This window comes from Rhizobium sp. LEGMi-198b (assembly GCF_054114205.1).
Map to the genome: position 1 here is coordinate 57,253 of NZ_JBSYVH010000005.1, position 115,343 is coordinate 172,595.

General features: G+C 56.8%; 86 protein-coding genes and 10 pseudogenes (1 of these 96 running past the window's edge). 67 read left to right on the forward strand and 29 right to left on the reverse strand.

Features of this window, described 5'->3' with window-relative positions:
• The first annotated feature begins 561 nt into the window (after positions 1-561).
• On the forward strand, positions 562-2,643 hold the full coding sequence (locus ACXHXG_RS19575; protein ID WP_457900340.1) for a prolyl oligopeptidase family serine peptidase: 2,082 nt from the start codon (positions 562-564) through the stop codon (positions 2,641-2,643).
• A gap of 199 nt (positions 2,644-2,842) precedes the next feature.
• On the opposite strand, the gene ACXHXG_RS19580 is transcribed toward ACXHXG_RS19575, so the two are convergent.
• Complete coding sequence (locus ACXHXG_RS19580; protein ID WP_457900341.1) at positions 2,843-3,808, reverse strand: phytanoyl-CoA dioxygenase family protein; 966 nt, start codon at positions 3,806-3,808, stop codon at positions 2,843-2,845.
• 962 nt (positions 3,809-4,770) lie between these two features.
• Here ACXHXG_RS19580 and ACXHXG_RS19585 point away from each other — a divergent pair.
• The 12 genes from ACXHXG_RS19585 (at position 4,771) to ACXHXG_RS19640 (ending at position 16,649) form a co-directional block, all read left to right on the forward strand.
• Positions 4,771-5,745, forward strand: a complete 975-nt coding sequence (locus ACXHXG_RS19585; RefSeq protein ID WP_457900342.1) for a LysR family transcriptional regulator — start codon at positions 4,771-4,773, stop codon at positions 5,743-5,745.
• A 610-nt stretch (positions 5,746-6,355) separates the two neighbouring features.
• Positions 6,356-7,249: a nitrogenase iron protein gene (nifH, locus tag ACXHXG_RS19590; protein WP_283054731.1), complete on the forward strand. Its 894-nt coding sequence runs from the start codon at positions 6,356-6,358 to the stop codon at positions 7,247-7,249.
• Between the two features lie 103 nt (positions 7,250-7,352).
• Positions 7,353-8,855, forward strand: coding sequence for a nitrogenase molybdenum-iron protein alpha chain (nifD, locus tag ACXHXG_RS19595; RefSeq protein ID WP_457900343.1), 1,503 nt, complete (start codon positions 7,353-7,355; stop codon positions 8,853-8,855).
• A 125-nt stretch (positions 8,856-8,980) separates the two neighbouring features.
• Positions 8,981-10,522, forward strand: a complete 1,542-nt coding sequence (nifK, locus tag ACXHXG_RS19600; RefSeq protein WP_457900344.1) for a nitrogenase molybdenum-iron protein subunit beta — start codon at positions 8,981-8,983, stop codon at positions 10,520-10,522.
• Complete coding sequence (gene nifE / locus ACXHXG_RS19605; RefSeq protein WP_457900345.1) at positions 10,506-12,080, forward strand: nitrogenase iron-molybdenum cofactor biosynthesis protein NifE; 1,575 nt, start codon at positions 10,506-10,508, stop codon at positions 12,078-12,080. The genes nifK and nifE overlap by 17 nt, the downstream gene beginning before the upstream one ends.
• On the forward strand, positions 12,080-13,471 hold the full coding sequence (gene nifN / locus ACXHXG_RS19610; protein ID WP_457900346.1) for a nitrogenase iron-molybdenum cofactor biosynthesis protein NifN: 1,392 nt from the start codon (positions 12,080-12,082) through the stop codon (positions 13,469-13,471). Before nifE ends, nifN begins: the two co-directional genes overlap by 1 nt.
• Positions 13,437-13,937: a nitrogen fixation protein NifX gene (gene nifX / locus ACXHXG_RS19615; RefSeq protein WP_457900347.1), complete on the forward strand. Its 501-nt coding sequence runs from the start codon at positions 13,437-13,439 to the stop codon at positions 13,935-13,937. The genes nifN and nifX overlap by 35 nt, the downstream gene beginning before the upstream one ends.
• Positions 13,938-13,949: 12 nt before the next feature.
• Positions 13,950-14,438 (forward strand): NifX-associated nitrogen fixation protein, encoded by a 489-nt coding sequence (locus ACXHXG_RS19620; protein WP_457900348.1) that lies wholly within the window; start codon positions 13,950-13,952, stop codon positions 14,436-14,438.
• Positions 14,439-14,464: 26 nt separating this feature from the next.
• Entirely contained in the window at positions 14,465-14,668 is a 204-nt protein-coding gene (locus ACXHXG_RS19625) for a CCE_0567 family metalloprotein (protein ID WP_457900349.1), read from the forward strand.
• A complete protein-coding gene (gene fdxB / locus ACXHXG_RS19630; protein WP_457900350.1) occupies positions 14,665-14,994 on the forward strand; it encodes a ferredoxin III, nif-specific in 330 nt (109 codons plus the stop codon). The genes ACXHXG_RS19625 and fdxB overlap by 4 nt, the downstream gene beginning before the upstream one ends.
• Positions 14,995-15,009: 15 nt before the next feature.
• Positions 15,010-15,273, forward strand: a complete 264-nt coding sequence (locus ACXHXG_RS19635; RefSeq protein ID WP_457900351.1) for an exopolysaccharide production repressor protein — start codon at positions 15,010-15,012, stop codon at positions 15,271-15,273.
• A gap of 362 nt (positions 15,274-15,635) precedes the next feature.
• Positions 15,636-16,649: a 1-aminocyclopropane-1-carboxylate deaminase gene (locus tag ACXHXG_RS19640; RefSeq protein ID WP_457900352.1), complete on the forward strand. Its 1,014-nt coding sequence runs from the start codon at positions 15,636-15,638 to the stop codon at positions 16,647-16,649.
• A gap of 292 nt (positions 16,650-16,941) precedes the next feature.
• On the opposite strand, the gene ACXHXG_RS19645 is transcribed toward ACXHXG_RS19640, so the two are convergent.
• A complete protein-coding gene (locus tag ACXHXG_RS19645; RefSeq protein ID WP_457900353.1) occupies positions 16,942-17,652 on the reverse strand; it encodes a winged helix-turn-helix transcriptional regulator in 711 nt (236 codons plus the stop codon).
• A 362-nt stretch (positions 17,653-18,014) separates the two neighbouring features.
• Here ACXHXG_RS19645 and ACXHXG_RS19650 point away from each other — a divergent pair, with 362 nt between their 5' ends.
• The 3 genes from ACXHXG_RS19650 (at position 18,015) to ectB (ending at position 21,823) form a co-directional block, all read left to right on the forward strand.
• Positions 18,015-18,938 carry a hypothetical protein gene (locus ACXHXG_RS19650; RefSeq protein WP_457900354.1) on the forward strand — a complete coding sequence of 308 codons (924 nt, stop codon included), beginning with the start codon at positions 18,015-18,017 and terminating at the stop codon, positions 18,936-18,938.
• A 379-nt stretch (positions 18,939-19,317) separates the two neighbouring features.
• Positions 19,318-20,304, forward strand: a complete 987-nt coding sequence (locus tag ACXHXG_RS19655) for a helix-turn-helix transcriptional regulator (protein ID WP_457900355.1) — start codon at positions 19,318-19,320, stop codon at positions 20,302-20,304.
• Positions 20,305-20,548: 244 nt separating this feature from the next.
• Positions 20,549-21,823, forward strand: coding sequence for a diaminobutyrate--2-oxoglutarate transaminase (ectB, locus tag ACXHXG_RS19660; RefSeq protein WP_457900356.1), 1,275 nt, complete (start codon positions 20,549-20,551; stop codon positions 21,821-21,823).
• A 161-nt stretch (positions 21,824-21,984) separates the two neighbouring features.
• Here ectB and ACXHXG_RS19665 read toward each other — a convergent pair.
• Positions 21,985-22,970, reverse strand: a pseudogene (locus tag ACXHXG_RS19665) (IS3 family transposase); the annotation flags it as partial.
• Between the two features lie 493 nt (positions 22,971-23,463).
• Between ACXHXG_RS19665 and ACXHXG_RS19670 the strand changes: the two are divergent.
• Complete coding sequence (locus ACXHXG_RS19670) at positions 23,464-24,357, forward strand: MurR/RpiR family transcriptional regulator (protein WP_457900357.1); 894 nt, start codon at positions 23,464-23,466, stop codon at positions 24,355-24,357.
• Between the two features lie 560 nt (positions 24,358-24,917).
• On the opposite strand, the gene ACXHXG_RS19675 is transcribed toward ACXHXG_RS19670, so the two are convergent.
• Positions 24,918-25,859, reverse strand: a complete 942-nt coding sequence (locus tag ACXHXG_RS19675; protein WP_457900358.1) for a cupin-like domain-containing protein — start codon at positions 25,857-25,859, stop codon at positions 24,918-24,920.
• An 874-nt stretch (positions 25,860-26,733) separates the two neighbouring features.
• On the opposite strand from ACXHXG_RS19675, the gene tnpB reads away from it, so the two are divergent.
• Together tnpB and tnpC are read left to right on the forward strand one after the other, a co-directional pair.
• The gene (tnpB, locus tag ACXHXG_RS19680; protein ID WP_457900359.1) at positions 26,734-27,087 is read left to right on the forward strand and encodes an IS66 family insertion sequence element accessory protein TnpB; all 354 of its coding nucleotides are present in this window, start codon (positions 26,734-26,736) and stop codon (positions 27,085-27,087) included.
• A gap of 67 nt (positions 27,088-27,154) precedes the next feature.
• Positions 27,155-28,751 (forward strand): annotated as a pseudogene (gene tnpC, locus ACXHXG_RS19685) (IS66 family transposase).
• A 261-nt stretch (positions 28,752-29,012) separates the two neighbouring features.
• On the opposite strand, the pseudogene ACXHXG_RS19690 reads toward tnpC, so the two are convergent.
• A pseudogene (locus ACXHXG_RS19690) lies at positions 29,013-29,258 on the reverse strand (hypothetical protein).
• A gap of 211 nt (positions 29,259-29,469) precedes the next feature.
• Positions 29,470-30,717, reverse strand: a complete 1,248-nt coding sequence (locus tag ACXHXG_RS19695; protein WP_457900360.1) for an ATP-grasp domain-containing protein — start codon at positions 30,715-30,717, stop codon at positions 29,470-29,472.
• A 319-nt stretch (positions 30,718-31,036) separates the two neighbouring features.
• On the opposite strand from ACXHXG_RS19695, the pseudogene ACXHXG_RS19700 reads away from it, so the two are divergent.
• Positions 31,037-32,205: pseudogene (locus tag ACXHXG_RS19700) on the forward strand (transposase); the annotation flags it as partial.
• 184 nt (positions 32,206-32,389) lie between these two features.
• Here the strand turns inward: ACXHXG_RS19700 and ACXHXG_RS19705 are convergent.
• Positions 32,390-33,535, reverse strand: a complete 1,146-nt coding sequence (locus ACXHXG_RS19705) for a KamA family radical SAM protein (protein ID WP_457900361.1) — start codon at positions 33,533-33,535, stop codon at positions 32,390-32,392.
• A gap of 289 nt (positions 33,536-33,824) precedes the next feature.
• Positions 33,825-34,195: pseudogene (locus ACXHXG_RS19710) on the reverse strand (recombinase family protein); the annotation flags it as partial.
• A 115-nt stretch (positions 34,196-34,310) separates the two neighbouring features.
• On the opposite strand from ACXHXG_RS19710, the pseudogene ACXHXG_RS19715 reads away from it, so the two are divergent.
• Positions 34,311-34,573: pseudogene (locus ACXHXG_RS19715) on the forward strand (transposase domain-containing protein); the annotation flags it as partial.
• Between the two features lie 71 nt (positions 34,574-34,644).
• Here the strand turns inward: ACXHXG_RS19715 and proB are convergent.
• Positions 34,645-35,487: a glutamate 5-kinase gene (gene proB, locus ACXHXG_RS19720; protein WP_457900362.1), complete on the reverse strand. Its 843-nt coding sequence runs from the start codon at positions 35,485-35,487 to the stop codon at positions 34,645-34,647.
• An 82-nt stretch (positions 35,488-35,569) separates the two neighbouring features.
• Positions 35,570-36,850 (reverse strand): ATP-grasp domain-containing protein, encoded by a 1,281-nt coding sequence (locus ACXHXG_RS19725; RefSeq protein ID WP_457900363.1) that lies wholly within the window; start codon positions 36,848-36,850, stop codon positions 35,570-35,572.
• 611 nt (positions 36,851-37,461) lie between these two features.
• Between ACXHXG_RS19725 and ACXHXG_RS19730 the strand changes: the two genes are divergently transcribed.
• Positions 37,462-38,508: a C45 family autoproteolytic acyltransferase/hydrolase gene (locus ACXHXG_RS19730; RefSeq protein WP_457900364.1), complete on the forward strand. Its 1,047-nt coding sequence runs from the start codon at positions 37,462-37,464 to the stop codon at positions 38,506-38,508.
• A gap of 246 nt (positions 38,509-38,754) precedes the next feature.
• Positions 38,755-39,249: a hypothetical protein gene (locus tag ACXHXG_RS19735; RefSeq protein ID WP_457900365.1), complete on the forward strand. Its 495-nt coding sequence runs from the start codon at positions 38,755-38,757 to the stop codon at positions 39,247-39,249.
• Between the two features lie 265 nt (positions 39,250-39,514).
• Here the strand turns inward: ACXHXG_RS19735 and ACXHXG_RS19740 are convergent, their stop codons facing one another.
• Both ACXHXG_RS19740 and ACXHXG_RS19745 read right to left on the reverse strand, forming a co-directional pair.
• Positions 39,515-41,296 carry a CocE/NonD family hydrolase gene (locus ACXHXG_RS19740; RefSeq protein WP_457900366.1) on the reverse strand — a complete coding sequence of 594 codons (1,782 nt, stop codon included), beginning with the start codon at positions 41,294-41,296 and terminating at the stop codon, positions 39,515-39,517.
• Between the two features lie 374 nt (positions 41,297-41,670).
• Positions 41,671-42,861, reverse strand: a complete 1,191-nt coding sequence (locus tag ACXHXG_RS19745) for a M24 family metallopeptidase (protein WP_457900367.1) — start codon at positions 42,859-42,861, stop codon at positions 41,671-41,673.
• A gap of 548 nt (positions 42,862-43,409) precedes the next feature.
• Here ACXHXG_RS19745 and ACXHXG_RS19750 point away from each other — a divergent pair.
• The 3 genes from ACXHXG_RS19750 (at position 43,410) to ACXHXG_RS19760 (ending at position 47,535) form a co-directional block, all read left to right on the forward strand.
• Positions 43,410-44,513 carry an ABC transporter substrate-binding protein gene (locus tag ACXHXG_RS19750; protein ID WP_457900368.1) on the forward strand — a complete coding sequence of 368 codons (1,104 nt, stop codon included), beginning with the start codon at positions 43,410-43,412 and terminating at the stop codon, positions 44,511-44,513.
• 136 nt (positions 44,514-44,649) lie between these two features.
• Complete coding sequence (locus ACXHXG_RS19755) at positions 44,650-45,744, forward strand: ABC transporter ATP-binding protein (RefSeq protein ID WP_457900369.1); 1,095 nt, start codon at positions 44,650-44,652, stop codon at positions 45,742-45,744.
• 18 nt (positions 45,745-45,762) lie between these two features.
• Positions 45,763-47,535: an ABC transporter permease subunit gene (locus ACXHXG_RS19760; RefSeq protein ID WP_457900370.1), complete on the forward strand. Its 1,773-nt coding sequence runs from the start codon at positions 45,763-45,765 to the stop codon at positions 47,533-47,535.
• Positions 47,536-47,927: 392 nt separating this feature from the next.
• On the opposite strand, the gene ACXHXG_RS19765 is transcribed toward ACXHXG_RS19760, so the two are convergent.
• Positions 47,928-48,812 (reverse strand): MurR/RpiR family transcriptional regulator, encoded by an 885-nt coding sequence (locus ACXHXG_RS19765; RefSeq protein ID WP_283054378.1) that lies wholly within the window; start codon positions 48,810-48,812, stop codon positions 47,928-47,930.
• A gap of 234 nt (positions 48,813-49,046) precedes the next feature.
• Here ACXHXG_RS19765 and ACXHXG_RS19770 point away from each other — a divergent pair, with 234 nt between their 5' ends.
• The 17 genes from ACXHXG_RS19770 (at position 49,047) to ACXHXG_RS19850 (ending at position 66,807) form a co-directional block, all read left to right on the forward strand.
• Positions 49,047-50,372 (forward strand): aspartate aminotransferase family protein, encoded by a 1,326-nt coding sequence (locus tag ACXHXG_RS19770; protein WP_457900673.1) that lies wholly within the window; start codon positions 49,047-49,049, stop codon positions 50,370-50,372.
• Positions 50,373-50,445: 73 nt separating this feature from the next.
• Positions 50,446-50,922, forward strand: coding sequence for a carboxymuconolactone decarboxylase family protein (locus tag ACXHXG_RS19775; RefSeq protein ID WP_457900371.1), 477 nt, complete (start codon positions 50,446-50,448; stop codon positions 50,920-50,922).
• A 225-nt stretch (positions 50,923-51,147) separates the two neighbouring features.
• A complete protein-coding gene (locus tag ACXHXG_RS19780; RefSeq protein WP_457900372.1) occupies positions 51,148-52,326 on the forward strand; it encodes a M24 family metallopeptidase in 1,179 nt (392 codons plus the stop codon).
• Between the two features lie 180 nt (positions 52,327-52,506).
• Entirely contained in the window at positions 52,507-52,974 is a 468-nt protein-coding gene (locus ACXHXG_RS19785) for an Lrp/AsnC family transcriptional regulator (protein ID WP_457900373.1), read from the forward strand.
• Positions 52,975-53,118: 144 nt separating this feature from the next.
• Positions 53,119-54,303 (forward strand): M20 family metallopeptidase, encoded by a 1,185-nt coding sequence (locus ACXHXG_RS19790; RefSeq protein WP_457900374.1) that lies wholly within the window; start codon positions 53,119-53,121, stop codon positions 54,301-54,303.
• Between the two features lie 29 nt (positions 54,304-54,332).
• Positions 54,333-55,322 carry a hydroxyectoine utilization dehydratase EutB gene (gene eutB / locus ACXHXG_RS19795; protein ID WP_457900375.1) on the forward strand — a complete coding sequence of 330 codons (990 nt, stop codon included), beginning with the start codon at positions 54,333-54,335 and terminating at the stop codon, positions 55,320-55,322.
• Positions 55,319-56,308 carry an ectoine utilization protein EutC gene (eutC, locus tag ACXHXG_RS19800; RefSeq protein ID WP_457900376.1) on the forward strand — a complete coding sequence of 330 codons (990 nt, stop codon included), beginning with the start codon at positions 55,319-55,321 and terminating at the stop codon, positions 56,306-56,308. The genes eutB and eutC overlap by 4 nt, the downstream gene beginning before the upstream one ends.
• A gap of 96 nt (positions 56,309-56,404) precedes the next feature.
• Positions 56,405-57,121, forward strand: coding sequence for an aspartate/glutamate racemase family protein (locus ACXHXG_RS19805; RefSeq protein ID WP_457900377.1), 717 nt, complete (start codon positions 56,405-56,407; stop codon positions 57,119-57,121).
• A gap of 30 nt (positions 57,122-57,151) precedes the next feature.
• The gene (locus ACXHXG_RS19810; protein WP_457900378.1) at positions 57,152-58,333 is read left to right on the forward strand and encodes a M24 family metallopeptidase; all 1,182 of its coding nucleotides are present in this window, start codon (positions 57,152-57,154) and stop codon (positions 58,331-58,333) included.
• A 301-nt stretch (positions 58,334-58,634) separates the two neighbouring features.
• Entirely contained in the window at positions 58,635-59,690 is a 1,056-nt protein-coding gene (locus ACXHXG_RS19815; protein ID WP_457900379.1) for a C45 family autoproteolytic acyltransferase/hydrolase, read from the forward strand.
• 408 nt (positions 59,691-60,098) lie between these two features.
• On the forward strand, positions 60,099-61,502 hold the full coding sequence (locus ACXHXG_RS19820) for an aspartate aminotransferase family protein (RefSeq protein WP_457900380.1): 1,404 nt from the start codon (positions 60,099-60,101) through the stop codon (positions 61,500-61,502).
• A gap of 158 nt (positions 61,503-61,660) precedes the next feature.
• Positions 61,661-63,070: an aldehyde dehydrogenase family protein gene (locus ACXHXG_RS19825; RefSeq protein WP_457900381.1), complete on the forward strand. Its 1,410-nt coding sequence runs from the start codon at positions 61,661-61,663 to the stop codon at positions 63,068-63,070.
• Positions 63,071-63,176: 106 nt separating this feature from the next.
• Positions 63,177-63,875 carry a CoA transferase subunit A gene (locus ACXHXG_RS19830; RefSeq protein WP_457900382.1) on the forward strand — a complete coding sequence of 233 codons (699 nt, stop codon included), beginning with the start codon at positions 63,177-63,179 and terminating at the stop codon, positions 63,873-63,875.
• 17 nt (positions 63,876-63,892) lie between these two features.
• Positions 63,893-64,522, forward strand: coding sequence for a 3-oxoacid CoA-transferase subunit B (locus ACXHXG_RS19835; RefSeq protein ID WP_457900383.1), 630 nt, complete (start codon positions 63,893-63,895; stop codon positions 64,520-64,522).
• A gap of 69 nt (positions 64,523-64,591) precedes the next feature.
• Positions 64,592-64,795 (forward strand): hypothetical protein, encoded by a 204-nt coding sequence (locus ACXHXG_RS19840; protein WP_457900691.1) that lies wholly within the window; start codon positions 64,592-64,594, stop codon positions 64,793-64,795.
• Positions 64,796-64,819: 24 nt separating this feature from the next.
• Positions 64,820-65,317, forward strand: coding sequence for a UPF0262 family protein (locus ACXHXG_RS19845; RefSeq protein WP_457900384.1), 498 nt, complete (start codon positions 64,820-64,822; stop codon positions 65,315-65,317).
• 41 nt (positions 65,318-65,358) lie between these two features.
• On the forward strand, positions 65,359-66,807 hold the full coding sequence (locus ACXHXG_RS19850; RefSeq protein ID WP_457900385.1) for a Glu/Leu/Phe/Val family dehydrogenase: 1,449 nt from the start codon (positions 65,359-65,361) through the stop codon (positions 66,805-66,807).
• 166 nt (positions 66,808-66,973) lie between these two features.
• On the opposite strand, the gene ACXHXG_RS19855 is transcribed toward ACXHXG_RS19850, so the two are convergent.
• Together ACXHXG_RS19855 and ACXHXG_RS19860 are read right to left on the reverse strand one after the other, a co-directional pair.
• Positions 66,974-68,449, reverse strand: a complete 1,476-nt coding sequence (locus ACXHXG_RS19855) for an NAD-dependent succinate-semialdehyde dehydrogenase (RefSeq protein WP_457900386.1) — start codon at positions 68,447-68,449, stop codon at positions 66,974-66,976.
• Between the two features lie 421 nt (positions 68,450-68,870).
• A pseudogene (locus ACXHXG_RS19860) lies at positions 68,871-69,204 on the reverse strand (citrate/2-methylcitrate synthase); the annotation flags it as partial.
• A gap of 486 nt (positions 69,205-69,690) precedes the next feature.
• Between ACXHXG_RS19860 and ACXHXG_RS19865 the strand changes: the two are divergent.
• The 6 genes from ACXHXG_RS19865 (at position 69,691) to ACXHXG_RS19890 (ending at position 79,483) form a co-directional block, all read left to right on the forward strand.
• Entirely contained in the window at positions 69,691-71,334 is a 1,644-nt protein-coding gene (locus ACXHXG_RS19865; RefSeq protein WP_457900387.1) for an MFS transporter, read from the forward strand.
• Between the two features lie 216 nt (positions 71,335-71,550).
• Entirely contained in the window at positions 71,551-73,203 is a 1,653-nt protein-coding gene (locus ACXHXG_RS19870) for a DUF262 domain-containing protein (RefSeq protein WP_457900388.1), read from the forward strand.
• A gap of 1,971 nt (positions 73,204-75,174) precedes the next feature.
• Complete coding sequence (gene hxsB / locus ACXHXG_RS19875; RefSeq protein ID WP_457900389.1) at positions 75,175-76,581, forward strand: His-Xaa-Ser system radical SAM maturase HxsB; 1,407 nt, start codon at positions 75,175-75,177, stop codon at positions 76,579-76,581.
• Entirely contained in the window at positions 76,578-77,660 is a 1,083-nt protein-coding gene (hxsC, locus tag ACXHXG_RS19880; RefSeq protein WP_457900390.1) for a His-Xaa-Ser system radical SAM maturase HxsC, read from the forward strand. The genes hxsB and hxsC overlap by 4 nt, the downstream gene beginning before the upstream one ends.
• Positions 77,657-78,298, forward strand: a complete 642-nt coding sequence (hxsA, locus tag ACXHXG_RS19885; protein WP_457900391.1) for a His-Xaa-Ser repeat protein HxsA — start codon at positions 77,657-77,659, stop codon at positions 78,296-78,298. Before hxsC ends, hxsA begins: the two co-directional genes overlap by 4 nt.
• 24 nt (positions 78,299-78,322) lie before the next feature.
• Complete coding sequence (locus tag ACXHXG_RS19890) at positions 78,323-79,483, forward strand: COG3904 family protein (RefSeq protein ID WP_457900392.1); 1,161 nt, start codon at positions 78,323-78,325, stop codon at positions 79,481-79,483.
• A 1-nt stretch (position 79,484) separates the two neighbouring features.
• Here ACXHXG_RS19890 and ACXHXG_RS19895 read toward each other — a convergent pair whose 3' ends face one another.
• Positions 79,485-81,407 carry a DUF4236 domain-containing protein gene (locus ACXHXG_RS19895; RefSeq protein WP_457900393.1) on the reverse strand — a complete coding sequence of 641 codons (1,923 nt, stop codon included), beginning with the start codon at positions 81,405-81,407 and terminating at the stop codon, positions 79,485-79,487.
• Between the two features lie 772 nt (positions 81,408-82,179).
• Here ACXHXG_RS19895 and ACXHXG_RS19900 point away from each other — a divergent pair.
• Positions 82,180-83,601: an ISNCY family transposase gene (locus ACXHXG_RS19900; RefSeq protein ID WP_457900394.1), complete on the forward strand. Its 1,422-nt coding sequence runs from the start codon at positions 82,180-82,182 to the stop codon at positions 83,599-83,601.
• A 6-nt stretch (positions 83,602-83,607) separates the two neighbouring features.
• On the opposite strand, the gene ACXHXG_RS19905 is transcribed toward ACXHXG_RS19900, so the two are convergent.
• Positions 83,608-84,345, reverse strand: a complete 738-nt coding sequence (locus ACXHXG_RS19905; protein WP_457900395.1) for a hypothetical protein — start codon at positions 84,343-84,345, stop codon at positions 83,608-83,610.
• 310 nt (positions 84,346-84,655) lie between these two features.
• Here ACXHXG_RS19905 and ACXHXG_RS19910 point away from each other — a divergent pair.
• A pseudogene (locus ACXHXG_RS19910) lies at positions 84,656-86,024 on the forward strand (ISNCY family transposase).
• Between the two features lie 846 nt (positions 86,025-86,870).
• Here ACXHXG_RS19910 and ACXHXG_RS19915 read toward each other — a convergent pair.
• The 3 genes from ACXHXG_RS19915 to ACXHXG_RS19925 form a co-directional block, all read right to left on the reverse strand.
• Positions 86,871-87,986 (reverse strand): hypothetical protein, encoded by a 1,116-nt coding sequence (locus ACXHXG_RS19915; RefSeq protein WP_457900396.1) that lies wholly within the window; start codon positions 87,984-87,986, stop codon positions 86,871-86,873.
• Between the two features lie 4 nt (positions 87,987-87,990).
• Complete coding sequence (locus ACXHXG_RS19920) at positions 87,991-88,545, reverse strand: DUF4365 domain-containing protein (RefSeq protein ID WP_457900397.1); 555 nt, start codon at positions 88,543-88,545, stop codon at positions 87,991-87,993.
• A gap of 93 nt (positions 88,546-88,638) precedes the next feature.
• The gene (locus ACXHXG_RS19925) at positions 88,639-89,280 is read right to left on the reverse strand and encodes a hypothetical protein (RefSeq protein WP_457900398.1); all 642 of its coding nucleotides are present in this window, start codon (positions 89,278-89,280) and stop codon (positions 88,639-88,641) included.
• A gap of 311 nt (positions 89,281-89,591) precedes the next feature.
• On the opposite strand from ACXHXG_RS19925, the gene ACXHXG_RS19930 reads away from it, so the two are divergent.
• On the forward strand, positions 89,592-92,954 hold the full coding sequence (locus ACXHXG_RS19930) for an STY4851/ECs_5259 family protein (protein WP_457900399.1): 3,363 nt from the start codon (positions 89,592-89,594) through the stop codon (positions 92,952-92,954).
• Complete coding sequence (locus ACXHXG_RS19935) at positions 92,951-99,076, forward strand: DEAD/DEAH box helicase (RefSeq protein ID WP_457900400.1); 6,126 nt, start codon at positions 92,951-92,953, stop codon at positions 99,074-99,076. Before ACXHXG_RS19930 ends, ACXHXG_RS19935 begins: the two co-directional genes overlap by 4 nt.
• Before the next feature lie 52 nt (positions 99,077-99,128).
• Here the strand turns inward: ACXHXG_RS19935 and ACXHXG_RS19940 are convergent, their stop codons facing one another.
• The gene (locus ACXHXG_RS19940) at positions 99,129-99,659 is read right to left on the reverse strand and encodes a hypothetical protein (protein ID WP_457900401.1); all 531 of its coding nucleotides are present in this window, start codon (positions 99,657-99,659) and stop codon (positions 99,129-99,131) included.
• Between the two features lie 12 nt (positions 99,660-99,671).
• Entirely contained in the window at positions 99,672-99,959 is a 288-nt protein-coding gene (locus ACXHXG_RS19945; RefSeq protein ID WP_457900402.1) for an AAA family ATPase, read from the reverse strand.
• Positions 99,960-100,000: 41 nt separating this feature from the next.
• Here ACXHXG_RS19945 and ACXHXG_RS19950 point away from each other — a divergent pair.
• The 4 genes and pseudogenes from ACXHXG_RS19950 to ACXHXG_RS19965 form a co-directional block, all read left to right on the forward strand.
• Positions 100,001-100,158 (forward strand): annotated as a pseudogene (locus ACXHXG_RS19950) (IS30 family transposase); the annotation flags it as partial.
• An 88-nt stretch (positions 100,159-100,246) separates the two neighbouring features.
• Positions 100,247-100,519: a hypothetical protein gene (locus ACXHXG_RS19955; RefSeq protein ID WP_457900403.1), complete on the forward strand. Its 273-nt coding sequence runs from the start codon at positions 100,247-100,249 to the stop codon at positions 100,517-100,519.
• A gap of 56 nt (positions 100,520-100,575) precedes the next feature.
• Complete coding sequence (locus ACXHXG_RS19960; protein ID WP_457900404.1) at positions 100,576-100,893, forward strand: signal recognition particle; 318 nt, start codon at positions 100,576-100,578, stop codon at positions 100,891-100,893.
• Between the two features lie 387 nt (positions 100,894-101,280).
• Positions 101,281-101,772 carry a hypothetical protein gene (locus tag ACXHXG_RS19965; RefSeq protein WP_457900405.1) on the forward strand — a complete coding sequence of 164 codons (492 nt, stop codon included), beginning with the start codon at positions 101,281-101,283 and terminating at the stop codon, positions 101,770-101,772.
• 501 nt (positions 101,773-102,273) lie between these two features.
• On the opposite strand, the gene ACXHXG_RS19970 is transcribed toward ACXHXG_RS19965, so the two are convergent.
• Positions 102,274-102,618, reverse strand: coding sequence for a hypothetical protein (locus tag ACXHXG_RS19970; protein ID WP_457900406.1), 345 nt, complete (start codon positions 102,616-102,618; stop codon positions 102,274-102,276).
• 202 nt (positions 102,619-102,820) lie between these two features.
• Here ACXHXG_RS19970 and ACXHXG_RS19975 point away from each other — a divergent pair, with 202 nt between their 5' ends.
• Together ACXHXG_RS19975 and ACXHXG_RS19980 are read left to right on the forward strand one after the other, a co-directional pair.
• On the forward strand, positions 102,821-103,033 hold the full coding sequence (locus ACXHXG_RS19975) for a hypothetical protein (protein ID WP_457900407.1): 213 nt from the start codon (positions 102,821-102,823) through the stop codon (positions 103,031-103,033).
• 35 nt (positions 103,034-103,068) lie between these two features.
• Positions 103,069-103,215: pseudogene (locus tag ACXHXG_RS19980) on the forward strand (CopG family transcriptional regulator); the annotation flags it as partial.
• Positions 103,216-103,411: 196 nt separating this feature from the next.
• Here the strand turns inward: ACXHXG_RS19980 and ACXHXG_RS19985 are convergent.
• Both ACXHXG_RS19985 and ACXHXG_RS19990 read right to left on the reverse strand, forming a co-directional pair.
• Positions 103,412-103,909, reverse strand: coding sequence for a DUF4411 family protein (locus ACXHXG_RS19985; RefSeq protein ID WP_457900408.1), 498 nt, complete (start codon positions 103,907-103,909; stop codon positions 103,412-103,414).
• 9 nt (positions 103,910-103,918) lie between these two features.
• Entirely contained in the window at positions 103,919-104,515 is a 597-nt protein-coding gene (locus tag ACXHXG_RS19990; protein ID WP_457900409.1) for an ImmA/IrrE family metallo-endopeptidase, read from the reverse strand.
• A 21-nt stretch (positions 104,516-104,536) separates the two neighbouring features.
• Here ACXHXG_RS19990 and ACXHXG_RS19995 point away from each other — a divergent pair, with 21 nt between their 5' ends.
• Entirely contained in the window at positions 104,537-105,181 is a 645-nt protein-coding gene (locus ACXHXG_RS19995) for a hypothetical protein (RefSeq protein ID WP_457900410.1), read from the forward strand.
• 409 nt (positions 105,182-105,590) lie between these two features.
• On the opposite strand, the gene ACXHXG_RS20000 is transcribed toward ACXHXG_RS19995, so the two are convergent.
• Together ACXHXG_RS20000 and ACXHXG_RS20005 are read right to left on the reverse strand one after the other, a co-directional pair.
• The gene (locus tag ACXHXG_RS20000) at positions 105,591-105,773 is read right to left on the reverse strand and encodes a hypothetical protein (protein ID WP_457900411.1); all 183 of its coding nucleotides are present in this window, start codon (positions 105,771-105,773) and stop codon (positions 105,591-105,593) included.
• A 58-nt stretch (positions 105,774-105,831) separates the two neighbouring features.
• Entirely contained in the window at positions 105,832-106,089 is a 258-nt protein-coding gene (locus ACXHXG_RS20005; RefSeq protein ID WP_457900412.1) for a hypothetical protein, read from the reverse strand.
• Positions 106,090-106,341: 252 nt separating this feature from the next.
• On the opposite strand from ACXHXG_RS20005, the gene ACXHXG_RS20010 reads away from it, so the two are divergent.
• Entirely contained in the window at positions 106,342-107,220 is an 879-nt protein-coding gene (locus tag ACXHXG_RS20010) for a hypothetical protein (protein ID WP_457900413.1), read from the forward strand.
• 230 nt (positions 107,221-107,450) lie between these two features.
• Here ACXHXG_RS20010 and ACXHXG_RS20015 read toward each other — a convergent pair whose 3' ends face one another.
• Both ACXHXG_RS20015 and ACXHXG_RS20020 read right to left on the reverse strand, forming a co-directional pair.
• Positions 107,451-107,855, reverse strand: coding sequence for a GFA family protein (locus ACXHXG_RS20015; protein ID WP_457900414.1), 405 nt, complete (start codon positions 107,853-107,855; stop codon positions 107,451-107,453).
• A gap of 808 nt (positions 107,856-108,663) precedes the next feature.
• Positions 108,664-109,635, reverse strand: coding sequence for a 3'-5' exonuclease (locus ACXHXG_RS20020; protein ID WP_457900415.1), 972 nt, complete (start codon positions 109,633-109,635; stop codon positions 108,664-108,666).
• Positions 109,636-109,796: 161 nt separating this feature from the next.
• Between ACXHXG_RS20020 and ACXHXG_RS20025 the strand changes: the two genes are divergently transcribed.
• The 6 genes from ACXHXG_RS20025 to ACXHXG_RS20050 form a co-directional block, all read left to right on the forward strand.
• Positions 109,797-110,039, forward strand: coding sequence for a hypothetical protein (locus ACXHXG_RS20025; RefSeq protein ID WP_457900692.1), 243 nt, complete (start codon positions 109,797-109,799; stop codon positions 110,037-110,039).
• A gap of 391 nt (positions 110,040-110,430) precedes the next feature.
• Positions 110,431-111,714, forward strand: a complete 1,284-nt coding sequence (locus ACXHXG_RS20030; protein WP_457900416.1) for an MFS transporter — start codon at positions 110,431-110,433, stop codon at positions 111,712-111,714.
• A 440-nt stretch (positions 111,715-112,154) separates the two neighbouring features.
• Positions 112,155-113,066, forward strand: a complete 912-nt coding sequence (aepX, locus tag ACXHXG_RS20035; RefSeq protein ID WP_457900417.1) for a phosphoenolpyruvate mutase — start codon at positions 112,155-112,157, stop codon at positions 113,064-113,066.
• Positions 113,067-113,127: 61 nt separating this feature from the next.
• Positions 113,128-114,366 carry a pyridoxal phosphate-dependent aminotransferase gene (locus tag ACXHXG_RS20040; protein WP_457900418.1) on the forward strand — a complete coding sequence of 413 codons (1,239 nt, stop codon included), beginning with the start codon at positions 113,128-113,130 and terminating at the stop codon, positions 114,364-114,366.
• Positions 114,363-115,181 carry a phosphocholine cytidylyltransferase family protein gene (locus ACXHXG_RS20045; RefSeq protein ID WP_457900419.1) on the forward strand — a complete coding sequence of 273 codons (819 nt, stop codon included), beginning with the start codon at positions 114,363-114,365 and terminating at the stop codon, positions 115,179-115,181. Before ACXHXG_RS20040 ends, ACXHXG_RS20045 begins: the two co-directional genes overlap by 4 nt.
• Positions 115,181-115,343, forward strand: partial view of a CDP-alcohol phosphatidyltransferase family protein gene (locus ACXHXG_RS20050; RefSeq protein ID WP_457900420.1) — the beginning only. The gene runs 458 nt beyond the window's last position; 163 of the gene's 621 nt are visible here — the first part of the coding sequence; its start codon is at positions 115,181-115,183; its stop codon lies beyond the right edge, outside the window. The genes ACXHXG_RS20045 and ACXHXG_RS20050 overlap by 1 nt, the downstream gene beginning before the upstream one ends.

A 115,343-nucleotide genomic window follows, 5' to 3' on the forward strand; every position in this document is an offset into this window, starting at 1 on the left:
CATTCAGCTCGAAAGAACCGTTGCCCCGCCTGGCATCGGAACGCTCGATTGCTCGAGTTGGCGGCGATTGTCATAATTACGGCGTCGATCAATAGTCGCCAATGAAGCTTCGCTGGGATTTCAACGGACATGTGCTTACCGGGCTTCGAATTCGCCGGATAAAAGTCGCGCGGGTGCGGCGGTGATCAGCGCTTTTGGCGCCAAATTGCGGACCGCCCGTTTCTTCGCGGCGCCAGCTACGGTTGTTCCTGCGAATGTGAGTGCAGACCCAAGTTCTGTGCGAGCTTTCCGCGAGCCTAGACCGAGCCATCTGACGATTGCTCGGTTCGCGAGGGTCATCGCCTAGCGGCCACGGAGCGGTAACGATTTCTGGCGGGGCCGAATCCATTTGGTCGGCTAAAACAGCCACTTATATGCCGCCTGTTTCTCAACCTCGGAGGCTCGGCAACACCAAACCAGGGCGAAGGCAATACCATCCAGCTCGCCGAGCCAGGTGCCCGCCATCACAGACTTACCAATTCCCCGCACCACGGAGTTTTCTCGATTATGAGTTTTTCGCACATGACTGGTATCGATGCTCGCCCGACACTGAATGCGCCCGATGACGACCCTTATCTCTGGCTCGAAGACATTGATGGCGAGAAAGCCTTGCATTGGGCTACTGAGCAATCGGCGCGAACGCTGGCGCGCTTTGGCGGGCCTCGGTTCGAAGGAGACCGCGACACGCTCGCAGGCATTTTCGACCGTCCTGACAAGATTGCGTGGATCACGCGCCGGGACCGATACCTCTATAATTTCTGGCGAGATGCCACAAACCCGAGAGGCGTGTGGCGCAGAACAACGCTCGCCGCCTATATCACGGCGGAGCCGGAGTGGGAGATCGTCCTCGACTTGGATGACCTCGCCAAGACAGAGGGAAAGGACTGGATATGGGACGGTGCCTCGATCGAACCGGGAAGATGCGAAAGAGCCGTCCTTCGCCTGTCGCTGGGTGGCAGCGACGCTGTCGAGCATCGCGAGTACGATCTAACCACGCGAAGCCTCGTCGCCGACGGCTTCAATCTCCCGGAGGCCAAAGGAAATATTGCCTGGCTCAATCACGACACTCTTTTGCTTTCCATCGCTCTCGGCGATGGCATGGCCACGCGCTCCGGCTATGCGCGCACAGTGCGGTTATGGACGCGCGGCTCGGATCCGCTCGCCGCGCCGGTTATCTTCAAGGCGAGTCCCGACTCTATCGTCGTGTTCGCCTATCTGGATCGTAGCGCCGCAAGCGAACGCGTTTGGTTCATCGAGCGGACCTTTTTCGATACAATCGGCTGGATCGGCGACAGGAGCGGTCCGAATACCCAGATCGATCTTCCCCGAGATGCGAGCTGGAACGTCTTCGGTGATTGGCTGGCTGTGAAGTTGCGTAACGCATGGACGGTCGGAGGGACTACCCATGCGGCTGATGCGCTGCTCGGCATCTCCCTGTCCTCGTTCATCGCCGGCGCGCGTAGCTTCGCTAAGCTATTTGAACCGGGCGAAAGGTGCGCCCTGCAGTCCTTCTTCTGGAATGACGGAAAGCTCGTGGTATCCCTCCTCGACAATCTCGTCCCGCGCTTTGCTATGTTCACGCCCGGACGAAAGGATTGGACGCACCGAACCTTGGACACCATGCCGGCTGCGACGACCGTTCGAGCCTGGCCGTTAGATGCGGAAGTTCACGAGAGCAATGGAGAAATCCTCGTCTCGGCTGAAGATCCAGTGACCCCGCCGCAGCTTCTCTTGTTCAATCTCAACGGAGCGCCGCGGCTCGGCGCCCCCGTCGTCCTGAAACGCGATCCAGACAAGTTCGATGCATCCGGATTGGTGGTCACGCGTCATGAGGCGGCTTCGACGGACGGTGAAATAATCCCCTATACCCAAGTTGGTCCGGAGAACGGAAACGGAAATGCGCCGGTTCACCTCACCGCCTATGGCGGCTACGGCAAATCGGTTCTGCCCCGTTACAAATCCGCGATAGGCAAGCTGTGGCTGGAACGCGGCGGCACGAGCGTGGTGGCCAACATCCGCGGCGGCGGCGAGTTCGGCACCCGGTGGCACGAGGCTGGAAGAAGGGCGGGCAGGCGTCTTGCCCATGACGATTTCGCCGCCGTGGCCGCTGACCTGGTGCAACGCGGTGTCACGCGTCCGGGACGGATCGCTGCCCAGGGCGGCTCAAATGGCGGTCTTCTGATCGCCAACATGCTAACTCGATATCCGGAGCGTTTCGGCGCGCTCTTCTGCACCGTTCCCGTTCTGGACCTGCGTCGTTACACGAAGCTCCTCGCGGGTGCGAGCTGGATTGAGGAAAAGGGTGATCCCGACAAGGCGGAGGATTGGGCCTTTCTCAGTCAAATGTCTGCCTATCACACGGCCGAAGCGGGGCAATCCTACCCGCCCATCCTGCTCGCCACCCGGAGACGCGACGACCGCGTCCATCCTGGGCACGCACGTAAGATGGCTGCAAAGCTACAGGCACTCGGCTGCCCCGCCTACTTCTATGAAACTGAGGTCGGCGGTCATGGCGCCGGCTCGGACAATCGCGAGCAGGCGGCCTTCCTCGCCCTCGGTTACAGTTTCCTTCGCGATGCCATCGGTTTTCCGGAACGTCCATGACTTGTTGAGGAAAGCAGCCGATCGACTTGAAGCGGTGAGGCACTCCCTTCATCATCAGCGATATCATCGATCACTAAGTCGCGCCGCGTGGCAGCAGGGGATGGCTGGCGACGACCGCCAGCTTGACGGTCGGATTGTATTCCAATCGCCGAAATAGAGCTCTGTCAGTAATTGCATCGGCGCCTGAACGGCTGCTCATCTAGCGAAGAACCGGCTCTCCATGGAAACGGCGCTTTGATGGCTTTGAGACGCCAAATCCAACCTCCATCATCAGCCGCGGCCTCTGATTTGCCAAGGTACCCATATGAAAGCCGAAAGGATCTTCGACGAAACCCGAACCCGCTTTTCCGGTCAAAGTGATGGCATTTTCCTCGCCATAGAAATCCAACACCTCACGCGCCGGATGGCCGACGAGCAGAGTCAATTGATGCTTCAAGCGCCGACGGTTGTGGCTGCCGCGCACGTAGACATGCGGGCCAGAATTGCCATCGACGTCGGAGAGATAAAAGAAAAACTTCAGCATCCGCCAATCATCGAGATCGAAGTGAAACTTGAAGGAGGCGCGGCTCAGATCCGCATCCGAGGCATTTTTTGTCGGAAAGCTCCACCATGTCCGCGTGGTGATCAATCTCGCATTGCCGCCGAGATAATGCCTTGCCACGTTAAGAAGCAGCGGGTCTTGCTGAACGGCAACGACAGCATCACATCGTAACGCCCGTTCGTAATGGTGGCCACTCAGTATCGTCCGGCCAAACCACCGCTCGGCTTCGATATGGTCGCTGGCCAAAAAGTCAAACCTTCGGTCGAAATTGCCGAAGCAAGGAGTCTCATTCCCAAAACGGGCAATTTCCTCGTGGATTGCGGTGGGAAGCGTCAATCCGGCAAATAGGCCACTTTTTCTCAATTCGGCGGCGATCGCCTCTGCCTTGAGGTCGCCAAACATCGAGGGCTTGCGACTTTCCTGCTGGGGCGCTTTTCTTGCGGTCAGCCAATGTGCCTTGCGGAACGGCATCGTGCGTGCCAGCAGGAACATTGGCAGCCAAGCCGGGTTCTCCCGCATATCAGTGAGATAGGTTGGTATTCGAGACACAACCCGGCGAAATACCCCGCCGTTGCGCGAGATCGTTTCGAGATCCTTCGGGTTAGAGTTTGCGGAGCTGAGCATTCGATGGCCTTTCATGGATGATAGAAGTTCCTCCTGCGGGCAAGAACCTTGGACTCAATACGGTGTAGTCTCGACTGAGCGTGTTCCTGTTGATGCTACGAAATCCAGTGACGGACCGACGGAATGTGCAAAGGCGGTATGCTCTCGCACGCCGCCTTTGCTGGTCTTATCCAGGGAGGATCCGTTCAAGGGAATGTGTCGTTGCTCCCCTTATGGAAACCAGATTTCACATTAGGCTCGGTCGGACCTAGCCCAATGAACGGAAATCGGGAGCACCGACTTTGATTGCATGACCGAACATCAATTTCCCTAAAGTTTGTTTCGGCGAATACGTTCAAAGTCGGGGACATAGGGACCTTACTCCAATGCCCCACAGGTTTGGCAAATCTATTGTTTAGATAACGCTTATTTACGACATGGATAAATCAAGAAACAGCTCCGCAATTTCAGGGACTAAGACCCGTTCATGATGCCGATCGAGACCGGCATTTCGTTACGGCATTTTCCTGTTGAAGACTCCCCCACCGGATGTCGGATCGCCAAGGCGTTCACGAGTGGGGATTGAGCGGATCCTGCACGGGAGCGTGTTCCGCAACTGCACGTGTTGCCATATTCGCTAGTAGTCGAATCAAGCGATTGTTTTGCCGCGATTGCGTGAGTGGAAGCCCTTGTGCCAAGCTGCCGGGTTGGCCCGAAATTTTGTCCAAGAAAGCGCGCTTGCCTTGGGAGGTTTCGACGTCTTGCCGTCTAACGAGCGCCTTAAGGGGTTGCCGGGTTAAGGGGTTTGTCACGCCCAATGTGGTTAGACCTCAGAGTTCCAACACTGTTTACTCGATCGTTTCGGGCGACCCCATGCAAATGCGCGCTCGATCTACTTGATTTCGGCCAATTTATATCCTTTCAATGGGCACGATGATCGATGGCGTGTATGGCATACCTCCACGCCGTGGATGAAGGAAAACATGCGTTTCAAGGGTCTTGATCTAAATCTCCTCGTCGTGCTCGACGCCCTCATGACCGAGCGCAACCTTACAGCGGCGGCACGAAGTATCAATCTCAGCCAGCCAGCCATGAGCGCGGCCGTGGCGCGGTTGCGGGCGTATTTCAACGATGATCTCTTCACGATGGTTGGCCGTGAACTTGTCCCAACGCCACGTGCCGAAAGGCTTGCCGTGACAGTCCGGGAGGCATTGCTGTATATCCAGCTCTCCGTTATTGCCTGGGAACCGTTCGACCCCGCTCATTCGGATCGCTGCTTCAGGATCATCCTCTCCGATTACGTCACACTCGTGTTTCTTGAAAAGGTCCTGGAGCGTTTGGCGAAGGAAGCTCCTGCCGTCAGCTTCGAGTTTCTCCCTGTTTCAGACGACTTCGATGAGCTGCTCCAGCGCGGCGACATCGACTTTCTCATTATGCCGGAAGTGTTCATGTCGAAGCATCCTCATGCGGCACTGTTCGACGACATATTCGTGTGCGTAGGGTGCACTACGAACAAGAAGCTGTCAGAGCCGTTCACGTTCGAGCAATACATGTCGATGGGTCATGTTACGGTCAGGTTTGGAAATAGCCGCCGGCCCGCCATTGACGAGTGGTATTTGCGCGAGCGGGGTTTCAAGCGACGTATCGAGATCATGGTGCAATCCTTTAGCATGATCCCACCCATGGTGTCGGGTACCGACCGTATAGGGACAATGCCTCTGCGGCTGGCGCAGCATTGCGCGAAAATGACACCCCTACGGATCATGGAGCTTCCGCTTCCGATCGCCACATTGACAGAGGCTCTCCAATGGCCCGCGCTTCACAATAGCGATGCGGCAAGCCTTTGGATGCGGGAGACATTAATTCGGGAGGCGGCCCGGATGGCTCCGCCGCCGACTGCGGAACGTCAAGATGCTCCGGCAATGAAGCCCAATCGTCCGAAAGTTTATGCCGGATGAATGCCCGGCTCGCTTGAAGCGGCTGCGATGCACTTAAACCTTCCAAGCTATTGGGCAAGTGAGCCTGTCCGCGACCGGCCACCAAGAATATTGCCAGCTCGCCTGGATCCCTGCGCTTACCGCTCAGTCTAAAAACGCATAAATCGCCAAGGCTGGTCTGATCAGTTTCGTCTGTGTCGCGCCGCATGGATATGCCGCTTTCGATCCCTGGAGCAATGATGCGGCGCGACAAGCAGTTGGGTCTCAACTGATTTAGCGTTGTTGCGAGGCAGAATCGGGTGCTTCGCCACTGGCACGATTTGATGTGGGATTGTCTCCAATTTTGAAAGTTCTTCGGTCCTGCTGTTGATCGTTGCTAACCTCCGACACCCAACGATCTCCAGACAGCACCCGTTTACTGCGACACCTTGCGTCCGATTTGTCGGGCCCGCGACAAAGGCTTGTCCAGTTCGCGCACATGTTTGGCGCGGCTAAATAGCTGAAAAACAATCAAGAGAGTTTCCCACCACGTCGCCCGTCAACTTGGCACGCGTTTTGAAACGCTTCTTGGCGGGCGGCGCGAGCTGCCGACCGTACTCCGCGATGGATGGAACGAAAGAAGGAAGGCAACATGTCAGATTTGCGTCAAATCGCATTCTACGGCAAAGGGGGCATCGGCAAGTCCACCACCTCCCAAAATACGCTCGCAGCCCTTGTCGATCTCGGGCAGAAGATCCTGATCGTCGGCTGCGATCCCAAAGCCGACTCCACCCGCCTCATCTTGAACTCGAAGGCGCAGGACACCGTCCTGCATCTAGCGGCAGAGGAAGGTTCGGTGGAAGACCTCGAACTCGAGGACGTGCTCAAAATCGGATATAAAGGCATCAAGTGCGTGGAGTCCGGCGGGCCAGAGCCGGGCGTTGGTTGCGCCGGCCGCGGCGTCATCACCTCCATCAACTTCCTCGAGGAAAACGGCGCCTACGACAATGTCGACTATGTCTCCTATGACGTGCTCGGCGACGTCGTGTGCGGCGGTTTCGCCATGCCGATCCGCGAGAACAAGGCCCAGGAAATCTACATCGTCATGTCCGGCGAGATGATGGCGCTTTATGCGGCAAACAACATCGCCAAGGGCATCCTGAAATATGCCCATGCAGGCGGCGTGCGGCTCGGTGGTCTGATCTGCAACGAGCGCCAGACGGACCGCGAAGTCGACCTCGCCGAGGCCCTGGCCTCCAGGCTCAATTCCAAGCTCATCCATTTCGTGCCGCGCGACAACATCGTCCAGCACGCCGAGCTCAGAAAAATGACGGTCATCCAGTATGCGCCGGATTCCAAACAGGCCGGAGAATATCGCACACTGGCTGAGAAGATTCATGCCAATTCGGGTCAAGGGACCGTTCCGACCCCAATCACCATGGAAGAGCTCGAGGACATGCTGCTCGACTTCGGCATCATGAAGACCGACGAACAGATGCTTGCCGAACTTCAGGCCAAGGAATCGAAGGTGGCGGCCGCCCAATAACCGCCGCTTTCGACGGACGCGCCGGCCCTTGACCCGGCGCGTCCTTCCCGAGAACGCGCCTCAGCGCGAGGCGTCATCCGAACCTTAAAAGAGGGCAGGCCCTATGAGCCTCGACTACGAGAATGACGGCACATTGCATGAAAAGCTGATTGCTGACGTGCTGTCGCAGTATCCGGACAAGGCGGCGAAGCGCCGCAACAAGCACCTCAGCGTTGCAACGGGCGGAGAGGCGACCGACCAGGAGGACGACGTCCTTTCCGAATGCAGCGTCAAATCGAATATCAAATCCATTCCAGGCGTTATGACGATCCGCGGCTGCGCCTATGCCGGCTCCAAAGGGGTCGTGTGGGGCCCGATCAAGGACATGGTCCACCTGTCCCATGGACCGGTTGGGTGCGGCCATTATTCCTGGTCGCAGCGTCGCAATTATTATGTCGGCACGACAGGGATCGACACCTTCGTGACGATGCAGTTCACCTCCGACTTCCAGGAAAAAGACATCGTTTTCGGCGGCGACAAGACGCTGGACAAGATCATCGATGAGATCGAGGAATTATTCCCGCTGAACAAGGGCGTCAGCATCCAATCCGAATGCCCGATCGGTCTGATTGGCGACGACATCGAGGCTGTGTCGCGCAAGAAGGCGAAGGAATACGAAAAGACGATCGTGCCGGTGCGCTGCGAGGGCTTCCGCGGCGTATCGCAGTCACTTGGGCATCATATTGCCAACGATTCCATCCGCGACTGGGTGTTCGACAAAACCGACGCCGAGTTCGAGGCGGGTCCTTACGACGTCAACGTCGTCGGCGATTACAATATCGGCGGCGACGCATGGGCCACGCGCATCCTCCTGGAGGAGATGGGGTTGCGCGTGGTCGCCAACTGGTCGGGAGACGCAACGCTTGCCGAACTGGAGCGGGCGCCTAAGGCCAAACTCAACCTCATCCACTGCTACCGGTCGATGAACTACATCTGTCGGCACATGGAGGAAAAGTACGCCATTCCGTGGATGGAATACAATTTCTTCGGTCCCTCGCAGATCGAAGCCTCTTTACGCAAGATCGCCAAGCATTTCGGGCCGGAAATCGAGGAAAAGACCGAGAAAGTCATCGCCAAGTACCGGCCTTTGGTCGATGCCGTCATTGCCAAATACCGACCCCGCCTCGAAGGCAAGACAGTGATGCTCTACGTCGGCGGTTTGCGCCCTCGTCACGTGGTCACGGCCTACGAGGATCTCGGCATGGAGATCGTCGGCACCGGCTACGAGTTCGCCCACAACGACGACTATCAGCGCACCGGACACTACGTGAAAAAAGGCACGCTCATCTATGACGACGTGACCGGTTATGAACTGGAAAAGTTCATCGAGGGTATCCGCCCCGATCTCGTTGGCTCCGGTATCAAGGAAAAGTACCCGGTGCAGAAGATGGGCATTCCTTTCCGCCAGATGCATTCGTGGGATTACTCCGGCCCGTATCATGGCTACGACGGCTTTGCCATCTTTGCCAAAGACATGGACCTCGCCATCAACAATCCAGTCTGGGATCTCTACCACGCCCCCTGGAAGAAAAAGGTCGCGCCGGCTGAGGCGGTTGCGGCCGAATGAGGGCCTGGCCTGTCTTGGAGCAGGGGCAGGCTAGGCTCTCGCCGCGGATTTGATCCGCACACCTCAAACATCTCGACGTTCTTTGCCGCCACCGGTGCGGCACGATGAAAAGAAAGGCGAATACCATGCCGCAGTCGGCCGAAAAAATTCTCGACCACGCGCCCCTGTTCCGCGAGCCGGAATACAGGCGAATGCTTGCCGAAAAGAAGCTGAATTTCGAATGTCCGCACCCGGACCAGATCGTTGCCGATCAAAGCGAGTTCACCAAGACCTGGGAATACAGGGAGAAAAATCTCGCCCGCGAAGCCCTCGTGATAAATCCCGCCAAGGCCTGCCAGCCGCTCGGCGCCGTCTTTGCGGCCGCGGGCTTCGAGCGGACCATGTCCTTCGTCCATGGCAGCCAGGGCTGCGTTGCCTATTACAGGTCGCACCTTTCGCGACATTTCAAGGAGCCTTCGTCGGCGGTTTCGTCCTCCATGACCGAAGACGCCGCGGTATTCGGCGGATTGAAGAACATGGTCGATGGGCTCGCCAACACCTATGCGCTCTACGACCCGTCGATGATTGCCGTCTCGACCACCTGCATGGCGGAGGTTATCGGCGACGATTTGCACGGCTTCATCGAAAACGCCAAGAACGAAGGCTCGGTCCCCTCCGACTTCGATGTTCCTTTCGCCCACACACCCGCCTTCGTCGGCAGCCACGTCGACGGCTATGACGGCATGGTCAAGGGCATCCTGGAGCACTTCTGGAAGGGCAGGGAGCGCAAGGAACCGAACGGCAGCATCAACATCATTCCCGGCTTCGACGGGTTCTGCGTCGGCAACAACCGCGAGCTCAAACGCCTGCTCAACCTCATGGGCGTGTCGTATACACTCATCCAGGATGCATCCGACCAGTTCGATACTCCCTCGGACGGCATGTATCGCATGTATGATGGCGGCACGACGATCGGAGACGTCAAGGAAGCTCTTGGCGCCGACGCGACATTGTCGCTGCAGCACTACAACACCCGCAAGACGCTGGAATATTGCAAAGAGCTCGGACAGCCGACCGCTTCCTTCCATTATCCGATTGGCGTCGCCGCGACCGACGAATTGCTGATGAAAATCTCGGTGATTTCCGGCAAGGATATTCCTTCCGCGATCGGATTGGAGCGCGGGCGGCTCGTCGACGCCATGGCGGACAGCCAAGCCTGGCTGCACGGAAAGAAATACGCGATCTACGGCGATCCAGATTTTGTCTATGCGGTGGCCCGGTTCGTGATGGAAACCGGCGGCGAGCCGATACATTGCCTTGCCACCAACGGCACATCTGCCTGGGAAGACGAAATGAAGGCATTGCTGGCATCCTCGCCGTTCGGAAAGGATGCCAAGGTCTGGGCGGGCAAGGACCTCTGGGCCCTGCGCTCGCTGCTCTTCACCGAACCGGTGGACCTCCTGATCGGCAATTCCTATGGCAAGTATCTGGAGCGCGACACCGGCACGCCGCTGATCCGCCTGACCTTTCCGATTTTCGACCGGCATCATCACCATCGCTTCCCGCTGATGGGCTACCAAGGCGGGCTGCGTGTCTTAACGACAATCCTCGACACGATATTCGACGAACTTGACCGCGAGACGAGCCAAACAGGTGTCACGGATTATTCCTATGACCTCACACGCTAACGGCAAACGATCGGCTCCGCCGCCAAGCGCCTTGCGATCGGCATCCAAGACCGTCGCAAGGCGCTCGCTCGATGCCAGGATCCAGGAGGTCTTCGACGAGCCCGCTTGCGAGACGAACCGCGGCAAAGATGCCAGCATGCGCAAGAAGGGCTGTTCCAAGCCGCTCACTCCCGGGGCGGCAGCCGGCGGCTGCGCGTTCGACGGGGCAAAGATCGTGCTGCAGCCGATCACCGACGTCGCGCATCTCATTCATGGCACGCTCGCCTGCGAAGGCAATTCCTGGGATAACCGCGGTACGGCTTCGTCCGGCCCGACGCTCTGGCGCACGAGCTTCACCACCGATCTTACCGAACTCGACGTCGTGATGGGGCACGGCGAGCGGAAGCTTTTCAAAGCGATCCGCGAGATCAAGGAAACATACGCGCCCCCGGCGATCTTCGTCTATTCGACATGCGTTACGGCGCTGATCGGCGACGACATTGAAGCCGTCTGCAAGCGTGCTGCGGAAAAATTCGGGCTGCCGGTAGTGCCCGTCAATGCGCCCGGCTTTTCCGGCTCCAAGAACCTTGGAAACAAGCTCGCCGGCGAGACGCTGCTCGATCATGTCATCGGCACCGTGGAGCCCGACGATGCCGGTCCCTACGACATCAATATTCTCGGCGAATTCAACCTCTCCGGCGAGTTCTGGCTGGTAAAGCCGCTTCTCGACCGGCTCGGCATTCGCGTGCGCGCCTGCATCCCCGGTGACGCGCGTTATCGTGACATAGCCTCGGCGCATCGTGCCCGGGCAGCGATGATGGTGTGCTCGACCGCCCTCATAAATCTTGCCCGCAAGATGGAGGAACTCTGGGATATTCCGTTCTTCGAAGGTTCCTTCTACGGCATTACCGACACGTCGCAATCCCTGCGGCAGATCGCTGAGCTGCTCGTGAAGAAGGGCGCCGATCCGGAAATTCTTGCGCGCACCGAGGCTCTGATCGCGGAGCAGGAGGCGATTGCATGGAAAAAGCTCGCGGCATACCGTCCGCGGCTTCAAGGCAAGCGCGTGCTCCTCAATACCGGGGGTGTGAAGGCCTGGTCGGTCGCCCATGCGCTGATGGAAATCGGCGTCGAAATTGTCGGCACCTCGACCAAGAAGTCGACGGCCGAAGACAAGGAACGCATCAAACAGATTCTGAAGGACGACAACCATATCTTCGAATCGATGCGACCGAGCGAGCTCTACGACTTTCTCGCAGAAGGCAAGGCCGACATCATGTTGTCGGGCGGGCGCACGCAATTCATCGCGCTGAAGGCCAAAACGCCTTGGCTCGATATCAACCAGGAACGCCACCACCCCTATGCCGGCTATGACGGTATGGTCGAGCTCGTTCGCCAGATCGATCTTGCCATTCACAATCCGATCTGGAGTGAGGTGCGAGAGCCGGCACCCTGGGAATGCCCACCTGTACCGGAGGCTCGAGTGCCAAGCGGGCAGGGTGAGACCGAAACTTTCTGCCCTACAAGGGCGCCGTCGCCACTCTCGCCAGTGGCTTCCGCAACTGGTGAGGAAAGCTGATGGCATGCACTCTCCCGCAGACCAAGTCGGCGGCGGTCAACCCGCTGAAGTCGTCGCAGCCGCTCGGCGCGGCCTTGGCCTATCTTGGCGTCGAAGGCGCCATACCGTTGTTCCACGGCAGCCAAGGCTGCACCAGCTTCGCGCTCGTGCTCTTCGTGCGCCATTTCAAGGAAGCGATCCCCCTCCAGACGACGGCGATGGACGCAGTGGCGACGATCCTCGGCGGCGCCGGCAATCTGGAAGAGGCGCTTCTTAATCTAAAAAAACGCGCCAAACCGAAGCTAATCGGGATCTGCACGACGGCGCTGGTCGAGACCCGCGGCGAAAATTTCGAGGGCGATCTTGCCAATATCAAGTCGGAGCGTGCCGAAGAGCTTGAAGGTACCGAGGTCGTGCTAGCGAGTACACCGGATTTCGACGGTGCGATCGAGGAGGGTTGGGCAAAGGCCGTCACCTCCATGATCGAAGGCATTACGACCCCGGGCGGGCGGTCCCGTGATCTGAAGAAGATTGCGATCCTCCCCGGTTGGCACCTGACGGTCGCCGATATTGAACTTCTGCGCGAAACGGTCGAAAGCTTTGGTCTCAAGCCGGTGATCCTGCCGGACGTCTCTGGTTCGCTCGACGGTACGGTTCCTGACGATCGATGGGTGCCGACCACCTACGGCGGCACGAAGGTCGAGGAAATCCGTGAACTCGGCACCTGCTTCCAGGCGATTGCGATCGGCGAGCATATGCGCACGGCCGCCGCGGCGCTGCAGGCCAAGACCGGCGTGCCTTATGTCCTCTTCGAGCAGCTTGTCGGCTTAAAGGCAATCGACCGTTTCATGACCATGCTGGCGATGATCGCCGGCAATCCTGTGCCGGCCACGGTGCGGCGGCGCCGCGCACAATTGCAGGACGCACTCCTCGACGGTCATTTTCATTTCGGTGGCAAGCGTATCGCGATTGCCGCAGAGCCAGATCATCTCTTTCAACTTGCGACGTTCTTCAAGGGTATGGGCGCTGAAATAGTCGCGGCGGTAGCGACAACCGGCACCAGCTGCATTCTGCAGAAGGTGCCAGCCGACGCTGTGCAGGTCGGTGACCTTTCCGATCTGGAAACCATGGCGCGTCACGCTGGCGGTGACTTGATCGTGACCCATTCCCATGGCCGTCAGGCGGCCGAGCGCCTTGGCGTGCCGCTGATGAGGGTCGGCTTTCCGATCTTCGACCGGCTGGGCAGCCAACATAAGAAAACCATTCTCTACGAGGGCGCGCGCAACTTCCTGTTCGAGGCCGCCAACATTTTCCAGTCGAACTGCCGCCGGCCGAGCCCCGAAGCGCTCAATCCCTTGCAAGATATGGAGGCAAAAAATGACCGCTGTCCGACGACTTTCACTCGTCACTGATGATGGACCGGTACCTGCCCCAGAATGCCCGAAGGGAGTTCTGCGCATTGCGATCGCGACGCAGGACCTGAAGAGGCTGAACGCACATTTCGGATCTGCCAAGCTTTTTGCTGTCTATGACGTCACCCCGGCCGGTTGGGAAATCGTCGAAGCCGTCGATTTTGGCGAAGCAACTGACGAAAGCGGCAAGCACACGAATGACGGCGGCACTGATCGCATCACGATGAGGGTCGAGGCGTTGAAGGGATGTCATCTGCTGTTCTGCCTGGCGATCGGCGGCCCCTCCGCCGCGAAGGTCGTCGCGGCGAAAATCCATCCGATCAAGGTGCCGGAGCCATCGTCCATTGAGGAGGTCCTGACGCGCACCCAGACCATGCTGAAAACTGCCCCGCCGCCATGGCTGCGCAAGGTGCTTGCCGACGCCGGGATGGGTCTCGCCAAGCCGTTCTTCGACGATGAGGATTAAAGGAGATCGGCGATGACTTCGCCCAGCAACCTCGCGAACGCAGTCGCAAATGATGATAGCGACGCAATGACAACGCCGTTCATCAAGCGCCTGGTTCGCTTGGTGAGGGCGCAGGATGCTCATGGGTCGTGGGACGGAAAATCGGACACCGACCTGCTTGCCGATTTCATTGTGACGAAGGAGCAGCGCCGGCAGATGCCGATTATCGGGGACCCCGATCCGGACGTGATTTGGAGGCTTCAGATCTTTTACACCTGTGTTGGGCTTGAAATTGAGGGACACTCCGGTCTCGTCGCCTCCTCGATCGTGACGATGAACCCCGAGGGTTTCGGGCGAGTGGTTCTCACGACAGGGCGCTTGGTCGTCTTGTCGAAGACGCTCCGAGACGTGCATCGGTTCGGCTTCGAGACGCTTCGCAAACTCGCCGAGGCCGGCACGAAATTGGTCGATGATGCGATCGTCGCCATCAAAGCCTATCCCGACGTGGCGCGGGCGCCATGAAATCGGGCTTTTCGAGGAAAAAGATAATGTCAGACATTGTGGAGCAGCTTAAGAAGGTCCGTAAACTCCAGTCACGAGCGGCAACTGCGAAAATGGAGTTGCACGACCTTGCCGAGGACCTCCCGGTCAACTGGCCTAAAATCAAGACGATCGCAGAAAAAACGTTCGACGCATTCGCCGAGCTGAACGCGGCGAAGAAGGAGCTCGCGGTATTGGAGGATTCCCGATGACGGGGTCTTTCGTTACCCGCGATGGATCCAACTGGATGCCGGAGTATCTGACCAACATTGATGGCAAAACTTGCATCGGCTGCGGACGCTGTTTCAAGGTTTGCTCGCGCGACGTCATGCACCTTTACGGCGCCGATGAAGCGGGTGAAATCCTTGGCATCTGCGATGACGAAGACGACGACTTCGATGGCGAGCTCAGTCGTATGATCATGGTCGTGGACCAGGAAGGGCGCTGTATCGGCTGCGGCGCCTGCGTTCGCGTCTGCCCGAAGAACTGTCAGCTTCATATAGCGGCTGACAAGCTCGCTTCATGTGCTGGCGCATAAACCTGGAGAACGACGGTGCCTTTTGCAATTTTTTGTCGCCTCCTGCAACTAATCACGTGCGTCAGCCTTCTAGGCACTTACCTCGTTTCACATTCCATTCTCAGAGCAATGGTCACGACGCTGATTATTTGGCTCCTTCTTCAGGTGGTCTATTTCGCAAGCGTGCTCTTCCTGATGTGGCGAGCGTGTTGCGCTTCAAAGAGGAGCCGGCGGGTTTTGCGGTTCGATGATCTCGAGGCAATGCGCTACCGGCCGGAGCATTGCGAAAAGAAAGACTGAACTACTCCGATGTCCTCCAGCTTGGCTTGCTGGTGCGGTTTGATGCCCTTGAGGGCCGGGAATGGATCAGTTGTGAGCCTCGGGCTACTCGGAAGAGATATTGCTCATCGAGCATGACGTTATTGGAGCAACTACACGAGATGACCCGTCGGCGATCGCTTCCACGGTGTCGCAACCTGAAGAGTTTATTGCTGTTCGGTCGCGTTGACGCTGAAGCGCAGAGCACTGGCCTTCGGGTTGCGTCGTCTCGATGACCAATGAAGGCGAGGGGACAGTGGAATCTTCGGAACTCAGGAGAGTGCCGTCAGTAGCTTAAGGATCGTGCATGACCGACTTCGATTTAAGGCCACATTGGAGAGAAGATGCTGAAAAATTTCGAACGATATCCCCTTACCTTCGGTCCTACGCCTATCGAAAAGCTTGACCGCCTCAGCGAGTATTTAGGAGGCAAGGTGGAGATCTATGCGAAGCGCGAGGACTGTAACTCGGGTCTGGCGTTCGGCGGCAACAAGCTCCGCAAACTCGAATACATCATTCCAGACGCAATCGCGTCCAATGCCGATACGCTTGTCTCCATTGGTGGCGTGCAGTCCAACCATACGCGTATGGTCGCCGCGGTTGCTGCCAAGATCGGCATGAAATGCCTTCTGGTGCAAGAGGATTGGGTACCATATGAGGACGCTGTATACGATCGCGTTGGCAATATCCTCTTAAGCCGGATCATGGGAGCAGAGGTGCGGCTGGTCGATGACGGCTTCAATATCGGCATCCGCAGCAGTTGGGAACGGGCGCTCGACGACGTCAAGCAAAAGGGCGGCAGACCCTATGCGATCCCAGCGGGGGCCTCTGTCCACAAATATGGCGGTCTCGGCTATGTGGGCTTTGCCGAGGAAGTTCGCGCGCAGGAGAATCAGCTTGGTTTCGCCTTTGACTACATCGTAGTCTGTACGGTGACGGGCTCAACGCAAGCCGGCATGGTCGTCGGGTTCGCCAAGGATGGGCGACAGCGCAATGTGATCGGTATCGATGCTTCGGCAACCCCACTCCAAGCCCAGTCGCAAGTGCTCGACATTGCCCGCCAAACTGCAAAGCTCGTCGAACTCGGAAGGGAAATCGCCAACGATGATGTGGTATTGCTCGCGGACTATGCGCACCCCCGTTATGGCATTCCTTCCGAGGAAACGAACGAGGCCATCCGCCTTTGCGCGCGGCTGGAAGGCATAATCACTGATCCCGTCTACGAGGGAAAATCAATGCAAGGGATGATAAATCTCATCAGCGAAGGCTTCTTTTCAGAAGGATCCAGGATTCTTTACGTGCATCTCGGCGGCGCGCCGGCAATCAATGCTTACAGCTACACGTTTCGCACCGGCTGATCCCGTACGAAATAGTCTCATGCGGGCCCTGAAAATTGAAGGTTCCATGGATGCGCCAACAAGCAATAGTACTGCGGGTGCAGCCCTTTTTCCAATCTCAGCAATATGAAAATCCGCTACTATCAGCGACATTGCCATACCGTTGGCAAGCAAAAAATCCTCCGCCGAAAACGCCAAAATCAAGCACTGTTTTAATCACAATGCCTACTCTATTGGGTGCGCCTATTTTGACTGATCAAGACGCAGCCAAATTGGCGCCGCAGACACGGCCAGGTTCAGGCCGATCCCGCAATTACGAATCCGATTTCTCGGAAAGCGCGTAGCCAACAGATCTTACAGTCCGTATCAGATCGCGGTCGCTGTCCCTATTTAGGGCCGCGCGCAAGTTACCAATGTGAACATCGATGGTGCGAGGCCCGATATGAACGGTATGCGGCCAAGCTGCATTCTTTAGTTCATCTCGCGAGTACGCCCGGTATGGGTTTCTCATAAAGTGCTCCAGCAGGCGGAACTGGGTTGGAGCGAGATGAATCGTCCGGCCGTTTCGGCGCACACGATGCGTGGCCACATCCAATTCAATGTCCTGAAAGGCAAGCAGTTCTTGATGCCTTGGAATGGAACTCCGACACGAGCCTTCCAAGATTCTGCGGATGCTTGTGAGCGCTATCTCTCGCGATCGGCTAACATGCTCATTGTCATCGAAGGCGAGCCTGTCTTGTTGAGTTACTTCATCAGCAACCTCCGCAATCGCAATGATCGACATTGACCGCGCCCGAGAAAGACGCAGGCGAATACAGAGCGTCTGCGTCTCAACGTCAGAGAAATGCATCCCAAGAAACACCACATCTGGCGTCGCCTCTTGCAAGTGTTTGGCAAGGGCGTTCCCATGGCTGGTATTGATGTACTTACATGCGCATTCCAAGAACTGACCAGAGCAATCGTCTGGTGCATTGATCAGCACCGCCGCTGAGTGGAAATCCCGATTGGTATCGTCCTTCGACATCGCGTGAAATCCTCGAATGAAAGTTCGGCCGACCTTCAGGTTTTTTCGCCAACAGAGTTTGCGCTTATCTCCAAAATCAAGTTTGTTGAATTGCGGCTTGCGCCGAAGCCTTCCATTACGGCACGTCAACGAATGGGTTTGATCCTGGAGGGAGTTCACTCATCAGTCGGCGATTTTGCAGATAACCGTGCACGCGTCGTGCCAACGAAAAGATTGTTTTGAAACAATCCCATGGCTGTAACACTGAGCGCACATGTTCGAAATCTCGGACTTGGGCGCTTTGCCACTAAAGCAAAAAATACTCAAACTGAATCTGAAGCCAGCGACTTCGCACTAATACGCGCTTTCGGTTTGGCGAAGAAATGGATGTGTCAGCGGCAGGAGAACAGCCATGCACCCTTGATGCGGACCATCTATTCGGCTTGAGGATCTATGATGCTTTCGCCGTCGCCGATGGCTGCGCACAGCGTTTGGACATGAGCCTCGAAGAGGCGCTGATCCACCGCCCAGTCAACTATCTGATTAGGGAGTGGATCGAGGACGATGCAGAGTTAGTCTTATCGTATGTGCACAGTCCGAGGGCACTGCTAATGGAGAAATGTGCGATCGTTATCCCAGGCCCCCGACATATTAAATTAACTGCAAAAGAGCGCTTCTCAGCGCGCGCAGTTATGGTCGGCGGCACGTCCGTTCTGCAACGTTTATTATCTCAATTGGCACGTGTTGGCGTGCAAAAGACGATTATCCTTGGACTAGGAGGCATGGGCGAGGTCGACCATCGTTTCTGTCACGAGCTGTATGGTATGGAACTCCGCGTACGCCCACTGCGCACGCCATATCCGGGACGCCTTATTGACGTGGCAACGGCAGAGGAAGTTGCTGACGTCAATGGGGTCGTTCTGATATTTACCGAGGATATGGCGATCAGTTTCACGATGCTGGAGCGCTTGGTGCGGTCATCATATCGCAACATTGTGGTTGTTGGCCAGTTACTCGGTAAACGATCGCTACGAGTGCTGACGGGCAAAGCGCAACGCCTTACAGCAATTATACCCGAAGGCTCCGACAGCAATGAAAGTGGGTCTGCAGATTTGAGCCTCGTCGGCGTTTATAAATTTGACGCGGCGTTAGTTCGGAGGATTGCGCGGAGGCGGCAACGTCGCTCGCATGACGATCCGGAGTTCTTTGAAGCAGCCTTTGGGTTTCACGGTCATCCAATCTATGTCATGTGTGCCGATCCGAGCGAAATGACGGTGAACAACGACATCCATACAGCCAGATTTTGAGTGCCGCATTTGAAGAACCTCGCCCAACGCTTTTCCTTCCGCGCACGCAATCTTTGATGCCCCAGATGCGGTCCCTGTTTTCGAAATGCAAAGCTTGGTGCCTGACACAAAATTGCGCGTATGCCAAACCACCGAGTTGATTCCTTCTTTCTTCGAGCACTTTCATACATAGAACGTCGCGAAGTTGGGGACTCACAACAGACACTATTGTCAGGTTTGTCCAGCCTGAGCGCGGCGTACTCGGCTGCTTTGCTGCTGCATTTTACATAAACGGCTAAAAAAATTGGTAGAGGCTCTGTGGGGGTTCTTTTCAGCAAGATTGGCACGACTCTTGAACTACGGAATTCCGAGCCCTCGGAAAAAACGGGAGGAAAGCACGATGTCAGCTCTTCCACAGCCCGCTTTCAAAGCTTTAGCGATAACGTTCGCCGAAGGCTCGGAGAGCCGTGGCCGCTCAGGGCCAGCGACGTCACGCACTGACGACAAAATGGCGTGCCATTATTTGACCGAGAGCGAGAATCGATTGTTTAGGGACGGTTGCGGTTCCACTCAAGTGAGTAAGCAGACCGGCCAAGTTGCCGATGTGATTTCCTCGGACCTCTCGCCGCCTTCTCAAGCTATAAACAGAGGGGAATTTGCAGTCCAGTTCGGCCGATTTCTTGACCAGACACATGGCATCGCTCAGTCTAAACAGTTATTTGAGCACTTATCAGCTTTCGCTCTGAATTTCGGCTGTACGTGGATAGCCTACGGTCCTCTTACAATCGAGCGCAGGGTTTTACAGCCGGTTCGACGCCCTGCACTTGAGATCCTGAACTATCCTGATGAATGGCAGAAGCGATGTCTCGAAATGGGTTATGATCGGAAAGCTCCCATTATCAAGGAAAGTCGAATGCGATCAGGCCCTATCCAGTGGAGGGAGGCATACGTTGGCCCTAGCACAACTCCAAACGAACGGCGTATCTTCGACGAGGCTGCAAGCTTTGGCGTAAGGTCAGGCATTACTATTCCCTTGCGCAGCTCGGCTGGAAGCTTCGCCATCATGAGCTTTGCCCAGCAAATTGAGCGTGAATACCACCACAGGGCAATCGCCTACTTACAACTTGCGGCGATACATTTCCATCTGAGACTTGCAAATGTCGCGGATTCGAATCCCATGGAGAAAGTGCCTGAGCTCTCGCTTAGGGAGAAAGAATGTATTCTCTGGGTAGCACGGGGAAAGTCGTCATGGGACATAGGAATTATTATGAGTATATCCGAAAACACTGTTAATTTTCACATTAAAAACGTCATGCGAAAGTTGGACGCTGCCAGTAGAACGGTCGCGGCTATTAAGGCAATAAATCTCGGATTTATCGAGCTGTAGGAGGCGATTGTTCGTCTCTAGGCGGCAGTGCCGCCACTGCCGCAGCTCTGTTTTCCTGCGACAGGCCAATAATAAGCAAATAGGAACACTATCATTCTAGGTAGGAGCACAGTTAGCAATGGTCATATAGAGTTGCGGAAACTTTCCAAAGGGACGCCGGATTTCGAGGCGTTGCTGAGATTTCGCGGTAATTGGCGTCAAGGGTGCAGGCGCTGGGTCATGGCATCTGGTTGAGGAAATAATCGTGAGTAATGACCGCATTTCCAATTCCCTATTTGCTTTTGAAACCTTCGAATCGAACGTGCGATCCTATTCACGATCATTCCCCGTGGTGTTCACGAAAGCGGCAGGAGCCATCCTCGAAGACGAAAATGGTTGTGCGTTCATTGATTTTCTTTCCGGCGCGAGTGCCCTTAACTACGGTCACAACGATTCGTACATCCTAAGTGCTGCCGTGGAGTACCTGCAGTCAAATCGGGTTATCCATGCGTTAGACATGGCTACGTCAGCGAAAAGAGAGTTTATGGAGCTTTTTGACGAGCTGATTTTGCGCCCGCGTGATCTCACATACAAATATCAGTTTGTGGGTCCCACTGGCGCCAACGCCGTCGAGGCAGCTTTGAAACTTGCACGCAAGGTCACTGGACGCCACAGCATCGTCTCATTCACCAACGGTTATCATGGGGTGAGCCTGGGCGCGCTTGCAGTAACTGGTAATCGATACTTCCGAGACGCGGCAGGTTTTCCTCCTTTCGGCGCGGTGTTCATGCCTTACGACGGTTATTGGGGCCCTGATCGGGATACTACGGAATATTTAGACAAAGTGCTTGTCGACGGTAGCAGTGGGGTCGATTTGCCGGCGGCCGTTATTCTTGAAACCGTTCAGGGTGAAGGCGGCATCAATCCTGCGAGCAGAAACTGGCTGCAGTCGCTCGAGCGGCTTTGCAGGAAGAACGGCATCCTCCTGATTATTGATGACATTCAGGCGGGCTGCGGACGAACTGGCGATTTTTTCAGCTTTGAGTTTGCGGACATTTCTCCAGACATCGTTCTTTTGTCGAAGTCTCTCAGCGGTTGTGGGCTGCCGCTGTCACTCTTGCTGCTCAAACCCGAATTTGACGTCTGGCAACCAGGCGAACACAGCGGAACCTTTAGGGGCAACAATCTCGCACTCGTGACAGCGACCGCTGCTTTGCGAAAATACTGGACAAATGAAAAGCTATCTAGAGAAGTTGTCGAAAAAGGATGCATTCTGAGAGAGCGCCTTCAGCAAGTCGCCCAAAGCAACCGAAATTCCAACATTACCGTACGTGGAAGGGGCATGATGGTGGGGCTCGACTGCAGTACGGGCAAATTGGCGGCGCAAATCGTGCGTAAAGCCTTTGAAGACGGGCTTGTAGTAGAGCGATGTGGCGCGGAAGATCACGTTGTTAAGCTTCTTCCTCCATTGACAACTGAACGGCAGGCCTTGCAGCGTGGCCTGGATATTCTGGAGAAATCCGTTCACTCAAGCGTGTAAAGCTATGCTTGACTCTGGAGGCATGGCAGAGCCAAAGCGATCAGGCGAAGGCATCGATTGTGGTTTGGGGGCACCGGGGCTCGTCTACGGATCGCGCAGCCGCAGGGGCGACTTGCAGGCGCAACGCGTCGTTGGAGTTGCCCCATAAAAACCGGACAGGATCAGGTTTCTGTTTGACGGTTTAGGAACTCACGAGGCGACCGATACCCCAATGCGGGTGACGGGTGTTGTAGTGTTCGAACCAAAAAGGCAGTTGAGTGATGACGGTTGCGGCGTCCGGTAACGGGTTGACCGAGACGTAGTCCCGCTTGAAGGTTTTGACGAAGGCTTCGGCCATACCATTCGACTGCGGGCTTCGAGCGGGTGTCGAGCAAGGCTCCATGCCGATATCGATGAGCAGCGCTTTCGTATCCTTTGCGATGAAGCAGGAGCCGTTGTCAGTGAGCCATTCTATGGGCTTTGGAAGGGTATTGATGCGACCGAAACGGTTTTCGACGGCGGTAATAACAACGTCCTGAACGTCCTCGCTCTTGATGCCTTCGGTGGTCGCGACATGTGCAATGGCCTCGCGATCGCAGCAGTCGAGAGCGAAGGCCACGCGGACCGTTTCCTTGTTGTCGCAGCCGATTTCGAACCCGTCAAAACACCAACGCAGGTTGGATTGCTCGACAGCGACACGGCCATCGTGGCGGCGAGTGCCGATCGCGCCGGTATGACGCTGAAGCAGCATCCCGTGAACCTTCAGCACCCGGTAGACGCGCTTGGCATTCGGCCATGGGCGGTTTTGGTTGAGGGCGTTACGGCGCAGGGTCGCGTGAACCCAGCGATATCCGTAGGTCGGCATGCCGTCGATGATCGTCTTGATCTCATCCACCAGTTCCTGATCGGCGAGCGGCGGCCGCCCTTGGGCTCTGGAATGACGTTGTTTCACACGTTCCGCAATATTGGATCGGGCAATACCCAAGGTCTCGCACACTGCCGTCATCGCGAAACATCCTTCGGCAACGAGAGCGAGCGCAACAGGTGTTTTTTGACCCTGATACTATCTCGAGCACTTCCTTGAGGATTTCGCCTTCCATCGTCTTCTTGCCGAGGAGGCGCTAGTCAGCGCACCCTGCGCTGCAAGCTTGCGCCAGGCGAATAACTGGCGGAGGTTTCCTAAGACGACGCCGAAAACCGGTCAACGGGCGCTCAGTTTTGTCGGATTCCCGACACGGAATGTTCGGTCCTGCACCCCATCCTCACCTAAATAGTTGAACGGTGGAAATAGGCTCTTCTTTAACCGATACTGCGTAGTTGGCACATATTTTGCTTTCTCTTTATTGCGAAGCAATGGATTATCGATCTTAACGTCAAGGTCGAGTTCATGATGGTAGGATGTAGAAGACAGCGTGTCACACTCGAGTAACTCCAATGTTCGGCGCTGTCTTGGTTCTCATGATGATGTTGTGCGCCGGGTCGACACACATGGCCTTATTCTTCAAGAAAGATTCAATCAAACCAGCTCCCGGGAACGCTGCAGCGCTTGGATGAGCTAGCCACCACGGGTTGTTTGAGGCGTCGCGAAAACGGCGGCCTTAAAATTCATAGGCCAACCTTTGTTGCCTAAGCATTTGCCCAATAGACTTCAGGAAGTAAGAATGGATTTTCCCACCACACGTCTCATAAAGAACAGCTATGAGCGATTTCCTCGGCAAATGAAGGTCGCTGCGCGTTGGTTGGTTGACCATCCGACAGAGGTCGCACTGCTGTCAATGAGGGAGCAGGCACGCCGAGCACGAGTGCCTCCGGCAACGTTAACGAGACTTGCAAAACGCCTTGGCTTCGATGGTTTCGACAAATTAAAGGAGGCATTCGCCGATAGCGTCAGGGATCGGCCGGAAAGCTTCGGTGGGAGTGGAGAGGAGTTATTGGCACGAGGGGAGATCGGGGGCGATGGCGTCCTCATATGCGATACAGTGAATGCTTTGCAGGGTCATCTAAGCAGGTTCGCGCAGCCGTCCGCGATTGCCGCGTTGGCGGCAGCAGCCGACCTAATAGCGGAGGCGAAACAAATTTTTTGCATCGGCCGCCGTTCAAGCTTTCCCATCGCCTATCTAATGCACCATGTTGGATCATTGCTTGGCTCTCCCACAACATTGATCGATGGGATGGGCGGTGCCTCCGATGATGCGCTTCGGTCTGTCGGCCCAGAAGACATTTTGCTAGCGGTCACAGTCAACCCTTACACTCGCTTCACAGTACAGGCAGCCGAGTTTGCCGTATCCCGTGGTGCAAAACTCGTCGCTTTGACGGACAGCGAACTGTCTCCAATCGCCAAGATTTCTCAAGCGGTAATCCGCGTTCGCACCGAAGTTCCTTCATTTATTCACACGATGACTCCGGCATTGGCCGCAGTAGAATGTCTCATGGAACTGGTCGCCGCGAGACGCGGGAGCTGCGCTCTTCGAGCTCTGGCTGACCATGAAGAACAACTTATGGAATTCGACACTTATGTCCTGAAGAGCGGCGTCGGCAAGAACTCTCATGACTAAAGAAGAGCCGGAAATTTGAACCGCTCGTTTCCGCCCAGCAGATCGCTGAACTCTATCGCATCGAGGCTGAGTTGCGTTTGTTTCCCCTATCGATTGGCCGGAGGACAGGATCGATCAGCGCCGTTGATAGCGCACATGCGGACCTCGCTGAGCCACCATCTGGCTCGCGTCGCTGGCTGCTCAACTGTCTAGCTCTGTCTGCCTCCCTGCGCAACCGCTCCAAATGCCAGGCCCATAATAAGGAAGGCCGAAGGTTGCACAATTTACCTTTACAATGAACATCAGAGCTCACGCGCGATAACTGGCTATCAAACCGAATCTTCAAATCCTACGAGGACATCGTCGATCACTGCTGCGATGCATGGCGCAAGCTTCAACGCCAGCTTTGGCGCGTCATGTCGTCATGTCAATGGGCCAGGGCATGGAAAGCCCTCCTGTTACGATGATTACTCGGCTTGTTCGAGCGACCGTCGGAGGAACAGCTCAGCGGGCAACACCTCACCGCCGCAGCAGGTTTGATCTGGCAATCCCGTACGCGAGCTCGTTGCGGCTCACTGTTGTCAACTCACATAGCTCAGATAGGGCCGATATAGGGGAAACGTGATAGCTTCCGGTACGTTGCTGATTACCGCCAGCGCGGTGACCGCGTTGTAAAAAATGACCTCTTTCGGCATGCCCTTGTCTGCCTGCGTTAGCGCATCTAATACGCTGCGATTCGTGTGAAAATCGATGTTGAAGGAAATCGAGGCCGATAAGCTACGAACGTGATGGAGCGTTCCGGGCGGCATATAAAGGATGTCACCGGGATTTACCGTGATTACGACGGGTGTCGCTCGCTTGTACTGCGGAAAGCGCACATAGTCCGGTTGCTCCGGGTCCACATCAAACCACCGCCAACCTCGGCGTGCACAGCGGGTGGCTTGGCTGGGTGGGAGAATGGTGAACTGCTTCGCACCGAAGATTTGGAAAAATAGGTTGTGGCTAAGCAGCGTATCGAAGTGGAGGGGGGTAACGGTTCCTTCCGGACCCATGAAAAACTGCGTATAGCGCCACCAGTGCCGGCGGTAAAACGAACTGACAAAGTTAACCGGGAAGGGCTGACAGTCCTCCGCCAAGCTCTCCATCAAGCCCAGTAGGGGGATGTCGTGGCAGTAGGGTGCCGCTCTCGCGTTCGATGAAGAGGCTCCATCGTGGCAAGATGGTGACTCCATTACAAACCGGGCGTATTTTGCTAGTTCCCAAGAAGAGACCTTAATCTCGCTGCCGTCGAGCGTTTTGGTGGGCACAATCAGTGACCCGGCGACTTTCTCAAAATACTCAGGTGACCAGCGCTGACAGGCACTCCAGGCTGCACAGCCTCCACGTAGGAGAACCGGCCGCATGGGATCTCGGTAGTTCGTCGCAAATTCCCAGTCAAATAGCTCTGTCACTGTAGGAATCGATGACCAGCCAGAGTCTTCTAGCGGCGCCAATGAGGATGCTACTGTTTCGAGTTCAATCATTTTTAATCTCATATGTTGCGTGAATTCGTTGAGCGACGACTCCCATCGCGACCGTAGCGAATTGGCTAGCCAGCAGCATGCGGTATTAACTCTTGGACGGGTAAGTAGACCTTATATTTATGCAGGCGGCGGTCGAAACGTAGACCCGGCACTATCGAACCACTCGGGTCCCATTTCCGTATGCTTGCTCACACACTCACGAGCACTTGTCGCGGAAGGTGTCGTTTGCACCGAACTCTCAGAGCTTTGTAAACCGCATGGGATCACAATTCCCGCAGACGCCCGGGTGTACATTCATTCCTGTCATTTTCCTGTTAATTTCCGGATAGTAGGATATTTCGAATGTGCCCACCTGCTCAACTATTAGTCTTGGTAGCTGGTGTGGTAAGCGCGCAAATAGCTGCACCTGTTCATTGACTGAGCTTTGAGCGAATCTGTGTCCACAACGGAGACTGTGGACATGAGATTGGATGGCGCGGGAATTTCAGGAGAGCTTCGGGTCGTCAAGGTTCTTCGCAATGGCAAACGGCGATTTGATCCGGTCGAGAAGGAGCGCTTGATCGACGCATGCCTTGAGCCCGGGGTACCGGTTGCAGGGCTTGCGCTGAAGTACGGGGTGAACGCCAGTTGCGCAACTGGATCAAGCTGCGTCAGCGCCGGCAGGCGGAGAGAGCGTTGACGGTTATGCCTTGCGCACTGTCGGCCTTCGTTCCGGTGGTTGCGGCAGCGCCGACTGCGAGGCCGCCGGCCGCGGCGGCTCGTCCGACATCGACAGGGGGTGCGGTTGAAGGCGAGGCTACCGAACGGTGTGCAGCTTGAGCTTGAAGATGCGGATGCTCAGGTTCTGTCGGCAACGAAGCGTTGAGGCGTTGCGATGTTCCGGCTGGCTGATGATCTGCGCGTCTATCTTCACCGGGAACCGATCGACTTTAGGGCCGGGATCAACAGCCTCGCGATTTTGGTCGAGCAGTCTATGGGCCTCAACCCGTTCGAGCGGGCGGTGTTTGCCTTCTGCAACCGCCGCAGAACCCGGATGAAATTGCTGTTTTTTGATCGATCGGGCTTTGTGCTAATTTTGAAAGCGCTGACCGAAGGCAAGTTCCGCTGGCCCCGGCGACAGGAGGCTGTGGTGTCGCTTGATGCCGAGCAATTGCACTGGCTTCTCGACGGTATTGATCTCGACGCGATGGTTCGCCATCCGGTGCGGCAATATGAATTTGTCGAGTGAATCCGGCGCAAACGCAGTTTGTCGCAAGCCTGTTGACGGAGGGTGCCGGTTCAGATTCAAGACTATAATGACTCAAACCGGCACCCCGACCATTGAAGAATTGATGGCGCTTTTGGCGGCGAATGCTGCCGAAATCGCCGCGCTGAAGGCTGAGAAGGATATCCTGGCGCAGCGGGTCTCTCAAGCTTGAGGAAGAGCTGGCGCTGGCGCAGTTGCATCGGTTTGCGCCGCGCAGCGAAAAGCACATGGATCGCATCTTCAGCGAAGCCGAGCAGGCCACCCTTGAGGGAGATGCAGACGAGGACACCGACGAGGCTGATGCCGTCGCTCTACCGGACACGGGATTGCCGGAGATCGAAAGGCCGCAGGGCAAGAAACCCGGCCGTAGGCCGTTGCCGGAAAACCTGCCGCGCCAGCGCGTCGAATATGACCTTGCCGACGATCAGAAGGTCTGTCCGTGCTGCAGCCACCCGATGCATCGCATGGGCGAACTGGTCACGGAACAGCTTCACATCGAGGTGAAGGCGAAGGTTCTGCAGAATGTCCGGGCAAAATATGCATGCCGCAACTGCGACCGGACCGGGATCAGCACGCCTGTTGTCATCGCGCCGATGCCCGCGCAGCCCTTGCCTGGCAGCATCGCCACGGCCTCGACGCTGGCCTTCGCGCTCGTCCATAAATATGTCGACGGCACGCCGCTCTATCGCCTGGCGCAGGCCTTCGAGCGTGCAGGCGTTCCTGTCAGCCGTGGCGCTCTTGGCCATTGGGTGATCGGTTCGAGCGAGAAACACATCGTTCGCATCTATGACGCGCTGAAACTGCGGCTGCGATCGCAGACTATCATCCATGGTGACGAGACCACAGTCCAGGTGCTGAAGGAAGAGGGTAAGGACCCCACCAGCACGTCGTATATGTGGGCCTTTCGTAGTGGCGAAGACAGTAAACAGCCGATCGAGCTGCTCGATTATCAGCCCGGCCGCGGGCAGGAACACCCCAGACCTTTCTTGGCGACTATCGCGGCATCTTGATGAGTGACGGCTATCAGGCCTGGCGCAAGTTGAAACGTGCAACGCATGTCGGATGCATGGCCCATGCCAGGCGGAAGTTCGTCGATGCCCTCAAGGCGCGCAAGAAACCCGGTGGGCCGCCGGCACAGGCCATCAAGTTCTTCGACCAGCTCTACCGGATCGAAAGGCAGGTGCGGGACGAAAAAGCCCGACGACGGCGAAACGCGAGATCACTACATGCGTCGCTTTCGTCAGAAACATAGCGTTCCGGTTCTTTCCGCTCTCAAGGAATGGCTCGACAAAATCGCGCCAAAGGTCGTGCCCGATACCAAGCTTGGCGATGCCGTTTCCTATACGCTCAACCAATGGGACTATCTGACCCGCTATACCGACGACGGCAGGATGCCGATCGACAACAATTTGCTGGAACGTGACATCAGAATTTTTTGTACCGGACGAAATAGCTGGCTGTTCAGCGACACACCTGCCGGCGCCAAGGCCAGCGCCGTCGTCTGCAGTCTGATGCTGACTTGCCGGGCCTGTGGCGTCGAGCCATTCGCATGGTTGAAATACGTCCTCACCGAACTGCCGCAGCGCCCCGACGGGGCTAATATCGACGACCTGCTGCCCTTCAACTTCAAAATACAGACCGCCTGACCCGCAGCCACTTCAAGCCGCTTTACGACGTGCAGCAAAATGCGCGCTTACGTTGGTGTGTATACATCTGAGCAGAGCACCTTGTATGCGTACTCTCGACCGCGCATACGACTCGACCGCATGTCGGGATCTGGAATGATGCGCACGAGATAGGTGCTTGTTTCCATTGCTTTTGAGCCGGATGGAGCGTGCTGAAACCAACGCATCAACGGCAGGGCGTTGCTTTTGCAAAGCCGGTAGAGACGTGGGGAAGTGACCTTCTCACCAGCAGCTTTGGGTTCGCACCAGCTGGCGACTTACCTGGCAATCGCGGTTTGCTGAACGTCTGGCGTCGGGACGCTCGGCTGACCGTATGTCGGCGAGGAGATCTTGAAGGTCGTCAATCCCATTTCGGTCAGGCCTTTGTGCCATCTTCACTGCCGCTACGGACATAAACCAGTTTGCCTTCGGCGATATTGTCCGAGTTGGCGGTTACCTCTCGATTAATTCGAAGTTCTCGCCGATCATGGCGGCGACTTCTTGTGAGCAAGGTAAAACCTCCACCTTCCGTGGAGCCACAATGCACCTAAGAGTCACAAGCTGCGGGTCTTCGCAAGCCACGACAGCGCCAGCACCGCATCGTCGATATCCCTTGCGAGAGCTTATCACGAGCAAATACGAAATTAATGCGGTCCTCGCCGAATGCGTACTGCATCTCAAAAGCTGCTCGAGCAGATGCTTACAATTGTTCCTGTTCGCCAATGTTCGGAAAGGGTGTAATCGACCAACTGATTAGGTTAACGGCACGCTCAAGTATGATCTCGGTCTGACTGCGACTGGGTGAGGTGGCAATGACGTGTCCAATCGAGTCTCGGTCATCGCTTTTCCTGACGAACGGCGTCTTCGGTTTAAGGTACAGTTCAATCTCGGCGACACCGGGTTCTGCGGCTGCCTGCCTATCGCCATCGATCCAATCGAGGATGCCATCGGTATCAGGAACTAGGAATCGTGCGGCCGCCGTCTGCGAACGTCCTCGGCTCAAATCCCATTTCTCGCCTATGACGAGCTTGATGTGCTGATTGATGAGATCGACACCATACGCCAGCTGAACCAGCCGAGGAGTGGTCCAACCCGGAAGACGCGGATTGACTTCAATAGCCACTGGACCTCGCTTCGTCCACCGCAATTCAATGTTCGCTGGCCCCCAACCAAGACCGAGAGCTTGTAAGCAGCTTAGTGAAACATCGGCGATGCACTTACATTGACCATCAGTTAGGGGCGCCGGAAAGATGCTCTCACGAACGACGAAATGCGGTGGGCTGCCAAATTTGGCGGTACCAATTGCAACGACCTCATTCCCCATTGTGTCGACACTATAGTATGGTCCTTGAGCGAACTCTTCGATTAGTATCCCTGGCGAAGATCGCCAGATGTGCTTACCGCCCAGCAGATAAGTCGTGTGTTCAGCCACCTCCGTGATGTTGCGGCATAATCGGACACCGCTGCTGCCGCTGCCAGTGACTGGTTTAAGTATCACCGGCAGACCAATCTCCTCTGCACAGCTTTCAACGTCCGTTGCATCCGTTGCCAAGCGGTAGGCAGGTATTGGAACGCCCGCCCGTGCGAGGAGTTGACGTTGAACGAATTTGTCGTAGCACTGTTCAATCGATGCTGGGTCTGGTCCGGGTAGATCGAAATGGCGGCAAAGCCTCCCAACTGTCACATAGACCGATTCATCTCGGCCCGCGAACCCAGTGATGCCCGCGATGTCATAAGTCGCACGTAGCTGGGTACACTCATGAATCATTGCATCGAGATCGCCTGTATCGACACGAATTGCTTGTACCCTTTTTGCCGCAATATAGTCGTACTGAGCTGGGTCAACCGATAGAGTAATTGGTTGAATGCCAAGGCGCTGGGCAGCTTGAATATACAGAGGACCATTACCTCTACTACCTTCAACTAGGATGAGCGCTCTTCTTGCCATTTACGCGGAGCTCCGACGTTGACGCTCTGGATGATCTGAGGGCAAATTGCAAAGCCCCTCTCTCACTCAACGCGTATCTTCAGTTTATGTGAGCGTATCATTGTCGGCGGGTTGCTTGTGCGAAGATTCTGTAAAACTTTTGAAGGGCCTATGACGCGTCTATTTGAAGTTGAATCTGTCAAGTTCGTCAAACGAGGCCAAGGTAGTCGGCCGTGAATTATCCGGAAGTAGTTGATCTTTCAAGTACATCGTACGCGTCCCATTAATCGGTGTCGCAAGAAAGCTGTCGCATTGCCTCAGGAACAATGGGAGCCAACAAATGTCGAGACCTAGTGAACGGCGCGAGACGGGAGAGCAGGATCCGTTCCGGTCTCATCTTGATCAGATCTTTGACCTGAAGCACGAACTTATCTGGTTGGCGCAGACAATCGATTGGCCGTTCTGGAAGAACGATATGATGAGATTTATTCGGATGGAGCCGGTATGCCGCCCTTGCCGACGCCGCTGATGGCGGACTCGCAATTCTCAAGCATACGTTCAACCTGTCGGATGAGGCTGTCTGTGCCCGCTACCTCGACAGCCTATATTTCCAGTATTTCTGCGGCGAGACATTCTTCCAACACACATTGCCGTTCGATCGTTCGTCGCTGATGGCAGCGCAAATGCAGTTTGTCTCATGGCTGGCGCCAACGCATGGGCGAGTAGCGGATAAAGGCGCTTCGGCAGGAGAGCCTCTTGGTGGCGTCAAGACCGGTGCGATGAAGCCGTCGGACACGCGGCAGGCGATCGTCGATACAATAAGTCCAAGAACATGATGTTTCCGACCGCCGCCAAGCTCATTGACCGGGCACGGAGCGGCTCGTGTGGCTGGCTCGCGGGGTGGCGCTCGATCTTGCGCCAGACGGCTGGGCAAATTCGCCCTGATCCAGCATCAGCGGTATGCCCATACCAAACAGTTCAAGCGGGCTGGGACGGCACTGCGCAAGCTGAGGACCTATCTCGGACGAACGATCCGCGACATCTCACGCCGACGAAGTCGAATGCATCTGTAAAGGCAAGGCACAAAAGCCCTACGAGTTTGGCGTCAAGCCTCGGTGGCCTCGATACTGAACCGCTCCAAAGGCGGCCAGTTCGCCCTCCATGCCATGGCACTGCCAGCCAACCCCCATTATGGGCGCACCCTCGAGACCATCATCCACGACATGGAGGAGACGGATCGGCAACGAGTTGTCCGCATCCCGGCCGATGCCGGATATCGCGGCCACAATGCACCTGAGAGTCACAAGCTGCGGGTCTTCACAAGCCACAACAGCGCCGCGTGATGCCGGCCATTAAACGACAAATGCGACGAGAGCCAGCCGTCGAGCCCGTCATCGGCCACATCAAGAACGAGCATCGGATGGATCGCAATTATCTCGCCGGACAAAAGGAGATGCCGTCGATGCCGTTCTGGCTGCCGTTGGCTCCAACTTCTTGCTCCTGCTCAGGTGATTCAGAGACCTTTTATGCCTGCTCACCGTCATGCTCCTAGCGTCTCTGCTCCGCGGCGCATGCTTCCTGAAGATCTCAACGTAAAAACTAGTTCTGCCGCACGGCGGGAGAGTTCATCATCGCCGTCCACGGCACTTCCACATTGAAATGATTTGGTAGTTTGCATTGGCGCCCTCAGATCTCATCCTTCGGGCAAATCGTCCAACCAGCAGGCGCCTTCGAGGTTCGGCCGGGAAAAGATCTTTCCGATCTTTTCTGAAGCCTTGTTTTGGTGATATCGCATATAGACGCGGCCATCAGTTCCAAAGTCGAGAATCTCGATCTTACCTGTGTAATGCGACATGATGTATTTAAATGTCTTTTGAATGCCGCTCAGGCGTTGGTTGATGCCATGCGAAATCTCCAGGCCGCGGCGCAGTGGAACCTGAAAATGCGATGCACCTTTCACCGGCCTGCCTTGAAATAGGTAATATGGGCGGACACCCATATGGTGACACTTGGCGAAGGTCGCGGCCAAAATCTCGGGGTCATCGTTGACTTTCGCGAGAAGTACGCACTGATTGAGGAACTGCGTACCACGCGCCCGCAATGACCGAATGCTTCGCTCCGCATCGGCCGAAATTTCGCCGATATGGTCAAAATGCGTAACGATCACTGCGGATTTTCCAGCTACATGGATCCGTTCGAACAAGGCCACTAGAGCAGGATCCTCAAACCTTTGGGGCGCGTAGGCGAGCATTTTTGTGCCAAAACGAATGGAATTCAGATGTGGGAATGGCAGCAGATGATCAAGAATTTCATGGAGGCTGGCGGTGTTGAGCACGAACGGGTCACCTCCTGATATCAGGACGTTCGTCATCTCGGGATGACCTCCAATGTATCGCGCAATCTGCCCTAGGTCAGCTGCGATTTCATCTGAGTCCTTGCCAACAATGCGTTTGCGGAAGCAATAGCGGCAGTATGAAGCGCAGCGGTCCGTTGCAAGCAACAATCCTGTTTGCGCGTACTTGTGCTGAAACCCGGGCGCGACCGTGTTTTCGTGCTCTCCGCTGGTATCCAGAGTGCCGGAACCGTCGAACTCTTCGAATGAGGGCTCGACGATGAATTTAAGCTGATCATAATGACCACTGTTGATGATCTGTTCACGGTAGAATTTTGTAACACGATAACGCGTGATGCTGTTTGCTTCCACTTCGGCGGGGGTGACTGCGCGTGCCCCCTCAATGAAATTTATGATCTTGGACGACAACAGTGGGTCCGAACTGATGAGCGGAGCCATTTTTAATTGTTTTGTCGTCTTACCTTGGATAGTTCGAGTGGTTTTCATCTAGAGCCCTTAAATAAAAAAATGCGAGAGGCAATTGTCGTACGGTTCTTCGTTATGCACCTGCAATCAACGTGCCGTCGACGATCTGATTGCCGTCAAAGTGACGCAAAGTCAGGTTACGCAGGCGTCCACAGAATACGAGGGTCTTCAGTGTGTCCGGGCCAGAACAGAAATGGACCCAAGTTGACACGGCCAATGCAAGGAATGATTGAGCCGTTGCTTTTCGAGCACCATCTGATGTGCTTGCCGCCGCGCATGTCATGCGCTTGTCTTGCGGCGTGCTGATTTTTTGGCGCGCGTGGCTGGGGCTTGGCTGGACGCGCTTCTCGCTCTTTCCATAGACGTAGACGCCTGCGTAGAAAGGGTTCTTGAGGATGCCGATCACACGAAGCTGGTCATGCGCCCTTCGTCCGACGGCCGTGGGAAGTGAATTTGATCTTTCGTCGTCGACAGCAGCACTTGGCGTGCGTTGCCGAGTTAGTGGAAGCGGACGAAGATGGATCGGATCACATTTTGCAGACGCAACTCGGGATCAAGCCCAAGCCCCGCCTCTCGATGCCACTTGTAGCCGAACGGCACAGAAGTGCGCAATTCGCCACACCGCGCTTTCGATCTGGCGGCATCGAGCAGGCGAGTTCTTAGCACGCCCAATTCGAACTCGCCTGCTGCCGTTCAACTTCGCCAGACCGAGGCTGCCTGACACGATACGGTTCCAAACGTTGAGCCGATACCAATCAACGTGTTGGCGTCAACGTGCAGCGAAAATCACGCTTACGACGAAGGCAGGATGCCGATCGGCAACAATTTTCTGGAATGTGATATCAGAATCTTGCCACTTGAAGAAAGAGTTGGCTCGTCAGCGACACGGTCCAGGGTGCCAAGGCTAGCGACGTCATTTATTGCCTGATACTGACCTGTCGTGCCTGCCGTGTCGGACCTTCGCCTGGTTGCGGCACGTCCTCACCACTGCCGCAGCGCGCCGACGATGCCGATATCGAGGATCTGCTGCCCTTCAACTTCAAAAGCCAGCCAGCATAAGCCGCCGCTCTTCAAAACGATTTACGACGTGCACTGAAAAGAGCGCTACCATAATCAGCAATGCAGGACGATTATTGAGCCTGCGGTAGTTTGTTGCCACAAGTGTGGCGGTCGCTCCTATCCCTTGCAAAGGGGACAAACCAGGTTGATGGGCCACCGTTCTCGATGGCCGACAGCGGGTAAGATTTGTTTCCCTTCGCGATGATCATGTTACACCCGGCATCCATGGCGATCCTTGCTGCCATCAACTTCGTCAGCATGCCACCCGAACTATGACGAGAGACGGAATGACCGGCCATGGCCTCTATTTGGGGGGTAATGCGTCGCACCTCTGTGATCAAACGGGCCGACGGGTTGTCGTGTGGATCTTCCGTGAAGAGGCCATCTATGTTGGAAAGCAAAATAATTATGTCAGCCTGCACCAACTCTGCGAGCTGGGCCGCCAAACGATCATTGTCGCCAAAACGGGTTTCGGCAGTTGCGGTTGTGTCGTTCTCGTTGATAACCGGAACTGCGCCAACTTTGAGGATTTGTCGAACAGTTGACAGAACATTGAGTCGGCGATGCGGGTTGCGTAGATCTTCGCCCATCAATAGTATTTGTCCGAGTCCAAATCCAAACCGTTTTAAGCTCTGTTCGAAGGCAAGCATGAGTCGAACTTGACCGATGGCTGCAGCCGCTTGTCGCTCTTCACTTCTCAGAACGCCAAACTTATTGAAGTGATGTGACCCAACCGCGACAGCACCGGAGGTCACGATGATCACCTGCTGCCCACGTGAGAAAAATCGGACCACATCTTCTATCATCGTTTCAAGCCAAGAACCGCGAATGTCTCCGGTTTCTCCGTCGGCAATTAGTGCAGAGCCAATCTTCACGATTATTCGGTGAGCGGAAATTAATTGCGCCGTGGTCATCAAGTGTTGCCTCGCTAAAAGGAACGCACGTCTCTGCAATCTACACTGGGCAACTCAATATTCATTGCGAATTGCCCTTTACCTAGAGCCTTTGAGGCTGCTGGAGGAGTTTAACGGCACGGGCGTGTTCTTCTTCGCCAGAGGTAGAGAATGGCGTGATCGACCAATCGATTAGACCGACCGCTTGCTGAAGTATGGCCTTGGTCTGTGCAAAGCTGGATGAAGCGGCGATCACATGTCCTATGCGGTCCCGGTAGTCACCTTTCCTGACTATCTGCGTCTTAGGCTTAACATAAAATTTGACCTCTACAACGCCCGACACGGCAGCCGCCCGACTGTCGCCGTCGATCCAACTGAGGGTGCCATCGCGATCAGGGAGTAGGAATCGCACGGCTGCAGTCTGGAGATACGTGGTGCGTAAGTCACATTCCACGCCGGTGGCAAGCTTAATGTGCTCGGTGACGAGATCGACACCATAAGCCAGATGAGCCCGCCGAGGATAGGTTCCGCCCGCAATACGCGGATTGACTTCTATTACAACTGGGCCGCGCGTCGTCCACCGCAATTCAATGTTGGTTGGCCCCCACCCAAGTCCCAGAGCTCCCAAACAGCGCAGCGCCACGTCGGAGATTCGCTCGTGCTCATCGTTAGTCAGCAGGGCCGGAAAGATGCTCTCACGAAATAGAAAATGTGGCGGATGATCGAAATCGGCGGCGCTAATCCCAATGACCTCATTTCCCATCGTGTCGGCTTCATAGAACGGGCCCTGTGCGAATTCTTCGACCAGGATCTTCGGTGAAGACCGCCATGTATGCTTCCCACCCAAAAGATGGGCCGTATGTTCGGCCAACTCGGCGACGTTTCGGCACAGTCGAACACCGATGCCGCCGATACCCCCGAGCGCAGGCTTGACCACCACTGGCAGGCCGATTTCCGCGGCAGAGCTTTCAACCTCCGCCGCGTTAGTGGCTAGGCGATAAGCAGGTATCGGAACGCCTCCATCAGCGAGCAGGCGACGTTGAATGAATTTGTCGCAGCATTGTTCGACCGAAGCGGGGTTGGGTCCCGGTAAATCGAATTGCTGGCAGAGCTTTCCGGCGGTCGCATAGACCTTCTCCTCGGCGCTTGTAATGCCAACAATTTCGTAGGTCTTACGCAGCCGAGAGCATTCGTTGATCAGCGCATGGAGATTGTCTGTATCGACTTGGATTGCTTCAACACCTCCCGCTGCGAGATAGGGGTACTGAGCTGGATCGGTCGATAGGGTAATTGGATGAAGGCCAAAACTCTTGGCAGCTTGGACATATTGCTCACCAGTACCATGTCCGTTGCCTTCAAGCAGGATAAGCGCTCTTCTTGCCATTGACTGCTGACCCTCCGTTGCGGGATGTGCGGCGGTCCGAGCGTATCCGCATCAACCTTGCTAGCTACGCCCGGCCACAGATCTGCAGTGAACGTACCATCCTCAGCGAATTGCGGACGTAAAGATCTTGTAAATTTTTTGTTTGACGGATCTGGTGCGATGTTTTGATCGGCGCACGGTGGGATGGAGCATCACCCAGCCTACTGGCGATATCGGTAATCACGCGGTCCGAAGAATACTCGTGTACTACCGTCACAATAACGACCGCTCAGACCTTTGCACCCTTGAGTGATCGTAATTGCTTCAGGGATCCTCTCGTTGCCTTGGCTGGCCGGGGTATTGCATCAGCGATCTAGCAAGAGCGCCGTAGAGCCGGGGGCCGACACAACTTTTCAGTCGGAGAATGAAGCAATTGACTCATAAAGCATTAATTTGTATCAAATGATGTATACAGATACATAGCCTCGACGCGCCCCAATGAATTTGGGCTGAGCGGCCTGGCAGCGGAAGGGGAGCCACGACCTGAAAACCAAACGCTCTCCCACTTCTGACGGCAGCGCCAGCAGTCTCTCCGACAACATACTGACAGTAAGCGGAAAGCAGAGAACTCAATGACAAAAAACCTCATAACCAGTGTGCACGCCAAGGGCGACGCCTTCTCGATTGGTTGTGCGCTCGGGAAGGCCAATGCCACAAGCTTCCTTGAGTATCGGCTTGGCACGGAGCAATTTCGCGCTCTAGATGCTCGATGGCGTGGATCGGAATATTTGAAGAATTTGGAAGCTGCAGCCCGCGCGGCATATCCACGCTACATGCGCGAAATCGAGGGGATTGCAGAGGGTGCCGGCAAGGATGTCGAGACCATCTTCCTATTGAATTGCCAGACCGACCTGCAAATTCCAGAAGCCGCCTCGGCGGTGAAAGCCGTTGCTGGAATGGGCTGCACGACTGTTCTAATCCCAGCGGAAGGCAACGGACCGGCGGTTATCGCCCACAATGAGGATGGCGAGCCCGAATCTCTCGGTGCCAATTTCTGGGTGGAGATTGAGCCTGATGAGGGGCCGGCGTGGAGCAGCTTTATGACCGCGGGCATCCTCCCGGGCGGTACCTTCGGCCTGAACGAGACCGGCCTGGCCCAGACGATCAATGAAATCACCCCGAACGACCAAAAACCTGGCGTGCCCCGACAGGTTCTCTGCCGCGCCATCCTTGATGCAAAAAGCTTGGAGGAGGCCGTCGGTATTTTGAAGCGTAATGACCGCTCCTGCGGATTCCATCACACTCTCGGCGACGCGAAGACCGGCAAGGTATTCTCTGTCGAGGCGCCGGCTTCAGGCTGCGTCGTGGTAGAGGTTGCTGAGCCACGAGCACATGCCAACCATCTGCTCGCCAGCGAGTTCAGTGGGCTGAAGCAGACCATCGGTGCATCCTCCCGAGAACGGCAAGCAGCGGCGGATCGGATGATCGCCGAAGGCGCGTTGGCAGGTGGAGCAGAAGCGGTGCTGTTCGATCAGACCACTCCGATCTTCAAAGATCGGAAAGACTCCCGGACTCTCGCGACGAGCATTTTCGAGCTTTTCCCAGACCGCATCGAGTGGCGGATACATGCGGCTCGTTACGAGCGAGATGCACTAAGCGGAACGATGCACGTCGTCTAATGCTGCCCTATGGTCTCGAGCGGAGCGTCGCCGTCGTTCGGATCGAGCCCACGGGCGCGTGAGGCTGGGCATCTCCTGCCGGCTTGGTCGCGACAGGCTGCACCTCGGGATTGATGGAGGCGGCTCCGCTCCACTGCCCCGTCGCTGCCGGATAGGACGATCAGTCACTTCAAAAAACTGCACCCGGTCTGTTCAAGGCCCGGTCAGGTGAAAAATCTCACAAAGCCGAAAATTGCAAGGAAAGATATGAGCTATCAGCTGAGAGACGATCAATATCAACGTCTGGTCGCATTCCACGATCGCGCCGGCCGCCTGTCGGACTCCGAAGCCTTAATGGCATTGGCAGAGAAGGCTTTCCAGGAAGAATTTGGCCATAAGCTCTTTACCCTTCTTAAGGTTGATCGAGCCGCGGGTGTTATGCGGCGTATCTACTCGACCGACCTCAATTACAGTCCCCTCGGAGGAACGAAACCCCTCGCCGATGACGAGTGGAGTAGGCGTGTCGGCGCTGGTCGTCACTTTCTAGGCAGAGATAGTGCAGACATGAAGCGCTACTTTGCCGATCACGAAACATTGATCAAAATGGGTCTCGTGGGTGTGTTAAATACCGCAGTTGTTTGGCGGAACGAGGTCATAGGTTGGATCAACCTCTTGAATGCTCCCGAGCATTATACCTTCGAAATGTGTGATCTCGCAGGCCTATATGCGCAGGCTCTCGCGCCTGCTTTCCTTGCTGATTGAAATGCCCGGCTGGAAACGACGCTTATGATTTACGTTGAAGGCCAGTCGTTTGGGATCCGCGATCTATTCGCAGGCGGCGCGGACTTTTGAGTTCGCCCGACAGCGCTCCACCCGAACGGGAATGATTTCTAAAGCTCTCCGCGGCATCTTCGAGCGAAAGCTCGACTAGTCCGATCGCGTGTCGGGTCGGGAATTACCCCTTTTGCTGGAGGCGACACAAAATAAGCGCCGCCGGTCTCTTTATCGGATAGGTGAAGACCGCGCCTCACCGCTCAACAACAGGCAAGTCGATGTAACAACCGTGAGGACCGCGATGGAATTGGAGCTGCGGCGGTGCTCCGTCAGCGGGTATATTGGCGAAACTCGTGCTCTCGCTTCCCGCAACGCACACCCTCAAGCTATAGCCCGCTGGAATGAGCGCCGACATCGGTAGCAACATAAACGCCAATCTGGTCGGTTCGCCTGGCGTGAGCGGTTCGGCGTCGCTTTCCAGATAGCTTTGTTGTGGTCCGAGCGCGGCGAAAGGCGAGGCAGCCCATACTTTCCGATGACGCGCACGCAACTGGCCCTCTGTAAGGTAGCAGGAAGTTCCGTCGGGTTTCACTGCTTCCAAATAGACGAAGAAAATACCGTCTTCGCGGGTTGAGGTTATGTTCAGATCCACAACTGGATGCCCGGTGATCTCCATATCGCTCTGCAGTGGGTCGCTCGTATACGCCAGTCGAGCGGCGTCGAACTGTCGGCGATCTCCATAATCGATTTCCCATGTTCCAATGCCACCATTGGTGTCCCATCTGTTTGAGAGGACGTCCCCCAGTTCACGGTCAACCTGCAGCGTGTCGTAGCCCGTGTCACTGGGCGATGAGCTCAAGCGCGAGCCACTTGCTATATGCCATCTTTGTCGGACGGCCGGGACTGGCCATGAGCGCGTGGACTTCCAGGATCCCTCGCCGCAAGTGTAGTAGTGAATGACTTTATCGGCCTGCAGAGCAGCCTGGCCCGTGAAACACGCGTCAATGAATCGAATATCATTTGCGTGTTGCACCGCCATAATCGGAGCGTAGTCTTGAACATCAGTACGCAGCGGGTCATATGGTTTGCGGCCGCCGTGGTTCCACGGACCAAGAATGATGTTCATCGGGTTTGATTGGAGCAGAAACCGACGAATAGATCCGAGGGGCGACCCAGAATCGAACCAACTGCCCCAATTTTGTATGGGGACCCCCGATTGCGAAATAAGGTCGGCCGACGCTTGTGGAGAGAAATCAAACCCAGAGCGTCTGCTCAGCCAATCGTCAAAAGATGTGGTTTGTTCAACCGGCTGGAATGACGGCGCGCGCGCGTGTTCTTGCAGCGCGGCGGTCAACTCCGCCTGGCTTCCCACCGGACGAATTCCTGCACGGAGAGTTGAGGCGCGATCAGCATTGATCTCGCTGTTTTCGTCTCTGTTCAAGGATTCGACCAACCGACTCCACCTGTCGAGGGTAAGGTTCGGAACACCTCCTGGATAGGTTTCGAAAAAGATGTCGTAGTCGACATAGCGCGGCACGATGCCTTTCAGGGCGGGATGGTTTCTCGACGCGATAAGGTCTGCGGAGTTGGCGGTATATGACACGCCATACGCAAGCACGTTGCCTGTCGACCAAGGCTGTGAAGCGATCCAGTCTAACACGTAACTAAAGTCGAGGATTTCTTCGCGCGAGCGGTGACCTGGCCAAACGCCGAACGAGGCGCCGGTACCGCGAACATCTCCAACAACCACCGCATAGCCTTCCGGAACGAACAAATCCGCATATTGATTGGATGTCTCGCCATTCTTTCCGCGCCCATAACAGGTCATAACTAAGATGATGTTGCGCTTGTGATCCGCGCTATCGCCCATCGGACGAACCACGTCCAAAGCGAGCCTGACACCTTCGTGCGCATATACATACGTCGATTCCAATGGGCCGAGTTTCTCTCTGCCTGCAGCTTTGGCACTGAGATCAAGGCGGTATACTGGATTTTCGTTCGGCTCGGCATGGGCCTGGAGGCGAGAATCGGTCATGCATACGCTCCTGTGATTGTGCGACATATGTATCATTATGTCGTATTTTGCGGCATTTAACTTATCATTGCGGGGTGTCGGAGGGGCGTCGTTGATCATTCCTGAGAAAGGTCCTGTGGGTTTAAGCAACCTTCGAAACCGTGCGATGTAAATCATCGTCGACACCATGATACCGATCCATCTGCTCCGCCTGCGAATGCCGGGTGCAATCTTGTTAGCGAGAGCGACAGCCACCAGCACAGGCAGCTTCATGGTAAGCTTTTCGGCCGCCCTGGGCGTGCTACCGCTCCACTGAAGCGGTAGCCAGACGGTAAAGCGGCAAAATCACAGCCGCGACTAGAGCTTTGATTGGCTGATCCTATCGAGACGAAGTGTCACAGAACAGTCTGGCTTCGTAGATCCTTGGGCGCCCGCGTCAGCACTTCAGGCTTTTCCCCGATGACGACCGTATCGTCTTGTCGGAAGCCGCCAAGTCCATAAACATACAATCCGGGCTCGACCGAATAAACTTCGTTTTCGAGCAAGGCACGGTAATTGAATGCCATATCTCCGGGGTACTCGTGGCACAACAAGCCCATGCCGTGGCCTGTCCGGTGCATGATGTAGCTTCCAAATCCCGCTTTTTCGATTATCGCCTGCGCTGCTGCGTCTATTCCGGATACCGGTCTACCCGCCACAGCGGCTTCAATTCCAGCTTCATTTGCAGCGAGCGCGACCTCGAAGAAGCGTTCCTGCCGAGTATCTGGCTTGCCACAGAACCAGGTCCGCTCATTCTCCACGACCACTCCATTGATGCGCGGGATAATCAAGTTGATCATCACGTGTCCTTTTTCGAGGGTCGCACCGGATCGCTTGCCATCCCCGTGTGGAGCTGCCGACGGTGGACCTGAGATCGACCACAGGTCGAGCAAGGCAACGTCCTGCGCTGGAAAGCGTCGTGCGGCCTCCTGAGCGAACTCGGCTCCCACCATCATGTCCAGTTCCATCAGAAGCCGTCCTGGACGGATATTCTCCCGGTAGCGATCCTGTAACCAGTCGGTCAAGCCTGCTATTTCTCGCATGAGTGCGATCTCTTCGGGATGCTTCACCCAACGAAGCGAACGAAACTCTTGCGTCTTAATTAGAGGACGGGCCTCAGGTAGCAGCGCGAACGCCTTCTGCAATGGACCGCCGCCAACATCGGTCCCAATGCGACCTCTCCCGAGGCCTGCACTCCGTAGCTTTTCAGCAACCATCTCCGGCCATTCATGCACAAGATGCATTCGATTGGAGAGGACTGGATGCTCCGCATAGAAGCTTGTGTCGGATACCCAGAGGCGCCCTTCTTCGTGCGCATATCGCCAATTGTTGGTCGAAAGCTCATTCAGGACAACAAACGGCGCGCCGTTTCTCGGGACGACACACAGAATTGGCCGCTCCCACGTGGTGACATCCGTTTGGAAGTTGGTCGCGAACTGAAAGAATTCTGTGCTTGCGAAAGCGACAGCATCCAGGTTTTCGCGATCCATCAGCTCATTTAGTAGTTTGTACCGATACTCACGCACATCGTTGCCCAAGTATGCCATCTGACCTCTTCTCTGTTTCCTGAAAGCTTACCTGGAGTCTTCGACCGGCGGTTCGCTGAGTGAGTTGATGCCGATCAGCAACCGCGTTTACGCAGCTGAATCAGCCTCTTTGAAATCGAATGAAACATATGAGTTACTATTTTGTCAATGATCCAATTGGATCACGCAAGGAGAAAGCCGTCCTCGGGGCTAACGCGTCTGCAGGCGCTGCCGTAGGGCTTGGCGTCGGCAGCAGTGTTCGGCAGATGGTGAGCTGCGACGACTTATGTCCGCACCTCAATAATACGCTTGATGCATATTGAGCATTATAAAACATTTGTTGCATTCCTCATCGCGTTGCGCTAGGAAATAGATGGTAGCGGTCGAGGAGGCCGCTGCCCGAACACTGCAATCGTTTATGCGCCACCTCTTTGGTGGAATGCGGGACCGAGTGTCGCAACGCGGAAACCGCGTGCTTTGGCCTGACATCGCCGGGTCGTGTTCGCCGTAAGCTGATGAAGTGAGATCCCCTTGCGCCATGTGCAAGGGATTAAAAGAGGGAGAACGAGATGAGCATTCTGATAAATCGCCGGCGGTTCATGCAGGCTACTTCGACTGTAATTGCGGTAGGCGCGTTGGCTTCCGCGGCCGGCCGCGCAAAGGCCGCCTCCACCGGCGAGCTCAAAGTCAACATGAGCGGCGGTAACTGGGGCGATGCGGTGATGAAGGCTTACGTAGGGCCCTTTGAGGCCGAGACCGGAGTCAAGGTGACGCGAGTCAATGCGGACTTCTCATCGACACAGATTGCGATGATGGTCGACACCAAAAACGTTTCGGCCGACGTCGTCAACCTTGGTCAAACCAATGTCGATCCACTCACTGCCAAGGGCTACCTTGAAAAGATCGATTATTCGATCTGGAAGAAGGAAGACCTTGAAGCAATCGCCGACAACTGGAGGCAACCAAACGGCTTCGCTTCGTACGTATACTCGGTGAATATGGTCTGGAACACGAAGAAGTTCCCGGCAGGAAAGCCCCGGCCGACTACCTGGGCGGAGTTCTGGGACGTCGAGAAGTTCCCTGGCGTTCGCTCCATCAATACCGGCGAATACGGGAGTGGTCCTTGGGAAGAAGCGTTGCTCGCGGATGGCGTTCCGATGGATAAGCTCTACCCGATGGATATCGACCGCGTGTTTGCAAGCTTGGATAAGATCAAGCCGCACATTCGCAAATGGTGGACGAGCGGGTCGGAAGTTCTGCAGATCATGCGAGACAACATCGCCGACATCGTGCAGTCCTATGACGCGCGCGCACTTACCCTTATTGATGAAGGTGGGCCAATCGAGATCAACCGCAACCAGGCGAAGCTGACAACGGACTATTGGTGCATTCCGAAGGGCAGCCCAAATACCGAAAATGCTCAAAAATTTGTCGCGCTAACAAGCCGCCCGGACCGACAGGCCGAGTTTGCAAAGCTGATCGCGCAGGGCCCGACGAACAAGAACGCCTTCAAATTGATTCCCGACGATAACGCCCGAAAACTGGCATCGCATCCCGACTACGAGGCCATCAGCTTCGCTATGAACGCCAAATGGTATGCCGAGGTTGGATCGGACGGAAAGTCGAACAAGGAGCGGCTCGTGCAGCGTTGGAACGAGTGGATTCTTCAGTAATCCTCTGTCCCCAACGATCTATCGGTGGCGCTCGTCCAGTCGGCTCCGGCCGGCAAAGACAGCGCCACCTCATCCCACTACCTGCCTTACGGGACTGCTTGCCGAAGTTGCTCATCGGTCCTGCTGGAGTATCGTAATGAACTTGAATCTAAAAAATCATCTTCCTGCCGAGGACGAAGTGTTGCAGAAGCTTCCCGATACCGCTCAAATCGAATTTCGCAATGTTACCAAGATGTATGGGGCCGTTGCTGCGGTTAAGGATATCTCCCTTTCTGTTTCGCGCGGCGAGTTCCTTACGATTCTTGGACCGAGCGGTTCTGGCAAAACGACAGCGTTGATGCTGCTCGCCGGCTTCACGGCCCCCACCGGAGGAGACATCCTCATTTCCGGCAAGTCCGTGTCCGAGGTCCCGTCTTACCGCCGCGACCAAGGTATTGTCTTCCAGAGTTATGCACTTTTCCCGCACCTCACGGTGCATCGCAACTTGGAATTCCCCCTCGAAATGCGCGGCATCAGAGCCTCTGACAGAGCGTCGCGGGTCAAACGAATGCTTGAACGCGTTCGTCTGGGTGAATTTGGCGAGCGCATGCCATCACAATTGAGTGGGGGCCAGCAACAACGCGTGGCCGTCGCGCGCGCCTTGATCGCTGATCCACCGATTTTGCTGCTGGATGAGCCACTTGGCGCCCTCGATCGTAACCTGCGCGAGCAGATGCAAGTAGAAATCAAAGAACTGCACAAGGAGTTTGGGAAAACCACCATCTGCGTCACCCACGACCAAGAAGAAGCACTCACGCTCTCGGACCGCATCGTCGTGATGCGCGCTGGTCAAATCGAGCAGATCGATACACCGGAGGCCTTGTACGATCGTCCCAAAACGCGCTTTGTCGCCAACTTCTTGGGTGAAGCAAATATCCTCGAAAGCGTTGATTTCAAGATTGAATCGGACGTTGTTCCTTCTTCCGGTATGGTTTCAATGCTGCGGCCCGAACGCGTTTGCGTCAGCGCGCCTTCAGCAGCAAGGCGCGCAGATGCCGATCAAAGACAGTCCGTTTCGGGGATCGTGGACGATATGATCTATGCTGGCCCCTTGAGGAAATACCGGGTGCGGGTTGGGAACGCGACGCTGATCGCGCGCGAACATGTCGCCTCTGGCCAGCAAGTCTTTCGTCCGAGCGAAGAGGTTCGCCTTGATTGGCTTCGGTCCGACATCCGGTTTGTCGCTGCGTAAAGCGGAAGGACAGCATCTATGACAACACTTCAGAGAATCCGGTCCACGCCGATATTGCTTACTTTGCCAGCGTTCGCTGTGCTGTTTGCGATTTTCGGCATACCTATGCTCCTTCTTTTCGCGACCAGCCTCAATGCGCCCAATCTGTCACTTGCGAATTATGTCGCTTTTTTTGAACAGCGCTCATTTGTCCTGATCCTGATTCAGACGTTCAAGATCAGCTTCATAGCCACGGCACTTTGTTTGATTATCGGCTACCCGACGGCCTATTTGATTACCATCGCCGGCCGTGCACGACCCATCCTCCTGGTGCTTGTCTTCCTACCTTGGTTGACGAGTGCTCTGGTTCGGACCTACGCATGGACGGTCGTCTTGGGTGATAGTGGATTGATCAACCGCGTGTTGCTCAATTCGGGCATAATCGATAGCCCGTTGTCCCTCATCTATAATCGCTTCGCTGTCTACGTTGGTATGGTGCACATCATGTTGCCCATGATGATTTTGCCGATTGTCAGCGTGATGATGAGCATTGATACTTCCTTGATGGCTGCTGCTCGCAGCATGGGTGCAAAGCCGTTCACCGCCTTCCTCCGGGTCTTCGTACCACTTAGTATCCCGGGTGTTCGAAGCGGCTGCATATTGGTTTTTGTTGTTTGCCTGGGCTTTTACATCACGCCCCAAGCACTGGGCGGCTTGGGCGACACCATGCTTTCAACCCTCATCAACTCCCAGCTTACAACATCGTTGAACATGGCGGCGACCGCCGCGGCAGCCTTTATACTGTTGGCGATGGCGCTCGCGGTTCTTTCCGTCGCGGGCGTAAATCTCGCCGGCGCGCATGGACAGCCTGCGTCGAGCGAGCAGAACGTCCGACGACGTAAATTGCCGTCATTCGACAAGGCATCCCGTTATCTCAACGAGTTTCTTGTCCCGTATCGAGCGCGACGCTGGGCAGGAAAGCTCCATCAAGCGCAGCGGGAAACCCCATGGTCGAAGATTGCGGGGGCAGCATTCCTTGCCGTCGTTGTCATCTATCTATTGGCGCCCGGTTTCATCGTGATCATTGTCTCGTTCAATGCAGGGGAGTTCCTCGAGTTCCCGCCTAAGGCTGTTTCGCTCAGATGGTACTATTCGTTCTTCAATGACCCCTCGTGGATCGGCGCATTGTGGAACAGCTTCCAATTCGGCGTAATTGTCAGCGTGGTATCGACCATAGTCGGCACATTGGCGGCGTTTGGCCTCAGCCGGTGCTCGTCGCGGTTGCGCTCGGGTCTAACCATGGTGATCCTGACGCCGATTACCTTCCCAATTATTGTTGTTGGTGTTGCTGTCTATACCGGGCTGGCCAAACTAGGATTGGTTGGAACGAATACCGGGATTGTCCTGGGCCAGACGATCGGAGCCATCGGTTATGTCGTTGTCATCGTCCTAGCGACACTCGCAGGGTTCGACAGGAGGCTGGAACAGGCGGCAATGAGCATGCGCGCCGGGCCGACACAGACCTTCATGCGGGTTACCCTCCCGTTGATCCGCTCAGGTATCATCGGCGGCGCTTTGTTCGCGTTCCTGGCTTCTTTCGATGAGGTCATTATCACGTCGTTTGTCAGCGGCTATGCGATCCCGACATTGCCATTGAAAATGCTAGAAAACCTGAAGCAGCAACTTGACCCGACGATCGCGGCCGTTGGCGCTTTGTTGACAATGTTGCCAATCGTCTGGCTGGTTGCGCTTTATTTCACGCTCTGGCGTGGAAGAGGGGCGTTGAAGAGTGCTCCGGTCGCCGCGACCTAAGGCACCACACGCATGCCGGCTCCGTAGCTCGCGGCCGTGAAACTAATTGCCTGTCCCGGAGCGAACTCGAGGACGGGCTCTTTGCTCGGAGATTGCCCCGCGCGCCATTGACAGCCTAACGGATCTTATCCGTCCATTGTGATCCGACCCGATGGTGCCAATGTGGCTTTCTCGGCAAGCTCTGAGCTCATTGACGCATTCAGACGTCATGCCGCCAGTGACGGCACGCTACGTTCTACTGTCAGGCCATTTCACGGATTAATTCGGCCGCAACCGCCTGAGGTTTACTGATTGGACATCGATGGATGTCCGAGAGACGTCAATCGCAGTGGCCGAGGTGGGGAGTTGCTCGAAGACGGCCATTGCGCGAGTAGCCGGCCTCGTCAATGTCGCTAAATCTTCCGTCGCGGAATGGACGTCGCATACGTGTTCAGCGCGGAAAGATGGCGGTCGGCGAGCTTCAACTCCTTCAACGCCGCCGCACGGTCTCGGCTCGCCAGTAGACCACATAAAACTTCAGAGACGGCCAGCGCCGGCGCCAGCGTGTGAAAGAATGTTTGGCTTTCAGTAGGGAAGAAGACAACGTGCTCGGCAATTGTCACTAGGGGAGACACTTCGCTGTCGGTGATCGCCAGGATGGGCAGTCCCTTCTCACGAGCGGCCTCGGCAAGCTCAAGGGTCTGAAGCGAATAAGGATTGATGGAAATCGCCAAAAGCACGTCCTCATGAGTTGCGCGGATGAGGGGGTCGCCGCTTGTTCCCGCGGGACCATCCAAGTGGACAGTTTTTTCGCCGAGCAAGGTCATGACGTAGTGAAAGTGCCACGCCACCGAGTGGCAAGAGCGCAAGCCGAGCACGAAAATCCGCCTGGCTTTTGCCAAGTGGTCTGCCATTGTATCCAAACGCGAAATCGTATCAGGGTCGCGGAGCCGATCGATCTGCGCCGAGAGACCTTGGAGCATCCTATAAGCCAAGCCCTCACCATTCGCTGCCCCTTCATCTCTTTGTAAAGCCCGGGCCGCAAAGCCGTCGGCGCTCACCCTGATGACGTCGGCGTGCTGCTCTCGGAAATCTTCATATCCTGAGAATTCAAGAAACTTCGCCAACCGCGTCATTGTCGATGGCTGAACACCGGCATTGCGCGCGAGTTCGCGCATCGAAACGAGCGCCACCTCCTGAGGATGTTCCAATATGTGTCGAGCCGCTTGCTGCAACTGCTCGGACATATCGTCGAATCGCTCGATGATCCGAGCGTGTAATGGGCCCTTTTGCAACATTTGCCTCACATACGATGTCATAATTCACCTGGACCATCTCTCTCTGGAACTAAAAAGTCAAACAGCCGGCGGCTATCTCACCTCACAACCGCTCTAAAAATACTGACCTGAGAGCGGGAAAACAAATGCATCAAAACACAACTTATAAAACAGTTGTTGCATATTTTGGCAAAACCTGCAAATCAATGGATGGAAACGTTCGAAAGCCGGACGGATAAACACCCCGAGATGACCATGACCAAAATTCTCCATCGAACGATCGGTACAACGCTGCCAACCGCGGTCGCGGGGGAGGGCATCTACGTCGTGGATAGCGAGGGCAAGAGCTACCTGGATGGGTCGGGGGGCGCCGCAGTCAGTTGCCTCGGGCACAATCATCCAGAAGTTCTGGACGCAATGAAGGTACAGATGGGGCGGATCAGCTACGCCCACACGTCGTTCTTCACGACCGATGTCGCCGAGCGGCTTGCCGAGCAATTGGTCGAACTTGCGCCCGAAGGTCTCGATTATGTCTATCTGGTGTCTGGCGGTTCGGAGGCTGTAGAGGCCGCTCTCAAAATGGCGCGCCAGTATTTTGTCGAAGTCGGACAGCCGCAGCGGCGCCACATCATCGCACGTCGGCAGAGCTATCACGGCAATACGATCGGTGCCTTGGCAACAGGCGGCAATGCCTGGCGCCGTGCCCAGTTCAAGCCAATCTTGCCTGAAACGCATCATGTTTCTCCCTGCTATGCCTACCGCGACCTGCAGGTAGGCGAAACGCCGGAGGCTTATGCCCAGCGTCTTGCTGTGGAGCTGGAAGACAAGGTTCTTGAACTTGGCGCGGACAAGGTCATGGCTTTCGTCGCCGAGCCGGTGGTCGGTGCGACGCTGGGCGCCGTTGGCCCGGTTGCGGACTATTTCAAGCGGGTTCGGCAGGTATGCGACAAGTATGGCATCTTGCTGATCCTCGACGAGGTCATGTGCGGAATGGGGCGTACCGGCACAATCTTCGCTATGGAGCAGGAAGGCATTGTCGCGGATCTGGTCACGATTGCGAAGGGCCTGGGCGGCGGCTTTCAGCCGATCGGAGCGGTATTGCTCTCCGAAAAGATTTATCAGGCGTTCGCCGACGGGTCCGGTCTGTTCCAGCATGGGCATACCTATATCGGACATCCGATCGCAGCAGCGGCAGCCAGTAAGGTGGTTGAAATAATCACGCGCCCGGACATGATGGCAAACGTCATCCAGATGGGCGATCGCCTCCAAGCCGGGCTCGATGAGGCACTCGGACAGTCGCCCTATGTCGGTGACATCCGTGGCCGCGGTCTTTTCCGCGGCGTCGAGATCGTCGCGGATAAAGACACCAAGCAACCCTTCGATCTGTCCCGCAAGATGCATTCCCGGATCAAGAAGGAAGCCATGCGCAGAGGCCTGATGTGCTACCCAATGGGCGGTACGATCGACGGCGCGCAGGGCGACCACGTGCTGCTGGCGCCGCCGTACATTATTCAGCCCAATGAGGTCGATTTGATTGTCGAACGGCTTTCCGACGCCATCCGCGCCGCTGTAGCAGACTGAGGTTTTTCTCCAAATGACGACATCATCCTGCCCGCCAATCTCAGACGACTTGTGGCCCGCAGACATTGCGGATATGAAAGCTGGCTTTGCGGGCGCCCTCAATGTCTATCGCACCATGGCTCATCATCCCGCGCTGCTCAGAGCGTGGGCGCCTCTAAGGCAGCATATCGTCAAGGACAGTGCATTGGGCGCTGTCCGGTCCGAGCTGGTCATTCTGCGCGCGGCAAATCGGATGGGGTCCGCATACGAATGGGCCCATCACGTCAGCCGCGCCCGTGCTCTCGGTATTGCTGATGTACGCATACGGGCTATGGCTGGCGCTCCGGATGGAGAGGATGGCCTAATTGCCGCTGCTGTCGACGCGCTCTTTGATGAACGGCGTCTGCCTTCTCACATTGAGCGGGCGATTTCTTCCACCATGGGAGAGCAAGCCGTCTTTGACCTGATGGCGACCGTCGGCTTCTACTCCGTGCTCGGTTACATTCTCATGACCTTCGAGACCCCAATCGATGAAAAGGTTGCTCGTGAGTTCGCAGCGCACCCGCTTTGAGCGATCATAACGGATAATCTAATCTCAGGTTCCGCAATCGATACATTTGTGCCATTGATGAAAAAATAAAACGATTGTTGCACGACGGCATCGATTCCTGTATTATGGTTTCGACAGCGGCGCCCATAGATCGACTAGTCGGCAAGCGGCACGGAGACGCAAACTCTGGCCCGTGTTCACCCTCCCTAGTCGAGGGACCCCATTATTCCGTACCTGGAGAATAACGTGATAAAGGAACTGCATTTCGAAATTAGCGAATTCCGGGCGCGCCTCGCAGCCGTCAAGGCGGAAATGGCGAAGAGAGGAATCGATTTCCTGCTTCTCTCAGAACCGCCTAATCAGAACTACCTTACCGGCTATAATGCATATTCCTTCTACACGCCTCAAATGGTGATTGTGGCTCAAAGCCACGCAGAACCGATTTGGATCGCCCGTTTTATGGACCGTGTTTCGGCTTCCATGACGACCTACTTGTCCGAGGACAACATCCGGGCCTATCCCGACACTTATGTTCAGTCGGCAACGCTGTCAGCCTATACCTTCATGGCCGATATCGTGAAGGAGCTCGGCGGCGAAAAGGCGAGTATCGGCGTAGAAATGGGGGGCTACTACTATCCTGCTCGCGGCCACGCCGACCTGACCCAGGCACTGCCCAATGCTGAGTTCGTCGACGCCGACCTTCTGGTGGGATGGATCCGCCTCGTGAAGAGCCCGGCCGAAGTGGCCATCATGCGTCAAGCTGGCCTACTTGCGGACGCCGCCATGGAGCGCGTCATCAATATGGTGCAAGCTGGCGTTCGCGAGTGCGATATCGCGGCGGCAATCTACCATCAGCAGATTTCGGGCACGCCCGAGTTTGGCGGCGACTACCCTTGCTGCCCTCCGGACCTCTGCATTGGCGAGCGCTCGATCGCACCACATGCCGCCTGGACGGACGACCCCCTGCCGGAGTCTACGGTCGTCAACCTGGAACTGAACGGATGCCGGCATCGCTACCAGGTCAATCTGGCGCGCACGATCGTCGTCGGCCAGCCGTCATCCGCTTTCTTGAACCTGTCGGAAATTGCTGTTGAGGCCTTGAACGCCGGGCTGGATGCAGTTCGACCCGGTCGCACTTGCTCGGAGGTTGACGGCGATTTCCGGAAGGCTCTTGCCCGCCACGGGATCGAGAAAGAGTCCCGCATCGGTTATCCGACCGGCATCGGGTTCCCTCCGGCCTCTGGCGAACGCACGGCTAGCATCCGCAAGGGCGACGAAACCGTACTTAAGCCGGGTATGGTGTTCCATATGATGCCTGGCCTGTGGCTCGACAATGTCGGGATCACTATCACTCAGAGCTTTGCGGTCTCCGACACGGGTTACGAGCCCCTGACGAAGACGCCGCGCAAGCTCTTCGTCAAATAGAGAACGAAATCGGTGCATACTCGTCTGGCCCCAGCATGTCTTGTTCATTTTCGAAATGGCGTGACCAGTTCGGACGAGTATCTGCGCCGGAAACGTAGAACCATCAGACCTATGCGAAGCCGTATCGGCGGTGCAGGCCTCCGCGCGGGCTCCCCAGATTCTTGTTCGGGGAGGTAGGTGATGGTTGAACTCGATCGCGCCGACATTGCGCTTCTCCAAGCCGTTCAGAAAAACAACCGACTGACCTCTGAAGAACTCGCGGGAATGGTCCACCTCTCGCCGACGGCATGCCAACGACGCTTGAGAAGGTTACGCAACGAGGGTGTGATCGAGGGAGACGTTTCTATCGTCTCGCCCAAGGCAGTCGGACGACATATCACCATGATCGTCATGGTGTCCCTTGAACGAGAAAGGGCCGACATCGTCGATCGATTCAAGGCGGCGATACGAAATACGCGTGAGGTGATGATGGGCTTTTACGTGACGGGAGATGCCGACTTCATGCTCGTGATTACCGCGAAAGACATGGAGGATTACGAGCACTTCACCCGTCGGTTCTTCTATGAAAACGCGGATATCAAAGGCTTCAAGACGATGGTTGTGATGGATCGTCTCAAGGCCAGCTTCGCTATCCCGCTCGAGGCCTAGTGAGGGTGTCGCGGCGACCGGATCCAGCGTCACCTCGGCTATGCAGGAACCCTGCGTGATGTGCAATCAAATCGACGGGCTGCGCAGCTCCGCTGCTGCTAGCTGCGACAACAGACACCATGACGAATAGACCAGGAGACCACCATGAACACGCCTACCAACAATTTCCTCTCCGAGGTCGAGCGTAATGCAGTCGTCGAGATGCGGCACGCCATGCATCGCGAGCCCGAACTTTCCAACAACGAGTGGAAGACCCAGAAGCGGATCATCGAGACCTTGGCCGCCTTTGGCCTGACCGAAGCAAAGACGTTCCACAAGACCGGTGTTTACGTCGATATCCATGGCTTGGCCTCAGGCGAAAATCGTTCCATCGCGATGCGTGGAGACATTGATGCGCTGCCTATTCAAGAAGCCCGCGACGACCTGCCGTATCGGTCGCAAGTGCCAGGCGTTATGCACGCGTGCGGTCACGACATGCATGGCTCAATCGCCTTGGGAACGGCGCTCGCCTTCCATCGCATGCGCGAAAATTTCTCAGGAAGGCTGCGAGTCTTCTTTCAGCCCGCTGAAGAAGCAGAACCACTTGGCGGTCGGACTGTCGTTGAGGAGAACTTGCTGGACGGGTTTGACGCTGCAGTCGGATTTCATGTCCGCACTGACATTCCTGCCGGCTCCTATGGCGCTCGTGCGGGCGCCGTCACAAAGTCAGCGGATCAATTCTCGCTCGAATTTTTCGGAACGATGGCACACGGCGCCAAGCCTCACTTGGGCGTGGATGCGATCGCGATAGCAGGCGCCTTCATCAACGAAGTTCAGAAGGTGGTGTCGCGCGAAATGCCGGTTGACGATGGCGCTGTCGTCACGATCGGAACGATCCATGGTGGGGAAGCGACGAACATAATCTGCCCTTCGGTCACAATGACCGGAACGATCCGGACAAGCAGTCCTGAGAGGAGAAAGTTGCTGGTTCAACGGGTGCGCGAAATTTCCGAGGGCGTTGCTGCTATCCATCGGGGCCGGACCGAATTTAGCTCACACGCGGGCGAGCCTCCTGTGGTCAATGACAACTCGATGGTCGAGCGGTTCAAGCAGATCGTCGTGCAGTCCGATGGCGAGGACAGATATGTCGAGGGTTCGGCAAGCTCCGGCAGTGATGACTTTGGTTTTTACTCCAGTTGTATTCCCTCAATCTATTTCTGGTTCGGCAGCAAGGAGCCGGGAAACGAGTCCGGCGTCCATACGCCGACGTTCGGGGTGTCGGATCAGACCCTGGTGCCGACAACCGAACTGGCGATCCGATACTGCTGGGAACTGTTTCGGAGCGCGTAACGAGCGGCTGGTGCGGAGGGAGGACTTTGATGATTGATCTCAATGAGATTGAAGGCGCAAAAAGGCGCATAAAAGATCACATACTTGCTACGCCGCTCACGCACTCTCCGTCCCTGTCGAACCATTGCGCGGTGCCCGTTTATCTAAAGCTTGAGCATCATCAGACGACGGGCAGTTTCAAGTTGCGCGGCGCCTTCAACGCCATTCTTCAACTGCCCGAAGGCGAGCGGGCACGCGGCGTTGTAGCGGCGTCGACCGGCAATCACGGTCGTGCTCTATCGTTCGCTGCCAACACCTGTGGTGTGACGGCAACGATCTGCATGTCAAACCTGGTCCCCGAAAATAAGGTCTCGGAGATCCGCAGGCTGGGCGCCGAGGTCCGTATCGTCGGAAAATCCCAGGATGACGCTCAGGAAGAGGCCGAGAGATTGGCGGGCGAGGGACGGTGCCTGGTCCCGCCATTCGATCACCCGGCAATCATCGCCGGTCAAGGAACGCTAGGGCTAGAAATCGTCGAAGCGTTGCCGGACGTGGCTACCGTGCTTATCCAGCTCTCGGGGGGCGGTTTGGCTTCTGGCGTGGCGGCAGCCGTGAAAAGCCAGCGGCCGGATGTGCGGATTATCGGGCTCACGATGGATCGCGGAGCCGCGATGAAGGAAAGTCTTGATGCAGGTCGCCCGGTGCAGGTCGATGAGTTTGAAAGTCTGGCGGATTCGCTCGGCGGCGGAATTGGCCTCGCCAATCAATGGACTTTTCCCATGTGCCGCGACCTGTTGGACGATGTCATTTTGTTGAGCGAAGCCGAAATAGCGGCTGGCATCCGACATGCATACCTACAGGAGGGCGAGATCGTCGAAGGCGCAGGGGCGATTGGCATCGCGGCGCTCCTAGCGAACAAAGTGCGCAACCTTCACGGACCCGTCGTGACTGTGCTGTCGGGCCGCAACATCGATATGAATTTACATCGTCGCGTCGTGGGCGATGAGACAGCAGATATTCTTGCGAGGACCGCGTCATGAGATCGATGACTATTTTGACTGAACGGCAACTGAGAGATCTGGTGGCTCTTGATCTGGAGGCTGTGCGTTGCGTGGAAGAGGCATTTCGCACGCTTGCAACAAAAAAAGTGGTGATGCCGCCAATTCTTCGCCTCGATATTTTGGAGCGTCGCGGTGAAGTCGACGTCAAGACGGCCTACGTACCTGGTCTCGATGGCTTCGCAATCAAGATCAGCCCCGGCTTTTTCGGCAATCCGGAAATTGGCTTGCCGAGTACAAACGGCCTAATGGTTTTGCTGTCAAGCAACACCGGCTTAGTTCAGGCATTGTTGCTGGATAACGGCTATCTCACCGATGTTCGCACGGCCGCAGCAGGTGCCGTGGCTGCAATGCACCTCGCCCGCAAAGACGCGTCGGTGGCTGCTGTTTTTGGCGCTGGTATGCAGGCGCGCCTCCAATTGCAGGCTCTCATGCTGGTCCGACAAATTCGTGAGGCGCGGATTTGGGCGCGTGATGCTTCCAAAGCCCGCAAGACCGCCCGAGAACTGTCTGGCCAATTGGGCATCAGTGTCATCGCTTGCGATAGCCGGAAAGCAGCCGTTGCCGGTGCGCATGTGATCATCACCACAACGCCGGCTGATCGGCCGATCCTAGAAGCTGGATGGCTCGAACAAGGACAGCACATCACGGCGATGGGCTCCGATGCCGAACACAAGAACGAAGTGGAGGCCGAGGCTATTGCGCGCGCCGATCTCTACGTGGCTGACAGCCTCGCTCAGACGCGACGCCTTGGTGAGTTGCATCACGCAATCGAGGCAGGGGCTGTCGCGGAAGATCGTGCCCTTCGAGAACTTGGCCAGATTGTTGCCGGTGCTGTGGCCGGACGCACCGACGATCGCCAGATCACGATCGCCGATCTGACCGGGACGGGGATTCAAGACACTGCCATTGCAAATCTTGCTTTCGCAAGAGCGCTTGCCGTCAAAGCGGGAACCACCATCGACTGAGAGGTCGGTGACCGGGGCGTGAGGCGCAGTCGAGCAAGTTCACACGTCTTACGATACTCGCATTGACCAAACCCATTCGAAATCAAGGACTTCATTATGACTTCGCAAAGCAGCACTGTTCTTGGACTACTTGAGCTGGATGAAGGCGTTTCGCCAGACAGTCCGGTTTTTAGCCCGCGCGAAGGATCCCTGTTGCACCCGGCAACGTTTGGCGGGCCTGTGATCACGGAAATGGTGGAAGGCGCCTTTGCAGATGTTGTCATTCGAGGTGATGCTTCGCTGGAATACGCCTGCATTGCGGCTGCACAGCGATTGGTCGATCGAGGTGCCAACGTTATTGCCGCTGACTGCGGCTTCTTGATCCGCCACCAGTCCGCAATCTCTGCAGCAGTCAATGTACCCATCATAACCTCAAGCCTGCTACTCATCCCGACTTTGTTGCGTCAGCTATCGCCCGCGAAAAAGCTCGCGGTATTAACAGCGGACTCGCGACATTGCACCGAAGACCTGTTGGGCATCCAACACCCGGCGGATCGGAAGCGCGTGGTCGTCGGAGGTATCGAAAGTGGCGTATACGTGCGCAATGCCGTGGCGCGGCCGTTCGTGCGCACAGCGCTGGATCAGATCCAGCAGGAAGTCGGTGCCCGTATCGATCAACTGCGCTCCGATCACCCCGAGATTGCGATGATTCTCTTCGAGTGCACTGGCTTTCCTGTCGTTGCAAATGCCCTTCGGCTGAAGACAGGACTGCCTATCTACGACATCACCGACCTCTGCAAACTGACGCTCGCGACTGTGGCCGCCCGCGTCTGAATAAGCGCATCCAAATCTAAAGGAACTGAAATGTCTGACGAGAAACTACGGTTCGAACTTTCTGAATACAGAACACGCCTCGATAAGGCACGCAGCGCCATGGAGCGAGCTGGCATAGACGTACTGGTCGTTACCGATCCCGCTAACGTGGGCTGGCTTACCGGTTACGAGGGCAACTCGTTCTACGTGCCACAATGTGTTGTTGTGTCGAAGGACAAGGATCCCCTTTGGTTCGGCCGTGGTCAGGATGCCAATGGATGCCGTCGAACGGCATATATCGGCGAGGATCGGATCAGGTGGTACGAGGACCACTACGTTCAGTCAGACACCTTGCATCCAATGACCGTTCTTGGCCAGTTCCTCACGGACGAGGGGCACGGTTCAGCCATAATCGGTCTGGAGAAGGACAGTTACTATTTCTCACCGGCCGGTTTCGAAGCCCTTACCGCCGCACTTCCGAACGCGCGCTTCAAAAACGCCATGCGGATGATCAACTGGGAACGCATCGTCAAATCCCCTCGTGAGATCGAATATATGCGCGGCGCCGGCAAGATTGTCGAAGCAATGTATGAGCGAATTACAGAAGTCCTGCGGCCGGGAGTGAAACAGTCGGACATAATCGCTGAAATCTCCTATGTTGGCACCCGCGGTGTGGGCGAATATTGGGGAGACTATCCGTCAGCCGTACCCAACCTTGGGGCCGGCGTCGATGCCTCAGCTCCCCATCTGACATGGACCGATAAGCCCATTCGTGCGAACGAAAGCATCTTCTTCGAACTTGCTGGTGTACACAAACGATACCACTGCCCACTCTCTCGGTCGTACTATCTCGGCAAGCCGAACCAGCAAATGCTGGATGCTGAGAATGCCGTCTTGGAGGGCATGAGCGCCGGCCTTGAAAAGGCTGTCGTTGGAAATTACTGCGAAGATATCGCTATCGCCTACGGAAATGCCCTCGCGAAATACGGTCTGAAGAAGGCAAGCCGAGCCGGCTACTCCATTGGCATGGGATATCCGCCGGCATGGGGCGAGAACTCCGCCAGCTTCCGCGACGGTGATAAGACCGTACTGCGCCCAGGCATGACATTTCATTTCATGTCCGGGCTTTGGTACGACGACTGGGGTATCGAAATTACCGAAAGTTTCTTGATCACGGAGGGCGAGGTCGAATTCCTGTCCAATGTCCCTCGCAAATTGCTCGTCATTGAGTGAGTCCAATCCCTGGGGAATCTTGATCCACAACGCCCCCCGGTGACGTCTTGCCACAAGCCGGAGTAGCCTTGTTGAATGGACACCTCAGCAATAGGCCTAATACCTTTCGCCGGCCAGCGGATCGTCGTTCATCCTGCACGTGGACTCGCGTTCCGACTGAGCTTTCACCGTGGCATCGATCGCCTGCAGACGAGTGACCGACATCCGACGATTCTGAACGGGAACGCGACCTCACGCCATTGAAGCGTTCCTACGCGCTCTCTTTGCCTATCATCTGCGAAAGAAACGACGAGGAAGTCGCATGGCCAACAATCCCATTTCGCCCGTCCGTGCCAAGGGCGATGCCTTCACGATCGGTATGGTATTCGGAAGAGCAAGCGCTTCTGCTTTCCGGGAGCGCGTCTTGCACACCGAAGAATATCGGGCGTTGGAAACCCGCTGGCGCCGATCTGAATATTTGAAGGCTCTGGAAGCTGCGGCGCGTGCAACCTATCCCCGCTTTGTGCGCGAAATCGAGGGCATTGCCAAAGGCGCCGGCCAAGATTTCGATTCGATCTTCCTCTGGAATTGCCGCGGAGACCTTCGGCTTCCCGAGGATGTCTCCCCGGCAAAAAGGGCGGTTGCTGCCAATGGATGCACTTCACTTCTGCTGCCGGCGCAGGGCGACAGTCCTGCAATAATTGCCCACAACGAGGACGGTGACCAAGCGCTCCTCGGTGCCTGCTTTTGGGTTGAAGTCGAGCCGGACGAGGGACCAGCCTGGGCCAGCTTAATGCACCCTGGCATGCTGGCTGGCCACACGTTTGGCTTCAATGAGATGGGGCTCGTGCAGACGATAAATAACATCACCGCGCATGATCTTCAGCCTGGGGTGCCCCGGCACATCATCTGCCGCGCGATCCTAGACTCACGGACGTTGGACGATGCGTTAGAAATCCTCAAGCGCAAGGACCGTGCCAGTGGATTCCATCACAATCTCGGCGAGGCGGAAACGCGCAGGCTTGTCTCAATCGAGGCTCCCGCTTCAGGCTGCGCCATTCGGGCGGCCGTCAGCCCCCAGGGCCATGCGAACCACTTGATCTTCGAAGAATTCGCCAAGTTAGACCAGACCATCAGCGCCTCTTCCCGCGATCGCCAGGCGGCTGTGGACCGGGTTACTGTGGGACAAAGGCTCGCTGAAGACGCAGAAGTCGTTTTATTCGACGAGACGGTGCCGATCTACAAGAACGGAACGATTGATGGGTCGCAAACTTTGGCGATGGGTGTGTTCGCACTATTCGCCGACCGGATTGAATGGAGCGTCCATGGTGCCCCTAACGAGCGCGATGTCCTGGGTGGAACAGTGCTGGTCAAGTAAGCCTGGTGATATCTTGGGGCTGCCGGCATGATTGCGATAGGTGGGTAGTGTGGCTGATATTCCAATCTCACCGGAGGTGGGCCGGTCCTCAAACAACCTCGCTCCCCGCTTTGTTCTTCAACCTATGTCTCCGCGGTCGATCCAACCCAAGGAGCCGGCCGCACGGGTCAAATCAGCAAAGCCTTCACCGATAGCGAATTACTGCAAAAAGCGAGAGAGATTGCAGGAACCCTGCGTCACCCCGGAGCGAAATGGTGCGATGAAGCTAGCACCTGCAGGCAATATCATCTGAGCGGGTCGGGCAAGCGAAAGCTGTCCTCAAGTCGAGGTTCTGCTGCTCGCACTTGATCTGGCCCAGTTCACAGGAAGAAAGCTCGCAGCCGAAAAGCGGCGACCGAAGGGGTTAAAATGACCATCAACATCAAAGACATCGCTGAAAAAGATCGCAACTCGGTCCTGCATCCCTTCACGCAGTTGAAGGACTTTGCTACTGGCAAGCTCGGCGAACCGACGATCGTCGAGACCGGCAAGGGGATCCGCATCCAGGATGCGCATGGCAACCAGTTGATCGACGGCTTTGCCGGCCTCTATTGCGTCAACGTCGGCTATGGCCGCACCGAGGTCGCCGAGGCGATCTCGCGTCAAGCCTATCGCCTGGCTTATTATCATTCGTACGCGGCACACACGACCGATGAGCTTGCGATCCTCTCCGACCGCCTCGTGAAGATGGCGCCCGGCAAGATGAGCAAGGTGTTTTACGGCATGTCCGGTTCGGACGCCAACGAGACCCACGCCAAGCTCGTCTGGTACTACAATAACTTGCGCGGCAAGCCGACGAAGAAGAAGATCATTTCGCGTGAACGCGGCTACCACGGCTGCAGCGTGGTGTCCGGCTCGATGACCGGGATGAGCTTCTACCACGACCATATGGATCTGCCGCTGCCGCAGATCGACCATACCGGTGTTCCGCATCACTACTGGGGCGCCAACCCCGGCGAAACCGAGCGCGAATTCTCCGCCCGTCGCGCTGCCGAGCTCGACGAGATGATCGAGACGCTCGGTCCCGACAATGTCGGCGCCTTCATCGCCGAGCCTGTGCTCGGTACCGGCGGCATCACGCCGCCGCCGGAAGGCTACTGGGAAGCGATCCAGGCCGTGGTCAAGAAGCACGACGTGTTGCTGATCGCCGACGAAGTGATCACCGGCTTCGGCCGCACCGGCTCGATGTTCGGGTCTCAGCATTATGGCATCGAACCCGACCTGATCACGGTCGCCAAGGGTCTGACCTCGGCCTACTTCCCGCTTTCGGCCTCGATCGTCGGTGAGAAGGTCTACAAGGTCATGGAAGAAGGGGCTGACAAGGTCGGCGCCTTCTCGCACGGCTATACCTATTCCGGTCACCCGATCGGCGCGGCCGCTGCAAACGCTGTGCTCGACATCGTCGAGAAGGAAAACCTGCCCGGCAACGCTCGCGAAGTCGGCGCCTATTTCCAGGCGCAGCTCAAGGAGAAGTTCGCACAGCTGCCGATCGTCGGTGAAGTGCGTGGCGTTGGGCTGATGGGCGCGATCGAGTTCGTTGCCGACCGTGAGAACAAGACCAGGTTCGATCCGTCGCTGAAGGTTGGCGCTCGCGTCTCCAAGGCCGCTCGCGATCGCGGTCTGATCGCGCGTGCCATGCCGCATGGCGACATCCTCGGCTTTGCGCCGCCGCTGGTCACGACCAAGGCGGAAGTCGACGAGATCGTCTCGATCGCGGAAAAGGCGGTACGCTGCGTCATCGATGACCTCGTTCTCGATCGCCAGAAAATCTAAGCGAAGTCGGTCGGGTCAGCCGGACCGCCATGCAAGCTCCGGTCTCATTCGTGCGTCGTGACGAGTGGAGCACGGCGACGGTCATGGGGTTGTGCATTGATTAAGCAAGTTAACCGCCACGCATGCTGGCGTATCATCTGAGAAGGGAAGCTGGCTTTATGACCGCTGCCAAACTACATATCACGTCGGGCTTGTCGTCTATACCGGTTTACAGTCCCTACGACGGGTCTCTTTTAGGGTCGATCGATCCGACAGATGCGAGCGAAGTCTGCGAACTCATCGCTCGAGCCAAACGCGGATCTGAGCTTTCTCGTGCCTTGCCGAGGCACCTGCGGGCAACCATTCTTGAAGGTGCGGCGCAAATCATCGAACGTCGTCGCGACATCTTCGCCGAAACCATCGTGCGCGAAGCCGGCAAGACGATCGTTCAGGCGCGCAAGGAAGTGCTTCGCTGTGTCAATACCTTGAAGCTGTCTGCCGAAGAGGCAAAGCGCAATGCCGGCGAAATCGTGCCCTTCGATGCCTATGTAGGATCGGAACAGCGCCAGGGCTGGTTCACGCGAGAGCCTCTAGGCATCATCACCGCCATTACCCCCTACAACGATCCGCTGAACCTGGTCGCCCATAAACTGGGTCCGGCGATCGCCGGCGGCAACGCGGTGTTGCTGAAGCCGTCGAACCTGACGCCATTTTCCGCGATCAACCTTGTCGAAGCCTTGGTGGAAGCGGGGTTGCCACGCGAGATCATCACCGTCGTTCACGGTGATAGAGAGATCGTGACGGCTCTCGTCTCTGCGCGGGATGTGCGCATGGTCTCTTTTACCGGCGGCTTCGCCACCGGAGAGGCAATCAGCCGCAAAGCTGGCCTCAAGAAACTGGCGATGGAACTGGGAGGCAACGCCCCCGTCATCGTCATGAACGACTGCGACTTCGAAAAGGCGGTCGACGGGTGCGTATCCGGCGCCTTTTGGGCCGCCGGCCAGAACTGCATCGGCGCCCAGCGTGTTCTCGTGCACGCCGAGCTTTATGAACGCTTCCGCGACGCGTTCGTGGCCGCGACGAAGCAGCTAAGGGCCGGCGATCCGCTACGGGAGGATACGGATGTCGGTCCGATGATCTCCAAGGAAGTGGCGGAGCGCACCGAAGCCGCGGTGAATGACGCGATTGCGGTTGGCGCCAAATTGCTTTGTGGTCACAAGCGTGAAGGGTCGCTCTATCATCCGACGGTGCTGGAAGGCACGCCGGTGACCTGCCGCTTGTGGCACGAGGAAGTATTCGCCCCTGTCGTCATGCTTGCACCGTTTGAGACGCTCGATGAAGCAATCGAGATGGCCAATGATCCGGAATACAGCCTGCACGCCGGCATCTTCACCAGCAACCTGTCTGTCGCACTTGAAGCCGCAAGCAGGATCGAGGCCGGCGGGGTGATGATCAACGACTCCTCGGACTACCGCTTCGACGCCATGCCATTCGGCGGTTCCAAATACGGCTCCATGGGACGAGAAGGCGTGCACTTCGCCTATGAAGAAATGACCCAGCCGAAGGTGATCTGCATCAATCGCGGGTGAGCGAGATCGCCCACAGGCTGTTCGGAACCGCTGCCGGTCTTTGGAAACCAAGTGAATGAATCCAGGCGGCGCCTCGGCCGCAACAGACGAACCTAACGGGGGTAGTATGAACAAAATCTTCGATAATCCGATGTCGGCTCTTGAGGGCTTGCTATTCGACGGCATGTTCATCGCGGCCGGCGGTTTCGGCCTCTGCGGCATTCCGGAACTGCTGATCGATGGGATCCGTAAGGCTGGCACCAAAGACCTGACCATCGCGTCGAACAATTGCGGCGTCGACGACTTCGGTCTCGGCGTGCTGCTGAAGACGAAGCAGATTAGGAAGATGATCTCGTCTTATGTCGGAGAGAACGCCGAGTTTATGCGCCAGTATCTGAGCGGCGAACTGGAGCTTGAATTCAATCCGCAAGGAACGCTGGCTGAGCGGATGCGCGCCGGCGGTGCCGGCATTGCCGGGTTTTATACGAAGACAGGAGTCGGTACCGTTGTTGCCGAGGGCAAGGAGACGAAGACTTTCAACGGCGAGACCTATGTTCTCGAGACCGGGATCGTCGCGGATCTGTCGATCGTCAAGGCCTGGAAGGCCGACACGTCGGGCAATCTCATTTTCCGCAAGACGGCCCGCAACTTCAATCCGCCGGCCGCCACCTGCGGCAAAATCTGCGTCGCCGAAGTCGAGGAGATCGTACCGGTCGGCAGCCTCGATCCGGACCATATCCACGTGCCGGGAATCTACGTGCATCGTCTGATCCAGGGTCAGCATGAGAAACGCATCGAACAGCCCACCACGCGCGCGGTGGCTTGAAGGGCAGGGGAAGACACATGGCCTGGGACAGAAACCAAATGGCGGCGCGCGCTGCCCGCGAACTCGAAGACGGCACTTACGTCAATCTAGGCATCGGCATTCCGACGCTTGTCGCCAACTATATCCCCGAAGGTGTCCATGTGACGCTGCAGTCGGAGAATGGCTTGCTCGGCATCGGACCCTTTCCGACAGAGGACCAGATCGATGCCGATCTGATCAATGCTGGCAAGCAGACGGTGACGGCACTGCCGCATTCGGCCTACTTCGACTCCGCGCAGAGCTTTGCTATGATCCGCGGCGGCAAGATCGCCATGGCGATCCTCGGTGCCATGGAAGTGGCCGAGAACGGCGACCTCGCCAACTGGATGATCCCCCGCAAGCTTGTCAAGGGCATGGGCGGTGCGATGGATCTGGTTGCCGGCGTCAAGCGGGTGGTCGTCGTCATGGACCACACCAACAAGGCCGGCGAATCCAAGGTGCTGAAGGCCTGCACCTTGCCGCTGACCGGAAAGAGCGTCGTCGATCGGATCATTACCAATCTTGGTGTGCTCGACGTCGTCGATGGCGGACTGAAGCTGGTCGAGCTTGCCGAGGGCGTGACAGACGGCGAGATCCGCAGCGCCACCGAGGCGACCATCGTCAACTAGGCCTGCGGCTTATTGCCGAGATGCTGAGCCGGTCTCTGCCGGCTTCGCAAAACCATAGAGGAGACCACCATGAGCATCCCATCGATCGTCATCGCCAACGCGGCCCGCACGGAGGTCGGATCCTTCGACGGAGCTTTCGGCAATACGCCGGCGCGCGAACTCGGCGTTTCCGGTGCGCGCGTTCTCAATACGCTGCTCTTCGAAAAGAGGCACCGCGGCGTTTCCAAGAGGCTTGCGACTCTCTGCATGGTGCCGGAGTCGCCATGTGCGTGAAAGCGATGTGAGGGGGACAGCGTCATGACCTCGGCCGAATACCGTCTTTGCGACGTATCGCTTGACCGATCGTTCGATAGCCGGGATGCCAGAATTGAGCGGGAGCAGGAGCTCGCGGTCATCGACCTTTTGGAATGCAATACATTCATTCCGGTCGGTCACGACGGTGGCCCCTATCGTCTCAGGATCGAAGTCGTCGACGGGCGCCTGGCGTTGCATGTCGCTGATGATCAGGGCGAGCATGTCGCCAGTCACTACCTATCGCTGACGCCCTTCCGCCGGTCGCTCAAAGACTACGCTCGCATCTGCGAGAGCTACTACGACGCCATCCGCCACCCTGGACCTGAACGGCTTGAGGCAATCGATATGGGCCGACGTGGCGTCCATAACGAGGCTGCCGAACTGCTGAAAGCCCGGTTGTCAACGAAAGTGACTATCGACAACAACACCGCGCGCCGGCTGTTCACGCTGATTTACGCCCTGCTCGTGCGCAATACCGACCATCGAGTTCTGCTGAGCTGAGATAGCTGCCGCCCCAACTGCCGACCAAGGAGGAATCCCAAGTGAATGCAATACCTCAACGCGAAGTACACCTCGGAGAAACGAGCTCCGCAGGCTTTCTGGATAGCGTTGACCAGAACTTCCGCCATGCGATGACGTTCCTTGATTTGCCGGAAGGGCTGTCGGAACGGATCATGCAGTGCAACTCGACCTACACTGTTCGTTTCGGTGTTCGCCTGCGCGGCCGCATGTACAGTTTCATCGGCTGGCGATCGGTCCACAGCGAGCACTGCGAACCGGTGAAGGGCGGCATACGCTACGCATCGAATGCCGATGCTGCGGAGGTTGAAGCGCTGGCAGCGCTGATGACGCTCAAATGCTCGCTGGTCGATGTTCCATTCGGCGGCTCGAAGGGCGCCCTGAAGATCGACCCGCGCGAATGGACGCCCCAGGAGCTCGAGCGCATCACCCGCCGCTTCACCCAGGAACTCAACAAACGCGGACTGATCGGTCCCGGCGTCAACGTGCCGGCGCCCGACATCGGCACGGGCGAGCGGGAAATGGCCTGGATGATGGATGAGTTTCGTCGCGCCAATCCGACCGATGTGATCAATGCGCGCGCTTGCGTCACCGGCAAGCCGCTGTCGAAGGGCGGAATTGCCGGCCGGACGGAAGCAACGGGTAGGGGCGTCCAATTCGCCATCCAAAGCTATCTCCGCGATCCTCGAACCTCCGGATTGAACTGCAAGCGTGACCTGAAGGGCGCTGCGGTCATCGTTCAGGGGTTTGGCAACGTCGGTTACCATGCCGCAAAATTCCTGTCCGAAGAGGATGGTGCCCGGGTGACCATCGTTGCAGAACGTGATGGTTATGTCGCCAGCGCCGACGGCGGCCTAGCGATCGAGGCGCTGAAGCAGCATCAGATCAAAACGGGCAGCATCCTTGGCTTTGAAGGTGCCACATCGTTTCCCGGCAATATGACGGGCATCGAGCAGCCGTGCGACGTTCTCATTCCAGCGGCGATGGAAAATGCCATCCATGCGGGGAATGCAGATTGCATCAAGGCAAACCTCGTCGTCGAGGCTGCCAACGGCCCGGTGACCTTCGTGGCTGACAAGGTTCTCCGCGCCCGTGGGATCACCATCCTTCCCGATCTTTACGTCAATGCCGGCGGCGTGGTCGTCAGCTACTTCGAGTGGGTGAAGAACCTGACGCATATTCCCTTCGGCCTGATGGAACGGCGCCGGCGCGAGCGGCGCAATCAGACGATCGCCACGGCACTCGAACGTATGACCGGTAAGGATTTTCCGGCGGACATGCTCGAGCAGTTTCTAGAAGGCGGGGGGGAAATCGACCTCGTTCGGTCCGGACTGGAGGACGTCATGCGCAGCACCTGGAGACGCATCGCCGACCTGATGGAGCAACAACCGGAACTCGGTGATTATCGAACCGCCGCGTATGTCTCATCGATCCGACAGATCGCCGATGCCTATGAAGCGATAGGTATCTGATCGGCGACACGTAGGACAAGGGCTTCGTTTGTGGGATTAGTCGCTTGGGCTTTGAATTCGCCTCCCGAGCGACTTGGCTGCCGCCGAACAAGTTTCGATGGCAGCCTCTTTTTTCCACGATAGGCCGGTTTCAACATCGTCAAATCGCGGGAGGTCGTAACCCGCGTTAGAGGCCACCCAGGCAAAGGTACTTCATTTCAAGATAGTCCTCGAGGCCGTGGCGGGAGCCTTCACGTCCAATGCCGGACTGCTTTATCCCTCCGAAGGGTGCAGCTTCCGACGACATGCGGCCGGTGTTGATGCCCACCATCCCGTATTCGAGCGCCTCGGCCACACGCCAGACCCGTTTGAGGTTCGAAGCGTAGAAATAGGCGGCGAGGCCGTAGATCGTATCATTGGCCTCTCGCACGACTTGCTCCGGGTCTTCGAAACGGATGATTGGCGCCAGAGGACCGAAAGTCTCTTCCTGGGCGATGCGCATTGAGCTGACGACATTTGTAATCACGGTCGGCTCGAAAAATGTTCCGGAGGTGCCGATCCGGCGCCCACCACATCGCACTATCGCCCCTTTTTTAACAGCGTCATCGACATGCGCTTCGATCTTTGTCAGAGCATGATTGTCGATGAGAGGCCCTATCGCGGTGTACGGTTCAAAGCCGTCGCCAACGCGAAGTCTGCGCGCGTGCGCGGTGAACTTTTCAGCAAATTCGTCATAGACGCGTTTTTGGACGTACAGCCGATTGGCGGACACGCAAGTCTGGCCAGCATTGCGAAATTTGGCTTGGATCGCGCCATCGACGGCGGCGTCGATATCGGCGTCGTCGAAGACGATGAAAGGCGCATTTCCTCCGAGTTCGAAGCTGATGCGCTTGATCTGGTCGGAGCACTGGCGCATCAGCAATCGGCCGACCTCGGTCGAGCCGGTGAAACTGATCTTTCGCACCTTGGAATTGGAACACAATTCACGACCGATAGCGTCACCCTCTGACGCATAGACCAGATTGAGAACGCCCTCCGGGAAACCGGCTGCACGCGCGAGGGCGAACATGGCCCCGGCAACAAGAGGCGTTTGCTCAGCGGGCTTCAAGACAATCGTACAGCCAGCGGCAAGCGCCGGCGAAATTTTGCGCGCTACCATCGAGGCAGGGAAGTTCCAAGGGGTAATGGCGCCGACAACACCGATTGGTTGCTTGATCACCAGCATGCGCCTGTCATTGGAGGGGGCAGAAATGGTCTCGCCGTAAATCCGGTTTGCCTCTTCGGCGTACCATTGAAGATATGCCGCCGCGTGCAAGACTTCCGACTTCGCCTCTCCCAATGGCTTTCCCATTTCGGCCGTCAAAATGACGGCAAGATCGTCGTTATGTTCGAGGATCAGCCGGTGCCAGTTCCACAGTATGTCCGAACGCTCCCGAGCGGCGAGCCCCGCCCAACGCGCTTGGGCAGCATGCGCCTTGTCAATGGCTACGGAAACCTCTTCAGCGCTCATGTCCGGCACTTCGGCCAGCAGATCGCCGGTGGACGGGTTAAAGACCGCAAAGCGCTTCATGGATGCAGCCGCGTGCGTGCTGGGCTCGGAGGTTAGGTGGAGGAATTGCTCCGGATTTTTCAGATGCCTCGTTAATGCAGCAGTGAGCGTCATCCCCGTTTTTCCTCTTCCGATCGTCAACGTCTTTGGCCTTGTTCTTCTGTACGTCTATGCCGAACGGTACGCCGGAGCAATGGTTGTTCATGATCGTTGCGGTGCAGGCGGCGCGCAGCTTGGCTGAGGGCGATCAATGCCTCGATTTCACTTTTGCACCTTTCGCCAACGCCTTCCACCGCCAGCAGGGGTAGGGGGTCTGGAGGGGCAGCATAGATACGATTGACGTCCGCGAAGTCGCTGAGTTCAACGAGCAGAACGGTCGCTTTCAACGTCTTGGCATGCCGGCGCTAGGCGCCTTGGCAATTGAAGCAAGATTCGTCAGGCACATTGGGCCTGTTCGGCGGCTTTTGCATTCGGCACGCGCTAGATCGCGGCCCACCATTGGGCAGCCGGGCTTTCGTTTCGTCACGGATGTCGTTCAGCGCTTGGAAACCGGAACGTATTCGCGCTGCGGTTCGCCGGTATAGAGCTGGCGCGGGCGGGCGATACGCTGTTCCGGATCTTCGATTATCTCGTTCCACTGGGCGATCCAGCCGACGGTGCGGGCAAGCGCAAACAGCACTCTGAACATGGTCGTGGGGAAGCCGAGAGCCTTCAGCGTGATTCCGGAATAGAAGTCGACATTCGGATAAAGCTTCTTCTCGATGAAAAGTCATCGGTCAGCGCGATACGCTCCAGTTCGATCGCGATGTCGAGCAGCGGTCGTCCTTGATGCCGAGTTCGCCGAGCACCTCGTGCGCCGTCTTCTGCAGTGTTGTACTGGCGCCAATTGAACGACTTCGGATTGGCGCCGCCGTTCAATCGGGGATCGTGGCATGTCACTCCTAAATGACGCTCTCTTAGCCCAAAAGCTTCCCGCCAAGGAGCGTCGTCAAGCTATCGATTAATGCAGGTTTCCTGCATGGTGGTGCTTTGATACGCCGCCCTTTTACAAAACCGAACCGGTAATATGGCCCATACCATTGCCGGGTGAGCAACGGCAATACAAAGCAATCGCATAAAGAAAGATTTCGATGAAATGCTTCGAAGGACCGCAGACTCTATTATCGACGTCAGAGGCGAAGCCCTTTGTGCTGAAAAGCGGGCTGAATTCAGCAGTTCAACGGATAGATGCGGGGCTAAACTACAGCTGATGTGCAACCCGGATGCAACGGACTCACATCCTGAGCGCTGGGGTGAACCGCAACCAACTGGCCGACTGTTGGTCGGCGTGATGGCTAACACGAGACAAATCGCGAATGTCGTCGAAAGATAATAATGCTTCATCAGCGTTGTCGGCACCGCTGACGAATTCTACGTTTCGCGCAATCTGGATCGCTAGTCAGTTCTCCAGTCTCGGCTGGTTGATGCAAGCGGTTGCGATCAGTTGGCTGATGGCGACCATTTCGACCTCGGATGTGATGGTCGCATTGGTCCAGGCCTCTTCAACGTCACCTGCATTCTTTCTGGCTATTTTCGTCGGGGCGATCGCTGACAACTTTAGCCGACGCAAGGTGATGATCATTGGCCGAAGCCTTATGATGACCGCCTCCGCCATGCTGACGCTTTCCATTGCTTTTGGCGTAACTGATCCCTGGATCCTTCTCGGCTTCAGCTTTCTGGCTGGCTGCGGCATTGCTCTCCACGATCCCGCCTGGCAGGCATCCGTCGGCGATATCGTCGAACGGCGCCAGCTGCCGGCTGCGGTCACGCTTATTTCTGTCGGGTTCAATACCGTTCGCAGTGTCGGTCCCGCACTGGGAGGGATCGTCGTTGCCTCTCTGGGGCCGCTCTCTGCCTTTGCGATTGCGACATTTGGTTTTGCAGTTCCGCTGATCACCTTGTGGCAAAATAAATGGAAAACGGTTTCCTCCTCCCTGCCGCGTGAGGCGATGCTCACGGCTATCCATGATGGCTTGCGCTTCACCTCTATGTCGTCAGAAATCAAGGCCACCATCACCCGAGGCGCATTGTTCGGTTTGGCAAGCACGTCCATCTTGGCGCTACTGCCACTGGTCGCCCGCGATCAGTTGCATACCGATGCAGTCGGATTTGGCGTTCTCATGGGTGGTTTCGGGGCAGGCGCCTTTCTTGGGGGGATCTCAAACCCTTGGCTCAGGCAAATGCTGACGCAAGAGAGGCTGATTACGCTTGCCTGCATAGCATTGGCAGCGTGTTCGTTTTTGCTCACCTTGACCTCGTCCCTTGCCTTAGCAACGATTGCGCTCGCCTTCGGCGGGGCTGGGTGGGTTACGGCCTGGTCGGGGCTTGGTGTAAACGTCCAACTGGCCAGTCCGCGCTGGATCACGGGCCGGACCATCTCCATTTACAGCGCGTTGACGAATGGAGGTATTGCAGCCGGCAGCTGGCTTTGGGGGGCGGTTGCACAGAACCACTCGCTCTCAGTCGCATTTGGCTGCTCAACGGGCGCCATACTGTTGGTGGCGGCCCTCGGATTGAAGTTGCCGATCAGCAACCGTTCTGAATCGGAGCTTGAACCATTTGGAAACTTCAGCGCGCCTACGGTCACGCTCGATCTAAAGCCGAGAAGCGGCCCCATCCTGATTATCACTGAATACTCCATACCCGAGCAGAACATCGATTTGTTCCTTGAGATCATGCGTGAACGGCGGCACGCCCAAAGCCGCGTTGGTGCTCGTCATTGGACACTCACCCGCGACGTTGAGCAGACATCGCGGTGGATAGAGACCTATCGAACTCCCACGTGGACCGACTATCGCAGGCTTCATCATCGCTACACATCGGCTGACAAGCAGTTGGATCAGGAACTCCTAAGGCTGAGCACAGACGGATGTCCATCGCGGACAACCATTCTGATTGAGCGACCGACCGGAGCGGTCCGCAAATCTTATCCGCCAGTGCCTTATGTTTCGCAGAAGTGAGCGTCCTCCCCAGGCGGCATGTTCATAAGGCTTGGCCGCCTGGCCGGAGCGACCCGACCTCGTCATTCGATATCGGTGTCACAGGCAATCGGAGTCACATAACAACTGCGCATTTCCGACAGTGAAGCGCTACTTCCAATTATATCGCGCAAACTCGCGGTGGCGACTAGGCAAACCTCTAAATTGCGGAAAAATACAACGTAAGGGAGATTCGACGTGCAGCTCAGTCCAATGCATTTGAAGTCGGTGTCACTTTTTTCTGGTCGGCTATTCCGTATTCCTGAGTATCAACGCGCGTATGCGTGGGGGAGCCGTCAACGGGCGGATCTCTTTGGCGATGTGCTCGATATTAAGCGTTCAGGACGCGAACATTTCATGGCCACGGTGGTGGCGCTGGGCCGCGATACACGCAAGATCAATGCTGACGAATTTAAAACGGTCGATATCGTTGACGGCCAGCAGCGCCTCACCACGTTGGTTATCCTTTTAAAGGCAATCGAAAAGGGCCTAGCACTTGAAAGCCGAACGCGCCGGGATATCGCTGAATTGCTGGTCAAGGACGATGAGCGCACCCTGTTGCTTTTGCAGACCAATCATGACAGCAGCAGCGTTTTCACTCACTATATTTTATCAGGGGAGATCAAAACCAGCGAGTCTCGCACGGCAGCCGACCTTAACATCCTGGAAGCTGCCAAGGAGTGTGAAGCTTTCGTCGAAAGATGGGGAGCTGAGGGCGACTTGATCGAGCTTGTGGATATCATCCGCAACAAGTTGTCGTTTGTCTATCATGAGATAGCGGATGAGGCGACTGTCTACAGGGTCTTCGAGGTTCTGAATAGTCGTGGTCTCGATGTCAAATGGATTGATAAGCTCAAAAGCCAACTCATGGCGCTGTTGTTTGAGCACGTGGGGACCGGTACCCGGGCTGAATCAGTTCGGGAAATGCAACGGTTATGGGGCGATATATATCGGACGCTCGGCCAGAGGGGAAACCTGGGCGACGAGGCCCTCAGGTTCGCAGGGACCTGGGCTCTGAAGGCACAACCTAATCGTGTTATATCGCAAGAAGATGCGGCCGCTGTGCTAACAGAAACTGCTGGCACGAAGCTTAAGACGATAATGGCGAGCGGCGAGGCATTGAAGCGCGTTGTCGAGGCAGTTAAAGAACTCGACGACAACATTCGCCTCCGGGCAGTGACGAAGATTGCTCACGCTCGCTTTGTAGCGACGGCGATACTTATACGTCAATTTGACGGTGCGTCCCGCGAACGGCTGTTAGCCGCTTGGGAGCGCGTGACTTTCAGAATTTTCGGGCTTGCTCAGGCGGATACTCGCTACAAGGTCGGCGAATATGTACGACGTGGTTATTCGATTTTTGCCAATGGCCTAGATGCGATGGAGATCGAGCAGCGGCTGATTGCTCTCGGAAAGGACTATGCTATCGCGGACGTACTGAACAGGCCCGACTATTGGGAAAATTCGTATGAAGGTTGGGCGGAAGAGGTTCGCTATATTCTCTTTCGTTATGACGAGTACCTCGCGACGTCAGCCGGCACAAACTTCAATCAATCTCAGTGGAACAAAATTTGGCTCGAAGAACCGGCGAAGTCGATCGAGCATATCTTGCCGCAGAGCAGTGGCGCGCCGTTCGTTCACAATATCGGGAACCTAACGATGCTAACTCCTGGGCTAAATTCCTCGCTTAGAGACGCGCCGCCGCCGGTGAAGGCAGAGAAATATCTAACGTCGGGGTTAACGGCGACTACGCTTGTCGGCCAGGACATCGAGGCCAAAGAACGGTGGGACGAGAACATGATTAAGTTCAGGACGAAAGAGATCGACACCTTCGTGAGGCGCGAGTGGGGCTGAGTTGCCTCTCGGCCTGCTTTGTCGGGGGAGAAGATCATTCCAGAGGAGGCTTCCAACGAACGGTTTCCATGAGCGTGCCTGCCTGGCACGGCGAGGGATCCACTAAAAGCCATTTCCCAAGTCAGCTCAGCGATGCTTCCCCAAAGCTTCATCGATCGTAACGGTTGGCGCTTGCCACACTACTTGAAAAACTGGAAGTTCGTCGAAGGTGGGAACTATAGGCATGATGACCCAAGAGCAAGAACTTGCCGCAGATCGCGTCGCCGAGGCTATGCGCGGCTTCAATTCGGCTGTGCGTGAGGCTCTCGCTTCAGGCTTGAAGGTGGAGATCGAGCTCATCGAGATGCACTCGACGAGGTCACCGGAAGTTCCGATGCAATTGATAAGTCCACGTGTAGTAATTCTGCCAGACTAGAGACCGGGTTTCCACGTTTTGAGGTCGAGACTGACTGGTGCAAACCCCATAACTTAGCAAAAAATCAAGATGACCTTCGATCGGTCCGCCGCCAGTGTAGCATAAAACCAATCGAACCATGCACGCTGGGTAAGTTTAGACTTTTCGGTTGGTCATGCGTCGGGGAACTAAATTATCGCGCCGCCGTTATTGGGCGAATGTAATCAGGGGATTTCCGATGCTCAAAATCTCGCTCGCCACCGCAATCTCGGTGCTTCTCACCCTGTCGTCTTGCGCAAACACTGCAAAAGGACAAACACTGCAAAAGGAATGGCGAAGGACGCGAAAAAACTAGGCAGGCGATGGATTCAAGTACGCATAAGGTCCTGAAAGCAGGTGCCAGCGGAAACAAGGCCGCGCAATAACCGTGTGATGGCCCTTAACATGATCGCGCGTTACGCGGCGAAAACATCTTTGATGCGACAAAGCTAAAATGCTGGTTATGCTGGTCTCCTAACGGGGAAAGACAGGATGAGAGCAGCCAACGACAACGAACACCAGCCGCCTTTCGAACGCGAATGGATCAGTGCCGCGCTGGTGCTTGCATGGCCATTCGGAATTTTCGCTGTTGCGCTTGGATGCTCATGTTTCATCCGATAGGTTTGCAGCAATAGGCGGATCGGCGCCGTTCGTCAGTAACGCCGACGTCCCGGTTGTCCGCGGCTCGACGTCAGCTGTCGGCAGGGTACATCATTTCGCAGCTGCCAACCCGCATGGTACAGTTCGGCACCGGACGATGCCCAACGCGAAGCGAGAGGTCCGCACTCATCTGCTGAAGAGAATGTCATAATGCAATTATTTCAAAGTGAGCGTTGCAGTATCAAAATTGAAATTCTACTATGACTTAAGCGAATTTTCCTTTCATTCGCCAAAGTGGCTGCACGCGCAGTCACCTTTGGGCCGCCATATCGCCCCCTTCGAGGCGGCCCTTTCTTTGTGAGGCGGCAACGGCATTTCGAATATTGCGAACGAGAAGGATTCACATCGGCAAAGTGTTAGCCGTAACCGGCAAGCTCGTAATCAAACCACGCCGCATGGCACCGCTCCTCTGCGATTCGGTGCCAGACAAGGAGTCACGAGCGATTCCTGCTTCGGCTAGAGGGCAAATCATGAAAGCACTCACTGGAATAAAATGCTAGGAGCTCGAAAGCGAAAGTTTAGTGCAACCCTCTGGTGTTTAAATTTCAGCATTGCTACAATCTCAATCATACGGAATGGGGACGCTGCACTGACGTGAAACCGCAAAACACTCGCACCTCGTCCCCTGAGAAGACTCGCCGCAGTGCGATCGAGCTCGATCAGACATTCCGTCCATATGTCGCAGTGGCTATTGTTCGGTTCAGTGCGTTGCATCCAGGTACAGAAATCGAAATATCTCAGACGATCAGCCTGTTGGACGACGGCGCAGTTTCGGTCGATCTGTTGGTTCGAGAATTTCACCATTGTCTGTATCGGGAGAAAATCTATGCCGAGACACTTCCGCTTAGGCGTGCTCTCCTCGACGGTGTCCTCGGGCGATGACCGTATTTCCCCTTAAATTCAAACCGTTCGGGGCCGGCTATCTTTTTGCGGATGATGCGGGCGGTTACTTCAAAGCCGATGCCCGCTTTCTCAATCGCTATGCGACCGGAAAGCTAATAGCCGTGGATAGGGATTTTCTTGAAGCGAATGGTCATGCGTTCAATGAGATAGGCGACCCGGCCTATATGGGATTTGCCTACCGATGGGCCCAACGATTGCATCGGCCTCAAGAGCTGAATTACGTCATTCTGGTTCCGACCCTCCGTTGCAATTTGGCGTGTGCCTACTGTCAGGTGTCTCGGGTGAACGAGAGTACTTTAGGCTTTGATTGGACGGATGAGACGCTTGAGCGCGTTCTCCGATTTCTCGACGCCATGACTTCCGCGAGCGTCAAAATCGAGTTCCAGGGTGGCGAGCCACTGCTCCGATTAGACTTATTGGAGAAGGTTCGCGCTTTCGCTCGCCGCAAGTTCCAAGAAGTTTCCTTTACGGTATGCACCAATTTGCAATCGGTCTCGGAAGAAGCTTGGGATTTTCTGGATGCCCCGGACGTCCTCGTGAGTACGTCACTCGACGGCGAACTCTCGACGCACGAGCGACAACGAACCGTAAATGCCCACGATACACAGCAATTTGTATCGAACCTCAGCTATGCCATCGAGCGCTTGGGCCAGGGAAAGGTCTCGGCTCTCCCGACGCTGGACATCAACAATTTGCCGAGCGCTCCCGAGATCATTGATACGTTTGGTCGGTTCGGATTTCGCTCCATTTTCCTTCGACCCGTGAACCATCAGGGATTTGCTCGAAAACGATTTCAGACCACCGGTCTCGAAGACGAATGGAACACTTATCATGCCGATTTTATCGACGCTCTGATCGAGCACAATTGGACGGCTGCGCAGCCGGTCGAGGAGTTCTATTTCACCCACTGTCTGCGCCGGGTTCTGCGTGGCGGCCACAATCAGCACGTCGACCTTCGTAATCCGAATATTCTCGGGCGAGACTACATCGTTATTGACTACGACGGCACCTTCTATCCGACGGATGAAGCCAGGATGGTCACGAGGGTCGGACAGGTCGATCTTAGCATTGGCAATCTTTGGGGTGGCATCGATCAGTCCAAGCTAGACGTACTCAACGAAGAGTCTTCCAATTCATTCCATCCCGACTGCATCCATTGTCCATACCAAGCCGCATGTGGTGTGGACGTTGTTGACGATCTATCGCGTTACGGGCGCATCGATCTGCCGAAGGCGGACACAGCCTTCTGTCGGCGTCATACCGCAATCTTCGACAAGATCTTCGCGCTGCTCTATTCGGACGACGAGAAAGTCCAAAAGAGCTTCGCCGTGTGGGCCGGAATTCCAGAATTCGATCCGTCACTGGCGCCGGTACACACATGATCGATCTGCGGCTCAAGATCGATGACGTTCCAATCGACAATCCAAGCATCGTTCGCTTACGCACGGACGGGGTGGATGGTGAATATGATGCCCTCCTGATCGACAAAGATCAGGAAAGTCAAACCTTCGATCTCGCAGGCTACTCGCTTCGCGTCCACTGCGGTGCCGAAACTGATCTCAATGGTGACGTGCTGCTTCTAGTTCCTGGGCGAAAGTCAGCGCATCGATTGGTGCGATCACGGTCGAGACACAATACCTTCCTAGTCACCGAGCAATGCGATCAGCTCTGCGTCATGTGCTCGCAGCCTCCAAAGAAACATCACGCCGACCTCTTCGACCAGTTCACAGTCGCTGCCACCTTAGCGCCGGAAAACGCTCGGATCACGATATCTGGCGGCGAACCGCTGCTGCACAAACGAAGATTGTTTCAATTTCTTCTGGCCGCCGCAAAAGCCCGGCCGGATATCTCATTCCATGTTCTGACCAACGGCCAGTTTTTCGAACCAGGCGACAGCACGATGATTGATGAGATCGGAAGAGATCGCGTGTTGTGGGGCATTCCACTGTATGCGCCTTGCGCCGAACTTCACGACAGCATCGTTGGAAAGTCCGGTGCCTTTGAAACGCTGTCGCTGAACTTCGCGACACTGATGAGGATTGGGGCGGCCGTCGAGCTTCGCACAGTTGTCCTTCAGCAGAACTGGGGCGCGTTGCCTGAGCTTGCGAACTATGTCTCCACCAGGCTGCCATTCATCGATGTCTGGGCGATCATGCAGCTAGAGAACATCGGCTACGGCAAAATGAACTGGGCGCATTCGTTCAAGGATACGTCGCAGGATTTCGGCCAACTGCGCAGAGCCATCAACCTCGCGATGGGGCGCGGTATCCAAACTCTTCTTTATAATTTCCCTCTTTGCACTGTCCCTCCGCAGTACCGGCATCTGGCGCCAAGCACGATTTCAGATTGGAAGAACAAATTTTTGGCAGAGTGCAGCGGATGCTCGCTGTGCTCTACTTGTGGTGGATTTTTTGAATGGTATAAAGCTGATCAGGGGTTTGGGGGACTCTCACCACAATGAAGAAGCGCAAGATCTACCTGGTGCCGTCGTTGATCGCGGCCGGTTTTATGCCATCGAAGAGTGATGCAGCGCCGATCACCGGCCTTACCGAAAAGAAGCCAGCAACCACCTTGTTCGAACGGCTGCGGGTTAAGCAGGTCTACACCCTAGCGGGCCATAGCTCACATTCTAGCCACGCAAGTCATGCCAGTCACGCGAGCCACGCATCGTCATACGGTGGCGGCTATACCTTGCCGCGTGGGGACGACAACGACGGCACGACATATACGCCGCCTGACCCAACACCACGCTATTCGCCCAACCCTGGGCCCGTCATCAGAAGTTCCCCGACCATCCCGAACATACCGGCGACGACTTCAACTGGCTCCTATTCAACGCAGGTTTCGCCGGAATCTTCCTCTGTGAACCCAGAGCCACCGTTGAAGACGCTGCCAGGCAACTCGGGAAAATTTCGCCGTATCGTCATACAGGTCCAGACCGCTCTGATTGCCTTTGGTTATTTCGGCGGCCCGATAACAGGGCAGGTCGATGCCGCAACGAGGGGCGGGCTTAGTAAAATGCAGGATGCCTATGGTCTGAAGGTGACCGGAACGATCACGCCTCAGGTCCTAACGGCTTTTGGAATTTCAACGAACTGACCCGACGAGATCGGGGAGGGAGCGATGCGCTCGTCTATCTTTATTTCGGTCGTCATTTCATTGTTAGCGCTGACCGCCAGCCCCAGTCACGCAGCGATCAGATTTGCCCATGTAAAAGCAGCGAACAACGACATCTTGCTGATTGAAGGAGCGTTTGAAGCCACCGATCGTCCCGATAAGCTCGAAACCGAAATCAAGAGCAGCATTCCAAAATTCGTCGCGTTCAATTCGCTTGGCGGTGATGGAGATGCTGCTATCGGATACGGTCGAGCTATTCGTCGACTGAAGCTTTTGACACTGCAGGTCTCAGGTTCAAAATGCGAGGCTGCATGCTTACTCGCCTTTGTTGGTGGGACCCAGCGCTTTGCTGAAGATTCCTCTATGGTCGTGGATCGGACGCTTCTTTCGTCGGGAACACCTGGCCAGCAAACCAGCAGCGACAAATACAAATCCTATTTCACGGAGATGGGTCTCGACCCCAGCTTTCTTGCGTTCGTCACCGGTCTTGCTGACGGGGATCGGCGGGTGCTGTCGTTGATCGATATGGCTGGCTTCGGTCTCGTGACCGGCCAGCCCACGCCTTATGTGGCACCGACGGCGGAAGAGACGGTCGCATCGGAGGAGGTTCCCTCGGCAGCATTGAACGAGGCTGCGCTTCAGTTCTTTCAGGACATGCAGCGAACCTGGTCCACAAACGAAGGAATGTCGTTCCTCGCAAGCAATTACGGAGATTCGGTTCTCTATTATGGCTCCCAGCGCTCAAAGGCAGATGTCCTACAGGAGAAGCAGCAGTTCGCGATCCGCTGGCCCATGCGCATCTATGCCGTTCGATCCGGCACCGCGCACGCAGCATGTTTTGACATCTGCACCATCTTCGCCGTGGTCGACTGGTATACCTACAGCCCCGCACGCAAAAAATCATCCTCGGGCGCGGTGAATGCGGTCATGACATGGGACCCCACGACCCATAAGATTCTGGCTGAGAACGGTAAGATTACGACCAATGACAAATCGGTAGCTGGACCAGATCGGATTATTCGTCGGTGGCTAACCGACAGCTCTGCGTGCTCGCTGTCATACTCACAGGACGCCTGCAATTCACAAGCGCTGCTTCTGACACAACTGGGCAACAGTGGTTGGTGCCGCAAACCCGATGCGACTTGGGGGCCGTGTACCCCTCAATAAGTTACCGGCCACCTAGCCGGGGGGTAGGCGTGAACGTATTTTGCATCTTGGGTGCTGCCGCCTGAAGCGAGACCGGACGTTGAGCAAGCAATTCCTTTGGCACCCATCCCATCGCTGACGCACCACCAGAGACATGGACCCATCCACCTTCCGTCTCAAGAACGGCCAGCAAAGCATTCTTCCCGACTGCGGCGACCGGAATGTAATTTGCGCCGGGCCCATCCCTCAACTGGAAGGGCTGCCTGAGGTAGGCGAACTTCAGCTCCCGTGGGGCTATATAAGGCGTGACGGGAGATTCGGATGCAGTAGCGACAGGAGACGCATCGGGTGCGGTCGCTGCTGCCGCAAGGGTCTCGAAGGTAGCGGGATCAGGCGTTGGCTCCTGATTAATTTGCGGGAGATCAGGTGTCTGGGACGGCCCCGCATTTGTCATTTCCGACGTCTCATCATTCGAGGCTTGGGTGAGGGGGGCGACCTGACTAGGGCTGGAAGCAGAGCTCGATGCGGGCGAGGCTGGTGTCGCTGGTCCGCTGGATGGCAACGACGTGACTTGCTCTGAATCGGTAGTAGAGGCGGCGGGTGTCGCAAGTGTGGACGATGACGATGCGACTTGTCCTGAACCAAAGGCAATAGCGGACCGCGTTGTCATAGGCTTAGTCGATTGTTCGGCGTGTTGGAATGCAGCGATAGCAATAGGAAGTCCGAAAATGCCGCCAATGATGAAACCTATTGCAGGCATATTGCTCTTTAGCTTCCGCTCGGTCGGCACAAGCGAGCTTGGTGTCACTGCTGGCGATGTGGGCGTTTGGTCCGATGGAATAGTTTTCGGCGTTTGCGAGGCCTCGGTCTTTGCTTTCCCCAAAGCTTGGCAACCCGCGACAAAGTCAGCTAGCTTTCCTACTTGCGAAAACTCCAGCACTTCATTCAGGCCGCTGTCGCTTTGCAGATGCAGGGTATCGTAGAGACAGATGGGCAGTTTTCGGTTATTCCGAAAACGCCGATCAGGCCCGCCACTCTTGTTCGGGTGCTGCCAAGTATGGTCGACGACCTTCGCGTCACGGGGTACATGCCCACCCTCGATGAACCGTGACTCCTGCCAGCGAGTGCGGAGATCGGAGTACGACACCGCCCCGAAACGCGAATTGTGGGCGACTAAAGCAACGTCAGGCATGAAATAGATGATCTGTTTGCCAACGTGCATCGAGGGCGGCGTGATATTGCTTTTGATCACCTTGGGCAACGCGTAGACCAGCTTCGTGGAAGTGCGCTTGACCAGGTGTGAGGCACCTGCGTTCCTTTTCCAGGTCGTCAGATCGTTAATCGCACCACCAGCCTCGATATGCCATTTTCCTACGCATGCACGTAAGCCGTCGAATGCCGCGATTGTCTCCTTGTAGGCCGCCTCAACTGGCCCATCGATATCATAGAAGAGAACTGTCGACCGACGATAGGAGTCGAGCCATGCTCCGATCGCCCAGGCGGGCAGGTCAGCAAGCAGCACCCAAATACCCACCGTTGGTATTTTCGCCAGTAGGAAAATGCCGACAACGGCAAAAAGCCATCCGAAAATGGTGGCGAGTCTCCACTGGTTGGCCTTCGCATTGATTTCGTCGAGCAACTCGCCGAAGTTCTCGTCGCGCATCGACAAGACGTCTCCGGACTCAATCTCGACCATCTTAACGGCGGATTGTTCGAAAGTGACCCGAGCGGGAGGGGACTCGTGAGTGGTCCTCTGTCGACGTTTGCCAGCACTGCTGAGTGACGCTCGATAATACAGGCCGCCTTGTCCGGCGTGGATGTAGTGGCCCCGGGGTCCGGTACCGACCCGCAAGCCTTTCACGCCAACCGAGACACCGACACCGCCCTTGGAGAAATTAAATCGGAATGGTCCCGCCTTTACTGACTTGCGAATGTAAAATGGCACCTTAGCCCCCAAATCCTGCAACGGGTGGATGCTACAGGAATTTTCCGCTGCAACGAAAGGGTTTGTAGTCGAAAGCCTGTGATTTGGGAGCCGAGAACTTGTCCACAGATCAATCCTACCTTGACGTCAGGCATAGCTAGGGTACGGCGCCGCCCGCGATTGGCCCCTAGCGCTCATTCACGAGGTTGCGGAGTGGCGCCAAAGGCAGACTGAGCTGGTCCGATATCGACAGCCGGTTGCTCTTGAGCGGGCAGCTAAGGTGCGGAAAGACCGCTTTTGCACGCAGTCGCCAATGCTCTCGATGCAGATTTATCAGGCCTATCCATAGCCGGGGATTTATCATCCACGGGAGCGGCGATGGCGTGCAAAGATGGAGCGGCTGGAATATCCGGAACTGGCCCCGAGGGACGCGAGACAGGCCACCGAGGGCCGTGACCTAATTCAATTCGGGATAGTTGTGGCAGGGAGCGAACCTGTAGGCGTGCTTCCAGATACCCTGGTTTCGCTGGAGCAGCGCGGGTGGGTAATTCCGGCAATTTTGTGTTTTCGCCACGCTTCCTTCCGAATCTCGCCGTCTTTCGTTCGGTCTTACAGCTGAGCAACAGCCGACAAACTGTCTATGAGTTCCATAATGTATGTTACGCCACATTGTAGTGTAAGAGCTATTTAGTAATGCGACAGTCTCGCCTTTCGACGCACTGGTCAAATCCAACGTTGGGAGCAAGGATGACGATCTTCAGCCTGGTCGAGACCATGAACGGTCGGAGTCGTGATGTCTTGTTTGATCACCATGTCGCAGAAAGAGTTGCATCGTCTTGAACTTATCCAGAAGATCCGTGACCAACGCCTAAGCGTTGTCCAGGCTGCCGAACGGCTCGACCTCAGTCGAAGTCAGGTCCATCGGCTGCTGCGGGCCTATGACCGGGATGGTCCGGCCGGCCTTGTTTCAAAGAAGCGATCACGACCAAGCAACCGGCGCCATAGCGAAGAGTTTCGCAATGCGGTGCTGGATCTGATCCGCGAGCGCTATCTGGATTTCGGTCCGACGCTGGCACGCGAGAAGCTGCTCGAGTTGCACCAGATCTCGGTCGCCAAGGAGACGCTGCGGCAATGGATGACCGAGGCTGGTATCTGGATTTCGCGTCGTGAACGCAAGAAACGGGTTTTCCAGCCACGTGGTCGGCGCGACTGCTTTGGCGAACTGGTGCAGATCGACGGATCGCATCACTGGTGGTTCGAGAACCGCGGCCCCAAATGCGCGCTGCTCGTCTATATCGATGACGCCATCGGCAAGCTATTGCACCTGCGTTTCGCCGGATCGGAGAATACGTTCGACTATCTGCATGCGACAAAGGATTATCTGCAGCAGTGGGGCAAGCCGTTGGCTTTCTACAGCGACAAACATGGTGTCTTTCGATCGACGCATCCGTCGAAGAAGGACAGGACAAGCGGTCTGACGCAGTTCGGCCGGGCGCTTTATGAGCTCAACATCGATATCATCTGCGCCAACACCCCTCAGGCCAAGGGTCGGGTGGAACGTGCCAACCAGACATTGCAGGATCGGCTTGTGAAGGAATTACGGCTTCGCGGCATTGATACGATCGAAGCTGCCAATTCCTATGCGCCTGAGTTCATTGCGGATTTCAACACTCGCTTTGGCAAGCAACCACGCAATCCAAAGGACATGCACCGACCGCTGGCCAACCACGAGAACCTCGATGGTGCCATGTGCCGGAAGGAAGTCCGCACGCTGTCGCAATCTCTGACGCTACGCTACGACAAGGTGTTATTCATTCTCGATCCGACCGAGATTTCCAGGCCACTGGCTGGCCAGAAAGTGATCGTCTGCGACTACCCGGACGGACGGCTCGAGATCATGCACGAGAGCTTTTCCCTGCCCTACAGGACCTTCGATACGTTGCGCTCGGTGCATCGTGCGGAGGTCGTCGACAACAAGCGGCTGGAAGACATGCTGTCGATCGTCGCCGAGTTGCAAGCCGGCCGAGAACAGCAACGCAGCAAGAGTGGTCCCCGACGCACTGGGCAGAAGGATCATATGTTTGGCATTCGGGACGGTAGCACAGCCAACGGCTATCAGAAGCGGGGACGCAAGCCGAGGACAGATTACATGAACGATCCGGCGGTGATCGCACGGCGAGAGAAAGCGTTATTGAGGCAACCAGCGGCGGAATAAAGATCGTCAGTGCACGCCGATGTCGCTTTGCGTATCCGATTCCAGCTGCAGGCATGCGGACCAAAGCGGTGTCTTGTGGAAGGATCCGTCCTGGAAGAGTGTGAGGCCCTCTCTTGCTTCATAGAGCAAGCCGAGCCAGCACAAGCGCCGTAAGACGCCGTATTTTAGATCGGATTTCAGCTTCCAGGCTTCCAGGGTCATTTCGGTTTCCGAAAGAGGCGCCAGATCTGGATAGAGGATTTTCACAACCTCCATTGGCGTGCAACCTTCTCTGGCCTTGATATTGAGAAGATTGAGGAACATGCGCCACCAGCGTAAACGCGCTCGGACCTCCTCTTCCCGCTCGGTGGCGTGGACATACGAATAGAGATAATCCGTCGCGACCAGATCGAAGAAGGCTTGCGGGTTCACCAGAAACTCCCGGCCGCGTCTGGTTGGCAGCAGCACATCCTTTTTCCGGCGAAGAAGCTTCAGATGATGGGTCATGTCGCGCACGACCCAGAGCGGCGGCATGTCGCGTTCATTGAGCACCTTGTGCATGCTGTAGAGGTCTTCGGCTGTAAAGTCGGGCCAGAGGAAGTTAACAGCGGCCCAATGCACGAACTTGCGGTTCATGGCGCCGGTTGCCGTCAATCCTATGCCCCCCTCACCGTCAGCATAGGCAACCGAAAGAAGCATGCCGCGAAGAAGTGGTGACAGCGCGGCGATGTCGACGTCACCTTGCAGGTTGATTTCCGGAAGCATCGTGCGGCTTTGATCCCCAACTGCGCCATGCAAGTGCTAGCGAGTATCGAGCGGTAAAAGAACAATTGCCAGTGAGAAAGCTAAAGCCGAAGGGGAATGTTATCACCCGCCCCCGCTCCGCCCTTTCAACCCGGCCCAGCCGGCCGGATCGGGGGCTGATTGTCAGAGCCAGTGTCGCATTTCTAACTGGCTGACAATGTCGCGCGTCTAGCCAGCTTTGACATGTAGTGTAGCCGCAAAGTTAAAGTGTCCTGATCCTGCAAAGTTAGAATGTCACTCTCCCCGGTTTTGATGACCTGGGAGATTGCGGATGGGATTGATAGCGATGAGCGAGCGCGACCTGCAGCGGATCGAGATTTTGTCGAAGGTAGTCGCCGGCCGCATGACGTTGGTGTCGGCGGCACATGTGCTTGACCTGAGTACGCGCCAGGTGCGTCGGCTGCAGGATCGGCACGGACGGCGCGGCGTCGATCCGCCACAAGGCAATCGGCCGGCCGTCGAACAATCGGATCAGCGACGGTGTTCGACACTATGCGGTGACGCTGGTTCGCGAACGGTATGCGGATTTCGGGCCGACGCTGGCGGCCGAGAAGCTTGCCGAACGCGATGGATTGCGTGTGTCGCGCGAGACATTGCGCAGCTGGATGTCGGATGCCGGGCTTTGGCTGTCGCGCAAGCAGCGGCGGACGTTTCATCAACCGCGGCTGCGGCGCGAAGCCTATGGCGAACTGGTGCAGATCGATGGGTCCGAGCACCGTTGGTTCGAGGATCGCGGGCCGCCTTGCTCGCTGCTGGTGTTCGTCGACGATGCGACCGGCAAATTGATGCAGCTGCGCTTTGTGCGTTCGGAGAGCACCTTCAGCTATTTCGAGGCGCTCGAACTTTACCTGAAGGATCATGGTGCGCCGATCGCGTTTTACTCCGACAAGCATACGGTGTTCCGCGTCCCTAAAAAGGACGCCAAAGGGGGCCAGGGCATGACCCAGTTCGGGCGGGCACTGTGCGAGTTAAACATCGAGATTCTTTGTGCAAATTCGAGCCAGGCCAAGGGCCGGGTCGAGCGGATGAACCGGACGCTGCAGGACCGATTGGTCAAGGAGCTGCGGCTGGCCGGGATCGACACGATGGAGGCCGGCAATGCGTTTTTGCCGGACTTCGTGGAGGATTACAATGCGCGGTTTGCGATCGCCCCTGCGCGATCTGACGACCTGCATCGACCGCTGAATCTGGCGGCAGATCGACTGGCCGCGATCCTGTGCAAGCGCGAGCAGCGCTATGTCGGCGCGCAGCTGACGTTTTCGTTCGAGCGCCAGCGGATCATGCTGCAGGAGACCGAGGTGACGCGCGGGTTGGCTGGTCGCTATGTCGAGACCTATGCCTATGCCGACGGTCGGCTGGATGTGCGTTGGAAAGGCTATTCCCTGCCCTACACGGTGTTCGACAAGGACCAGCGGGTGACGCATGCGGCGATCACCGAGAACAAAAGGCTTGGCGATGTGCTGGCCTATATCAAGGAACGACAAGAGCAGCATTTGAAGCCGAAGGTGAAGACCAACAGCGACAAAAATGGCTACGTCAAACGGGCTCGTGGACCGGGCCGGCGGAAGGACTTCATGAGTAATCCGGCGGTGATTGCGCGGCGGGAGAAAGCGCTGTCGCGGCGGCAAGGTACGGAGTAGCTGTCGATTGGATAGTCTCAAAGCTAAAGCCGAAGAGGTGTGTTTACCACCCGCCCCGATCTGATCTTGCAACCCGGACCAGCCGGTCAGATCGGGGCTGGTCGTCGTGCCGTGCGGATCCGGAAGTGACATTTTAACTTTGCGCGCAAACGGACATTCCAACTCCTCCGCCACATGTAGTGTAGCGGCTATTTAGTAATGCGACAGTGAGCGTCGCCGTATAATTTTGGACTGCGGTCACGCGTTCTTGGACTGAGCACCCACAATTTTGGATTCCCGCAGAGCCCTCCTCGAGGCTCTTTTGCGGTCGTTCAAACCGGCGCCGGCAATTCATCTCAGGAGCTGCGAATCCCAGTGGCTGGCCCGGCAAATTTTTTTCGAGACGGACGAACTTTTTTTCAGAGTAACAGAAAAAGCGGCACCGACGACACCACAGTCTAGTCGAGGTATTGCTGAGTATCTCGAGGGATTTGTGTTTATTGTGTTTGAGTTCGACAGTTTAGCTCGGAAAAACTACTTCAAGCGGCCTCTTCAGTGGTCCGAAAAGCGACCAAACGGGAACAAATTCGATCATGTGTACCACCTGCTTGTACCACATTTCTGGTCGCCTCTGAGACGGCGAAAACTCGTTTTCTTCAGCTGGTTGGCGCAGCTTTCTCAAACGGGGGACCGCATTTGCGCCACCATGCGAGCACACGAAAGCAAAGTGGTACATCAATATGTACCACTTTTCGCCGATCAGGCCCCAATCAGCGATACCGGTACACGTCGAAGCTTGCGCGAGGCTTGCGTGACGCCGTGCGAGGTCGTCGCGATTCCATTCCCCGCCTCCCGCCGATGACTGGTTCAGATCGTGAGGACCGTGAGATCGCCCGGATCGTTGAGAGACCACAGACGGCCCTTTCGCCGAAGCTTTCCCTGGATGGTGATGGGCTGCCCTTGCCGATGGGCTTCCACGGCGACCAGATAGCGGGCCGGGTCGAGACTGATGGAGACCTTGACCATTCCCAGGTTTGGGCTGTCCCAGTTTACCTGAATGACCCGGTCGGCGTCGTCGTCCATAAGGTCTGAAGGATTCCCTGCCGCATGCAGGTTTACGATCCGGCCGAAGATCGACACTTCGGCTTCCGTGTCGTCCTTTGCAAGACGGGCCGCGGCGTCCTTCAGAATGTCGCGGTAGCGGGTCTCGATCTTGAACGGCGCGGGCAACGGCGCCTCGGGCTCCCACTCCGGGGAAAGGACGAAGGAAAGCTCGATCCGAGGGATTCCTGTTCCTTCGATGATCCCGACCAGCTCGTTGCACATGTTGGCGTTCAGGCCCTCGGGCGCGGACAGAATGGGTTCGAGATCATCCTGGGCATAGGCCGTCTTCAAGGATTCAAGGCCAACGGCAATTCGTCGGAGGGTCTTCCTGCCGAGCGGCAATTCCGGTGCCGCGAAGGGCATCAGCGTCTGGTCGTTCAAGCCCACCGGAGATTCGATGGCGAGACCGAAGCTTCCTTTGAAGGTATGCGCGAAGCGGCATCCGTCCGCGAACTCTTTGGCTTCCTTCACCGTGCGGCGGAACGAGCGGGCGCCTGTTATCACCGTCGTCGCCGATGCGGCGATGACGCCTTTCATGCCGTTCAAATAGGATCTTGCGGCCCTTAGTTCGATGGAATCGTGCCTCAGATAGTCATCCGGCACCGTGGCAAGGATCTTGTCGAAGCTCAGCGAAACGAGCATGGCGCGCAGGCCCGATTCCGTCAGCTCGTAAACCTGCCTGACGGTCTCCAGCGCCGCCGCCAGTTCGGCATGGTCTGCATCCTCGCCGGCACTCTCCGTCGAGAAGAATATGTTCACGGCAGGACGTCCGTCGTCTTCGGCGCGCACGAACCGGGTGAGCGCGCCGTCCCTGCTCTGCTGCTGCTTCCATCCCTGCCGAACGAGGTAGCGCATGATGGATTGCTTGGTCACGTCCATGGCGTCACACCCCGAACGCTGAGAAGGCGGCTTCGAGCCGCTTTCGATTGTCGTCGAGGATGGTCGTCAACGTCGACACGTTCAGCAGGTTGCGTCGAGGGAAGCTGATCTGCCGCGTCGTGTTCTCATTCTCGATCCGAGGCCCTGTCACGGTCGTGAAGTAGCAGCACTTGCGGAGAAGAAGCGAGTCTTCGGAAAATTCCATCCACTCGTCCTCGTTATCCGGTAGACACATCAAGATCAGGATCGCTGGAACGGCGCCGGGGCCACGGCCCGCGAGCTTGTTGTACGCCTTGGACTTCATGCTCCATTGGACGTCGTCGCCGGCTACCTTCCAATCCTTCGAGCATTTTAGCTGGAAGTCGATCGTGTAGCCCGCCTTGACCAGGTTCTGCTTTCCGGTCGCGGGATCGGTCTCGACCCTCGCGATGAGGTCTAGCTGCCCGTCGAATCCATAGTCGAACTCGTCCTTCATGCTGAGCCAGACGCGAGCCGCGGACGACAGTGCCTGCACGTAGGCGCGGCTCAATCCTTCCTGCGCATGGTTCTTCGTTAGCAAGATGTCCCCGTCCCGCGAATCGTCGCCGGCATGTTGCGTCGAAATGGTTGAAACTTCGTTCCGCGCGAATCCTTGTTTGTATCGCCTTTGATCCTATTGAAGGCTCCGCTCGATCAACGACCTGATCTCGTCCGCGGTCATGGCGTTGTGTCTCCCGTTCCAGTTTTCGTTGGTGTGGTTCCACATGCTCCCCTGGGAGACGATCAGCAGCTTTCCGGAGAGCAGCCGCAGGACTGTCTTTGCGTCTTCAGGGACAGGCACCTCGTTGCCATCCTCGTCATGCCGCCAGACACCATGCTCCATCAGGCCGTAGTCGTAGTCCTCTCCGTCGATCCGTGCGATCTGCTCGGAATACTCGTCGACGGTTTCGTAGATGCCGGTCGGCTGCATCCGCCGCAGCTCAAGGAGGAAGAAGGACTCGATGGGTGCCTTCTCGATGTACTCGAACCGCAGGACCCTTGGCGCCGTCTCTAGCAGGCCGGTCTCGCTCAGATCGAACATCAGCTTGCTGCCGTCGTCATGAACCTCGACGCCTTCGAGAGGCAGATGGCCGTTCGGCGGCAGAAACGAATAGTTTCCGACCATAAATGGCCGAAGGACTTCCGCGCAGTCGTAAGGATCCGTCCATGATCTCGATGTCGGCGGCGACGACCCGAAGGCGGAGCGGACGGCGTCTTTCCAAAGGACGTCGAGGCGTTGCTGGTATTCCATACGCTTTTTCTCAAACTCATCCATGCCGAATCTCCTTTTCTAGCACGCTAGGACGAAAGGCCGTTCGCCCAAAGTGAAACCTTCAACCATCGGACGATCACCAGCGGCGCAGTAACAGGAGAGGAATCACACGTCGGATATGTCGGCCGGTGCGAAATTAGGCCAGCATAAACTCTGCGGGGTCAGGAAGGTGAAAGATCACACTTGATCTTCAACCCCTGGTAACAGACAAATCATACGTTGCTGATGCAACACAGGGGGAGTCTTTGGGTCTATCAACGCTATCGGATGATCAGCTCCGGAGGGAGTTCGAGCGCGGCCGAGACGATCTTTCCATGCTCGAAGCGATCAACAACGAATTGAACAAACGCGATACCGACGACGCATTCGAACTTCAGCTCGATGTCGTCGGCGTTCTGGCCAAGCTCAGAAAGACAGCCAAGCCACCATCGACGCCTGCAAAGCCGACCTCGATGCCAGCGGACGCACTCGTGCGATGGAAGCTGTCCTACCTTGGACGCCGTGGACTTGAAGCACCCGACGGACGGCCGCTCCATCGATATCGTATGAGCGATAACGAGTATGCGGAAATCCGAGAAATTTTACGCGCAACAACCGGCCGCCTGTTGCGGGAAGACGGCGTCGCTGCGAGCTTGTTTGTTGCGTTCTGTGCGGAATGGTTTCGTCGAGAGTCCACCAGTCTTTTCTTGAAATGGGATTCCCTGAACCTCGACGTCCTCAACGACGTGCCTCATGACGCGCGCCGGCGCCTCGCGGAAGCCGGCCTGAGGTACTGGAAGCGCCCTCTCCTAAGATTCGACAACGGTCGCGAATTCTTGCTCTCCCTCGCATTGGAAGGCGGGATATCGGCCCATGTGATCGCCGATGGCGGCTCAACGTGGCTCTCTGAATACCTTCGGGCCATCATGCGCTTTTCGCTCATGGACGGTCACGCCGACCACGTAAAAGGTTACGCGCACGACATGTCGGAGATGATCCGCAAGTCCTACAAACAGGAAGGATTCGTGGATCTATGCGCCGAACTCGTTCTGACCTTGCTCGAGTGGCGCAGGACGGTGGAGACAGCGCCGAATGGTGTCGACCCTATACAGTTTCTCGACGCGCACAGCCCGGACTGGAAGGCGTCGCTTCCAATCTTCATACCCAGCAACGACGACCACATCGCGCGCCGGCTGCTCAACGGTCTACTTGTTGAAAAAGTGGAAACAGGACCCGTTGGCAGCGGCGTCGGCGCGGATCGTTACCTCGTTCTCGAAAACGATCGGTGGCGGCCGGCGTTGCTGCTCAATGCACGTGGAGATATTCCGGCAGGCAAGCTCCCCGGCATCTCCTCGAAGGGTCGATGGAAGGCCGGCCCCTCGGGGAAGCTGGCGGACTTTCTTCCGAGCCAGTTGGCGCTATTCGAGCCCCCGACCGAACACGAGAAGACATGGCGCGTTCGCCCCACGACACAGCTAGACCGGCTGCTTGTCGGATTTGGTTTCAACGAACCTGTCACCATCAATCTAACGTGCGGATCTGACGTGCAGCCCTTTCCTTGGCCCGGCGGCTCACCGGTGGTCGGGAAGATCATGGCGTTTGTCGCCGAGGGGGCCGATGTCCAATCTCAGAAAAAGCTGAGGCTGGCCAAGGTTGGTTCAGCCAGCCTTCCAGCGGCCACGGTCTACGTAATGGCACCTGCGGACTGGATCGTGACAACGGAGGAAGGAACCGCTCTTTCTGCGAGCTGGCCAGGCTACGCCGGGACGCTTGTCCACGCGGTCGCCGGCACGGCCTACTTCCAGAAGCCGGGCGCAACTTTCGGAGAGCGTTACAGGATAGAGGCCGGGAAGGACGAGAGGCATGAAAGTCTGTCACTGACGTCCGTGGAAGCATCTCCTCTCCAGTCGATGGAAGAACTCGAGATCTTCGAGGGTCCCGTGACGATCGAGATCGCCTGCCCCTCCGGGACAAGACAGATCCGCCCGAACGAAGTCCTGATACGTCAGCCCGGTGGCCCTTGGGTCCCGGTGAACGACCGTCGGGTCTGTCGCTTCGGCGTTTTCGACATTTCGTGGCGCGACCCGATCGCGAACATCCAGCTCGAACGCCGTCGCATCGCGATAATGCCCATCGGCGCGCGCCTTAAGGGAAGGATGGTCAGCAGCGTCGAGGCACAGGTCGTTCAAGAGAAACTGGAAGGATGGAACGTCAGCCTTGAGTCGACCGAGGTGAAGGCAACCTCGCTGCGCGAGGGAGAATACCGGCTCGCGTTCGCCCGCCGGCCCCGCTATCGGGTCGATGCAGTTTTGCGCGCTCCCGGCGGGCAGCCCTTCAAGGTGTCCGTTCCCATCAAGAGCCGGCTTGCCTCGGTGATCTCCAGCGACGGAGAAATCATTCAGCCTGGCCAGGAGATCGACGTCACCGCGCTCCGTGGAGCGATCGCCGAGTCGTCCTCGAAAGCGACGCTGACGCTCACGCCCCGGAACGAACGGTCGAATACTCTTCAGTTCAGCTTCACCGGAGAGCTTCCGCTTTCCGTGTTGAAGCCGGTCGTCGAAGAACTGATGGCACGCATCAGCGAGCAGGACGCGGTTCTCGACATGGACTTCATCGGGGATGCGAGGACATCGATCAGGGTCAAGCGATATCGATACTCTCCCCCTCACTACCGAGACGGGACGATCGTGCTCGGCCAGGCGATGCCCACCGACCCCGTCGTCCGGATGATCCTCCGGCCCGCCGAAGAACACGCCCTGAGATCCAACGCCGATGGCACGTTTGCGTTGCCCGATTTCTGCGAGGGGTCATGTCTTGTCTACGTACGGGACGGGCCAGACGTCGTCTCCAGACCGCTCCTTGTTCGGCTTCCGGCCGGCGATGTGGGCGAATCCCATTTCCGCTCCGCACTTTTCGCCCCTGATACCAGGACCAGACTGGAGAAGTTCGACGAGGCCATCGTCCAGTTCGAAGCTGGAACGTTGCCGCCCGACGACGTCAACTACCTTCTCGATCTCGCCAGCAATCTGAACGGTCTCCCCGCGGCGGCATTCGACGTCCTCAAAGTCATGGCACGACGGCCGCAGTCGATGCTCCGCCTCTTGTTCAAGGCAGGGGACGATGCGCAGAGACAAGCCATCTGGGCGCTCCAGGACCAGTTGCCATTCCTGTGGCTGTCCCTGCCATCGAGAGCGTGGCGGGACATTCTCGTCGCCGAGAGAGAAGAGTTCGAAACCGCGCTTTCGCTAGTACAATTGCCCCCGGAGAAGGTCTTCGAATTCCTGGCCAACCGCGTCAGGTCTCTGTGTGACTCGCTTCTGTCCCTTGAACCTGCACTCGCCGCGGTTCTCGACGTCGGAGGCGTGAAGGCGCAGCCGACGTTGGACATGGTGCTGATGGAATACGTACGCGATCAGCATCTTTTCGACGACGAGACGTCTCATCGGAACACCATCCGGAATCCTGTGCTGGAACTGTTGTCGCAATCCTCCATCCGCCTGCCGTCGGAGTTCGAAAACCACAGCGTGGCGGAATTCGAGGGCATCGCGGTTCCTGCATTTCTCGCGGCTGCCGCGACTGGCAGAATTGCATCGAGCGGACTTTCAGATGTCGTGGTGCGAAAAACCCTCCGCGAGCACGGCCGTTACGTATCGTTCGCCTACCCGCATCTTCTACGTTTCTATGAGGCCCTTTCTTGAAGCCCTTTAACACGCTTTCCGATATTCGTCGTAGATCTGCCGAAGCAATCATCGCTCAGTCCGGGATCAGGAACGTGGCCCTCGCCGACCACATGCGGCGCATGTTCGGCTCCGACGCGCCCGATGCAGGCGCCCTGCTCCAGCAGCCGGTCATCGAAGGATCGCATCCGTACGTCGCCGCCAAAAAGACGATGTCCGAAGTCGAGGCATCGGTGCTGCATCCTCGCTTCGTCTCGATGCTGGACGAGATTGCACCGTCGAACGACTATCGGTTCCCCAAGGGGCGCCGTCCCTTTGCTCATCAGTTGACCGCCTGGGAGCATCTAGCCGGCCGCTCGACCCCTCAGTCCCTCCTGGTCACCTCGGGAACCGGTTCGGGCAAGACGGAATGCTTCCTGTTCCCGATTTTGAGCGACCTTATCCGACAGCTCGATGCGACGAGCACGCCGCTCGAAGGCGTTCAGGCAATCATGCTATATCCGTTGAACGCGCTGATCGAAAGCCAGCAGGAACGGCTCTCCACCTGGACGGCGCCGTTCGGCGGAAAGATCAGGTACTGCCTCTACAACGGCAACCTTCCGCAATCCGAACCGAACTCGGTTCGTCGGGAGACACCTGAGAAGCTCAGGGATCGCGAGCAGCTACGAGCTAGTCCGCCCCCGGTTCTGGTTACGAACATCACGATGCTCGAGTACATGCTCGCACGCAGCGAGGACCAACCGATCATCGAGAAATCCAAGGGAAAACTGAAGTGGATCGTTCTTGACGAGGCGCACTCGTTAGTGGGCGCCGCCGCGGCTGAGATTGCGCTACTGCTGCGTCGCGTTCTTCTGGCCTTCGAATGCAAACCCGAAGAGGTTCATTTCGTGGCGACGTCGGCCACGATCGGGAGTGGCGACGACATACAGGCGCAGCTCAAACGGTTCCTGGCCGACGTGGCGGGGATCGAGCATGCGAACGTGCATGTCGTCGAAGGTCACCGCCAGCTTCCCGGCCGTCCTTCGAAACGCGGGAGGATCACCGACGTCGAAGCCCTTTTCGACGCTCGACCCGAAGAGCTTTATGAAGCCCTCGCGGCCGACGATCGCGTATGGAGCCTCATTTCCGATCGACTGTTCAAGGAGCCGCTGACACTTGCCGAATTCGAACGGTCCGCGCAGTCGCTGGGTCTCGACGCTGAGCGGTTCCTGACGCTGCTATCGAGCGCGGTCAGGCCGCATCCCGACGCGAAGGAGGACGAGGAGAGGCTTGCGCCCGTGCGTGTGCACAGTTTTGAGCGGGCTGTACCCGGCTTGTGGACCTGTGTGAACGATGGCTGCCCGGCGTCGCCCGCTGGCTGGTCCTTCGGCGCAATATATCTCGATCGCTGCGACTTGTGCCCGGCGTGTAGCGCTCCGGTGCTGGAGATCGTGAGCTGCTCGGAGTGCGGCGAGGTCCTTCTCGAGGCAGTGGAGCTCCCGAATGATCGGATCCGTGGTACGCGACGCGACCTAGGCAAGGATGAGTTCGAAGCAGAGGCGACGAGAGAGGACGACGGCACAGGCGACGACGCGGATGACGAGGCCGACGACGCCGAGCAGGAGTTGGTCGAGGATCTGGTGGGTACCGAGATTCTGATTGGCGTAGCGGCCGGCCCCGACTTCAGGCCGTTGCACCTCTCGAGAACCGACTGGAGGATCGAGGCCGTTGCATCGCCAAGCTCCGCGTCAGTCTACTCGGCCTTGAAGCAGGACTCATGCCCCTGCTGCCAGTCCGCCGCCGCGAGCGGCATCGACAAGCTACTTCGCCCCGTTCGCTTCGGAGCGCCGTTCATGATTGCGAGCGCCGCACCGATCCTTCTCGAAGGAGTCGACGCAGAGGTGGATAGGGAAGTCTCGCCGTCGCAAGGACGGCGCGTCCTATCATTTACGGACAGCCGGCAGGGGACGGCCCGCATGTCGGCAAAGATACAGGCCGAGGCCGAGCGAAACTTCGTCCGCTCGTTCGTATACCATACCGTCCAACATTCGCTTCAAGCCGGGACCTCGGTCGACACGTCCGAGATAGAGAAGACGATAGCAAGCCTCGAGCCGGTCGTTGCCGCCACCAGGGACCCCAACCTCCAAAATCTGCTCGACCAGCAGAAAAAAGCACTCGCCGACGCATCCAAGCCATCACTGGAGGGCGTGGCTTGGGACGATGTGGTCGCACGCCTGTCGCAGCGGAAAGAGGTCGGTCAGTGGGTGAAGGAAGTTTGGGAGCCTCGCGATCCGGGACTGTTCAACGACAGCAGGAAGCTGGCTGACTTTCTCCTGCTCCGAGAATTCGCGAGACGTCCGCGAACCGCGCTCTCTCTCGAAAGCCTGGGGCTCGCGCGGCTCCGCTTCGCCGCGATCGACAAACAGACTGTCGTACCGCCCGCCTTCGCGCGACATGGAAAGGGGATCGAGGACTGGCGCGCTTTCCTATACGCCATCACGGCGTTCTTCCTGCGAGGCAATTCCGCCGTCGCGATCGATCCGGCGGTCATGCATTGGATCACGCCCAGAGCCAAGATGCGGGCTTTGCGCGCGCCGGGCAGAACCACTGATGGCGAGCGGCGGTTCCTAGGGTGGCCGGGAATTCCGAAGAAGGGGAATCCTTCGACGCCTCAGTTGCTCCTGATGAGCGGACTTGGGCTTGATCAGTCGCGGCCAGATCACCGCGCCGATTTCGAGGAGATATTCGACAGGGCATGGCATCAGCTTCAGGCAGTGTTCAACAGCGATCCGGATCGCCCTGCCCTCGACCTGCGCAAGGCCCACATCGCGCCCCTGCGCGACGGCTATTTCTGCGCACTGACGCGTAGAATTGTCGACATCGCCCCATTCGGCTCAAGTCCGCTCGTCCGGGCGTCTAGGCATTCCGCCTGCCGCGTGGCAGAGCCTAGGAAGATGCCCAGTCTTCCCGCGGTTCTGCTCGGCGACGTCGACTTCGACGAAGGTCGGCGGAAGATCCGCGAATGGCTTGAGGGCTCCGAAGAGGTGAAGGGTCTGCGGGCAGATGGTGCTTGGAACAACATTTCGGACCGCGTCGCCCTGTTCGCCGATTACTCACGGTCTGCCGAACATTCAGCCCAGCAGGACGCCTCCGTCCTCCAGCATTACGAGGCGCAGTTCAAAGCGGGCAAAATCAACATTCTGAACTGCTCCACGACGATGGAGATGGGCGTCGACATCGGATCGGTATCGACGGTCCTGATGACTAACGTTCCGCCGTCGATCGCCAACTACAAGCAGCGAGTGGGACGCGCCGGCCGACGCAGGCAGCCATTTTCGCTCGCCTTCACCTTCTGCAGGGATCGCCCCCTCGACCGGGAAGCCTTCAATTCACCGGAGCGCTATCTGGGCCGCACCTTGGCGGCGCCCAAGGTGGCGCTGAGCAGCCGCCCGATCGTTCAGAGGCACGTGAACGCCTTCCTTTTGCGGCGCTTCATGCTTGCGCGTGGCGGCAACCCGCTCAAGATGGAAATCGGAGCGTTCATGGGTACGCCGGCGGTGGTCGGCGAGGCTCGGCCCGTTGCGGAACTGCGGCCGATCGCAGCGTTTCGCGAGTGGCTTGGGAAGCCTTCGACAGCCGCCGCGGTCGAAACCGAGCTCACAAGCCTCGTCAGGCACTCGGTTCTCGAAGGGCAGTCCGATCTCGTCGAGAGTTGCGTGGAAATCGCGACGCTTCTGGAAACGGGGTTCGTAAACGAATGGACGGGCTTGCAGGCTCTCGCCAAGGACGAAGGCATCAAGGATGCTGCCAAGGGGAGAATGGCTCTCGAGTTGAAGCGCCTTTGTCAAGAATTCCTCCTCAGCGCGCTGGCCGATCGCGGCTTCCTTCCAGGTCACGGCTTTCCGACCGGCGTCGTCACGTTCGTCCCACACAAATCAAAGCACACCGATCCGCAGGATGGACGGCGCACGACCCGGCTTGTCGGACCGCAACGATCGCTCGACCTCGCTATCCGCGATTACGCCCCAGGTTCCGAGATCGTCCTCGACGGTTTGGTGCATAAGTCGGCTGGCGTGCTTCTGAATTGGAAGCGGCCGGCGAGCGAGGAAAACGTCCGGGAGGTTCAAAGCCTAAAGTTCCACTGGGTGTGCCAGAGCTGCGGCACCAGCGATACCGGACGTGACCTGGTGGCCGAATGCCCGATCTGCGCGGGAGCCGTGAGAAACGAACAGTACCTCCGACCAGCAGGATTCTCTGTCGACGCCCGAGAGAAAGCGCATGCGGAGACGGACATCATCTCCTACGTCCCTCCGGAAGAGCCGAGCGTGTCGGTGCGCGCGAGCGCTTGGGCTTCGCTTCCAGTGCCGGATCTCGGCCGGTTCAGGAGCACGAGAGAAGGGTCCGTCTACTACAGCAACCGCGGACAGTCGAAAAACGGATATGCCCTCTGCCTTCACTGCGGTCGCGCGGCGCCCGACCACCAGAAGCTTGAGAACGGCGACCCCGACCCTACGCACCCATCTCCGCTCGAGCTGCACCTTCCACTGCGATGGAAGAAGGGCGAGAGCCGACTATTCTGCGAAGGCAACGACAGTTCCTGGGCCATCAAGAGGAACTTGGAACTGGGCTATGAGATCACGACCGACGTCTTCGAGCTCCAGCCGTCAGCGCCTCTGACAAGAGCTGCAGCAACCGCGCTTGTCATTGCCCTGCGCGAAGGCATAGCTCGCGACCTCGGCATCGAAGCGGACGAGATGGGGTTCGCGACGCAGAGCTGGGACGGCGTCCTCGCTCAGCGTGTGCGGTCGATGCTCGTGTTCGACCGTGCCGCAGGAGGGGCGGGATTCTCGACTGCGATACCACCGCGACTTCCGACTGTCCTGCGGGAGGCTCGGTCGGTACTGAACTGCCCGAATCCTGGATGCACGACGGGATGCGCCTCATGCGTGCTGGTGTCCGACGCTCCCTTCGAAGAGGGACGACTAGACAGAACCGCAGCTTTGGACTTCCTTGACGCTCATCTCTCGTTCAATGACGACGTCCCCGAAGAGGATCGGTTTGGGGTGGATCCAGTGCTCTCCACGTCCACAGTGGACGAAGTCAACCGACTCCTCGTCGTCTCTGCGAAGCCTATCGTTCACGTCTTCCTTCCCGAGGCGACGGACCCCGGACAACTGTCCGAGTGGGCGTCGCTAACGCAGTTCGGAAAGTGGTATTCGCAAGGATACGACGTTCGTTTCGTCCTCCCGGACGCCGCCCTTTCTTCCTACGACGGTGCGAGGAAGCTGGCATTCTACGACCTCGCACAGCGTTTCAGCCGTACGGGAGGCACGTTCCCGATGCTGTCTGGAAACCTAGCCGCCCAGGCGAACGGCGCGTTCGCCGGTATTTCGGTGACCACGGCCGGCCGAACCACTGCTTGGGCGTCGAGAGACGCTTCACCCTGGCTCCCCGGAACGAGATGGGGGCAGCCTGGAACAATGCCGGTGGTCAAGGCGGCCGTGAATTGGACGCCCTCTTTCTCGCCGCTAGAGAGCAAGGCACTGCTTCCGTCGCCCACGTCCAGATACGAACCGATCAAAGGCGAACTGGACCGATCGCTGACGCTGTTTGGGAACGGAATGGCGTCTAAGATTCGGGGGCTGCTCGAAGAACTTGGAATACCGAAGACATCTACGATCGAGTCCGTTATCTACAGCGATCCCTACGTGAAGTCGCCGTTGGTGGCGAAAATGTTCGTCGACACGGTCGCCGCATTGACAAAAGGCTCGACGCCGCGTCCCGTCATCTCTCTGTTGACCGGCGACAGACCGGGAACGAAGCCTGGAATGCAGAACGCGATCTCGAACGACTGGCGCGACAGCGCGGTGGCGGAGATGGTGTTGAAGGAATACGCGAAAAGGAAGGACGTCGACCTTGATATCACGTTCCAACGTGTTGCTCACGGTCGCTACATGCATGTGCGTTTTCCCGGTGGGAAGGAGGCGACCATCGTGTTCGACCAAGGTTTCGGCGCATGGAACTCAGTAGGAAACGGCGGGACCTCCACACGTTTTGACTTTCGAGATTCGCCCGTTAGGCAGGCGGAGTCGATGGGCAGATGCGGTGCGATGGTCAGCAAGACAGGTCTTGGTCCCACGTACCTTGTGGCTAGCATCGATTAGCGATGTTGGGCGTTGGAACTATCGTCGCCTGATTACGACCGGGTCAGCCTGGCTAGTCCAAGCCGACCCGGTCGCTTTGGACCTCTCCAAAGACAGGGCATTTTGATCGAGTGCTCTCCGCATCGTCCCTGCCCTCCTGAAACGCTTGCCGCAACTCGCTCCACAGAGGATTCGGAAACGCCCACCTTTGAGCATAGGGTCGCCATCCGAAGAACATGCGCGCCTCCTCGAGCATCTGGTCCCGTATGGGTTCGATCTCTTCCATGACGGCCGCGACCTCGCGCAGAAACGGCAGATTTCTCGACATCCGGTTCAGGTCGTCCTGTGCCGATGACAGGTCTTCGTCCATGTCGATATAATCCTGATCGAGGAACTGGAAGACCCTCGCCGCTTCGACGCCGCGCCTGTAGGCGACGTGCCGGAGGTCGTCCAGGATGCGGTCGGCGGCCGCCCGGTCGAAACGAGTGCGCCCCCGTGTCCGGAACAGCGCAGTCTTCAGGCGTTCGAAGTGCGCGGCATCGCTCAGGCCCTTCCAGCCGGTGATCTTCGGAGATGTGGTCGTCGTCATGGATTCGATGGTCATGCTTTCTCTCCCTTATCCGTGAAGTCGCTGTCTGATCTTTCGGCGCATCTTCGGCGTCGGCCGGTCGGTGGTGTCATCCGGTTTCAGGCCGTCGACAATCTGCTTGCCCGTGAGATGCCCAGCGCCGATCAGCCTGACGTAGCTCGCGTTGTGGCTCTGCTCGCGGTCGCGGTCCGTGAAGGAATCGACCTCGTCGATGAACAGGATTGCCGGCGCCTTCTTCTTCGCCTCGTCGAAGGAAGCGAACATCGCCTTCTGCATGTCGCCGAGATGCCCTTTCGACTTCTCTTGCAAACCCATGCCTTAAATCTTCTGCGGGCCCCGCCTGTGAAAGCCCGGCAAGTTTGACGTTCGACCGAGGCCTCGAATTTGTCTCATGGAGACAACTGGAAAGGACATGAGAACGACAGCCTGGTTCTGTGATCCGCAAGCGCCATGGCAAAAAGGCACGGTCGAGAACACCAACAAACGGGTTCCTCGTTCTCTGCCCCAAGTAACCTTAGGATGAATCTATCATCGACATTCGAGAGTTTTGCGATAATCATTGCAGCAATTGATGGTTGTTACGACGCTATTGGGAGAGACTAATGCGAAATTGGGCGGCAGCAGCCTTCCTGGTCGCCGCCTTGTGCTCTGATATGCACGTTGCCGACGCCCGGACATTCGGCGGCAATGATTGCACTGATGATTGCTCGGGGCATAAAGCGGGCTATGAATGGGCAGAGAGAAACGGTGTGACGGATGAGTCTGACTGTTCTGGAAATTCAACGTCCTTCGAGGAGGGTTGCCAGACATATGTCCAGGAGCCGTCCCGCGGTGCTGACTCCGACGATAACGGCGATGAGATCAATGATGAATAAACAGAGATGGCGAAAGTATCTTCGACCCGTTTAGATCTCATACTTGGAGAGTGTCTATGAAATCTGTCATTTGGGTTATGGCGCTAGTCGCCGTTTTCCCATGCAGTTCCTATGCTGAAGATAGTATGATCGTGACGACGCAACTAGGGGCGCTCCTCGCTGCGGAGGACGCGTGTAGCATGAGTTATGACAAGGACGCTATCCAACGCTACATTGAGAAAAAAGTCGCTGCGGACGATTTGAACTTTGCGAGCATGCTGCCCCTGATGGTCAAAGGCCAGCAAGTCCAAATAGAACAAATGTCTGATAGCTCAAAATCGGCATTCTGCATCCAGCAGCGGCGCGCGGCCAAAAAGCTGGGATTTGTTCAGTGATTCCGCCTACTCTTAGCGTATGCTGATTGCCCTACGCTCACATGAATCGAGGTTGGGCAGTTACTTTCGCTGTATGTGGTAACGGGCGTCCCATCGCATCCCGAGCGAGTTTTCCGATCGCTACCGCTTCGCTCGAGGATGACGCCCATACAAGCGAATGCCAGATAGGGCGTTCGCCCTGTCCGTTCCAGTTTCCATGAAATGGATCGATCGTCACTGTGAATTCCGAGTGCATGGCGCTTCCTCCTTCTGCAACCTAACTGAGCTGGTGACGGCGAAACCAAAAAACAAGTGTCACGCTACCTGTCACGCGACATCCTGCTCTCGCTACGGTAGGCAGCGCCAGGACCTCAGTTTGAGGGGCGAGATGATGTCGCGGAGACGGCTATGGAAGACATCGCACCGAGATCATTTGAGCGGATACAAAAGGAAGACCTAAAACTTTTTTCGGAAGCAGCTTGGTCAAAGTTGACCGAAGTATTCGACAGAGCTCCTGTCGCATCGCTCTATCGTGAGAGACTTCTGCTGCTCGTTCTGGCGCAGGGTGGCGCGCTGCACTTTGAAAACGGTACCAACGGTCTGAAGGACATCGACGTCTGGGCTTTCTTTGCAAAGGGGCCTGAACGCCCATTCCCGCATCGTGTACGATGGACAGCGGACTTTGGTCCCTCCAAATTCGGTAGAAGCCCAGATGACATTGGCTTTACGGGCAGGAGGATCGATATCCTTGGGAGATCGATCGATGTCATCGCCGACGAGTTGCCTGAGGAAAGCGTGAAACGATGGCTGAAGGGGTGGAGTAACTCCGCCGTTGCCCTTCGTCGGAAGCCGATGTTCGTAATTTCCCCACATCAAAAGCTTGGTCTAAGAATAAACTGATGTTTCACCCACAACGGCTCATCTGTGGTGCATGATGGGTAGATTGATGAAACCTTGGGCGGCTATCGTCGCAATAATGTTGATATTGGTGCCGGCTACGTGCTGGGCGACCAATACCCCTTGCAGTGGCCACAAGGGCGGCATTGATCATTGCCAGGGATCGACCTTCATCTGCAACGACGGATCTGTCAGCGCCAGCAAGAAATCATGTGAGGCTTATATGGGCGGCGCGTCACTGCTCGGCTCGACGCCGGCGGATATGGAGCCGACGTCTTCGTCAGATTGCTCGTGCCGCGGCGGATCGTATTGTGTCGGGCCACGCGGCGGTCACTTCTGCCTTACCGACGACGGTCGAAAAAGCTATCTTCGCAAATAACTGCATTGCAACGGTACAAGAGAGCCAAATGAAAGCGTTTATAGATACCGCTCTTCACAAATGGATTTTGCAATAAGCATGCCGCGCCTAACAAGGTCCAAAATGCGGAAGCCGCACAGCAAGCCTCACAAAAAGAACGCAGTACGCCAAGCACCGATAACCTGGATAGATTTCTTTCCATTTATTGTTCCCCTCGCGCTGGCGATATTCCTAATTCCCAGCCGTTGGGCGAATGATCTGTCTTTGCCTTGGGTAATCGGCCCGGCGGCTTGGTTGGCGACCATCGCGGCGACGATTTCTTTCCTGCGCTCGCTGGTCACACGCAGAGGGCTCACAGCGGGATCGTTGTTCAGTTGCGTGGCTCTTGCGGCCTTTGTCGTTGCGGGGACGGTATACTTCTGGGCGCCTTCGACTGGGCCACTGTTGACGCTCTTGCTTGCGCAACTGTCGTCAGCAATCATATGCATCATGCTGGTTATCTTCCTGCGAAAGGTCCAAATCGGTATGGATCCTATCCGCAACGTGGAAATTCGGTCACAAATCGATCTTCAGTCACTCCGCAAGGGGCTCTTGGGCGGGACGGCTTAGCTGGTTATCTGGGATGGCTTGACGCTGATATTTTATCATACCCGCTGTCAGGACCTTAGAACATTGAGCGATGCTCACAGGTGTATGAACGGCGAAATGATCATGGGGGTTCAAGGCCCATTTTCCCACGTCTATTACGCCTGCTACTTCGGAATTTTGGCTTTTGCCGTTCCCATGCGGGCGGGCTTAAGGATGCTGCGCGATTGGGCGAGACCTCCGGAGGACGAAGAGGGAGAAGCCGCAGTGATCGACGAGACGAGCGATAGGTCTAACCGCGAGGATTGGAATGAAAACTGATTATGTCAGCTTCCTTCGCGGACGTCCCGTGACCCGACTTGCAGATCATGTTGCGCCGGGCCGCACTGATGCTCCGGAATGCGGGTTCGATCGCCCTTGATGAACAGGTTGAGGACGCGATAGACAGCATTGCCGACGAACTCGGCAAGACGCGCAACGACATGATCCGCTACATCAACCGATAAATGGAGGACGTTTTTCCGCTAGCGATTTCACTGAACGCCTCCCCTTGCCAAAACGATTTCAAAATCGAACACCATCGTGGGCTCGCACGATTGGAGGAGAGCAGTGGTCGACGGCGCGTCACATCGCGCGAGAATTGGACAAAATGGTCGATAGGGGCATATGAGCTGCTGCTGGAAGCGCAGGGTAGTCGCTCTAGCTGAGCGCCGAGCGCCAGGCCGTTGTAAAATCCAGGGCAGACATCATCTGGAAACTATCACACCAGGTAACCCCAAGATCGTTGCACACATCCGGAACTCGTCGATTTGCCCGCTGGGTCTTTGGCTTGGATGCTTCGACGGTCACGACGACGCGCTCCGTCGGATTGGCCATCGCGTATGCGATCAAGAAGGGATCACGACCGATTTCGATTATTTCGGCATCGTTGAGATCTGTAGCATAGGCCGCAATCACAGCTTGCACCAATTCGGGATCGACATCTTCATCCAGCCGAAGGCTGGCGCCGTTGTCCCCCTCCTTCAACCATTGGCCAATCGGAGACTTCTCGGTGATCTCCTCCAGAATTTCAACGGGTATCTTCAGGCGACCCATGCTGCCCATATGGACTAACCATTCCCAGAACTCGGGCACCCGATTGATCGGATAGTATAGATTGTGCGCTGTAATCAGGACGTTTGCGTCGAGAAGATGCACAATATGTCCTCAGGCCGCGCTGTTGGTAAGGGGATAGACGTTGCTCGGCTTAACCCCAAGAATGGCGGCCGCCTTTGAGGGCGATAGCGCACCATCGGCAAGCATGCGTTTTGCGAGTTCGACCAAGCGATTTCCAAGCTTGTGACGCCGCACGACATAATAGCTGGGACCGCCCTCGGCTTCACGAGCGCGATCGCGCTGCGCAGCCTTGCTCCTCAGCCATTGCTGGCGGAAGAGCGCGGTGACCGAGGACCACATGTTCTGATCGATAATGCCCTCTCGGTATAGCTTATAGGCAACCATAGAATGGCTGACCTGCCGCGTTTCCGCGATGGCGGAAATGCGAGCGACGACGCGGTCTTGCGAAGCACCTACGAGTGAAGTTTCGGTGGTTATCTCGCCTGTGGGCAGCAGAATACGCCCGGCGACGTCGTTGCAGAGGGTCTCGATCGCGTTATTCAGCCGACCGCCGCTCAGGCCTGTTTGTCCGAGCCATATGTGGGCCAGCTCGTGCAACAACGTGAACGACCACGCTTGCTCGCTGTCCTGGTCATTGATCACGACGAAGGGCGCGATGGGATCGGCGAGAGCAAATCCCCTGAACAATTCCACATTCAGTGCGCTGTGATGGCTGCCAAGGTTGCCTATCAAAAGGACGAAGATCCCGGCTGCTTCCGCGCAGCCCCTAAGGTACGCGAAGCCCTTACGCTGATTGCCATGGCGAAATGTCTGCAGATCGAACCCAAGCGCCCGCTGGATCGCGGCTGCGATTACCTGAGGATCTCGCTGCCCTTCAAGGGATCCGACAAAACCCAGCCGGTCAGCCTCATCTTCCGCTTCAAGTACAGCTCGAACCATGTCTTGACGCGCTCGCACCTCGCGAAGAAGTGTATCGACCAAAGCCGCATCACGTTGAGCGAATCCGGCCGGCAGGGTCCGAAAATCCTCCCCGCGAGCTGCCGCGACAGGCGGATTGGCGAGGTAAAATGTCAATATAGGCCGGCGATAGAGGCCAGCCATTTTCAGAAGAAGCGGCCGCGAGGGCTCAACCTTGCCAGCTTCGAGCATGGTCAACCGTTCGCTGCCCGTCACTCCACGGGCAGCGTTGAGGCCGATTTTCTCAGCGGCTTCCTCTACGTTCAGTCCCGCCGTCTCGCGAGCCCAACGCAGGATCACTGGGTTAACCTTGGGCACTTCACACCTCTGTTCGGACAAGCCGATACTCGGTTTGATTTGAGCATGCAATCGTTACCAACATATAGGTATGCATGAAGATTAAGGTCGTCAAACTCTCGTTTGGCAGCGGACTGCGCGAACTACCACTTTCCGCAGTCATCTCCGTGACGCTCTGTACCAAACGATCATAATCCTCAAAAGAACTGCGGCACCGTAGCGACAGGGCGATGCCTTGTTTCCGGATCCGGATAACGTGGCATGTGAATCGCATACGTATCATTAATAAAAGAGATCATCCGCTCGCTGCGTGGGTTCTCCGGCAAACCGAGTTCGATCGATTGTGAGTGAAGCTTTTGAAGATTGTGTCCGTAGCTTTTTTTAATTTCTCGGTAGTCTCTCCCTTTGAAAGCAGAAAGCCCTTGAGGACGAGTTCAATCGGCTTCGGTCGCCGCAGCGAGGAAATCGCCTTGCCGCCGGAGTTCGTCACCTCGATCATTCCGAAAAGTCAGAGGGCCACGCCAGTTATCGGATTGACGATTGGTCGCTCACTCTCATCCTTGCTGCCAGCGGGCTGGACTGTTGGCGGCGCGAGTGATTCTTTGTCGGCCTTTTCAGGCTTTTCCGGTACCGGATTCACGTCCTTGGGGCGTCGCTGCTCGGGCGTCGCATTCGTATCGTTGGTGCTCATCGTCTTCTCCGTCAAACTTGGCATCTGCCTAAAGAACAATGATTGTCGGCGCCGCCCCTCAATCGAATTGTTCACCGTGGCCGATCTGTTCGCGAACCGCATCGCCAATTAGCGGATCATCAGCAGGATCCGGGTCCGCACTATTGGCATCCTCGAGAGAGTGGGCCGCCTCGACCAGCGCTCCGAGTACCTCTCGAGTGCCCCACCCCGCTTCATTGGCTGAAGCGATAACTTCTTCCAGAGAATATCTGGCCGCCGCCTTCAATTCCTCGAAGCGCTGCTGCAAGTCCTCGGATCGTGGTGATGGAAACGGCATGGGTCGCTCCTTTCGTTGACGAGGTAACCCGCAGGACATCGGTCGGTTCCCGCCGACGCCTCGACGCCTCCCAGCGGAACGACATTCATCATCAGGATACAAAACTCGCCTTCACTGTTCGCTTGGCGGTATCTGTGTTCGAGGAGAGAGTTGCCCAAAATGCCGACAGCGCCTATCCATTTCGATACCTTCTATATTTCCATCACTATGACTCTCGCATTTTTATAAAGATTCGCGCCCACCAAAATGCCAATGCATGCTGATTCAGCCCAATTGCGAGACAGGTGCCGCGCTTTCAGTATCGGCGAACTGCTGGCGGATGCCTCCTTTGCAGCTGCTCTCCGTGACGCCGCATTGGAGTTGCTGGCGATCCATCGCACGGCACCGAGAGTGGTGCGCTATGTCGCCGACCTGCAGAAGTGGCTGCTCACCCAGGCGACATTGGCAATGCATTTTGAGCACAAGCTCAATCCGAGCTGCCCGCCAGTCACGGTTTCCAATCTGAGAAAATTCTTGGTCGAGAACCATGTTGCCAGCCACAACACAGCGATCGCGCATCTGAAGGAGATGGTACACTACAAGCTATTCGAGCCGGTAGAAAATGCGGACCGGCGCACCAACGCCATGCAGGCAGCAGCCCACACGGAACAGCTGATCCGGCAATGGCTCGACGGACACCTGCGCTCGCTTGACAGCATAGATGCAGGCAATCGATGTCAACAGTCCCAAGCCGATCCGACGATACTGTTTCGCGCCCAGCCGCAAATCGCGCGTCGGCTCTTCCATCACCCAGGCTGGTACAGCCCTCCCGACAGCATCACGCTCTTCGTCAAGTCGGAATCCGGCAGCAACATATTGCACGACCTAATGTCGCGTGTGCCAGCAACCGCGGAGGTGGCTGAGCGCTCGTGGATAGGTGCTGTTTCGGCACGACTTGCCGCTGCCGACTATCTCATTTCCCGCACTCATACCGGCAGGATACTCGCGACCGCCCAGTCCAAGGGGCTATTGGGATGGGAGACGGCCAAGAAGAGCGGTGACTGCTGGGTTTCGGCGAACCTGGTGCTCGACTATAGGCGGTGGCAGGCCGTGAAATTTTCCGTCATCTCAGACGTCTTTGCGGATATCTAGGGTTTTTGGGCCGCCGGTATCCCTGTAGCTGTTGCGCAGTACTGCTGTGTAGCCCGCGCCCGCAATATCCCCGCTTGTCACTTCCGATGTCTGGGTTCGGGGCCTATGAATTCCCATTTTTCCTTAATGGGTCCCCACACGAGAAGGCCAGTGAAGTGCCAGCGGTGTTCGAATGTCCGGCGATTGCCGATGCGTGTTGGCGTCATCCCTTCAATCGACGCAATCCGCCATTAATCAGTTGGACGGCCTGGCAAATCGTTGATGGTTTCCACCCAGGGCAGCCGGGACGCTTGCCAGATTTGAAACCGGGGAGAAAGCTCGCGACGTTGGTCGATGGTTCCGACGCGTATACCGACATGCTCGGCAGCCTCGGCCTCGCCCGTCGTATAGATCGGCGCCCCACAGTCGCCGCAGAAAAATTGCAGGCGCTTCTGACCGTTATCCGCAGTCTTAACGTAACATCGCAGTTCACCGGCCGTGATACGAAAATGCGCGCGTGGTGTACTGGCGGTCACACGATATGCCGAACCGGTAAGTTGCTGACAATCGTTGCAGTGGCAGATGCCGACGTCGTCGGGATCGATTTCTGCCTCGTAAGTCACACGTCCACAGTGGCACCGTCCTTGTATTTCCATACGTTCAACTCCTTTTCGCGAGGCTGACATCTTGCACCAATTCTCGATCTCATTGCACGCATTGATGAACTAGAGCTCCTCCTCATTCCAAAAAAGGAGCCAAGCGGCGCGCACTCCCCGTTGATGACGATCGGGCACCATCCGACGGAGCGATTGAAAAGCGTCAGTTCTACCTTCGTCGTATTCCAGTTGCTGACTTTTCCAAGGGATGTCGGCAGGGGCAGACAAAGCAGATTTCGAAATCGAGGCCGCTAATCCGGCGTATGCGCCGCATCTCACTCTGCTGAAGCAATTGCTCGGTTAGCAAGTTCTTTGCGGTGGTGAGCTTTACATCCATCAAGGATTCCGGTTGATGTCGACGTTCTCGCTCGGCAGCAAGGCCCCGATGAGTTGCCCTGTCGTTACCCGTGGCAGGTAACGACAGGGCGCGGTCGCCGGCGCGGGTAGCATGGATACGACGGCGACAGGGCGATCGCTCTATATCAGACGATCTCCCAAACAGGAATTTTATGGCCAATTCACTCAGCGACAGGTGGATTGGATTCGCAGAATTCGGATCTGCTGCCCGACGTTGCGATCGACAGGATGAGTTTTCGAAGCCGATCTCGAGTTCTTCTGCTTCCCGGAACTGGTTTCCATGCCCGGCTCCCTCAACTTCTACAGCGACGATGATGGACGCTGCCGGTTCTTTTGGCTTCCATGATAGTGATATTAAATTCTCGACCTCGGATCGGTCGAGATGTCGATTGAGCTGCTTAAAACAATCGCCCACCTCCAGCCGTCACTCCAAAAGGAGGAATGTATGGATCTAGCCTTTGAATCGATCAAAGGCTGTAAGTCGCTGGATAGGCGGATCTGCTTCGTCCCAACGGTAGATCTCTGAGCGAAGATAGCAAAGCTCGTCTTCGACGCCATCTTCGGCAACCTCGATCCACCAGGACTTCGGCCGTCCGTCGCTGCCGTCCGACCACCGATATCCTCTTGCCTTCAGGACGTCCTTCATGTCGAAAGGGCTGTGCTCCGCATAGATGCGGGCACGCGACCGCCTGCTTGACCGGAAAAGTTCGGCGAAGGGCGCCGCTCCCTCACCCTCGCCACGGTCGAGAACCTCAAGGAGTGCGAAGCAGTCGTCGACCGCGCGGTGTCCTGTGTGAAAATAGCCCGCCTGACCGATCAAGTAGCCAAGCTTCGTTCCCTCGAAGCCTCTCGCGCTCCAGTCGATCTCCGAGACGGAGCAAGCCCAGGCCTTATTGGCGAAGACCGGGGAGAACGCCTCGTAGAACGGACGATCGAAACCGGCGTTATGGGCGATGATCAGATCAGCCGGGACGACGAGATCTTTCACGGCCCGCATGTCAATGATCTTGCCATCGACCATCTCGTCGGTGATGCCGGTGAGCCTGGTAACCTCGGGCGGAATGGGAGCTGTCGGCTGCTGCAGTCCGCCATAGGTGCCGATCAGGTCTCCAATCTTCCCTTCTTCATCGAAGGTGAAGGCGATAAGTCCCAGCTCGATGATTTCGCAAGTCCGGTGATCAAGACCGGTGGTCTCCGTGTCGAGAACGATGCCGACATTCTGAAATCCTGCTCGCGGCACCGTCGCAATATCACGCTGCGGCAACTTTCTGAGGATCCGGTATTCGCCGCTGCCTTCAAGCGCGCGGATCATCTCATCCGCGCTTTGGTGGTAAGTCATCTGGCGCCGCGATGCACGACGACGCACCTGCAAGGCGTCGCCCTTTGAATTGCCGGGCGTAAACATATCGAGTTGCGAATCCATGATCCCTTATCGCATCAAGGATCGATTCGTGCGAGCCGCGAGTTTTCATCCGCTGCTCCAGCGCCGGCGTCAGATCATCTAGGAGAAGCCAATCTAAGAGGATTTGACCGTGGAAAGTCAGAGGTATCTTTCCATGGGGCGTGTTTTATTTAACGACGCTGATGTCTGTGACGCTGTCCTCGATCAGCCCAGGGTGGCGGGGCAAGCCTTTGGCATTTTGCATTTTGCATACAGGTGTCTTTCGTTCGATCCATGCGTCGGAAAAAGACCGCACGAGAGACGCGTTCGGTTGCGCGCTCTATGAACTCAATATCGATATCATCGGTGACCGCCCGCTGGCAACGGAGATCACAAGATATCCGCTGAAATGCGTAGTTGAGACGGCCGGACATCATTTCATCTGACGCGTCTTTATCGGGTTTGCGACACAGCTTTGTTGAGCAACCTCGTTCTGTTTTCAAGTTAAATAGCTGAAAAGCTGACGGAAGTCTTTCTTTGCCGACTAGTGATTTTTGGCACGGCCCTTGCAGCCCTTGTAGCGAAACGGCGCGAGCTCCCGACGAGCATTCCTGCCACGGCCAAATCCAGCGGAGGGACCGAGGGCTACGAGAGCAACATGTCAGATCTCTATCGGAGGACACTCTACCGGAGACGGCATTGACCGCAGCGGCAATCCCTTCCGCCATATAACAGATTATCCCGCGACTGGGGAAGACTTCTGATCCATGACGTCTTTAGCAATCCTCGACGCACTCGGAAGCGAAGCAGTCGGCTCCAGGCCGGCATTGACACCGAATGTGTGCCCGAAATCCATATGCCCAGCAAGAAGGGCGATTCACAGTGCTCAACAGTGGAAATAAGCTTGGGAATGCGAGTTCGTATCTGAACGGCAGCGCCCCCTATTGGAAGAAGAACCTTATCGTTTGTGCTGCCGGTTCGTTCACGACGACCGTCGCCATGACAATGTTACTCCCCTTCTTGCCCCTGTATATCCGGGAACTAGGCGTCATCGATCAAGCATCCATAGCGCAGTTTTCGGGCGTGGCTTACGGCGTGACTTTCCTTGCGGCCGCACTGGTTGCCCCGCTTTGGGGAAGACTTGCCGACCGCTACGGTCGGAAGGCGATGATGGTTCGCGCAAGCTTGGGTGTGGTCGCAGCGATGGCCTTAATGGGTGTGGCTCAAGACGTATGGCAGTTCCTGGCTATAAGATTTTTATCCGGTCTACTCGGAGGCTACTCGTCTGGTTCATATGCATTAGTAGCGACACAGGTTCCCAAAGACCGTATTGGCTGGGCGTTGGGGTTGTTGGCCACGGGGATCATGGGGGGCAACCTCGTCGGCCCGCTGATCGGCGGATTTCTACCGACATTAATCGGCATTCGAGAAACGTTCTTTTTGACCGCGGCCCTAGTCTTCCTCACTTTTCTTGCCAGCGCATTTTTGATCAGAGAGGATTTCAATGCTCGAACGACAGAGCGTGAATATTCCAACAGTTGGTCCACGATTCCAAGCAGGAGGCCCGTCTTGGCAATGCTGGCGACGGGCTTGCTTCTGATGATCGCCAATATGTCGATTGAACCAATAACGGCGATTTACATTTCGCAACTCGTCGAGCCTAATCGTCATGTTACCCTTTGGGCCGGTCTGGTCATTTCGGGTACCGCGTTTGGGAGCGTTCTCTCCGCCTCGCATCTTGGAAGACTAGCCGATCGCGTCGGACACTGGAAAGTTATCGTTGTCGCGATGTGCGCCGCTGCGGCACTCCTTCTGTCACAAGCTTTCGTTACGAACGTTTTGGAGTTGGTGGGCCTCCGAATATTGATGGGGCTCGTTTTAGGGGGCTTGCTACCTTGTATCGGCAGCGTGATACGCCACAGCGTCCCCGAGCGAGCCGTCGGCGCGATACTCGGCTGGTCGACATCGGCGCAGCACGCCGGTCAAGTGCTGGGCCCGGCCATCGGCGGCGTATTAGCTGCTCATGCCGGCATACATTCTGTGTTCGTTTTTACCTCGTTCCTCATGCTCGTCGGAGGTTTTATCGCTTGGAGCAGTCGACCCCAAGCGAACAGTGCTTAAGGCCGAGCCCATTATCCAACCTGCACAAATTGCAGCGAGCCAGCCCGCAACGGCCTGGACTTATTGCCTTTAGACGCGGAATTTCGCGTGGTGCCAAGCTTCGAGCGGCTCATCACTTCTACGGGCCTACTGCGATCACTGGCCGCGGTCCATTCCGCAATGTGACGGCGCAGTAATGGGCTTATGAAGTGATCAAGCCAAGCCCAGCAGGCCGAAGCTCCGAACAGTGCTCCAGGCGAACATTTACTCACATGCATGTGCTGGCAGCGAAATATATTATAAAATATATTTAGTTATAATGATTTATAACCTTCCGTCTGACCCTGACATATATACAAACTATTTGCTCTGACTCAGGATATATTAAAAAATATACCAGTTTAGTCGTTGCCTTTCTTCGAAAATGCATTCAGCCTTCATTTTATGAAGGAGGAGTGACAATGGATCAGAAAGTTTTTATCTCCAAGCCGATCGGAGCCGTTGAGAACCCGACAAAGACGCTCCTTGATCTTATTTACTCCAGCGATCTGTCGTTCCTCATGGAAGCTCATGATGGACTTTCAGCGGCGATCGCAAGGCAGGCTGGCTTCAAGGGGCTTTGGGCCTCGGGACTTTCGATCTCCTCGGCGCTCGGCTATCGAGACGCGAACGAGGCCAGCTGGACCGACGTCGTGCACGTGGTGGAGCGGATGGCCGATGCCAGCGGACTGCCCATCTTGGTCGACGGTGACTCGGGCTTCGGCAATTTCAACAACGCCCGGCTCTTGGCAATGAAGCTCTTGCAGCACGGCGCCGCCGGCGTCTGCCTGGAAGATAAGGTCTTCCCGAAAAGGAACAGTTTCGTCGGAGACCGTCACCCGCTCGTCGATATCGATGAGTTTTCCGGCCGCCTTAGAGCAGTCAAGGACATGACCGGGAACGACCTCGTGCTCGTCGGTCGCATCGAAGCACTGATCGCTGGCTACGGTCTGGACGAGGCTCTGCGGCGCGCGGACGCCTATGCCGACGCCGGTGCCGACGCGATCCTGATCCATTCACGCAAGAGCGATGCGAATGAGGTGCTCGGTTTTGCGAAACAGTGGCAGAGGCTTCCAATCGTGATTGTCCCGACGAAATATTACCGTACTCCGGTCTCGGCATATCGAGATGCCGGCATCTCAACGGTGATTTGGGCCAACCACGCAATGCGGGCTGCGGTTGCAGGGATGCGCGCGGTGTGTGGCCGTATAGCCACCGAAGAGAGCATCGCCGGAATAGAGCCGGAAGTCGCCACGCTCGATGAAATCTTTGATCTCCTGGGTTACGACGAATTGGCATCGGCCGAAGATCGCTATCTGCCCAAGGACAAATGATGGACGTCGGGGACTGACGGGCCAGCAGGATATCGATACTAGAATTCTTTAGGAGGCGCACATGCTTGCGCAACGGATGTCTTCGCTCTCAGAGCCAGGAACGGCTGCGGCGCGAGAGATCGCCAGGATTGCAGCAGCAGCCGGAAGACAGATCGTCGACCTCGCCGCTGGCGAGGTGACCATTGGGCTGCCGCCGACAATACGCGAAGGCGCCATTGCTGCAATCGAGGCTGGCGCCAACCGCTACACGGATACGATCGGTATTACGCCCCTGCGCGAAGCGGTAGCCGAAAAGCTGACGGCGAGCACGTATGTAAATTGGGCCGCTGAGAACATCGTCATCACCAACGGTGCCAAGCAAGCACTCCTGGATGCGGTGTTCGCAATTCTCGATCCGTTGGACGAGGTCATCATCTTTCGTCCCTGCTGGCCAACGATACCGTCACAGGTCTTGCTCGCAGGCGCAAAGCCTGTGTTCGTCGATGTGAAGCCGCCGACGTATATTCCGACGGTCGAAGCCATTCGCTCCGCCGTCACGTCACGCACCAAGGCGATAATCCTCAACTCACCGAACAATCCGACCGGCGCAGTTTACGACCGGACAACTCTGCAGGCGATCGGCGACCTCGCCGTCAACTATCAACTCTGGATCGTTTCGGACGAATGTTATTCGAGCTTCGTCTTTACCGGCCACGGACACCAGTCGATCGTCACCGCCCATCCTGGAGTGCGGGCGCAGACTATTCTGGTCAATTCTTTTTCTAAGGAACTGGCAATTGCGGGCTGGCGTCTCGGATACTTCGCGGCCCCGCCCGCAATCGTATCGGCAGCAAAAAAGCTGCAAAGCCATATGACGTCGAATGTCAACGTCATAGCCCAGCATGCGATCCTCCACCACCTCAGGGTCTCCGACGGCTCGTTCGAACGGGACATGTTCAAGCGCCTGGCTTCGGCGCGGCGCGACGGCCTTGCGGTTTTATCGCGGCTTATCGACGTTCGGACGCCGCTGGCCGACGGATCTTTCTACTTTTATCTCGACCTTGGCGAACGAATAGCCAAGCTGCCTGTCAACAGTCCCGTCCAAGGCATCGATGACATCGCACGGTTCCTCCACGAGGAAGCCGGTGTCGCCTCGGTGGCAGGCTCGACCTTCGGCGATCCAGCAGGCTTGCGCCTGTCGTTTGGTGCACCGGGCGACCTTCTGATCCCGGCCCTTGAGCGGGTGGTTAAAACGCTCAACGCGCTCAACGAGCGTCAGCGGCCAAAAGATGTTTTTTCCCGAAGCGGAGGTCTATCGTGACACAGGTAACAAGAGCCGTCATTCTGGCTGCGGGGCTTGGTTCGCGTCTTCGCCCCCACACCGATCTTCTGCCGAAACCTCTTGTGAAGGTGCTTGGCACACCGATCCTGCACAACACCCTAAGTCAGCTTTCGGAGCATGGGGTGTCAGAGGCGACGATCGTCGTCGGCTATCGGCGAGAGGCGATCCGTGAGGCCTGCGGCTGTCGTTTCGGAAATGTGGATATTTCCTACGTTACCAATCCTATATTCGATCGCACGGGCAGCGCCTTTTCGCTCTGGATGGCTCGAGACACGCTTCTCGCCGACGACGCGCTCTTCATCGAAGGCGATGTGTTTTTTGACGGTGAGGTACTCGGCCGCACCCTTCAGAACCGGAGGCGTTCGTTGACCGACCAGAATGTCGCTGCCGTCGCCTCCTTTGCCATGGGAATGAGCGGCTCAGCCGTCGAGCTCGACGCCAACGGCTTGGTTTCGACTTTCGTCATGAACCAGACCCCGCAAGCGGCGCAAGCGCTAGATCTCTTTAAGATCATCAACATTACCGCGTTTTCAGCCGCGACGTCGCGCGTCCATCTCGTGCCGGCTCTGCAACGTGCCGTGGAGGCCAACGCCACGACGGCCTACGTCGAAGAGATCCAGGGATCTCTTATTGATCGCGGTGAACTTCGTCTTTCGACTGTCGACTGCTCCGACACCCGCTGGTTCGAGATCGACACCGAGGCCGACCTCCGGACGGCTGAAAAACTTTTTGCGGGTGGCTGCTGCGATCAAAGGGCGCGCGACCACACTGAGGTAGCAGGGGGGATGCCGTGATGCTTCACTATCTCCGGGATTACGCCAACGCTATCACCGCTGTCAGCTACCTCTTCGCGATCACCGGGCTTTTCCTCGCGATGAACGGCCATATCGAACTCGGGACAGCGTTCGTACTCTGGACTTGGTTCCTTGATCACTGGGATGGACATGTCGCACGCA

Coding starts and splice junctions, on each gene's coding strand:
- ACXHXG_RS19575 (WP_457900340.1), top strand. CDS start 562: ATGACTGGTATCGATGCTCGCCCGACACTGAATGCGCCCGATGACGAC.
- ACXHXG_RS19580 (WP_457900341.1), bottom strand. CDS start 3,808: ATGCTCAGCTCCGCAAACTCTAACCCGAAGGATCTCGAAACGATCTCG.
- ACXHXG_RS19585 (WP_457900342.1), top strand. CDS start 4,771: ATGCGTTTCAAGGGTCTTGATCTAAATCTCCTCGTCGTGCTCGACGCC.
- nifH (WP_283054731.1), top strand. CDS start 6,356: ATGTCAGATTTGCGTCAAATCGCATTCTACGGCAAAGGGGGCATCGGC.
- nifD (WP_457900343.1), top strand. CDS start 7,353: ATGAGCCTCGACTACGAGAATGACGGCACATTGCATGAAAAGCTGATT.
- nifK (WP_457900344.1), top strand. CDS start 8,981: ATGCCGCAGTCGGCCGAAAAAATTCTCGACCACGCGCCCCTGTTCCGC.
- nifE (WP_457900345.1), top strand. CDS start 10,506: ATGACCTCACACGCTAACGGCAAACGATCGGCTCCGCCGCCAAGCGCC.
- nifN (WP_457900346.1), top strand. CDS start 12,080: ATGGCATGCACTCTCCCGCAGACCAAGTCGGCGGCGGTCAACCCGCTG.
- nifX (WP_457900347.1), top strand. CDS start 13,437: ATGACCGCTGTCCGACGACTTTCACTCGTCACTGATGATGGACCGGTA.
- ACXHXG_RS19620 (WP_457900348.1), top strand. CDS start 13,950: ATGACTTCGCCCAGCAACCTCGCGAACGCAGTCGCAAATGATGATAGC.
- ACXHXG_RS19625 (WP_457900349.1), top strand. CDS start 14,465: ATGTCAGACATTGTGGAGCAGCTTAAGAAGGTCCGTAAACTCCAGTCA.
- fdxB (WP_457900350.1), top strand. CDS start 14,665: ATGACGGGGTCTTTCGTTACCCGCGATGGATCCAACTGGATGCCGGAG.
- ACXHXG_RS19640 (WP_457900352.1), top strand. CDS start 15,636: ATGCTGAAAAATTTCGAACGATATCCCCTTACCTTCGGTCCTACGCCT.
- ACXHXG_RS19645 (WP_457900353.1), bottom strand. CDS start 17,652: ATGTCGAAGGACGATACCAATCGGGATTTCCACTCAGCGGCGGTGCTG.
- ACXHXG_RS19650 (WP_457900354.1), top strand. CDS start 18,015: ATGGATGTGTCAGCGGCAGGAGAACAGCCATGCACCCTTGATGCGGAC.
- ACXHXG_RS19655 (WP_457900355.1), top strand. CDS start 19,318: ATGTCAGCTCTTCCACAGCCCGCTTTCAAAGCTTTAGCGATAACGTTC.
- ACXHXG_RS19670 (WP_457900357.1), top strand. CDS start 23,464: ATGGATTTTCCCACCACACGTCTCATAAAGAACAGCTATGAGCGATTT.
- ACXHXG_RS19675 (WP_457900358.1), bottom strand. CDS start 25,859: ATGATTGAACTCGAAACAGTAGCATCCTCATTGGCGCCGCTAGAAGAC.
- tnpB (WP_457900359.1), top strand. CDS start 26,734: ATGTTCCGGCTGGCTGATGATCTGCGCGTCTATCTTCACCGGGAACCG.
- ACXHXG_RS19695 (WP_457900360.1), bottom strand. CDS start 30,717: ATGGCAAGAAGAGCGCTCATCCTAGTTGAAGGTAGTAGAGGTAATGGT.
- ACXHXG_RS19705 (WP_457900361.1), bottom strand. CDS start 33,535: ATGAAAACCACTCGAACTATCCAAGGTAAGACGACAAAACAATTAAAA.
- proB (WP_457900362.1), bottom strand. CDS start 35,487: ATGACCACGGCGCAATTAATTTCCGCTCACCGAATAATCGTGAAGATT.
- ACXHXG_RS19725 (WP_457900363.1), bottom strand. CDS start 36,850: ATGGCAAGAAGAGCGCTTATCCTGCTTGAAGGCAACGGACATGGTACT.
- ACXHXG_RS19730 (WP_457900364.1), top strand. CDS start 37,462: ATGACAAAAAACCTCATAACCAGTGTGCACGCCAAGGGCGACGCCTTC.
- ACXHXG_RS19735 (WP_457900365.1), top strand. CDS start 38,755: ATGAGCTATCAGCTGAGAGACGATCAATATCAACGTCTGGTCGCATTC.
- ACXHXG_RS19740 (WP_457900366.1), bottom strand. CDS start 41,296: ATGACCGATTCTCGCCTCCAGGCCCATGCCGAGCCGAACGAAAATCCA.
- ACXHXG_RS19745 (WP_457900367.1), bottom strand. CDS start 42,861: ATGGCATACTTGGGCAACGATGTGCGTGAGTATCGGTACAAACTACTA.
- ACXHXG_RS19750 (WP_457900368.1), top strand. CDS start 43,410: ATGAGCATTCTGATAAATCGCCGGCGGTTCATGCAGGCTACTTCGACT.
- ACXHXG_RS19755 (WP_457900369.1), top strand. CDS start 44,650: ATGAACTTGAATCTAAAAAATCATCTTCCTGCCGAGGACGAAGTGTTG.
- ACXHXG_RS19760 (WP_457900370.1), top strand. CDS start 45,763: ATGACAACACTTCAGAGAATCCGGTCCACGCCGATATTGCTTACTTTG.
- ACXHXG_RS19765 (WP_283054378.1), bottom strand. CDS start 48,812: ATGTTGCAAAAGGGCCCATTACACGCTCGGATCATCGAGCGATTCGAC.
- ACXHXG_RS19770 (WP_457900673.1), top strand. CDS start 49,047: ATGACCAAAATTCTCCATCGAACGATCGGTACAACGCTGCCAACCGCG.
- ACXHXG_RS19775 (WP_457900371.1), top strand. CDS start 50,446: ATGAAAGCTGGCTTTGCGGGCGCCCTCAATGTCTATCGCACCATGGCT.
- ACXHXG_RS19785 (WP_457900373.1), top strand. CDS start 52,507: ATGGTTGAACTCGATCGCGCCGACATTGCGCTTCTCCAAGCCGTTCAG.
- ACXHXG_RS19790 (WP_457900374.1), top strand. CDS start 53,119: ATGAACACGCCTACCAACAATTTCCTCTCCGAGGTCGAGCGTAATGCA.
- eutB (WP_457900375.1), top strand. CDS start 54,333: ATGATTGATCTCAATGAGATTGAAGGCGCAAAAAGGCGCATAAAAGAT.
- eutC (WP_457900376.1), top strand. CDS start 55,319: ATGAGATCGATGACTATTTTGACTGAACGGCAACTGAGAGATCTGGTG.
- ACXHXG_RS19805 (WP_457900377.1), top strand. CDS start 56,405: ATGACTTCGCAAAGCAGCACTGTTCTTGGACTACTTGAGCTGGATGAA.
- ACXHXG_RS19810 (WP_457900378.1), top strand. CDS start 57,152: ATGTCTGACGAGAAACTACGGTTCGAACTTTCTGAATACAGAACACGC.
- ACXHXG_RS19815 (WP_457900379.1), top strand. CDS start 58,635: ATGGCCAACAATCCCATTTCGCCCGTCCGTGCCAAGGGCGATGCCTTC.
- ACXHXG_RS19820 (WP_457900380.1), top strand. CDS start 60,099: ATGACCATCAACATCAAAGACATCGCTGAAAAAGATCGCAACTCGGTC.
- ACXHXG_RS19825 (WP_457900381.1), top strand. CDS start 61,661: ATGACCGCTGCCAAACTACATATCACGTCGGGCTTGTCGTCTATACCG.
- ACXHXG_RS19830 (WP_457900382.1), top strand. CDS start 63,177: ATGAACAAAATCTTCGATAATCCGATGTCGGCTCTTGAGGGCTTGCTA.
- ACXHXG_RS19835 (WP_457900383.1), top strand. CDS start 63,893: ATGGCCTGGGACAGAAACCAAATGGCGGCGCGCGCTGCCCGCGAACTC.
- ACXHXG_RS19840 (WP_457900691.1), top strand. CDS start 64,592: ATGAGCATCCCATCGATCGTCATCGCCAACGCGGCCCGCACGGAGGTC.
- ACXHXG_RS19845 (WP_457900384.1), top strand. CDS start 64,820: ATGACCTCGGCCGAATACCGTCTTTGCGACGTATCGCTTGACCGATCG.
- ACXHXG_RS19855 (WP_457900386.1), bottom strand. CDS start 68,449: ATGACGCTCACTGCTGCATTAACGAGGCATCTGAAAAATCCGGAGCAA.
- ACXHXG_RS19865 (WP_457900387.1), top strand. CDS start 69,691: ATGTCGTCGAAAGATAATAATGCTTCATCAGCGTTGTCGGCACCGCTG.
- hxsB (WP_457900389.1), top strand. CDS start 75,175: ATGACCGTATTTCCCCTTAAATTCAAACCGTTCGGGGCCGGCTATCTT.
- hxsC (WP_457900390.1), top strand. CDS start 76,578: ATGATCGATCTGCGGCTCAAGATCGATGACGTTCCAATCGACAATCCA.
- hxsA (WP_457900391.1), top strand. CDS start 77,657: ATGAAGAAGCGCAAGATCTACCTGGTGCCGTCGTTGATCGCGGCCGGT.
- ACXHXG_RS19890 (WP_457900392.1), top strand. CDS start 78,323: ATGCGCTCGTCTATCTTTATTTCGGTCGTCATTTCATTGTTAGCGCTG.
- ACXHXG_RS19900 (WP_457900394.1), top strand. CDS start 82,180: ATGTCTTGTTTGATCACCATGTCGCAGAAAGAGTTGCATCGTCTTGAA.
- ACXHXG_RS19905 (WP_457900395.1), bottom strand. CDS start 84,345: ATGCTTCCGGAAATCAACCTGCAAGGTGACGTCGACATCGCCGCGCTG.
- ACXHXG_RS19915 (WP_457900396.1), bottom strand. CDS start 87,986: ATGGACGTGACCAAGCAATCCATCATGCGCTACCTCGTTCGGCAGGGA.
- ACXHXG_RS19925 (WP_457900398.1), bottom strand. CDS start 89,280: ATGGATGAGTTTGAGAAAAAGCGTATGGAATACCAGCAACGCCTCGAC.
- ACXHXG_RS19930 (WP_457900399.1), top strand. CDS start 89,592: ATGCTCGAAGCGATCAACAACGAATTGAACAAACGCGATACCGACGAC.
- ACXHXG_RS19940 (WP_457900401.1), bottom strand. CDS start 99,659: ATGACCATCGAATCCATGACGACGACCACATCTCCGAAGATCACCGGC.
- ACXHXG_RS19945 (WP_457900402.1), bottom strand. CDS start 99,959: ATGGGTTTGCAAGAGAAGTCGAAAGGGCATCTCGGCGACATGCAGAAG.
- ACXHXG_RS19955 (WP_457900403.1), top strand. CDS start 100,247: ATGCGAAATTGGGCGGCAGCAGCCTTCCTGGTCGCCGCCTTGTGCTCT.
- ACXHXG_RS19960 (WP_457900404.1), top strand. CDS start 100,576: ATGAAATCTGTCATTTGGGTTATGGCGCTAGTCGCCGTTTTCCCATGC.
- ACXHXG_RS19965 (WP_457900405.1), top strand. CDS start 101,281: ATGGAAGACATCGCACCGAGATCATTTGAGCGGATACAAAAGGAAGAC.
- ACXHXG_RS19970 (WP_457900406.1), bottom strand. CDS start 102,618: ATGATGCATATGATTGCTGACGACAGTTGCGCAAGCAAGAGCGTCAAC.
- ACXHXG_RS19975 (WP_457900407.1), top strand. CDS start 102,821: ATGAACGGCGAAATGATCATGGGGGTTCAAGGCCCATTTTCCCACGTC.
- ACXHXG_RS19995 (WP_457900410.1), top strand. CDS start 104,537: ATGGCTGCCAAGGTTGCCTATCAAAAGGACGAAGATCCCGGCTGCTTC.
- ACXHXG_RS20000 (WP_457900411.1), bottom strand. CDS start 105,773: ATGAGCACCAACGATACGAATGCGACGCCCGAGCAGCGACGCCCCAAG.
- ACXHXG_RS20005 (WP_457900412.1), bottom strand. CDS start 106,089: ATGCCGTTTCCATCACCACGATCCGAGGACTTGCAGCAGCGCTTCGAG.
- ACXHXG_RS20010 (WP_457900413.1), top strand. CDS start 106,342: ATGCATGCTGATTCAGCCCAATTGCGAGACAGGTGCCGCGCTTTCAGT.
- ACXHXG_RS20015 (WP_457900414.1), bottom strand. CDS start 107,855: ATGGAAATACAAGGACGGTGCCACTGTGGACGTGTGACTTACGAGGCA.
- ACXHXG_RS20020 (WP_457900415.1), bottom strand. CDS start 109,635: ATGGATTCGCAACTCGATATGTTTACGCCCGGCAATTCAAAGGGCGAC.
- ACXHXG_RS20025 (WP_457900692.1), top strand. CDS start 109,797: ATGTCTGTGACGCTGTCCTCGATCAGCCCAGGGTGGCGGGGCAAGCCT.
- ACXHXG_RS20030 (WP_457900416.1), top strand. CDS start 110,431: ATGTGTGCCCGAAATCCATATGCCCAGCAAGAAGGGCGATTCACAGTG.
- aepX (WP_457900417.1), top strand. CDS start 112,155: ATGGATCAGAAAGTTTTTATCTCCAAGCCGATCGGAGCCGTTGAGAAC.
- ACXHXG_RS20040 (WP_457900418.1), top strand. CDS start 113,128: ATGCTTGCGCAACGGATGTCTTCGCTCTCAGAGCCAGGAACGGCTGCG.